The organism is Paracoccus shanxieyensis, assembly GCF_009711265.1.
Taxonomy (GTDB): domain Bacteria; phylum Pseudomonadota; class Alphaproteobacteria; order Rhodobacterales; family Rhodobacteraceae; genus Paracoccus; species Paracoccus shanxieyensis.
This window is the reverse complement of the sequence record NZ_WMII01000013.1, coordinates 1-115,343: the sequence shown is the minus strand read 5'-3', so window position 1 is coordinate 115,343 and position 115,343 is coordinate 1. Positions and strand designations below refer to the sequence as shown.

Annotated in this window: 99 protein-coding genes, 1 tRNA gene, 1 other RNA gene and 1 riboswitch (1 of these 102 running past the window's edge); of the genes, 41 read left to right on the top strand and 60 right to left on the bottom strand. The window is 64.7% G+C overall.

The features are described 5' to 3' along the window. The 4 genes from GL284_RS14330 to GL284_RS14315 form a co-directional block, all read right to left on the bottom strand. On the bottom strand, positions 1–317 hold the 5' portion of the coding sequence (locus tag GL284_RS14330; RefSeq protein ID WP_155045316.1) for a FecCD family ABC transporter permease. The gene continues 736 nt to the left of window position 1, outside the view; only the first 317 of its 1,053 coding nucleotides appear in the window; it begins with the start codon at positions 315–317; its stop codon lies off the left edge, out of view. Then, positions 314–1,318, bottom strand: a complete 1,005-nt coding sequence (locus GL284_RS14325) for an ABC transporter substrate-binding protein (RefSeq protein WP_155045315.1) — start codon at positions 1,316–1,318, stop codon at positions 314–316. The genes GL284_RS14330 and GL284_RS14325 overlap by 4 nt, the downstream gene beginning before the upstream one ends. Positions 1,319–1,470: 152 nt before the next feature. Beyond that, positions 1,471–1,667, bottom strand: a riboswitch (cobalamin riboswitch). Positions 1,668–1,789: 122 nt separating this feature from the next. Then, positions 1,790–3,160, bottom strand: coding sequence for a sensor histidine kinase (locus tag GL284_RS14320; protein WP_155045314.1), 1,371 nt, complete (start codon positions 3,158–3,160; stop codon positions 1,790–1,792). After that, positions 3,157–3,825 carry a response regulator transcription factor gene (locus tag GL284_RS14315; RefSeq protein WP_155045313.1) on the bottom strand — a complete coding sequence of 223 codons (669 nt, stop codon included), beginning with the start codon at positions 3,823–3,825 and terminating at the stop codon, positions 3,157–3,159. The genes GL284_RS14320 and GL284_RS14315 overlap by 4 nt, the downstream gene beginning before the upstream one ends. 138 nt (positions 3,826–3,963) lie before the next feature. Here GL284_RS14315 and GL284_RS14310 point away from each other — a divergent pair, with 138 nt between their 5' ends. The 4 genes from GL284_RS14310 to GL284_RS14295 are packed head-to-tail and all read left to right on the top strand — an operon-like array spanning position 3,964 to position 8,079. After that, complete coding sequence (locus tag GL284_RS14310) at positions 3,964–5,031, top strand: Bug family tripartite tricarboxylate transporter substrate binding protein (protein WP_155045312.1); 1,068 nt, start codon at positions 3,964–3,966, stop codon at positions 5,029–5,031. A gap of 21 nt (positions 5,032–5,052) precedes the next feature. Beyond that, positions 5,053–6,027 carry a Bug family tripartite tricarboxylate transporter substrate binding protein gene (locus GL284_RS14305; RefSeq protein WP_155045311.1) on the top strand — a complete coding sequence of 325 codons (975 nt, stop codon included), beginning with the start codon at positions 5,053–5,055 and terminating at the stop codon, positions 6,025–6,027. A 47-nt stretch (positions 6,028–6,074) separates the two neighbouring features. Then, entirely contained in the window at positions 6,075–6,569 is a 495-nt protein-coding gene (locus GL284_RS14300) for a tripartite tricarboxylate transporter TctB family protein (protein WP_196216779.1), read from the top strand. 7 nt (positions 6,570–6,576) lie between these two features. Further along, the gene (locus GL284_RS14295) at positions 6,577–8,079 is read left to right on the top strand and encodes a tripartite tricarboxylate transporter permease (protein WP_155045309.1); all 1,503 of its coding nucleotides are present in this window, start codon (positions 6,577–6,579) and stop codon (positions 8,077–8,079) included. An 84-nt stretch (positions 8,080–8,163) separates the two neighbouring features. Here GL284_RS14295 and GL284_RS14290 read toward each other — a convergent pair whose 3' ends face one another. From GL284_RS14290 to GL284_RS14265, 6 genes are read right to left on the bottom strand one after another with little or no spacing between them, the layout of a single operon-like run. Then, positions 8,164–9,351 carry a galactarate dehydratase gene (locus tag GL284_RS14290; protein ID WP_155045308.1) on the bottom strand — a complete coding sequence of 396 codons (1,188 nt, stop codon included), beginning with the start codon at positions 9,349–9,351 and terminating at the stop codon, positions 8,164–8,166. Continuing rightward, positions 9,348–10,139 (bottom strand): ABC transporter ATP-binding protein, encoded by a 792-nt coding sequence (locus tag GL284_RS14285; RefSeq protein WP_230383079.1) that lies wholly within the window; start codon positions 10,137–10,139, stop codon positions 9,348–9,350. The genes GL284_RS14290 and GL284_RS14285 overlap by 4 nt, the downstream gene beginning before the upstream one ends. Before the next feature lies 1 nt (position 10,140). Further along, positions 10,141–10,986, bottom strand: coding sequence for an ABC transporter ATP-binding protein (locus GL284_RS14280; RefSeq protein WP_155045307.1), 846 nt, complete (start codon positions 10,984–10,986; stop codon positions 10,141–10,143). Further along, on the bottom strand, positions 10,979–11,893 hold the full coding sequence (locus GL284_RS14275; protein ID WP_155045306.1) for an ABC transporter permease: 915 nt from the start codon (positions 11,891–11,893) through the stop codon (positions 10,979–10,981). The genes GL284_RS14280 and GL284_RS14275 overlap by 8 nt, the downstream gene beginning before the upstream one ends. A gap of 1 nt (position 11,894) precedes the next feature. After that, the gene (locus tag GL284_RS14270) at positions 11,895–12,956 is read right to left on the bottom strand and encodes an ABC transporter permease (RefSeq protein ID WP_341870385.1); all 1,062 of its coding nucleotides are present in this window, start codon (positions 12,954–12,956) and stop codon (positions 11,895–11,897) included. Between the two features lie 21 nt (positions 12,957–12,977). Next, on the bottom strand, positions 12,978–14,573 hold the full coding sequence (locus tag GL284_RS14265) for an ABC transporter substrate-binding protein (RefSeq protein WP_155045305.1): 1,596 nt from the start codon (positions 14,571–14,573) through the stop codon (positions 12,978–12,980). A 112-nt stretch (positions 14,574–14,685) separates the two neighbouring features. Here GL284_RS14265 and GL284_RS14260 point away from each other — a divergent pair, with 112 nt between their 5' ends. Both GL284_RS14260 and GL284_RS14255 read left to right on the top strand, forming a co-directional pair. Continuing rightward, a complete protein-coding gene (locus tag GL284_RS14260) occupies positions 14,686–15,363 on the top strand; it encodes a GntR family transcriptional regulator (RefSeq protein ID WP_155045304.1) in 678 nt (225 codons plus the stop codon). Between the two features lie 3 nt (positions 15,364–15,366). Next, positions 15,367–16,275 carry a dihydrodipicolinate synthase family protein gene (locus GL284_RS14255; protein WP_341870384.1) on the top strand — a complete coding sequence of 303 codons (909 nt, stop codon included), beginning with the start codon at positions 15,367–15,369 and terminating at the stop codon, positions 16,273–16,275. Between the two features lie 117 nt (positions 16,276–16,392). Here the strand turns inward: GL284_RS14255 and GL284_RS14250 are convergent, their stop codons facing one another. The 5 genes from GL284_RS14250 to GL284_RS14230 form a co-directional block, all read right to left on the bottom strand. Then, entirely contained in the window at positions 16,393–17,529 is a 1,137-nt protein-coding gene (locus tag GL284_RS14250; RefSeq protein ID WP_155045303.1) for a YncE family protein, read from the bottom strand. A 52-nt stretch (positions 17,530–17,581) separates the two neighbouring features. After that, complete coding sequence (locus tag GL284_RS14245) at positions 17,582–20,020, bottom strand: TonB-dependent siderophore receptor (RefSeq protein WP_155045302.1); 2,439 nt, start codon at positions 20,018–20,020, stop codon at positions 17,582–17,584. A gap of 124 nt (positions 20,021–20,144) precedes the next feature. Further along, entirely contained in the window at positions 20,145–21,065 is a 921-nt protein-coding gene (locus GL284_RS14240) for a FecR family protein (RefSeq protein ID WP_155045301.1), read from the bottom strand. Further along, a complete protein-coding gene (locus GL284_RS14235; protein WP_155045300.1) occupies positions 21,058–21,537 on the bottom strand; it encodes an RNA polymerase sigma factor in 480 nt (159 codons plus the stop codon). Before GL284_RS14235 ends, GL284_RS14240 begins: the two co-directional genes overlap by 8 nt. 193 nt (positions 21,538–21,730) lie before the next feature. Beyond that, on the bottom strand, positions 21,731–23,050 hold the full coding sequence (locus GL284_RS14230; RefSeq protein WP_155045299.1) for a CapA family protein: 1,320 nt from the start codon (positions 23,048–23,050) through the stop codon (positions 21,731–21,733). 276 nt (positions 23,051–23,326) lie between these two features. On the opposite strand from GL284_RS14230, the gene GL284_RS14225 reads away from it, so the two are divergent. From GL284_RS14225 to GL284_RS14210, 4 genes are read left to right on the top strand one after another with little or no spacing between them, the layout of a single operon-like run. Beyond that, a complete protein-coding gene (locus GL284_RS14225) occupies positions 23,327–24,283 on the top strand; it encodes an NAD(P)-dependent oxidoreductase (RefSeq protein WP_230383078.1) in 957 nt (318 codons plus the stop codon). A 1-nt stretch (position 24,284) separates the two neighbouring features. Next, positions 24,285–24,749 carry a tripartite tricarboxylate transporter TctB family protein gene (locus GL284_RS14220; protein ID WP_196216778.1) on the top strand — a complete coding sequence of 155 codons (465 nt, stop codon included), beginning with the start codon at positions 24,285–24,287 and terminating at the stop codon, positions 24,747–24,749. Beyond that, the gene (locus GL284_RS14215; protein WP_155045296.1) at positions 24,749–26,254 is read left to right on the top strand and encodes a tripartite tricarboxylate transporter permease; all 1,506 of its coding nucleotides are present in this window, start codon (positions 24,749–24,751) and stop codon (positions 26,252–26,254) included. The genes GL284_RS14220 and GL284_RS14215 overlap by 1 nt, the downstream gene beginning before the upstream one ends. Positions 26,255–26,270: 16 nt before the next feature. Then, complete coding sequence (locus tag GL284_RS14210) at positions 26,271–27,245, top strand: Bug family tripartite tricarboxylate transporter substrate binding protein (RefSeq protein WP_155045295.1); 975 nt, start codon at positions 26,271–26,273, stop codon at positions 27,243–27,245. An 81-nt stretch (positions 27,246–27,326) separates the two neighbouring features. Here GL284_RS14210 and GL284_RS14205 read toward each other — a convergent pair whose 3' ends face one another. From GL284_RS14205 to GL284_RS14195, 3 genes are all read right to left on the bottom strand, one after another. Next, positions 27,327–28,694, bottom strand: coding sequence for an FAD-binding oxidoreductase (locus GL284_RS14205; protein ID WP_155045294.1), 1,368 nt, complete (start codon positions 28,692–28,694; stop codon positions 27,327–27,329). Further along, positions 28,691–29,554, bottom strand: coding sequence for a 3-mercaptopyruvate sulfurtransferase (gene sseA, locus GL284_RS14200; RefSeq protein ID WP_155045293.1), 864 nt, complete (start codon positions 29,552–29,554; stop codon positions 28,691–28,693). Before sseA ends, GL284_RS14205 begins: the two co-directional genes overlap by 4 nt. A gap of 525 nt (positions 29,555–30,079) precedes the next feature. Continuing rightward, positions 30,080–30,163: transfer RNA gene (locus GL284_RS14195), tRNA-Tyr, on the bottom strand. 163 nt (positions 30,164–30,326) lie between these two features. On the opposite strand from GL284_RS14195, the gene GL284_RS14190 reads away from it, so the two are divergent. The 4 genes from GL284_RS14190 to GL284_RS14175 all read left to right on the top strand — a co-directional run bounded on the left by GL284_RS14190 (position 30,327) and on the right by GL284_RS14175 (position 32,943). Beyond that, a complete protein-coding gene (locus GL284_RS14190) occupies positions 30,327–31,148 on the top strand; it encodes a TrmH family RNA methyltransferase (protein WP_155045292.1) in 822 nt (273 codons plus the stop codon). An 83-nt stretch (positions 31,149–31,231) separates the two neighbouring features. Beyond that, the gene (locus GL284_RS14185; protein WP_155045291.1) at positions 31,232–31,645 is read left to right on the top strand and encodes a YHS domain-containing (seleno)protein; all 414 of its coding nucleotides are present in this window, start codon (positions 31,232–31,234) and stop codon (positions 31,643–31,645) included. 184 nt (positions 31,646–31,829) lie between these two features. After that, positions 31,830–32,282 carry a CoA-binding protein gene (locus GL284_RS14180; protein ID WP_155045290.1) on the top strand — a complete coding sequence of 151 codons (453 nt, stop codon included), beginning with the start codon at positions 31,830–31,832 and terminating at the stop codon, positions 32,280–32,282. Between the two features lie 19 nt (positions 32,283–32,301). Further along, the gene (locus GL284_RS14175; protein WP_155045289.1) at positions 32,302–32,943 is read left to right on the top strand and encodes a glutathione S-transferase family protein; all 642 of its coding nucleotides are present in this window, start codon (positions 32,302–32,304) and stop codon (positions 32,941–32,943) included. Between the two features lie 60 nt (positions 32,944–33,003). Here GL284_RS14175 and GL284_RS14170 read toward each other — a convergent pair whose 3' ends face one another. Next, complete coding sequence (locus GL284_RS14170) at positions 33,004–34,023, bottom strand: ribose-phosphate pyrophosphokinase (RefSeq protein WP_155045288.1); 1,020 nt, start codon at positions 34,021–34,023, stop codon at positions 33,004–33,006. Between the two features lie 84 nt (positions 34,024–34,107). Between GL284_RS14170 and GL284_RS14165 the strand changes: the two genes are divergently transcribed. Further along, entirely contained in the window at positions 34,108–34,707 is a 600-nt protein-coding gene (locus GL284_RS14165; protein WP_155045287.1) for a 2-hydroxychromene-2-carboxylate isomerase, read from the top strand. Beyond that, on the top strand, positions 34,704–35,474 hold the full coding sequence (locus GL284_RS14160; protein WP_341870383.1) for an alpha/beta fold hydrolase: 771 nt from the start codon (positions 34,704–34,706) through the stop codon (positions 35,472–35,474). The genes GL284_RS14165 and GL284_RS14160 overlap by 4 nt, the downstream gene beginning before the upstream one ends. Here the strand turns inward: GL284_RS14160 and GL284_RS14155 are convergent, their stop codons facing one another. The 7 genes from GL284_RS14155 to GL284_RS14125 all read right to left on the bottom strand — a co-directional run bounded on the left by GL284_RS14155 (position 35,475) and on the right by GL284_RS14125 (position 41,916). Then, positions 35,475–35,822 (bottom strand): H-type lectin domain-containing protein, encoded by a 348-nt coding sequence (locus tag GL284_RS14155; protein ID WP_155045286.1) that lies wholly within the window; start codon positions 35,820–35,822, stop codon positions 35,475–35,477. It abuts the gene before it with no gap. A 99-nt stretch (positions 35,823–35,921) separates the two neighbouring features. Further along, on the bottom strand, positions 35,922–36,374 hold the full coding sequence (locus GL284_RS14150) for a F0F1 ATP synthase subunit epsilon (RefSeq protein ID WP_155045285.1): 453 nt from the start codon (positions 36,372–36,374) through the stop codon (positions 35,922–35,924). Positions 36,375–36,383: 9 nt separating this feature from the next. After that, entirely contained in the window at positions 36,384–37,808 is a 1,425-nt protein-coding gene (gene atpD / locus GL284_RS14145; protein WP_155045284.1) for a F0F1 ATP synthase subunit beta, read from the bottom strand. Between the two features lie 18 nt (positions 37,809–37,826). Next, positions 37,827–38,696 carry a F0F1 ATP synthase subunit gamma gene (locus GL284_RS14140; RefSeq protein WP_155045283.1) on the bottom strand — a complete coding sequence of 290 codons (870 nt, stop codon included), beginning with the start codon at positions 38,694–38,696 and terminating at the stop codon, positions 37,827–37,829. Positions 38,697–38,708: 12 nt separating this feature from the next. Then, positions 38,709–40,244 (bottom strand): F0F1 ATP synthase subunit alpha, encoded by a 1,536-nt coding sequence (atpA, locus tag GL284_RS14135; RefSeq protein ID WP_155045282.1) that lies wholly within the window; start codon positions 40,242–40,244, stop codon positions 38,709–38,711. Continuing rightward, positions 40,244–40,804 (bottom strand): F0F1 ATP synthase subunit delta, encoded by a 561-nt coding sequence (locus GL284_RS14130; RefSeq protein ID WP_341870382.1) that lies wholly within the window; start codon positions 40,802–40,804, stop codon positions 40,244–40,246. The genes atpA and GL284_RS14130 overlap by 1 nt, the downstream gene beginning before the upstream one ends. A gap of 311 nt (positions 40,805–41,115) precedes the next feature. After that, positions 41,116–41,916, bottom strand: a complete 801-nt coding sequence (locus GL284_RS14125; RefSeq protein WP_155045280.1) for a class I SAM-dependent methyltransferase — start codon at positions 41,914–41,916, stop codon at positions 41,116–41,118. Positions 41,917–41,967: 51 nt separating this feature from the next. Between GL284_RS14125 and gloB the strand changes: the two genes are divergently transcribed. After that, positions 41,968–42,714, top strand: coding sequence for a hydroxyacylglutathione hydrolase (gene gloB / locus GL284_RS14120; protein WP_155045279.1), 747 nt, complete (start codon positions 41,968–41,970; stop codon positions 42,712–42,714). A 262-nt stretch (positions 42,715–42,976) separates the two neighbouring features. Then, on the top strand, positions 42,977–45,304 hold the full coding sequence (clpA, locus tag GL284_RS14115; protein WP_341870381.1) for an ATP-dependent Clp protease ATP-binding subunit ClpA: 2,328 nt from the start codon (positions 42,977–42,979) through the stop codon (positions 45,302–45,304). A gap of 163 nt (positions 45,305–45,467) precedes the next feature. On the opposite strand, the gene mfd is transcribed toward clpA, so the two are convergent. Beyond that, entirely contained in the window at positions 45,468–48,926 is a 3,459-nt protein-coding gene (gene mfd / locus GL284_RS14110) for a transcription-repair coupling factor (RefSeq protein ID WP_155045277.1), read from the bottom strand. A 42-nt stretch (positions 48,927–48,968) separates the two neighbouring features. Beyond that, complete coding sequence (locus tag GL284_RS14105) at positions 48,969–49,526, bottom strand: hypothetical protein (protein ID WP_155045276.1); 558 nt, start codon at positions 49,524–49,526, stop codon at positions 48,969–48,971. 153 nt (positions 49,527–49,679) lie between these two features. On the opposite strand from GL284_RS14105, the gene hemB reads away from it, so the two are divergent. Then, complete coding sequence (gene hemB, locus GL284_RS14100) at positions 49,680–50,675, top strand: porphobilinogen synthase (RefSeq protein ID WP_155045275.1); 996 nt, start codon at positions 49,680–49,682, stop codon at positions 50,673–50,675. Positions 50,676–50,744: 69 nt separating this feature from the next. Further along, positions 50,745–51,317 (top strand): lipid-binding SYLF domain-containing protein, encoded by a 573-nt coding sequence (locus GL284_RS14095; RefSeq protein WP_155045274.1) that lies wholly within the window; start codon positions 50,745–50,747, stop codon positions 51,315–51,317. A gap of 50 nt (positions 51,318–51,367) precedes the next feature. On the opposite strand, the gene GL284_RS14090 is transcribed toward GL284_RS14095, so the two are convergent. Further along, a complete protein-coding gene (locus tag GL284_RS14090; protein WP_155045273.1) occupies positions 51,368–52,015 on the bottom strand; it encodes a lytic transglycosylase domain-containing protein in 648 nt (215 codons plus the stop codon). 228 nt (positions 52,016–52,243) lie between these two features. On the opposite strand from GL284_RS14090, the gene ssb reads away from it, so the two are divergent. From ssb to GL284_RS14055, 7 genes are all read left to right on the top strand, one after another. Further along, the gene (ssb, locus tag GL284_RS14085; protein ID WP_155045272.1) at positions 52,244–52,792 is read left to right on the top strand and encodes a single-stranded DNA-binding protein; all 549 of its coding nucleotides are present in this window, start codon (positions 52,244–52,246) and stop codon (positions 52,790–52,792) included. Positions 52,793–52,923: 131 nt separating this feature from the next. Continuing rightward, a complete protein-coding gene (locus tag GL284_RS14080) occupies positions 52,924–57,759 on the top strand; it encodes a glycoside hydrolase family 99-like domain-containing protein (RefSeq protein ID WP_155045271.1) in 4,836 nt (1,611 codons plus the stop codon). Between the two features lie 2 nt (positions 57,760–57,761). Further along, entirely contained in the window at positions 57,762–58,517 is a 756-nt protein-coding gene (locus tag GL284_RS14075; RefSeq protein ID WP_155045270.1) for a sulfotransferase family protein, read from the top strand. Further along, the gene (locus tag GL284_RS14070; RefSeq protein ID WP_155045269.1) at positions 58,511–60,040 is read left to right on the top strand and encodes an alginate O-acetyltransferase AlgX-related protein; all 1,530 of its coding nucleotides are present in this window, start codon (positions 58,511–58,513) and stop codon (positions 60,038–60,040) included. The genes GL284_RS14075 and GL284_RS14070 overlap by 7 nt, the downstream gene beginning before the upstream one ends. Before the next feature lie 117 nt (positions 60,041–60,157). Beyond that, positions 60,158–60,820 (top strand): hypothetical protein, encoded by a 663-nt coding sequence (locus GL284_RS14065; protein ID WP_155045268.1) that lies wholly within the window; start codon positions 60,158–60,160, stop codon positions 60,818–60,820. Beyond that, positions 60,735–62,240: a Y-family DNA polymerase gene (locus GL284_RS14060; protein ID WP_155045267.1), complete on the top strand. Its 1,506-nt coding sequence runs from the start codon at positions 60,735–60,737 to the stop codon at positions 62,238–62,240. The genes GL284_RS14065 and GL284_RS14060 overlap by 86 nt, the downstream gene beginning before the upstream one ends. Continuing rightward, the gene (locus GL284_RS14055) at positions 62,240–65,479 is read left to right on the top strand and encodes an error-prone DNA polymerase (protein WP_155045266.1); all 3,240 of its coding nucleotides are present in this window, start codon (positions 62,240–62,242) and stop codon (positions 65,477–65,479) included. Before GL284_RS14060 ends, GL284_RS14055 begins: the two co-directional genes overlap by 1 nt. A 65-nt stretch (positions 65,480–65,544) precedes the next feature. On the opposite strand, the gene rpmG is transcribed toward GL284_RS14055, so the two are convergent. The 3 genes from rpmG to GL284_RS14040 form a co-directional block, all read right to left on the bottom strand. Then, positions 65,545–65,712, bottom strand: a complete 168-nt coding sequence (gene rpmG, locus GL284_RS14050) for a 50S ribosomal protein L33 (RefSeq protein ID WP_101752137.1) — start codon at positions 65,710–65,712, stop codon at positions 65,545–65,547. A gap of 141 nt (positions 65,713–65,853) precedes the next feature. Further along, positions 65,854–66,225: RNase P RNA component class A (rnpB, locus tag GL284_RS14045), an RNA gene on the bottom strand. 124 nt (positions 66,226–66,349) lie between these two features. Further along, positions 66,350–66,727: a winged helix-turn-helix transcriptional regulator gene (locus GL284_RS14040; protein WP_155045265.1), complete on the bottom strand. Its 378-nt coding sequence runs from the start codon at positions 66,725–66,727 to the stop codon at positions 66,350–66,352. 78 nt (positions 66,728–66,805) lie between these two features. Here GL284_RS14040 and GL284_RS14035 point away from each other — a divergent pair, with 78 nt between their 5' ends. Beyond that, the gene (locus GL284_RS14035) at positions 66,806–67,642 is read left to right on the top strand and encodes an SDR family oxidoreductase (RefSeq protein ID WP_155045264.1); all 837 of its coding nucleotides are present in this window, start codon (positions 66,806–66,808) and stop codon (positions 67,640–67,642) included. Here GL284_RS14035 and GL284_RS14030 read toward each other — a convergent pair. From GL284_RS14030 to GL284_RS14010, 5 genes are all read right to left on the bottom strand, one after another. Then, positions 67,639–70,023, bottom strand: a complete 2,385-nt coding sequence (locus GL284_RS14030; RefSeq protein WP_155045263.1) for an ATP-dependent helicase — start codon at positions 70,021–70,023, stop codon at positions 67,639–67,641. The two genes, GL284_RS14035 and GL284_RS14030, sit on opposite strands and share 4 nt — an antisense overlap. 60 nt (positions 70,024–70,083) lie before the next feature. After that, a complete protein-coding gene (gene folE2, locus GL284_RS14025) occupies positions 70,084–71,049 on the bottom strand; it encodes a GTP cyclohydrolase FolE2 (protein WP_155045262.1) in 966 nt (321 codons plus the stop codon). Between the two features lie 91 nt (positions 71,050–71,140). Continuing rightward, positions 71,141–72,313, bottom strand: a complete 1,173-nt coding sequence (metZ, locus tag GL284_RS14020; protein WP_155045261.1) for an O-succinylhomoserine sulfhydrylase — start codon at positions 72,311–72,313, stop codon at positions 71,141–71,143. A gap of 77 nt (positions 72,314–72,390) precedes the next feature. Beyond that, on the bottom strand, positions 72,391–72,990 hold the full coding sequence (locus GL284_RS14015) for an inner membrane-spanning protein YciB (RefSeq protein ID WP_155045260.1): 600 nt from the start codon (positions 72,988–72,990) through the stop codon (positions 72,391–72,393). A 49-nt stretch (positions 72,991–73,039) separates the two neighbouring features. Further along, a complete protein-coding gene (locus GL284_RS14010) occupies positions 73,040–74,284 on the bottom strand; it encodes a DUF1223 domain-containing protein (protein WP_230383077.1) in 1,245 nt (414 codons plus the stop codon). Positions 74,285–74,539: 255 nt separating this feature from the next. Here GL284_RS14010 and acnA point away from each other — a divergent pair, with 255 nt between their 5' ends. Both acnA and GL284_RS14000 read left to right on the top strand, forming a co-directional pair. Further along, positions 74,540–77,311 carry an aconitate hydratase AcnA gene (acnA, locus tag GL284_RS14005; RefSeq protein ID WP_341870380.1) on the top strand — a complete coding sequence of 924 codons (2,772 nt, stop codon included), beginning with the start codon at positions 74,540–74,542 and terminating at the stop codon, positions 77,309–77,311. A 90-nt stretch (positions 77,312–77,401) separates the two neighbouring features. Continuing rightward, on the top strand, positions 77,402–77,947 hold the full coding sequence (locus GL284_RS14000) for a putative glycolipid-binding domain-containing protein (RefSeq protein WP_155045258.1): 546 nt from the start codon (positions 77,402–77,404) through the stop codon (positions 77,945–77,947). On the opposite strand, the gene GL284_RS21550 is transcribed toward GL284_RS14000, so the two are convergent. After that, positions 77,944–78,780, bottom strand: coding sequence for a hypothetical protein (locus tag GL284_RS21550; RefSeq protein ID WP_230383076.1), 837 nt, complete (start codon positions 78,778–78,780; stop codon positions 77,944–77,946). The genes GL284_RS14000 and GL284_RS21550 overlap by 4 nt on opposite strands. A gap of 161 nt (positions 78,781–78,941) precedes the next feature. Further along, entirely contained in the window at positions 78,942–79,562 is a 621-nt protein-coding gene (gene rpsD, locus GL284_RS13990) for a 30S ribosomal protein S4 (protein ID WP_341870379.1), read from the bottom strand. Between the two features lie 201 nt (positions 79,563–79,763). Here rpsD and GL284_RS13985 point away from each other — a divergent pair, with 201 nt between their 5' ends. The 5 genes from GL284_RS13985 (at position 79,764) to GL284_RS13965 (ending at position 83,616) form a co-directional block, all read left to right on the top strand. Next, positions 79,764–80,126: a HesB/IscA family protein gene (locus GL284_RS13985; RefSeq protein WP_155045257.1), complete on the top strand. Its 363-nt coding sequence runs from the start codon at positions 79,764–79,766 to the stop codon at positions 80,124–80,126. Between the two features lie 132 nt (positions 80,127–80,258). Continuing rightward, the gene (tpiA, locus tag GL284_RS13980; protein ID WP_155045256.1) at positions 80,259–80,987 is read left to right on the top strand and encodes a triose-phosphate isomerase; all 729 of its coding nucleotides are present in this window, start codon (positions 80,259–80,261) and stop codon (positions 80,985–80,987) included. 141 nt (positions 80,988–81,128) lie between these two features. Next, complete coding sequence (locus GL284_RS13975) at positions 81,129–82,160, top strand: methionine ABC transporter ATP-binding protein (RefSeq protein ID WP_155045255.1); 1,032 nt, start codon at positions 81,129–81,131, stop codon at positions 82,158–82,160. Further along, positions 82,150–82,824: a methionine ABC transporter permease gene (locus GL284_RS13970; protein ID WP_155045254.1), complete on the top strand. Its 675-nt coding sequence runs from the start codon at positions 82,150–82,152 to the stop codon at positions 82,822–82,824. Before GL284_RS13975 ends, GL284_RS13970 begins: the two co-directional genes overlap by 11 nt. Positions 82,825–82,839: 15 nt before the next feature. Then, positions 82,840–83,616: a MetQ/NlpA family ABC transporter substrate-binding protein gene (locus tag GL284_RS13965; RefSeq protein WP_155045253.1), complete on the top strand. Its 777-nt coding sequence runs from the start codon at positions 82,840–82,842 to the stop codon at positions 83,614–83,616. A gap of 89 nt (positions 83,617–83,705) precedes the next feature. Here the strand turns inward: GL284_RS13965 and GL284_RS13960 are convergent, their stop codons facing one another. Both GL284_RS13960 and GL284_RS13955 read right to left on the bottom strand, forming a co-directional pair. Continuing rightward, positions 83,706–85,208 carry an acetyl-CoA hydrolase/transferase family protein gene (locus tag GL284_RS13960; protein WP_155045252.1) on the bottom strand — a complete coding sequence of 501 codons (1,503 nt, stop codon included), beginning with the start codon at positions 85,206–85,208 and terminating at the stop codon, positions 83,706–83,708. Between the two features lie 133 nt (positions 85,209–85,341). After that, a complete protein-coding gene (locus GL284_RS13955; RefSeq protein ID WP_155045251.1) occupies positions 85,342–85,737 on the bottom strand; it encodes a DoxX family protein in 396 nt (131 codons plus the stop codon). A gap of 103 nt (positions 85,738–85,840) precedes the next feature. Between GL284_RS13955 and GL284_RS13950 the strand changes: the two genes are divergently transcribed. Next, positions 85,841–86,755: a LysR family transcriptional regulator gene (locus tag GL284_RS13950; RefSeq protein ID WP_155045250.1), complete on the top strand. Its 915-nt coding sequence runs from the start codon at positions 85,841–85,843 to the stop codon at positions 86,753–86,755. Here the strand turns inward: GL284_RS13950 and GL284_RS13945 are convergent. The 10 genes from GL284_RS13945 to coxB all read right to left on the bottom strand — a co-directional run bounded on the left by GL284_RS13945 (position 86,715) and on the right by coxB (position 95,611). Then, positions 86,715–88,118 (bottom strand): FAD-binding oxidoreductase, encoded by a 1,404-nt coding sequence (locus GL284_RS13945; protein WP_155045249.1) that lies wholly within the window; start codon positions 88,116–88,118, stop codon positions 86,715–86,717. The genes GL284_RS13950 and GL284_RS13945 overlap by 41 nt on opposite strands. Next, positions 88,118–88,699 (bottom strand): GNAT family N-acetyltransferase, encoded by a 582-nt coding sequence (locus GL284_RS13940; protein ID WP_155045248.1) that lies wholly within the window; start codon positions 88,697–88,699, stop codon positions 88,118–88,120. The genes GL284_RS13945 and GL284_RS13940 overlap by 1 nt, the downstream gene beginning before the upstream one ends. Continuing rightward, positions 88,699–89,964, bottom strand: coding sequence for a M16 family metallopeptidase (locus tag GL284_RS13935; protein ID WP_155045247.1), 1,266 nt, complete (start codon positions 89,962–89,964; stop codon positions 88,699–88,701). Before GL284_RS13935 ends, GL284_RS13940 begins: the two co-directional genes overlap by 1 nt. Then, a complete protein-coding gene (gene thrC / locus GL284_RS13930; protein ID WP_155045246.1) occupies positions 89,961–91,349 on the bottom strand; it encodes a threonine synthase in 1,389 nt (462 codons plus the stop codon). Before thrC ends, GL284_RS13935 begins: the two co-directional genes overlap by 4 nt. A 10-nt stretch (positions 91,350–91,359) precedes the next feature. Continuing rightward, on the bottom strand, positions 91,360–92,031 hold the full coding sequence (locus tag GL284_RS13925; protein ID WP_155045245.1) for an SURF1 family protein: 672 nt from the start codon (positions 92,029–92,031) through the stop codon (positions 91,360–91,362). Positions 92,032–92,093: 62 nt separating this feature from the next. Further along, entirely contained in the window at positions 92,094–92,918 is an 825-nt protein-coding gene (locus GL284_RS13920) for a cytochrome c oxidase subunit 3 (RefSeq protein WP_155045244.1), read from the bottom strand. Positions 92,919–92,955: 37 nt separating this feature from the next. After that, a complete protein-coding gene (locus GL284_RS13915) occupies positions 92,956–93,534 on the bottom strand; it encodes a cytochrome c oxidase assembly protein (protein WP_155045243.1) in 579 nt (192 codons plus the stop codon). Further along, the gene (locus GL284_RS13910) at positions 93,531–93,791 is read right to left on the bottom strand and encodes a hypothetical protein (protein ID WP_155045342.1); all 261 of its coding nucleotides are present in this window, start codon (positions 93,789–93,791) and stop codon (positions 93,531–93,533) included. The genes GL284_RS13915 and GL284_RS13910 overlap by 4 nt, the downstream gene beginning before the upstream one ends. Further along, on the bottom strand, positions 93,791–94,708 hold the full coding sequence (gene cyoE / locus GL284_RS13905; RefSeq protein ID WP_341870378.1) for a heme o synthase: 918 nt from the start codon (positions 94,706–94,708) through the stop codon (positions 93,791–93,793). The genes GL284_RS13910 and cyoE overlap by 1 nt, the downstream gene beginning before the upstream one ends. Before the next feature lie 9 nt (positions 94,709–94,717). Further along, the gene (gene coxB / locus GL284_RS13900; RefSeq protein ID WP_155045242.1) at positions 94,718–95,611 is read right to left on the bottom strand and encodes a cytochrome c oxidase subunit II; all 894 of its coding nucleotides are present in this window, start codon (positions 95,609–95,611) and stop codon (positions 94,718–94,720) included. A gap of 166 nt (positions 95,612–95,777) precedes the next feature. On the opposite strand from coxB, the gene tldD reads away from it, so the two are divergent. The 3 genes from tldD (at position 95,778) to GL284_RS13885 (ending at position 101,075) form a co-directional block, all read left to right on the top strand. Further along, positions 95,778–97,199 carry a metalloprotease TldD gene (gene tldD / locus GL284_RS13895; protein ID WP_155045241.1) on the top strand — a complete coding sequence of 474 codons (1,422 nt, stop codon included), beginning with the start codon at positions 95,778–95,780 and terminating at the stop codon, positions 97,197–97,199. Positions 97,200–97,293: 94 nt separating this feature from the next. Next, positions 97,294–98,559 carry a DNA-processing protein DprA gene (gene dprA / locus GL284_RS13890; protein ID WP_425274242.1) on the top strand — a complete coding sequence of 422 codons (1,266 nt, stop codon included), beginning with the start codon at positions 97,294–97,296 and terminating at the stop codon, positions 98,557–98,559. A 116-nt stretch (positions 98,560–98,675) separates the two neighbouring features. After that, a complete protein-coding gene (locus GL284_RS13885) occupies positions 98,676–101,075 on the top strand; it encodes an OmpA family protein (protein WP_155045240.1) in 2,400 nt (799 codons plus the stop codon). Between the two features lie 60 nt (positions 101,076–101,135). On the opposite strand, the gene phoB is transcribed toward GL284_RS13885, so the two are convergent. The 7 genes from phoB to aroC all read right to left on the bottom strand — a co-directional run bounded on the left by phoB (position 101,136) and on the right by aroC (position 108,290). Next, entirely contained in the window at positions 101,136–101,825 is a 690-nt protein-coding gene (gene phoB, locus GL284_RS13880) for a phosphate regulon transcriptional regulator PhoB (RefSeq protein ID WP_155045239.1), read from the bottom strand. Between the two features lie 3 nt (positions 101,826–101,828). After that, entirely contained in the window at positions 101,829–102,551 is a 723-nt protein-coding gene (gene phoU / locus GL284_RS13875) for a phosphate signaling complex protein PhoU (RefSeq protein ID WP_341870387.1), read from the bottom strand. A gap of 21 nt (positions 102,552–102,572) precedes the next feature. Then, positions 102,573–103,370, bottom strand: coding sequence for a phosphate ABC transporter ATP-binding protein PstB (pstB, locus tag GL284_RS13870; RefSeq protein ID WP_155045237.1), 798 nt, complete (start codon positions 103,368–103,370; stop codon positions 102,573–102,575). A gap of 20 nt (positions 103,371–103,390) precedes the next feature. Next, a complete protein-coding gene (gene pstA / locus GL284_RS13865; protein WP_155045236.1) occupies positions 103,391–104,743 on the bottom strand; it encodes a phosphate ABC transporter permease PstA in 1,353 nt (450 codons plus the stop codon). Next, positions 104,740–105,927, bottom strand: coding sequence for a phosphate ABC transporter permease subunit PstC (gene pstC, locus GL284_RS13860; protein ID WP_155045235.1), 1,188 nt, complete (start codon positions 105,925–105,927; stop codon positions 104,740–104,742). Before pstC ends, pstA begins: the two co-directional genes overlap by 4 nt. A gap of 66 nt (positions 105,928–105,993) precedes the next feature. After that, the gene (locus GL284_RS13855) at positions 105,994–107,025 is read right to left on the bottom strand and encodes a substrate-binding domain-containing protein (RefSeq protein WP_155045234.1); all 1,032 of its coding nucleotides are present in this window, start codon (positions 107,023–107,025) and stop codon (positions 105,994–105,996) included. Between the two features lie 164 nt (positions 107,026–107,189). Continuing rightward, positions 107,190–108,290 (bottom strand): chorismate synthase, encoded by a 1,101-nt coding sequence (gene aroC / locus GL284_RS13850; RefSeq protein ID WP_155045233.1) that lies wholly within the window; start codon positions 108,288–108,290, stop codon positions 107,190–107,192. 789 nt (positions 108,291–109,079) lie between these two features. On the opposite strand from aroC, the gene GL284_RS13845 reads away from it, so the two are divergent. Both GL284_RS13845 and GL284_RS13840 read left to right on the top strand, forming a co-directional pair. Further along, positions 109,080–110,519 carry an APC family permease gene (locus GL284_RS13845; protein ID WP_196216777.1) on the top strand — a complete coding sequence of 480 codons (1,440 nt, stop codon included), beginning with the start codon at positions 109,080–109,082 and terminating at the stop codon, positions 110,517–110,519. Positions 110,520–110,689: 170 nt separating this feature from the next. Further along, complete coding sequence (locus tag GL284_RS13840; RefSeq protein WP_155045232.1) at positions 110,690–111,100, top strand: acyltransferase family protein; 411 nt, start codon at positions 110,690–110,692, stop codon at positions 111,098–111,100. 70 nt (positions 111,101–111,170) lie between these two features. On the opposite strand, the gene carB is transcribed toward GL284_RS13840, so the two are convergent. After that, on the bottom strand, positions 111,171–114,503 hold the full coding sequence (gene carB / locus GL284_RS13835) for a carbamoyl-phosphate synthase large subunit (protein ID WP_155045231.1): 3,333 nt from the start codon (positions 114,501–114,503) through the stop codon (positions 111,171–111,173). Between the two features lie 114 nt (positions 114,504–114,617). Further along, positions 114,618–115,190 (bottom strand): hypothetical protein, encoded by a 573-nt coding sequence (locus GL284_RS13830; protein ID WP_155045230.1) that lies wholly within the window; start codon positions 115,188–115,190, stop codon positions 114,618–114,620. Positions 115,191–115,343 lie beyond the last annotated feature (153 nt).

Below are 115,343 nucleotides of genomic sequence, written 5' to 3'. Positions count from 1 at the left end.
GCCAGCGCATTGCGCACCAGCGATTGCAGCACCACGCCCGACAGCGCCAGCCCCGCGCCGCAGGCCGCCGCCACCAGCGTGCGCGGCAGGCGGTAATTCCAGATGATGCCCGCGTCGATGGGATCGACGGCATGGCCCGCATTCCACAAATTGTTGGAAAAGACCGCCGCCACCGTATGAAACGGCAGCGGCGTCTCGCCGATGACAACCCCGGCAAGGATCGCCAGCAGCAGCACGACCAGTCCGACGGCGCCTTTCAACACGAAAGACCGCAGCACTGGAGACCCGAAGGCGCCGGAACTGGTCGCAACCGTCATTTCAGATCAAAGCCCGGCAGCGCCTCGGCCAGCGTCTCAAGCGCGGTGACATTGCGGATCGAGGGATCCATGGCATGGGCGTCAAGAATGACGATGCGGTCGTTTTTCACCGCATCCATCTGGCGGGTCACCGGATCGGATTTCAGGAAGGCCAGCTTCTTTTCGTAATCATCGGCCTCGAACCGGCGGCGGTCCATCTTGGCGATGACGATGACCGAAGGGTTGGCGCGGGCGATGGTTTCCCAGCTGACGGTCGGCCATTCCTCATCGCTTTCGATGACATTGGTCAGGCCCAGCGCGTTCATCATATAGCCGGGCGGCCCCTTGCGACCGGCGACATAGGGGTCGATGTCGATCTCGGCCGATGAGAACCAGAACAGCGCCGAGGCGCCCTTCAGATCCAGCGCGCGGGCCTTTTCGATGGCCGCGGCTTCACGCGCCTTCAGATCCTGAACCAGCGTCTGGCCCTTGTCCGCAACGTCGAAGATCTGCGCCAGTTCGCTCACGCCCTGATAGATCCCGTCCATGGTGAACATGGCCGTGCGCGTCCCGTCCGAGCCGACGCTGTTATCCTTGCCCGCGCAATCGGCGGGCAGGATATAGGTCGGGATGCCAAGGTCGGAAAACTGATCGCGGGTGGCGACGATCCCCTGCGGGCCGACATGCCATTCATACTGCACCGCGACCAGACCGGGGCGCTTGGCCACGATGCTTTCAAAGCTGGGATCGTTATCGGCCAGCCGCTCGATCCCGGCATTCACGTCCTTGTATTGCGGCAAAACATCGGTGAACCAGACCGAGGTTCCCGTCACCTTTTCGGCAAGGCCCAGCGAATACAGCACCTCGGTCGCGGCCTGACCGACGGTCACCACGCTGCCGGGCGCGTTCTGAAAGGTCACGTCGACGCCGCAATTCTGCAGCGTCAGCGGATAGGTCGTCTGCGCATGGGCAGTCAGGGCAAGGCCGGTGGCGACGGCCAGGCCAGTCAGGATGCGGATCATGGGAACCCCTGTGATTTCCGGCTGCGGGAAATATCGGGAAAGGTCCGCCCCAGGGCTGGTGCGCGCTGATGCGCTGGCTTGAACCGGCAGGCTTGCGCCACCAGAAAGACATGGTTCATTCGGACACCTCTCCGGACATCCCCGCCCGGGTGCAGTTGCGTTTCGCGTCGGCAGGTCTCCTGACTGGCGGGTCATCAAGGGCTGCGGCCTTCCCATGGCATCTGCCACAGTGGCGTGATCGCAGTCCTTTCGCCGCCTACAGTTGCGGGGGCAGTTCCGGTTCGACAGGTCGCCCTGCCGACGGATTCCCTTTCAATTCCTTTCGGAAACCGACGCCGCATGGCTAGCCCGCAACCCCGGTCGCAGGCAACACCTTTTCGCGGCGGTGCTGTGGAAAAGCGCCGGCCCGTGGGGAATCTGCGTTCGGGCGGGGTGTTCACGGGAATCGTCGCCAGACGGCCCGCTGCGATCCTAAGATGCGCTGGCAAAAACCACGCTGAAGCGCGTCCTGTCCGCCTCGGGGGGCGAGGAAAGCCTGACCGCAGCGCCAAAGCCATCCGCGATCTGGCGCACGATGGCGAGCCCCAGACCCGAGCCGCCCGGACCGGCAGCCGCGCCGCGCTGGAAGCGGCCGAAGATCTTGTCACGTTCGGCCAGCGGAATGCCCGGACCGTCATCCGCGACGGTCAGCACCGCCTGCGCGCCCTGCTGTTCCACGGTCACGTCGATGACCGGCCCGCCGTGACGAATGGCATTGTCCACGAGGTTCAGAACGATTTCGCGGCATAAAAGCTGCGATCCCAGAATGAAGACCGGCTGAGGCGGCAGCGAAAAGCCCAGATCGCAGCCCTGCCGCTCGCTGATCGTCAGCAGTTCCGGCACCATCTGCCGGACCAGCGCCGCCAGATCGAAGCGCACGGCGTCGTGACAATGATGCGCGGCCTCGCTGCGGCTGTGGACCAGCAACTGCTCGGCCAACCGGGCCGAGGCGCGGGTGTCCTCGACCAGCGCGGACACGCCGTCGCGCAGCGGTCCTTCGGGCATGTCGCGCTGCAAAAGCTGGGCGCGCAGATGCAGCGATGTCAGCGGCGAGCGCAACTGATGGCTGGCATCGTCGATGAACTGCCGCTCATGCTCCAGCGCCTGCCGCAGCCGGGCGACCAGCGTGTTCAGCGCCTCGCCGATCGACCGCAGGTCGCTGGGCAGCGTCGCCCGGATCGGCGACAGATCCGCGGCCGAGCGCATGGCGATCTGGTCGCGGAACTGCAACAGCGACCGCAGGCCGCGCCGCACGGCAAAGAAGGCCAGCACCCCCGCCCCGGCCAGCAACAGCCCCAGCCGCAGCGCCGCCGAGAAGACCGAGGCCAGCATCGCCGCATCGCGTTCGTTGCGGGTCATGCCGACATGCACGGTGATCCAGTCGGGCACCAGCGCGTCCGAGCCGAAAAACCGCAGCGACACCGCCCGCAGCCGCTGGCCGCGATAGGTCATGTCGCTGATGCGCGGCACGCCGGGTTCCAGCGCCGTCTCATCGCCCGGCGGATGAAAATCCTCATATCCCGTCAGATAGGACCGGCTGGGGCCGATGATGCGATAATAGATCCGCTCCTCGGTGGTGTTGCGCAGCAGCGAGATGATCTCATCCTCGACCAGATCGCCATAGGTGCGGTCCACCGCTTCGCTGATGCTGATGGCCGAGGCAACCAGCATCTGGTCATACAGCCGGTCGGTGGCGCGGCGGGCGCTGACCCATGCCTCGGCCAGAAAGGCCAGCACCACAAGGCTCAGCGGCCCCAGCAGCCATAACAAGACCGACCATGTGACCGAGGGGCGGCGTCTCATCCGGCGGCGTCCAGCACATAGCCCAGACCCCGCGCCGTGCGCAGCTGGCAGCCGCTGCCTTCCAACCGCTTGCGCAGGCGGTGCACATAGATCTCGACCGCGTTCGGCGTCAGTTCGTCGTCAAAGCCCGACAGCCGCGCGGCGATGCGTTCCTTCGGGACCACGGTTCCGGCGTTTTCGACCAGCAATTGCAGCAGGGCACGTTCCCGCGCGGGCATGTCCAGCGCCGCCCCGTCCAGCCGCGCGTCCCGGCTGACGGTATCGAAACTCAGCCGGCCAAGGCGGATCACCGGGGCATCGACGCCACCGACGCGGCGGGCCAGCGCGCGGATCCGGGCTTCGAATTCGGCCAGTTCAAAGGGCTTTGCCAGATAGTCATCGGCCCCCAGATCAAGGCCCCGCACCCTGTCCTGCACCCCGCCCCGCGCGGTCAGGATCAGCACGCCCACCGCCTTGGCAGCAGCGCGCAGATGGCGCAGGAAATCCAGCCCGTCCTGATTGCCAAGGTTCAGATCCAGCACCACCAGATCGTAATCGGCGACGGCGGCCAGATCGAATGCCTCGGGCAGCGAGGCGGCGCGGTCGACGGCATGACCCAGCCCCTCCAGCGAATGGCGGATGCCTGCGGCAATGCCGGGATTGTCCTCGACGATCAGGCTGCGCATCGCTGTTCCCCCCCGTGTCGCGTCGGCTGCAATTCTTTATCAGCCATGAAAGCTTGATGAAAGAAACCCCGTGCTAACAGGGATTCGGAGGAGGACGGCAGCGCGGCGACAGCACGCTGCCGGGCATGGAGGAATGCCGTGAACCGCAGAGAATTCATCGCCGCCGCGACTGCCGGGGTCGTTGCCCCCGTCTGCGCCCCGGCCAGCGCGCATGCGGCCCAGCCGATCCAATGGGTCGTGCCGTTTCAGGAAGGCGGCGGCACGGATGTCTGGGCCCGCTTCATGGCGGGCTGGCTGTCGGCGACCCTGCCCGACCGGCCCGAGGTGCGGCTGCTGAACGTCTCGGGCGGGAACTCGACCCGCGCCGCGAATTTCTTTGCCGCCGAGGCCCGCGCCGATGGCCGCATGTTGCTGGGCACCACCGGATCGACGCAATTCGCGGCGCTGCTGGGCGACCGGCGCGTGCAATATGATTATGCCGACTGGCGCATCGTCGCGGCGCAGCCCTCGGGCGGGGCGATCTATGTCCCCTCCGCGCTGGGGGTCGGCAGCATGGCCCAGCTTGTCGCGCGGGGGCGGACGGTGCATTTCGGTTCGATCGGGGCGGCGTCGCTGGACATCGTGCCGCTGCTGGCCCTTGAGATGCTGGGGCTGGATGTGGCGGTCCTGCTGGGCCTGAACAGCCGCAATGCCGCCCGCGCCGGCCTGATCGGCGGCGAATTCGACGTGGATTACCAGACATCGCCCGGCTATCTGGCGCAGGTCCAGCCTTTGGCGGATGCGGGCCGCGTGGTGCCGCTGATGAGCCTTGGCGCATTGGACGCGCATGGCCGCTGGGCGCGCGATCCGGCCTTTCCCGCCCTGCCCGCCTTTCCCGAGGTCTTTCGCCAGATCCATGGACGCGACCCGGACGGCGCCGAATGGCAGGCATGGCAGGCCCTGTTCCGCGCCGGTTTCGCCGCGCAGAAAATGGTCTTTCTGCCCGGCAGCGTGCCGGTCGCGCGCAGTCAGTTGTTTCGCGAAGCCTTTTCGCACATGGCCGCCAATCCGCGCTTCCGCGATCAGGCAGCCCCGGTGCTTGGCCCCTATCCGCTTCTGACCGGGGCGCGCGCCGATGCCGCCTTGGCGCAGGCCATGACCATGGCCCCCGACATCCGCAAATGGACGCGCGACTGGCTGGAGCGCCGGTTCCGCGTCACGCCCTGAACCCTGAAGGAGGAGAAACCAATGACCCTGAACCGCCGCACCTTCGGCCTGATGGCCGCCGCCGTGATGACGGCCCTGCCCGTGCTTGCCGCCGCGGAATATCCCGAACGCAATATCACGCTGGTCGTGCCCTTCCCGCCCGGCGGCGGCAATGACGCCATGGCCCGCATCGTCGGCGATGCGCTGACCCGGCAGATCGGCGCCACCGTGGTCGTCGAAAACAAGGCCGGCGCGGGCGGTGTCGTCGGCACGCAATCGGTGCAGAACGCCAAAGCCGATGGCTATACGCTGCTGCTGGGCCATTCGGGCACCATGGGCATCAACCCGCATGTCTATCCCGCCGCCACCTATCACCCCACCAGGGATTTCACGCCGGTCGGGCTGATTTCGGAAATTCCGCTGGCGCTGGTGGTCAACAAGGATCTGCCCGCGCAGGACGTGGCGGGGCTGATCGCGCTGGCCAAGGAAAAGCCGGGTGAACTTTCCTATGCGTCATCGGGCGTCGGCACCGGCTCGCATATGGCGGCCGAGCTTTTCGCCCATGATGCCGGGATCGAGGTCGCGCATATCCCCTATCGCGGCTCGGGTCCGGCGATGACCGACCTTCTGGGCGGGCGCATCGACTTTCTGTTCGGCGTGATCCCGTCGTCGCATGCGCAGGTCGCGGCGGGCAAGGCGCGGGCGCTGGCGGTGACGGGCGCGGAACGCTCGCCCACGATGCCCGAGGTGCCGACGATGCAGGATGCGGGCGTCGAGGGTTATCAGGCGGCGCTGATCTATGGCCTTCTGGCCCCCGCAGGCACGCCCGAGGATGTCGTGGCCAAAATCAACGCGGCGCTGAACACGGTGTTGAACGATCCGGCGGTGCAGGAAAAGCTGGCCGTCGACGGGTCCGTCCCGCGCCCCGGCACGCCTGCCGATCACCGCGCCGCGCTGGATGCCGATCTGGAAAAATGGGGCGCGCTGATCCGCGACGCCCAGATCGAGATCCACTGACCTGACCCGCCCCGCACGTGATGCGGGGCCCCAAACGGGAAATCGCCATGACTGACCAAACCCATCCCGCCGAGGGACAGGGCCGGGTGCTCTTGTCGCAAGACCGGGTCGCCGGGCTGACGTTGATCGCCATTTCGGCCTTCGCGCTCTGGGCCTCGTCCGATCTGGAAACCGGCACGCTGCGCTTCATCGGCCCCGGCCTGATGCCGAAACTGCTGGCCGCGCTTGTCGGCATCTGCGGGGCCATCCTGCTGGTCCTGTCCTTTCTACGCCCGTCCGAGGCGATGCCGAAGATCCCGCTGCGCGGCCCGCTTTGCGTGCTGGCCGGGATCCTTGCCTTTGCCCTGACCGTGCAGACCGTGGGCTTTGCCATCGCAGCCCCGTTGCTGGCGCTGCTGGCCGGGCTTGCCGACCGAGACATGCGCTGGGGCGAATTGATCGGCTTTGCGATCTTCATGACCGTGGGCTGCATTCTGGTCTTCAAGGTCGGGCTGAACCTGCCGATCCCCGTCCTGATCCTTCCCGGCATCATCCAGTATTGAGGCACCCATGGATCTTCTCAGCAATCTTGCCCTGGGCTTTCAGACGGCCATGTCGTTTCAGAATCTGGGGCTGGCCTTCATCGGCTGCCTTGTCGGCACGCTGATCGGCATCCTGCCCGGCGTCGGCCCCATCGCCACCATCACCATGCTGCTGCCCATCACCTTCGGCATCGACCCGGTGGGCGCGCTGATCATGCTGGCGGGCATCTATTACGGCGCGCAATATGGCGGCTCGACCTCGGCCATTCTGGTCAATATCCCCGGCGAGGCCGGCTCGGTCGTCACCGCGCTGGACGGGCATGCCATGGCGAAAAAGGGCCGGGCCGGGGCCGCGCTTGGCATTTCGGCCATCGGCTCATTCGTGGCGGGCTGCATCGCCACGGTCATCATCGCCGCGCTGGCCGTGCCGCTGACCGAACTGGCGCTGCGCTTTGGCCCGACGGATTACTTTGCGCTGATGGTCATGGGGCTGGTCTTTGCCGTGGTGCTGGCGCATGGCTCGGTCCTGAAGGCGGTGGCGATGATCCTGCTGGGCATCCTGATGTCCACCATCGGCTCGGATCTGGAAACCGGACAGGCGCGCATGACCTTCGGATCGCTGCATCTGGCCGATGGCATCGACTTTGCGGTGCTGGCCATGGGCATCTTCGGTTTCGCCGAGGTGCTGCGCAACCTTGAGGGCGGCGAACAGCGCGACGTGATCCGGGGCACCATGGGTCCGCTGCTGCCGACGCGGGCCGAGCTGCGCCGCTCGATCGCGCCGATCCTGCGCGGCACGGGTCTGGGCTCGGCCTTGGGGATGCTGCCGGGCAATGGCGCGGTGCTGGCGCCCTTTGCCTCGTATACGCTGGAAAAGAAGCTGGCCAAACGCCCGCAGGATTTCGGCAAGGGCGCGATCGAGGCGGTCGCCGGCCCCGAATCCGCCAATAATGCGGGCGCGCAGACCAGCTTCATCCCGCTGCTGACGCTGGGCATTCCGCCGAATGCGGTGATGGCGATCATGGTGGGCGCGATGATGATCCAAGGCATCGTCCCCGGCCCGCAGGTGATGACGGAAAGCCCGACGCTGTTCTGGGGCATGATCGCCAGCATGTGGATCGGCAACCTGATGCTTTTGGTCATCAACCTGCCTTTGGTCGGCATGTGGGTGCGGCTTTTGAAAGTGCCTTACCGGCTGCTGTTCCCGGCGATCCTGATCTTTTCCTGCATCGGTATCTATTCCATCGACAACAATCCGATGGATGTGGTCTTTACCGGCGGCTTTGCCATCCTGGGCTATCTGCTGATCAAGATGGGCTTTGAACCGGCCCCCCTGCTGCTGGGCTTTGTCCTTGGCCACCTGATCGAGGAAAACCTGCGCCGCGCCATGCTGCTGTCGCGGGGCGAGCTGTCGACCTTTACCGACAACCCACTGAGCCTGATCCTGCTGCTGATCTCGGCCGGGCTGCTGGTCCTGTCGGCGATCCCGGCCCTGCGGGCCAAGCGAGAAGAGGTCTTCGTCGAGGATTAAGCCACCCGCCCCCCGTTCCGCGCGGCAGGTCATGGCCGCGCGGAACGGGGGGCATCGTGTCCGGGCCGGATGACCGCGGCCAGTTCAGGCATAGGCATATGATCCATCCGGCCGCGTTGGCACGCGACGTTGCCAATGGATATAGCCGTGTTCCTGCATGGCCTTCTCGTCCATCTCGACCCCCCATCCGGGGCGGTCGGGCCGCAGTTCCAGATAGCCGTCCTTGGGCAGATAGGGGTCGACGACATAATGCGCGGCTTCTTCGCGGCGCTGCACGGTCGTCCCGCCATAGCTGTAGACCTGACCGACCGGCAGCCGGTATTCCAGAATCCTGAAATTCTGCTGCGCGACCGAGAAATGCACGTTCACCGCCGTCGCCAGCGGACCCATGGGATTATGCGGAGCAATGCCCACGAAATGCGCCTCGGCCAAGGTGGCGATGCGCCGCATTTCACAGATGCCGCCCACGACGCAGATATCGGGCTGGATCAGATCCGCGCCCTTGACCTGCAACAGCCGCAGGAATTCGTTGCGGTTATACAGCGACTCTCCGGTCGCCAGCGGGCAGTTCAGTCCTTGGTTCAGATCGCCGTAAAGCTCGATGTTTTCCGGGCGCAGCGGTTCTTCAAAGAACAGGGGATCATAGGGGGCCAGCGCATTGCCCAGCGTGCGCGCGGAATGCACGTCGAAAATCTGCGCATGGGCATCGAAGGCGATGTCATAGCTGGTGTCCACCGTCTCGCGCAGGTCGCGGAAATAGTCGGCCGAGGCGCGCACGACCTCGCCCCAGCGGTGGGCATGCAGATTGACGCGCCACGGGCTGAGCTTGAAGGCCGAAAATCCCCATCCCTCGTGCAGGCGGTCAAGTTCCTCTTTGGCGGCGCCGACATCGGGGGCGGTATAGACGCCCGCATAGACCTTGATGCGGTCGCGGACCTCGCCCCCCAGCAGCTTGTAAACCGGCACGCCCGCAGCCTTTGCCGCAAGATCCCACAGGCAGTGATCCAGCCCCGAAATGGCCGCCAGCCCCAGCGCGCCCGGCGGAAAGCGGCATTGCTGGATCATGTGGTTCACCAGATGATCCACCCGCGTCGGATCCTGTCCGGCGATGAAGCCATACAGATAATCCAGCAGCGGCGGCAGCGCGAGGTCCGGCCCGTGGTTGTAGCATTCGCCCCAGCCCGTCAGCCCGTCATCGGTATCCAGCGCCACGATGACGCGCGGGCGGTCCTTGTCGCGGGTCATGAATACCCGCATCCGGTCGATTTTCATCCTGCTTCCTTTTGCAATCCCAAGGTCGCGCGATAGCCAAGGCTGCCGTCGCGCAGCATTTTCGTATAGGGGTGGCGCAGATCGTCATGGATCATCGCCTGCCGCGAGGCGATCTCGACGAATTTGCCCGTCTGCATGACGGCGATGCGGTCGCTGAGATGCGTCACCACCGCCATGTCGTGACTGACCAGCACATAGGTCAGCCCGGATTTTTCGCGCAGATCCTTCAGAAGGTTCAGGATTTCCGCCTGAATCGACACGTCCAGCGCCGAGGTCGGTTCATCCAGCAACAGCACTTTCGGTTCCAGGATCAGCGCGCGGGCAATGGCGACGCGCTGGCGTTGCCCCCCGGACAACTGATGCGGATAGCGAAAGCGGAAGCGGCGCGGCAGGCCGACCTGATCCAGCGCCTTTTCGATGCGCGCCTCGGTATCGCCGATGCCGTGAATGTCCAAGGGTTCGGACAAGGCCCGCCCGATCGTATGGCGCGGGTGCAGCGATCCGAACGGATCCTGAAACACCATCTGCTGCAGGCGCAGCTGCGACAGGCTGCGCCGTTCCGGCCGCAGCGGCTGGCCCGCGGCAGATATGCTGCCCTGCCAGTGTTTCACCCGCCCGGCGATGGCCCCCAGAACCGTGGATTTGCCGCAACCGGATTCGCCCACCAGTCCGAAACATTCGCCCTCGGCCACGGTCATGTCGACACCGCGCACGACATGATTGGCCTTGGCGCCATGCCCGAAGGTGACATGCAGGCCCAAGACCTCGATCATCTTGCTGCCCTGCATGTCACACCCCCGCCCATGCCGGGTCGCGATGCAGCACGGCAAGGCGGTCCTTGGGCTGGGTCAGACTGGGAAGCGCCGCCAGCAGCCCGCGCGTATAGGGATGCTGGGCTTCGTCAAGCTGCGAGGCGCGCAACTCCTCGACGACCCGGCCGGCATACATGATCAGCACCCTGTCGCAAAAGCTGCGCACAAGGTTCAGATCATGCGAGATGAACAAAAGCCCCATGTCGTTTTCGGCCACCAGCTCGTCCAGAATGGTCAGAACCTGCTGGCGCACCGACACGTCAAGCGCCGAAGTCGGCTCATCCGCGATGATCAGCGCGGGCTTGGCGATCAGCATCATCGAGATCATGACCCGCTGCCCCATCCCGCCCGAGACCTCGTGCGGATAAAGCTTCATCACCCGCTCGGGGTCGCGGATATGCACCTTGTCCAGCATCTGCGTGGCGCGCAGCCGCGATGCGTGGCGCGACAGGCCTTCGTGCAGGATCACGGTTTCCGCGATCTGTTCGCCGACCGTCATCACCGGGTTCAGCGAATATTTCGGATCCTGCAGGATCATGGCGATGCGATGCCCGCGGATGGCGCGCATCTGGCGTTCAGGCAGGGTCAGAAGATCCTTGCCCTGAAACGCCATGCGCTCGGCCGTGATGCGCGTCTTTTTGGGATGAAGCCGCATGATCGCGCGGCCGCAGGTGCTTTTGCCGGATCCGCTTTCGCCGATGATGCCGACCTTTTCGCGCCCCAGATCGAAGCTGACACCGCTGACCGCGGGCCGGATCTGGTGCAGCGAGGGGAAGGCGACGGTCAGGTTCCGCACGGACAGCAAGGGGTCAGGATCAGGCATGTTTCGGGTCCAGAATATCGCGCAGCCCGTCTCCGAGCAGGTTGAAGGCAAGGCTGACGACCAGAATGGCGATGCCCGGCACGGCGGTCAGCCACCACGCGTCCAGCAGATACTGCCGCCCCTGCGCCGCCATCGCGCCCCATTCCGGCATCGGCGGCTGCGCACCAAGGCCCAGAAAGCCAAGCCCGGCTGCCGTCAGGATGATCGAGGCCATGTTCAGCGTCAGCCGGATGATGACCGAAGGCGCACAAAGCGGCACGATATAGCGCAGCAGGATGCGCGTGACGCCCGCGCCCTGCAATTCGGCGGCGACGACGAAATCGGAATACCGGAAGGTCAGCGTCTCGGCCCGGACCAGCCGGGCCACGGGGGGCCAGATCGTCAGCGCGATGGCGATGACCGCATTTTCGATCCCCGGCCCCAGCGCCGCCGAAAAGGCCAGCGCCAGAACAAGGCTGGGAAAGGCCAGAAAGATATCCGTGATCCGCATCAGGACCGTATCGACCCAGCCGCCCAGATATCCCGCCGCCGCCCCGATGACAAAGCCGATCGGCCCGACGATGACGGTGACAAGGATGGCGATATACAGCGTGGTGCGCGCGCCCCAGACCAGCCGGGAATAGACATCGCGGCCCAGTTCATCCGTGCCGAACCAATGGGCGGCGGACGGGGGCTGAAGCGCGCGCGCGAAGTCCTGCGCAAAGGGATCATACATCGCGACCCAAGGCGCCAGCGCCGCGATCAGCGTCAGCAGGATGACGACCGCAAGCCCGCCGAAGGCCAGAGGATTGGCGCTGAAATTCAGCCACGCGACGTAGGCCTGATGCGCCTTGGCGTGGCGCGACGAGGTGAAGTCCTCGCTCAGCAGCCATGCGCGCAGACCGGGGGTTCTGAGGGCAACTGTCATGTCAGCGGGTCCTTGGATCGACGAGGCGGTAAACGATGTCGGACAGCAGATTGATCAGGATCGAGATCAGCCCGATCAGCAGGACCGAGCCCAGCACCGCATTCATGTCGGCATAAAACAGCGCCGCCGTGAGATACTGTCCCAGTCCCGGCCAGCCGAACACGGTCTCGATCAGCACGGCACCGTCCAGCAGCCCGCAGAATGCCAGCGTCACGACCGTCAGAAGCTGCACGCGGATATTGCGGAACGCGTGTTTCCAGATGATCGCCGGTTGTGCCAGCCCCTTGGCGCGGGCGGTCAGGATATATTCCTGATTAAGCTGCTCCAGCATGAAGCTGCGGCTCATCCGGCTGAGATAGGCCATCGCGGCATAACCCAGCAGCAGCGCGGGCGCGAGGATGTGGTGGATGGCCGAAACGAACACCTCCCATTCACCGGCAAGGGCCGCGTCAAGGATCAGCATGCCGGTCGGGCCTTCGACAAGCCCGTCATTGTAAAGGTCGATCCGACCGCCCCCCGGGATCCAGCCCAGACCGGCGTAAAAGATCAGGATGACCATGGTGCCCAGCCAGAAGATCGGCGTGGAATGGCCCAGCAGCCCGACCACCCGTCCCAGATGGTCGACCCATGTGCCGCGCCTGACCGCCGACACGATGCCCAAAGGCACGCCAAGCACCGTGCCGATGAAGATCGCAAGGATGGCCAGTTCCAGCGTCGCCGGAAACACCCGCGCCAGATCGCTGGCCACCATGTTCTTGGTGACGTTCGACTGGCCGAAATCCAGATGCAGGACATTCTGCACATAGCTGAAGAACTGCACATAAAGCGGCTGATCCAGCCCAAGCTGCGCATAGACCCGGTCATAGGCGGCCTGATCGTAGGTATCGCCCAGAATGGCCAGCACAGGATCGGCAGGCACCATCCGGCCGATGATGAAGGTCAAGGCCAGCAGCCCGAACAGCGTCGTGGCCACCACGGCGAAGGACGTGGCAATCTTCTGCAGGGCCTCGATCAGCCCTTGCGCCTGCGCCCTGCGATTGCCTGCCAGATGAATGTCGCTCACATCGGTCTCCTGCGGTCAGGTTCAGGCCTTGGTCACGGTATCCCATCGCGTCACCCATGTCGGATGCCCGACATAGCCGCTGACATTCGCCGCGACCGCCTTCACGTCGATCCGCTCGAACGAGGTGACCAGCGCGGGCGAACTGTGCAGATATTCCTCGTTCAGCGCGGTATAGATCTCGGCGCGTTTGGCCGGGTCGGTTTCGCGGGCGGCGGCAAAAACCTTTTCCTGCAGCGCCTGCGGCACGTCCCATGCCGCGCGCCATGCCAGCAACCCGCTGAGCGGCGCGCCGTCGCTGTTGTCGGAATTCGAGGCATAGGATTGCAGGATCGCATGCGGGTCCGGCAGACGCTCGCCGCTGCGGGCAAGATAGATGTCGGTGGTGCGTTCACGGAACTTGCCCAGATAATCGCCCACCAGCAATTCCAGCCTGATGCCCGCCTGCGCCGCATTGGCCTGCAGCGATTGCGCAAATTCGAAATAGGGCGTGCCGGCGGGCAGATAGCATTTCTTGGAAAACCCGTCCGCCAGTCCCGCCTCGGCCAGCAATTCCTTGGCCTTTTCGATGTCCAGCCGATAGGGGTTCTGATCCACGACCCCGGTCAGGCCGGTCGGGATGATCGTCTGACGCATCACTCCGAAATAGCGCATCACCGTGCTGGAGAGCCCGTCATAATCGATCAGATAGCGGAACGCCTCACGCACCTGCGGACGCGACAGGATGTCGTCCTTCTGGTTCAGCGCGATGTAATAGAAGCCGAAGCCGGGCACTTTCTGGATGTCGATTTCTCCGGCCGTCTCGAATCCCGCCAGATCGGTCGAGGACAGCCGCGTGGCCACATCCAGATCGCCCGCCTGCAACTGAAGCCGCTGCACCGAGGATTCCGGCATATGCCGCATGATGACCCGGCGCATCGCAGGCGCGCCGTTCCAGTAATCAGCAAACGCATCGGCCATGAACACATCGTTGGGCCGGAAGTTGCGCAGCGAAAACGGCCCCGATCCCGCATCCGAGGCCTGCATGAAGCTGCGCCCCATATCGCCATTCTGCTCTTTGCTGAGCGCAAGTTCGCGGTCGACGATGGAACAGCCGGAACTGGCCAGCGAGCCAAGGATCAGGCTCTGGTTCCAAAGCTCGGGCGTCTCGATCACCACGGTCCGCGCATCAGTCGCGCGGATCAGCGTTTCGACGTTGTCATCGTTGAAGCCCCATTGGCGCAGGTCGATGGCGGGCGACAGCCCCAGTTTGACAAGGCGGTGCAGCGACCATTCCACATCCTTGGCGGTCAGCGGATTGCCGGAATGGAAACGGACGCCTTCGCGGATGGTAAAGGTGAAGCTGCGCCCGTCTTCCGACACGTTCCATGCCGTCGCGAGTTGCGGCTTGGGCTCGGTCAGGTTGTCGGGCTCGAAAAAGACCAGCCGGTCATAAAGGTTCGCAAGGATCTCGATCGACTCGATCTGGTTGGCCTCATGCGGATCGACACCCCGCATCGTCGTCATATTGGTCGCGATCACGAACTGGTCGCGCGGGGTCGCCGCGCGGGCCAGACCGGCGGGCAGCATCGTGACGATCGGCAATGCGGCAGCACTCGCCAGAAACTGACGTCTCAGCATGGTGTCTCCTCCCTCCAGGCAGACCCCTATGTCGTTTTTGCAATCGACAATAATTGGGATGTGATATATCAAATTTCACAGTGCGGCTGCGCAGTCAACCGGAGAATTTGTGATGACCACCCTTGCCCCTTTGGATGCGCTTGCGACGGCCGGGCTGCGCGAACATGTGCATCGCGCGCTGCGGCAGGCGATCCTTTCGGGAACCTATGCGCCGGGCACGCGGCTGAATGAACGCCAGATCGCCGAACAGCTTGGCGTCAGCACCACCCCCGTCAAAGAGGCCCTGCGCCAGCTGGATGCCGAGGGGCTGGTGCTGATCAAGCCGCGCAGCGGTGTCGTCGTGCGCTTCGATTACGCCTGGGCCGAAGAGATGATCTTGGCGCGGGCGGCCATCGAATCCACCATCGCCCGGCTTGCCGCGCAGCGCATCCTGCCGGATGACATATCCGCCCTGCACGCGATCATCCAGCACATGCGTGATGCCACCGACAAGGGCGGCGCAGAAGAGCTGATCCGCCTGAACGAGGTCTTTCACACGGCGATCCGGTCGGCGGCACGGGCGAATTATCTGCGCATTCTGAACGACCGGCAGGATGTCTATGACACCGGCGCGCGGCGGGTGATCCATATGGACCCTGGGGAACGCCAGCGGGCATTCGACGAACATGCGGCCATCGGCGCCGCGGTCATCGCCAAGGATGCCGATGCCGCAGAAGCGGCGATGAAGGCGCATGTCCTGCGCGCAGGCGAAAGCTATCTCAACCTCGTATTCTCCAAAGATAAGGACTGACCCGTGACTGACAGCATCCAGACGATCCGCCAGGCATTGAAGGGCATCTCGGGCGTTCCGGTCACCCCTTACGGCCCCGATGGGCAGATCGCGCCTGCGCTTCTGATCCCGCTGATCCAGCGGCTGGCGGGGGCCGGGATCCATAACCTGATGGCCGCCGGCAATACCGGCGAATTCTTTTCGCTGTCGATGGACGAAATCCGCCGCGTGCACGCCATCACCGCCGAGGCCGCCGCAGGCCGGACGCTGATCAGCGCGGCCGTCGGGCGTTCGCTGGTCGAGGCCAAGGCCCTTGCCCGTGATGCCATCGCCGTCGGATGCGGCGCGATCATGAGCCATCATCCGATGGACCCCTTTGCCAGCCCCGCCGCGCAGGTCGATTACTTTCTGGCCCTGGCCGATGCGTCGACCGTTCCGGTCATCGCCTATGTCCGGACCGATACATTCGCGGTCGATGATTTCCGCCGCCTTGGGGCGCATGAAAACATTGCCGGGGTCAAATACGCCTCAAGCAACCTGATGCTGCTGGCCGACGTGATCCGCTCGACCGAGGATCTGGACACGATCTGGGTCTGCGGGCTGGCGGAAGCATGGGCCCCGGCCTTTTACGCCATCGGCGCGCAGGGCTTCACCTCGGGCTTCGTGAATGTCTTTCCCGAAGTCTCGCTGGCCGTCCACGCGGCGCTTGTCCAAGGCGACTATCCCGCCGCGCGCCGCCTGATCAACCGCTTTGCCGGGTTCGAGGCATTGCGCACCCATTACCGCAACGGCTCGAACGTCACCGTCGTCAAAGAGGCGCTGGCAATCCTTGGCACCGAAATGGGCGCGGTGCGCCTGCCCGGCGTGCCGAAACTGTCGACGACCGAGCGCGCGCAGCTGGAAACGATCATTGCCGCGCAGACCGCCGCCTGATGCGGGCGGCGTCTGGTCGCTGGGAAAGGTGACGCCCCGCCCTGCCGCATCAGCGGCACGCGGCACGCGGCGGGGCTTTCATCGCAGGCATGCAACGGGATGCCCCAGCGCTGATGCCTAGGGCAAGGCGTCCAGCGCCCCCAGATCCAGCCGCAGCACCGCGCCCATGGCATCCGGGCGATAGTCGGGATGTTCGGGCCGGGACGGTTCGCTGACCGACATGAACAGCGCCCCTGCGGTTTCGTCCAGCGACAGGTTACTAGGAAAGGTCGGTATGTTCAGCCGCCGCTCTTCGACATATTCCGCCGCGTCGATCACCACCAGACCGCCCCAGCCGACCGGGTTCTGCTGGTCGATGCCGTAATAGGTCACATAGGCCTTGTTCAGCGTCGCGTTGAATTCGACGTCCAAAGCGCCCTTGCCGATGGGCAGGCGGGCCAGTTCCGTGCCGCTTGTGGCATCAAGAACGTAAAGCTGGCCACTGTGGCTGTCGACGGCAAACAGGCGGTTGCGCTGAACGTCCAGCGACAGGTTGACGAAGAAATGCGCGGAGTCATTGCCCGCGCCTTCGGGCGTGTCGCCGGTGGAAAACCGCGTCAGCGTCTTGCCTGTCGCGGCATCCAGCACGATGATCTCATGCGCGCCGCCCGCGCCGATATAAAGCTTGCCCGCCCCGTCATAGGCCAGCCCGGCGGCCCAGATGCCCACATGGTCGATGCGGTGCAAAAGCTTGCCTGCAACGCCGTCGACGATCCAGACGATGCCTTCGTCGGTCGGGCCGGTGACGAAAACATGCCCCGTGGCCTCATCGACCTCGATCATGCGGGTATGTTCCATCTTGCCATCCTTGCCGGGCTGGCCAAGCTGGATCCTGCGCAAGACCAGACCGCTTTTCGCGTCGATCACGGTCAGCGAGCCATCCTTGGTGTTTCCGGCATAAAGCCAGCCGCGCCGGTGATCCATGGCCAGCGCAAAGGGGCGGCGCTGCAGCTGGATGCGGCGGATCACCGACAGATCGTCCTGCCGCAGCATATAGACATCGCCCGGCGCGCCATCCTTGAAATCGGGCACCGAGGCGGCAAAGACCACGCCCAGTTCCGGCACGGCGCGCACCTCGTATCCGCCGGGAATGGCGCTGTTGCGGACGGCCGCCGCGGCGTAATCGGCGGGCTCCAGCATTGGCTTGTCCTGCGCGGATGCAGGCAGGGCAAAGAGCATCGCGGCCAGCAGGACGCGGGAGGTTCTTTTGGGCATGAACAGTCCTCGGATTGGAAAAGGCCCCCCGCGACGGGGGGGCCACAAAGCGTCAGAAGCGCGACACCAGCGTCAGCATGGCATTGCGCGGCTCGCCATAGGCGACGGTGGCCGAGGCGTTGGGGACATAGGTCTTGTCGAACAGGTTGTTGACGTTCAGTTGCGCCGACCACGTGTCGCTGATGTCATAGCGCACCATCGCATCGACCACGGTATTGCCGCCCCGATGCAGCTTCATCTGGCCGCTGGCGGGATAGACATAGTTCCAGGTGTCGTTCTGCCAGCGTGCGCCGCCGCCGATGGTCCATTTTTCATATTGCCCCGGCAGGTTCCATGTCGCGAACAGCTTGGCGGTGCGGGTCGGAAGGAAGGTCAGCGTGTCCTGACCATCCGCATCGGTGATCTTCTGCGTCGATGCGCCCAGAAACAGGTTCAGCCCCCTGGCGATCTCGCCCGAGATCTCCAGCTCAAAGCCCTTGGCGCTGACGCCCTTCAACCCTTCATAGGCCTGTTCGCCATCCGGGGTCAGCACGCCTTCCAGATAGTTGGCCACGTTGTCCTGCGAGGTGTCGAACCAGCTTAGCGACGCATTCAGGCGGTCGTCCATCCACGCCCCCTTGATGCCAAGCTCCTTGCTTTTGCCCTGAACCGGATCAAGATAATCGCCGTTACGGTCCTTCACGTCCTGCGGATTGAAGATCGAGGTATAGCTGGCATAGACCGAGATATCCTTGCTCAGGTCATAGACCAGACCGACATAGGGCGTGGGTTCCTGAAAATGCCGGTCATCGGATTTCCAGTCGGTATATCGCAGCCCCAACACCGCCGTCAGCGGCTCGGCCAGCGACACCCGTGCCGAGCCATAGGCGGCATATTGCGTCGCCCCGCGTTCCCAGTCGGTATGGTTCTCCAGCACCCAGTCGGGCCGCGCCATGTCACCCCGCCAGTCAAAGACGCTGCCCGCCGCCGGCTGACCGCCGCGCGGCACATACAGATCGGACCGCGACCATTCCCGGCCGGCATGGACGCCGAAATTCAGCGCATGTTCGCGCCCGAAGGCCTGCACCGGCCCGCTGACCGAGGCATCCAGCGCAATCTGGCGGTTGAACACGTCGTCCTTTTGCGCGAAGGCCGTCATCCCCTCGCCCGTGATGGGATCGGGCTGGCCATAAAAGCGCATGTGCTCGGCGATATATTCGCGGCGAACCGCGCTGAGGGTGGCATTCGCGGTCCAGTTCCCGCCCAGATCGTGATCGACACGCAGCGTCGCCATGTCCTGCTGCCCCGACCATGAGGCCCACCATGGCGCTGCCGAGAAACCGCGCGGGAAATCCGTCAGCGAGCCGTCGCTGTAGACCGATGCAAAGCCCGCCCATTCCGACCCTATCGGATCATGGTTGCGATGCTCCAGACTGAAGGTCAGCATGGTGTCGGGCGTCACATCCCAGGCCAGCGTGCCATAAAAGGTCTGCTTGTCCACGTGATAGCGGTCCTTGAAGCTGTCGCCGCCAAAGATATCCGCAACCAGCCTGCCCCGCAGCGTGCCCGTGCTGTTCAGCGGGCTTTGCACATCCAGCGTCACGCCCGCGCGGTTCCAGTTGCCGATGCGGGTTTCGACCTTGCCGGTCAATTCGCGCGCGTCGGCCCGCTTTCGTTCGATGCGGACGGCGGCGGCAGGATCGCCCGTGCCGGTCAGCAAACCGCTGGCCCCGCGCACGACCTCGACATGGTCATAGGCCGCGGTCGAGGAATGGATCCCCGTGCCCGCGTGAAAGCCCCAGCCGCCATCGACCAGCACGCCGTCGATGATATAGCTTGAGACCCACTGGCCGCGCGCCCATGTGACATCGCGGTCGGTCTCATAGGTGGCCGAGTTCACGCCGGTGGTATAGGCCAGCACCTGCTGCGTGGTGTCCAGACCCTGATCCTGCATGCGCTGATCGGTGATGACGGTCACGGATTGCGGCGTGCCACGCAGCGTCAGGGGCAGCCCGGTCGATCCGGTCGCGATGTCGGTGGTATAGGAATTCGTGCCCTCGGTCGTGCCGGGCGCGGCGCTGGACAGGCTGATCGGGTTCAGCACGATCGCCCCCGCAGCGGCACCGCTGTCATTTCCGGGCTGTGCCGGCGCAGAAATCGCGACCGTATTGGCGCCGGTAAAGGCATAGCCCAGCCCCGAACCCGCCAGAATACGGGCCAGCGCCTGTTCGGTCGTCATCCGCCCGCGCACCGCCGGTGCCATCGCGCCCGAGGCAGATGCCGTGCGATACGCGATCTGCACGCCCGATTGCGCCGCCAGCATCCGCAATGCGCGGTTCAGCGGCTGGGCGGGAATGTCGAAGTCAGTCGCAGTCGCCGACTGCGCCCACAGCGCGCCCGGCATCAGCGCGACCGGCAGCGCGGCCGCGCATATCGCGGTTCCCGACAGGACGCCCGCCAACACCCGGCCACGCAATACGCGGCCGCAATCATCATTCACTGTCCCAGGCATTCGGCCAGGCCCCTTTTGTCTTCGTTGATGCGTGATCGAAGAGCTTGGGTAACGGCCTGCCTGGTCCCTTCATCATATTGACGCGTGACGCGGGCTTTTGCCCAAAGACGGCAAGAAAGATTTTTTACGCGATCAGGATGATGACGCCCGGAACGCGATGCAGGCTCAGGCCCTGCATCTGCGCCAGGGCCGTCAGCGCGGCCAGCGCCTGATCGGTGGAAAACACCCCGCTGACCGGAACGTCCCCGGCAATATGCGGGGCGATGACCACACGCTCGGCCAGATATCGGCCCAGTTCCTGCACGGCCTGCGCAAAGGCCCGGCCCTCGAAGATCACCCGCCCGCCGCGCCATGCCCGAGCCAGTTCGGTATCTGCGATCTGCGGGGCCGAGGGCGCGCGTCCAGCGCCATAGCTGGCCTGTTCGCCCGCGGTCATTGAAACGCTGTGGCCGTCCGTGCCCGCCGTGATGCGCAGCTGACCCTGATATGCCGTGACGATGGCCTGCTTGCGGTCCAGCCGGATGGAAAACCGTGCCGCCTGCGTTTCCGTCAGGCCGTCCGCTGCGACGACGCCGAACATCCCGGCTGCGGACAGGACGGTGAACTCGGCCTCGCCGCGCAGCAATCCGACACGGCGACGCGCACCGGAATAATCCAGTTTGACCGCACTGTCGGTGTTCAGCGTCACCGAACTGCCGTCCGGCAGCCCGAATGAGGCGATCTGCCCGATCTGGGTCTGGAAATCCGCCCGCAGCGCCACAGCCAATTGCGGCACGAAGACCAGCCCCGCAGCGCCGCCCAGGGCGGCGGCTCCTGTCGCCAGAAAACGTCGCCGTTTCATGCCGGGCTTATCGCGGCCAGCGGCCTCCAAGGCCTGAAGCTGCGTCCAGAAGGCGCGTTCGTGATCGAACGCCTGCGCATTCGCCCCCGAGGCATCGCGCCACGCCTTGAAGCGCGCAAGCTCGGCCTCGGTGATCTGGCCCGAATTCAGGCGCACGATCCAGTCGCGCGCCTCGCGGGCGAATTTTTCGCGACCCTCAGTCATGGTCGATCTGATCGCGCATCTGCGCCAGATGCTCAAGCGCGCGGCGGATGTGGTAATGCACCGCCTGATCGGACATGTCGAACATCTCGGCGATGCGCCGATGCGGCACGTTCTGCAGGCGGTTCAGCAGAAAGATCCGCCGGGTCTTTTCCGGCAGTGCGTCAAGCGCCGCCTGAACCTGCCGCAGTTGATCCCGGCCGATAAGACGGCGCTCGGCAGACAGGGCATCCGAGGGTTCCCAAAGCAGGTCCTGCACCTCGGCGTCGATTTCGGCACGTCGGCGCTCTTTGCGGAAATGGTCGCAGATCACATTGTTCGAGATCTGCTGGATGAACCCGGCAGGGTTATGGATCGTCGTGTCGCCCGGCGCGCTTTCCAGCTTCAGCCATGTGTCCTGCACCAGTTCCTCGGCCAATGCCCGGCTTCCCAGCCGCGATTGCGCCCGCGCCAGACGCTGAGGGCGAAGGTTCATGAATGCCGCAAGAAGTTTGCCAAGGTTGGATTGCTGCAAAGCGGTCAGCCCGTTCAGATGCCTGTCACGTCCTTAGTGCCGGTGCGGCACGCCCGCAATCGCCAAGGATGGCACGTCCAGGCGGCAAGGCCGGGGCCAGCAGTCCCCCGCGACCATGCACCGCGCCCGCCCCGTCTTGCCGCCGCAAGGGCCGTTATCCGATGCGGATACTGCCGTCGCTTTCGTCGAACTGGACCTGCGTGCCCCAATATTGCGACAGATCCGCGATATCCGCGGCAATGCTGCGGGCAAGCTGGCGATCGGCAAGGGCCGGCAGGCCGCGTTCCGACCGCCGCTTGCGGTTCAGGTCCAGATCAAGCGCGACCAGTTTCACGGCGACCCGATCCTCGTCGATATCCAGAACCGCGACGACCGAGCGCGAGAAGCGCGGATCCGCGTTGAACCCGATGGGATTGCCCGCCGCATCCGCCGCGCGCGACATGTGCAGATGCGACGGCAGCGCGTCCCGGCCAAAGCCGTAAGCCGCGAACATCTCGGGCGTCATCTTCTGCATCCCGGCTTCGAATTCCATCAGCAAGCTGCCCAGCGAATAGAAGATCGGCCGCCCGCGATAGATTTCAACGCCGCGCAGCATATGCGGCCCGTGCCCGATCACCGCGGTCGCGCCCGCGTCGATGGCCTTGCGGGCAAATTCTTCAAGGAAGGGCGCGGGGCGGGGGGAATACCAGTTCTCATGCGTGCCCTCATGCGCATGCAGACTGACCAGCACCACCTCGGACCGGTTCGCCGCATCGGCGATATTGGCCAGCAGCGCGGCCTGATCGTCCTTGTTCGCGTGATAACGGATATGCGCGGTGTTGCCCTTTTCAAACCACAGCGATCCCTCGAAGAACGACCCGAATTGCAGGCGGTCGGCGCCGGGATCGGGAATGACCTCGACGCTCATGATCTCTTGGCGGCTGGCGGTGATGCCCAGCATGTCCTCGATCTTCTGGATCTGGGCGAACTGTTCTTCGGGCAGAACATAAGCCCTGCCCCAGCGCAGCGGGTTCAGGCCCGCGCGCGCCGGGATCCCCGTGCCTGCATCCGCTGCCGTGAATTCGGCCGAGCGCGTGGTCCCGGTCGAGATCACGCCGATCCGCCCCTTGGCCGTGTCCAGAAAATGCGGCATCCGCGCTTCGGACAGCGACCGGCCGATGCCGCTGGACATGATGCCCCGCGCCTCGCAGGCCTCGATGGTGTCGATGACACCTTGCGGGCCGAAATCGCCGGTATGGTTGTTGGCAAAGGACAGAAGGTTGATGCCGATGGATGTCAGTTCATCCACCGCCTCGATCCCGACGGCGGTCATGAAGCGGCGCGGCGCGGGGGCGGTGGTGCGGGCCGGGCAGATGAATTCCGCATTGGCAAAGGCTGCATCGCTGTCCTGCAGCAGATCGACCAGCCCCGGATCCAGCCGTTCCGCCAGATTTCCCCCGGAAAACAACGCATCCCCACAGGCAACAATCCGCATCTGAACATCCTTTCCGATCAGCGATCCCGCCGAAGCGGTATGCCAGCGACGGCCCGGACACAAGCCGATTGTCATTTTATGTTCGGCTTGCCGATTGGATTGGAATATTATGACATTAACGGGCCCGCCAGCAGAGCAATATTCCATGAGTGCGACCACGCGCAGAAGTCGTTTCCTTTTTTCCGGTTTCGCACAACTTATCGCTGCTGAAGGGTTTTCGCCGTTGTCCGCTGCGGCTACCAGATGCCTGACTAAAGCCGTTGGAGAATGCATCTGATGACCGCGACCCCGCCCGCGCCCGTGATTGCCTGCAATCTGGACCCCGAACAGGCGGCACGGCTGCGGGCGCATCCGGCACGACCGGTCGTTCTGGAATATGCCGAAGGGGACGTGCCATGGAACGTCCCGCCCAAGGCCGAGGTGCTGATGACCTTTGCCCGTGGCTGGCGTGGCGCCCCGGCAAAGCGCCCCGAAGGCTGGCCGGGCAATCTGAAATGGATGCAGATCGCCGCTGCCGGGATCGACGCCTTTCCCGACTGGGCCTTTGATGTGCCGCTGGTCAGCACCGGGCGCGGCATATCGGCCGACGCCATTGCCGAATACGTCCTCGCGGCGATCTTTGCGCATGAGAAAGGCTTCTTCGATCAGTATCCGCTGCGCGATGCGGCGGGATGGGCGCAGCGCCCCTTGGGCAGCGTCGCGGGCAAACGTCTGGGCCTTGCCGGGTTCGGCGCGATCGGCGCGCGCACGGCGGAACTGGCCGCGGCCTTGGGCATGCAGATCGCCGCCGTCACGCGCAGCGCAACCGTCGCGCCGCATATCCGGCAATATCCGACGCTGGCGCAGATGATCGCCGAAACCGATCATCTGGTGCTGGCCGTGCCGCTGACAGCGGCCACGCGGGGCATGTTGAATGCCGATATTCTGGCCCATGCCAAGCCCGGTCTGCACGTCATCAACGTCTGCCGCGGCGAGGTTGTCGACGATGACGCGCTGTGGCAGGCGATCGAAACCGGACAGGTGGCTGCGGCGACGCTGGATGTCACCTCACCCGAACCGCTGCCACCGGGGCATCGCTTCTATACCCATCCGCGCATTCGGGTGACGCCACATATTTCGTGGACATCGGACGACAATGCCGACCGGATGGCGGCCAAGCTGGCCCGAAATCTGGATGCGTGGCTGCAAGGCCAGCCACCCGAGGACGTATTGCCCAAGGGGCGGGAGTATTAGGATGACCGATACCAGCGGCTCGCGCCAGCTTGCGGCGTTCTGCATCATTCTGGGCGCCGGCGCCCTTTGGGTCGCGCGCGATTACGACGCGGGCAGCGTCATTGCGATGGGACCGGGCTTCTTTCCGCGCGCCATCTCGGGGCTGCTGATCCTGATGGGCATCGTGATCTTTCTGCTGCGGGGCCGCGATGCCGAGCAGGTGCAGGAAGAGCCCGCCCATCCCCTTGTCATCGCCCGCATCATTTTGTGCATCTGCGGCGCGGTCGTGCTGTTCGGGATCACGCTGCAACCGCTGGGTCTGGCGCTGGCGGTGTTTCTGATGGTGCTGCTGGCATCGGGCGCACGCCGGGATGCGGGCATCGTCGGGCCGGTTCTGACCGCGACGGCGCTGGCGGCGCTGGCGGTGGTCCTGTTCGTCTATCTGCTTGGGCTGTCGATCCCGGTTCTGCCAAGGGGATTGATCTGATGGGGGTCTGGGACGGAATTCTGCTGGGTCTTGGCGTCGCCTTGCAGCCGCATAACGTGCTGTTCGCGCTGCTGGGCTGCCTTGTCGGCACGCTGGTCGGCGTGCTTCCGGGGCTGGGGCCGACCGCGACCATCGCCATCCTGATGCCGCTGACATTCGGGCTGGACCCGGTGACGGGGCTGATCGCGCTGGCCGGGATCTATTACGGCGCGCAATACGGCGGCTCGACCACCTCGATCCTGCTGCGCCTGCCGGGCGAGGCATCATCCGTGGTGACCGCGCTGGATGGCCACGCCATGACCCGGAACGGGCGCGGCGGTGCGGCGCTGTCGATTGCGGCGCTGGCCTCGTTCTTTGCCGGGACCATGGGGACGCTGTTCATGGCAGCCTTTGCGCCGGTTCTGGTGGTCGTGGTGCTGAAATTCGGCGCGCCGGAATATTTCATGCTGATGTTTCTGGGGCTGATCACATCGGTCGTGCTGGCGCAGGGATCGGTCATCCGCGCGTTGGCCATGATCCTTGTGGGGCTTTTGCTGGGCATGGCCGGAACCGATGTGAATTCGGGGCAATACCGCTATGATTTCGGCTTTTACGAATTGCTGAACGGCGTGCCCTTCGTGCCGCTGGTCGTGGGCCTGTTCGGGATTGCCGATATCCTTGTGACGCTGGAGCGCGCGGCGAAAGACGATGCCCCGCCGCTGCTGCACAAGATCAGCAGCCTGTGGCCGTGGAAATCCGAGATGCGCCGCGCGGCACCTGCCGCCGCGCGCGGCACGGTGGTCGGGCTGTTTCTGGGACTGCTGCCCGGCGGCGGCGCGCTTTTGTCGTCCTTCATGGCCTATTCGGTGGAAAAGCGCATCTCGAAGACGCCCGAGAAGTTCGGCTCGGGCCTGGTCGAAGGGGTCGCAGCGCCCGAGGCGGCCAACAATGCCGGGGCGCAGACCGCGTTTCTGCCGCTGCTGACGCTGGGCATCCCGTCAAACGCCATCATGGCGCTGATGGTAGGCGCGATGATGGTGCATGGCATCATCCCCGGCCCTCGGGTGATGACGGCGCAACCGGATCTGTTCTGGGGGCTGATCGCCAGCATGTGGGTGGGCAACCTGATGCTGCTGGTCATCAACCTGCCGCTGGTCGGGATCTGGGTGCAGCTGCTGCGCATCCGCTATCATGTGATGTTCCCGATCATCCTGACCGTCAGCGCGGTGGGCATCTATGGCGTCGAGTTCACGACCTTCGACATCTATCTGACCGCGATTTTCGGCGTGCTGGGCTATCTGATGCACAAATGGCGCTGCGAGCCGGCGCCGCTGTTGCTGGCCTTCGTGCTGGGCCCGATGATGGAGGAATATTTCCGCCGTGCCATGCTGGTCGGGCGCGGCGATCCGATGATTTTCCTGACCCACCCCATCAGCGCAGGAATGCTGGTCGTCGCCATCATTCTGCTGATCAGCATGATATTTCCCTCGATCCAATCTTTCCGCCGCAAAGCCTTTGCGGAATAAATCAGGAGCGTTTCCCATGAAGATGTCTGTCAGCCGGCGCGGGTTTCTGGCCGGAACGGTCGGTGCCGCCGCCTTGCTGGGCTTGCCCGCTTTCGCACAGGAATTCCCGGCAAAGGCCTTCACCTATATCGTGCCCTATACCCCCGGCGGCATGAGCGACAATATCTCGCGGTTGATCGGCCAGAAGCTGACGGAAAAGACCGGCCAGCAGGTCGTCAACGACTACAAACCCGGCGCGGGCGGTGCGATCGGGGCGAATTTCTATACCAAGACCCCGGATGACGGCTATACGCTGCTGCAGGCGACCAACAGCTTTTTCGGGGTGATCCCCTTTGTCACCAAGGTCGAATATGATCCGCTGACCGATCTGACACCGCTGGTGCTGGTGGGCGATGCGCCGATGGTGATGGCCGTCCATCCCTCGGTTCAGGCCAATACGCTGGAAGAATTCATCGCCTATGCCAAGGCCAATCCCGGCGCGCTGGCCTATGCCACCGCAGGCAAGGGCACGGTCGGCCATCTGTGCGGCGAATGGCTGCAAGAGCGGGCGGGGATCGAGCTTCTGCACATCCCCTATAACGGGGCGGCTCCGGGCTTTCAGGCCGCCGTCGCCGGTGAGGCGCAGGTCGTCTTCGGCCCGGAAGCGGCCGAGTTCATCTCGGCTGGCAGCCTGAAAGGCATTGCGGTTCTGGGCGCGCAGCGCTGGGACCGGCTGCCCGACCTGCCGACCACCGCCGAGGCGGGCATCGACGGCTGGACCCCGCGCAGCTGGCACACCGTCGTTGTCCACAGCAGCACGCCCGACGCGGTGAAGGAACGGCTGAACAACCTGCTGAACGAGGCGCTTGCCGAAGACAGCACCGTGCAGGCGCTGCGCAATTTCGGCCTGATCCCCGGCATCGCCTCATTGGCCGAAATGAAGCAGCGCGCCGTGGACGACAATACCCAGTTCGGCGAACTGATCCGCAATGCCGGGCTGGCCGTGCAGTAAGGCCCGACCCGTCGGACACAGCAAGAAGGGGCGGCTTGCGACTGCCCCTTCGTCTGTCCCCAATACGCCGGGATCACCGCCCTAGGCCAGAATCTTGCCCGGATTCATGATGCCTTTGGGATCGACCGCATGTTTCAGCGCGGCCATCAGCTGCAGCGCGGCGGGGTCGTATTCGTCGGCCAGATAACCGATCTTGCCCGTGCCCACGCCATGTTCGCCGGTGCAGGTGCCGCCAACGGCAATCGCATGGGCCACCAGCCCGGCATTGATCGCCTTGACCGCCGCGATCTCGGCCGGGTCGGTTACGTCCAGCGCGAAGACGACATGGAAATTGCCGTCTCCGACATGGCCAAGGATGGCGGCGGGAATCGGACAATCGGCCAGCAGATCGCGCGCCACCCGCACCGCGCCCGCCAGTTCCGACACCGGAACGCAGACATCCGACGACCAGCCCTTCGCGCCGATGCGGGTGCCGACCACGGCGTACCACGCGTTATGGCGCGCCTTCCACAGCCGGTTGCGGGCATCGGCATCGGTTGCGGCCTCGAAGCCCTTGCCGCCGCAATCCGCCACGATCTCGGCCACCTGTTCGGCCTGTTCGGCCACGCCCGCATCCGAGCCGTGGAATTCAAAGGCCAGCGTATCCGCCTCTGGCAGCGACAACCCCGAGGCCGCGTTGACCATCCGGATCAGCCCGCGATCCATCAACTCCATCCGCGCGACGGGAATGCCGAATTGCGTCACCATGGTGGCCGCCGCGACCGCCGCGTCAATGTCGTCGAAATGGCAGACGGCAGCGGAAATCGCCTGCGGGATGCCGAACAGCCGCAGCGTCACCTCGGTGATGATGCCGAAGGTGCCTTCGGATCCCACGAACAGCCGCGTCAGGTCATAACCCGCCGAGGATTTTCGCGCCCGCGACGCGGTGGTGATGATCTGACCGTCCGGCAGCACCACCTTCAGCGACAGCACCACCTCGCGCATGGTGCCGTAGCGCACGGCATTCGTCCCCGAGGCCCGCGTCGCCGCCATGCCGCCCAGCGTGGCATTCGCGCCGGGGTCGATGGGAAAGAACAGCCCCTGATCGCGCAGATGCGTGTTCAGCGCCTCGCGCGTGACGCCCGCCTGAACGGTGCAATCCAGATCCTGCGCGCTGACACGCAAAACGCGGTCCATCTGCGTCAGATCGACCGAAATCCCGCCCTTCAGCGCGCCCAACTGCCCCTCAAGCGAGGTGCCCGCGCCAAAGGGGATCACCGGCACGCCTGCCGCATGGCATTGGCGCAGGATCGAGGCGACCTCCTCGGTGCTGTGGACATGGATCACGGCGTCGGGCGGAGCCGCCTTGTGCCATGCCTCGCCGCCGCCATGCTGGTCGCGCAGGGCTTGCGAGGTGGAAAAACGCGGTCCGAATTCGGCCGCAAGGGCGGTGAACAATGCGGCGGTCATGCGTCCTCCGCCGGGCCGGTGGCGACGGGCGTCTGGGTCCCCTGCCCCCATTCGGACCACGATCCGTCATAGACCGCCACATCCGTGCGCCCCAGCAGCGCCAGCGCGAAGGCCAGCGCCGAAGCCGTCACCCCCGACCCGCATGAGGTGATGATCGGCCGGTCCAGATCGACGCCCGCCTGCAGGAACACGTCGCGCAGTGCCTCGGGCGGCAGCACCTTGCCTGTCGCGGGATCCGACAGCAGGTTGAAGGGCAGATTGCGGCTGTGCGGGATATGACCCGAACGCAGACCGGCGCGAGGTTCGGGCACGCGGCCCTCGAACCGTTCCGCACTGCGGGCGTCGATGACCTGCGCGGTCTGATCCGTCACATTGGCCAGCACAGCCGCGCGGTCCGTGACCAGATCCCGGCGCGGCGCCGGGGTGAAGCGTTCGGCAGCCAGCGCGGGCAAGTCGGTCGTGACCGGGCGCCCTTCGTCCGTCCATGCCTTCAGCCCGCCATCCAGCACCGCCACATTTTCATGCCCGAACATGCGCAGCATCCACCATGCCCGCCCCGCCGACATCAGGCCCGCGCGGTCATAGACGACCACCGGCGCACCATCCGCTACGCCCAGCCGACCGGCGATCTGCGCGAATTCCTGTGCCGAGGGCACCATATGCGGCAACGGCGATGCCGTGTCGGCGATCGTCTCGATATCAAAGAAACGCGCGCCGGGAATATGGCCTGCGGCATAGATCGCCGCCGCGTCGGGATCGGCGCCCGGCATGGTGAAGGTGGCGTCCAGCACCACGACATCGTTCAGGTGCCGCGCCAGCCATTCGCTGGAAACAAGCGGGCCGGGAAGGGAAAGGGTCATCAGATTACCTCAGGCAGTCAGTCGGTCGCCGCGCAGCATGCGGGCAGAACAGGGCAGGCAGTCCTGCCCCCGGAAAAGCTGGTCCTCCAGCCGATAGGTCGTCACGCCGCCCCGCAGCCGCGTCACCAGATTGCGTCTGGCCTGCAGCCGCTTGGACAGGTCCCGGCGCGGCGGCGCATGTTAGGCTGCCCCCCAGTCGAAGGCCATGGGTGATTTCCCGGCCGATGCCCGGTGCCTGCGCAGTTTTATGAAAGCCGTTGAGATCGGTGAGCGCGGTTCTGATCGCAGCCCTGCCACATGCCCCACGCATTCCAGCTTCACGCCGATGTGCCCGGCGCGGCGCATTCCGTCGCGTTGAAGCCAAGGACGATACCGGCTGTCAGCCTCGCACGAGACCGGCCTTCAGACTGAGCAAGCCGTATGCCGCACATCATCTGACCGATGTGGTGATAAGTCAGTACATGCTTTCGGGAAAACGCGCATCAGCGCAGCGCTACCACCAGCCAACCACTTGAAAAGGTTAAATGGTGGGCGACCCTGGAATCGAACCAGGCATGGGTCTCCCCGGCGGAGTTACAGTCCGCTGCCGCACCTTGCAGCACGTCGCCCGCCGAACGCCTCGGCGTGGGGGGTCATTACCCATAGCGGCGGGGGGCGTCAAGCGGGATCGCGGGAAAATTCGCAACTCGGTCACCGGATCGCGCAAAGATGGTCCATGGTTGCATTCAGCCGCATTTTCTGTGCAACCCATCAGGAAACCGGGGATGGGCCAATGACCGAGAAACCGCAGAAATCCAAGAAGCCCACATGGGTCATCGACAAGGAACGCGCCCGCAGGGCGGCGGCGGCGGAAACCGTGTGGCTGTTCGGCCTGCACGCCGTCCGGGACGCCTTGGCGAACCCCGCGCGCGAAAAGCTGCGCCTTGTCGTGACGCAGAACGCGCTGGACCGTCTGGGGCCGCTGCCCGAGGGCATCGCGCCTGAAATCACCGACGCCCGCACCTTCGACCGCGCCGTGCCCCTGCCGCCGGAAAGCGTGCATCAGGGCGCCGCGCTGGAGGTCAAGGCGCTGACATGGGGCAAGCTGGCCGATCTGGCGCTGTCCGGGCCGGGCAAGCCCTTGCTGGTGGCGCTGGACCGCGTGACCGATCCGCATAATGTCGGCGCCATCCTGCGCTCGGCCGAGGTGTTCGGCGCGCGCGCCGTCATCGCGCCCTCGCGCCACAGCGCACCCGAAACCGGGGCGCTGGCCAAGACGGCCTCGGGCGCGCTGGAACGTCAGCCCTATCTGCGCGTGGGCAATCTGGCGGATGCGCTGATCGAGCTGAAAGAGATGGGCTATATCGTGCTGGGGCTGGACGGCACGGGCGATGCGTCCTTGCCCGACGCGCTGGCCGCCCTGCCCGGCCGCGCCATCTGCCTTGTGCTGGGTGCCGAAGGCCCCGGCCTGCGCGAACGCACGCGCGAGACCTGCGACCAGATCCTGCGCATTCCCTTTGCCGCGGATTTCGGGTCGCTGAACGTGTCGAACGCGGCGGCAGTTGCGCTGTATGCGGCCTCACAGGTCGGTGCGGATGGATCACAAGCCGGATAGCCTGCGCCAGCGCCTGTTGAGAATCTGCGGTCGGTTTGCCAGATCGTAAGCATCCACACGCCAGAACCGCAGAACCCGCAGACATGATTCGCAGCGCCATCCTATGCACGACCCTGATGCTGACCGCCTGTGCCGCCATGGCGCAGGACTGGGCGCTGGATGGCATGGATCCGGTCTCATACACGCAGGACGGCGCGGCGGTGCCGGGGCGCACCGATCTTGTGACCATGTGGCGCGGCGAGGCATGGCATTTTGCCACCGAACAGAACCGCAACCAGTTCGAGGCCAATCCCAAGGCCTATGCCCCCGGTCTGGGCGGTCTGTGTGTCGTGGCGCTGTCCGAAGGCCGGTCCGAGCCGGGCAACCCGCGTTTCTTCGCCGTCATCGGTCAGCGCACCTATCTGCTGCGCTCGGAACAGGCGCGTGAGCGGCTTTTGGCCGATCCGCAGGGGGTCCTGATGCGGGCCAAAGCCGTCTGGGCCAAGCTGCACCCCTGAAATTTTCACGTTTTTGCGAGACGGGTGGAACTTTTAGGCCACTGTGCACATTTATTTCCTGAACATGTGCACGGAACGCCATGTTCAGATCACTGTCCCTCGTTCCGCGACTTGCGCCCGGCCAGACCTCTGGACCGGGCGCTTTTTCCATGCCACTTTAGATTGAGATCTTGGGGAGGATCACATGACATTTGCTGTTTTGCGCGATATCGGCTCATCGCCGGTGGATCAGGACATTGCGCGGATCGTGCAAACGACGCGCTGCGTGGCCATGGTGGGCCTGTCCCCGAATGAGCTGCGCCCGGCATGGGGCGTGGCGCGCTATCTGAAATCGCAGGGAATTCGCGTGATTCCGGTCAATCCGGGCCACGCCGGCGATACGATTCTGGATGAGACGGTCTATGCCGATCTGGCCCTGATCCCCAAGGAGGCCAAGGTGGATATGGTCGACATCTTCCGCCGCGCCGAGGCTGTCCCCGCCATCGTCGATCAGGCGCTGCAGGCATTGCCGCATCTGGCGACGATCTGGATGCAACTGGGCATCAGCCATCCTCAGGCCGCGGCCCTTGCGCAATCGCGCGGCGTCACGGTCATTCAGGACCGCTGCCCCAAGATCGAGTTCCCAAGGTTCCTGTAACCACACAGGCACAGTGGCCATGAATCCGACCATCACCGCCTTTCAACGCTCGCCCGATGGTGGGCGGGGTCTGGCGCGCGATACCCGCATCCGCTGGGCGCTGGAGGAAATCGGCCAGCCATATGATGTGCGGCTAGTGTCGTTCGACCAGATGAAGCAGCCCGCGCATCTGGCCCTGCACCCGTTCGGCCAGATCCCGACCTATCAGGATGGCGATCTGGTGCTGTTCGAGACCGGGGCCATCGTGCTGCATCTTGCCCAGACGCGCCCGGGGCTGCTGCCCCCCGGCACGCATCCGGCGCGGGTCGCCACATGGGTCTTTGCCGCGCTGAACACGGTCGAGCCGCCGATCATCGAGCGGGAGGCGGCCATCCTGATGGAAAGCGACACGGCATGGCACGCACAGCGCCTGCCCATGCTGAACGACCGCATCCGCGCGCGCCTGTCGGCACTGTCGGCGCGGCTGGACGGCCGGCCCTGGCTGGAGGGCGCGTTCAGCGCGGGCGATCTGATGATGATCTCGGTGCTGCAACGGCTGAGATCATCGGGCCTGCTGCAGGAATATCCCGCTCTGGCCGCCTATGTCGCCCGCGGAGAGGCGCGCCCGGCCTATCAGCGCGCCTTTGCGGCGCAATGGGCAATCAACGGCGCGCCGGAATGAACGCCACGAAAAAAGGCCCCTTGCGGCAAGGGGCCTTTGGCAGGATCTGCGCGCGGCAGGTCACGCGGGGCTGTAAAGCCCTTCATAGATCGGACCCAGCGTGCCGGTTTCAAACAGCGAACTGACCGAGGTGCCGTTCCAGATATTCAGGATCGCCTGCGCAAACATCGGCGCCATCGGCACGATGCGGATATTGCCCGCGCCGCGCACCTTGTCCGTGGGTTCGATGGAATCGGTGATGACCAGCGATTTCATCACCGACTTGCTGACGCGTTCGACCGCAGGGCCGGACAGGACGCCATGGGTGATATAGGCATGCACCTCGACCGCGCCATGTTCGATCAGCACCTCGGCCGCCTTGCACAGCGTGCCTGCGGTGTCGCAGATGTCGTCGACGATGATGCAGGTCTTGCCGGTCACGTCGCCGATGACGGTCATTTCGGCGATCTCGCCGGGCTTTTCGCGGCGTTTGTCCACGATGGCCAGCGGCGCGCCGATGCGCTGCGCCAGTTCGCGGGCGCGGGCCACGCCGCCCACGTCGGGCGAGATGACCATCAGGTTCGACATCTGGTCACGGAAGTTGTGCTGGATATCCAGCGCAAAGACCGGGGCGGCATACAGGTTGTCCACAGGGATGTCGAAGAACCCCTGAATCTGCGCGGCGTGCAGGTCCAGCGTCAACACGCGGTCCACGCCCGCCTCGGTCAACAGGTTGGCGACCAGCTTGGCGCTGATCGGCGTGCGGGCCTTGGCGCGGCGGTCCTGACGGGCATAGCCGAAATAGGGGATGACGGCGGTGATGCGGCTTGCCGACGAACGCTTCAGCGCATCCGTCATGATCAGCAATTCCATCAGGTTGTCATTCGCCGGGTTCGAGGTCGACTGAATGATGAACATGTCCTCGCCGCGGACGTTCTCATAGACTTCGACAAAGATTTCCTGATCGTTGAAGCGCTCGACGCGGGCTTCGATCGGGGCGACATTCATGCCGCGATGCATCGACATGCGACGGGCGATCGCGTTGGCCAAAGGCCGGTTGGCATTGCCCGCGATCAGCTTGGGTTCGGTCATGGCCGGCATGGCATGGCTCCGTTCGGGTGGATTCGTGCGATTGCGCCCGCCTTAGCAGCAAGCTAGCTTGCCCGCAAACCCCGGAGGCACCTCATGGCGCATATCGACTATTACTTCGGCACACAAAGCCCCTACAGCTATCTTGCAGGCGACCGGCTTGAGCAGATTGCCAGCAAGCATGGCGCGCAGATCACCTATAAGCCGCTGGACCTTCTGCAACTGTTCGACCGCACCGGCGGGGTGCGTCCGGCAAACCGCCACCCCTCGCGGATGGAATATCGCGGGCAGGAACTGGCACGCTGGTCGCAGCATCTGGGGATGCCCATGAACCTGAAACCGGCCTTCTGGCCGGTGAACATGGCGCCTTCGTCCTATGCCATCATCGCGGCGGCCAAGGCGGGCGGCGGCGATCTGGCCGGGCTGGTGCAAAGCTTTCTGCGCGGCGTCTGGGCCGAGGAAACCGACATCGCAGATGACGGCGTGATCCGCGACAAGCTGTCGGCTGCGGGCTTCGATCCCGAACTGGCCAATTCCGGCCTGTTCATCGGCGCGCAGGTCTATGAGCGCAATCTGGAAGAGGCGGTCGAGGCGGGCGTCTTTGGCGCCCCCTTCTATATCGTGCGCGACAGCGGGCAGCGGTTCTGGGGTCAGGACCGGCTGGAGTTTCTGGACCGGCATCTGGCCAGCCTGTGACCCAGCCGCATCTTCGTGAATGGCCGGGCCATGCCGACCGCCCGGCGCTGGCGCTGCATTGCATGATGGGCAATGGCAGCTATTGGCGCCCCATTGCCGCGCAGCTGGCCGATCTGGTGCAGATTACCGCGCCCGACATGCCGGGCCATGGCCAAAGCCCCGACTGGACCGGCGCGCCGGATTTCCACACCGCCGTCACCCGGCAGACCGCCGCGCTGATCCAGCGCCCGCTGGATCTGATCGGCCACAGCATCGGCGCGACCGTGGCCCTGCGCATCGCCGTCGCCGCCCCCGAGGCCGTCCGCAGCCTGACCCTGATCGAGCCGGTGCTGTTCGCCGCCGCCCGCGATGCCGACGCGGATGCCGAAATGGACCGCGTGCGCGATCTGGCCCGCGCAGGCCAGCCCGAGGATGCGGCGCGGCGCTTTCTGGACACATGGGGCGGTGTCAGCTGGGAGGCGCAAACGCCAAGCAGCCGCGCCCGGCTGACCCGGCAGATCGCGCTGGTGGCCGATACGAACGACACGCTGCTGCACGACCGCGCCAATCTGCTGCGCGAGGGCGGGCTTGAGGCGATAGATGCGCCAGTCCTTCTGGTCATGGGCGCGCAGTCGCCGCCGGTCATCGCCGCGATTGCCGATGCGCTGGCCCAACGGATGCAGGATGTCGGCCGTGCCACGGTGCCGGATGCGGCGCATATGCTGCCCATCACCCACCCCAGACAGGTGGCGGACCTGATCCGGCTTAATCTGGAACGCGCCAGCTGATCAGGCGTCGAAATCATCCACATGCCGCACCGGGCCGATGGCCAGCCAATTGGCCCGGACGCGCGCCACGCGCGTATCGCCCCATGTGCGGAACTCGATCCTGAAGCCTTCGGCGGTGATGTCGGCAGCCTTCAGATCGGCGCGCTGATTGGCGTTCACGCCGATATCCCACATGCCAAGCGACAGATGCACCACCGGCGGCTCGGCAAAGGGTTCGGGGAAACTGACCTTGACGGTTTCCAGCCGGGGGCCGTTGCCCACCCACATCTGCCCGCCTTCTTCAAACGCGGAAAACAGATCGACGGCACCATTGCTGACACCCACCGCAAAATGATCAAAACGCCGCAAAGCCGAACTCCTCCTGAAACATGATTGCCCGGCAGGGCGAAATGATGAAAGCCCCGGAATGTCCGGGGCTTGCTGTGCTTTTCGACAGGGTCGCCCGACTTAGTGCGGGAAATTCGACCGGTTCGGGTCCAGCCCGATATGGGTGCCAAGGGCCTCCATATCCGCCAGCAGCTTGACCGCCGCCGCGACGATTTCCTCGCCCGCGCTGGTCTCGGACTTTTCCTTCGCCACCTCGACGCGACGCTGGGCATGGGCCAGCATCTCGTCATAGACACCCTGCGTCATCTCGGCGCGCGGATGGCCGCGTTCGGCCAGCAGCGTGACGGATTCGTTGTTGATCTCGGCGAAACCGCCGGTCACCGCGAATTGCGTCTCGGTCCCGTCGGCTGCCACCACGGTCACCAGACCGGGGCGCAGGTTGACGATGGCCGGCGCATGGCCGGGCATCGCGCTAAGATCGCCCTCGGCGCCGGGCAGGCGCACCTCGCGCACCGGGACGGACACAAGGTTCCGCTCGGGCGACACAAGGTCGAACTGCATCGTGTCGGCCATGTCGCCCCCTTACGCCGCGTCAGCGGCGAGACGCTGAGCCTTGGCTTTCACTTCCTCGATGCCGCCAACCATGTAGAAGGCCGCTTCCGGCAGGTGGTCGTATTCACCGGCCACAACCGCCTTGAACGAGCTGATGGTGTCTTCCAGCGGAACCTGCACGCCGTCCGAACCGGTGAAGACCTTCGCCACGTCGAAGGGCTGCGACAGGAAGCGCTGGATCTTCCGGGCGCGGGCCACGGTCAGCTTGTCCTCTTCCGACAGTTCGTCCATGCCCAGAATGGCGATGATGTCCTGCAGCGATTTGTATTTCTGCAGGATGCCCTGAACCGAACGCGCGACGTTGTAATGCTCTTCGCCCAGGATCTGCGGATCCATCAGACGCGAGCTGGAGTCCAGCGGGTCCACGGCCGGATAGATGCCCAGTTCCGAAATCGCGCGCGACAGGTTGGTCGTGGCGTCAAGGTGGGCAAAGGTCGTGGCAGGCGCCGGGTCGGTCAGGTCGTCGGCCGGAACATAGACGGCCTGGATCGAGGTGATCGAGCCGTTCTTGGTCGAGGTGATGCGTTCCTGCATCGCGCCCATGTCGGTGGCCAGCGTCGGCTGGTAGCCCACGGCGGAGGGGATCCGGCCCAGCAGAGCCGACACTTCCGAACCGGCCTGCGTGAAGCGGAAGATGTTGTCCACGAAGAACAGAACGTCGGTGCCCGAGGCATCGCGGAACTGTTCGGCCAGCGTCAGGCCGGTCAGTGCCACGCGCATCCGCGCGCCCGGCGGCTCGTTCATCTGGCCATAGACCAGCGCCACTTTCGATTCCGGCAGGTTGTCGGGAACGATAACGCCCGATTCCACCATCTCGTGATACAGGTCGTTGCCTTCGCGGGTGCGCTCACCCACGCCCGCGAACACCGAATAGCCCGAGTGCACCTTGGCGATGTTGTTGATCAGTTCCATGATCAGAACCGTCTTGCCCACGCCTGCGCCGCCGAACAGGCCGATCTTGCCGCCCTTGGCGTAAGGGGCCAGCAGGTCGATGACCTTGATGCCGGTGACCAGGATCTCGGACGAGGTTGCCTGTTGGGCGAAGTCCGGAGCGGGCTGGTGGATCGCGCGGGATTCGGTCGCGGACACGGCAGCACCGTCATCCACCGGCTCGCCGATGACGTTCAGGATGCGGCCCAGCGTCGCGTCGCCGACGGGAACCATGATCGGTTGACCCAGATCGGTGACCGGCAGACCACGGACCAGACCTTCGGTCGCGTCCATGGCGATGGTGCGGACGGTGTTTTCGCCCAGATGCTGTGCAACTTCCAGCACCAGACGCTTGCCGTTATTTTCGGTCTCAAGTGCGTTCAAAATCGCGGGAAGCTGGCCGTCGAACTGCACGTCCACGACGGCGCCGATCACCTGCGTGATTTTACCTTTGGCCTCTGCCATGTGTTTTACCCCTACGTGTCAGAGCGCCTCGGCGCCCGAGATAATTTCGATAAGTTCCTTGGTGATCGCAGCCTGACGCGTCCGGTTGTATTCGGTGGTCAGCTTGTTGATCATGTCGCCGGCATTGCGGGTCGCGTTGTCCATCGCGCTCATCCGGGCGCCCTGCTCGGAAGCAGAGTTTTCCAGAAGGGCGGCAAAGACCTGCGTGGCCACCGAACGCGGCAGCAGGTCGTTCAGGATCGCGGTTTCATCCGGTTCGTAATCGTAAAGCGACGAGGCTTCCGCCCCCTCCTCGACGACTGCGGGGATGATCTGCCGTGCGGTCGGAACCTGACTGATGACGGATTCGAACCGGGCATAGAACAGCGTCGCCACGTCGAAATTCCCGGCGTCGAAACGGTCCAGAATTTCATCCGCAATGGCGCGCGCATTGTCATAGCCGATGCGCTTGACCTCGCTCAGATCGACGTGATGGACGAAGGCATCGCCGAAATCACGCTTCAACTGTTCGCGGCCTTTCTTGCCGACGGTCAGGATGGTGACATCCTTGCCCGCGGCGCGAAGTTCGGCCAGACGCGTGCGGGCCAGCTTGACGATGGACGAGTTGAACCCGCCCGCAAGCCCGCGCTCCGAGGTCATGACCACCAGCAAGTGACGGCGGTCGTCGCCGGTGCCTGCCAGCAGGCGCGGCGCGCCGTCCGAACCGGCCGCCGAAGCGGTCAGCCCGGCCATGACGGCGGCCATGCGATCTGCATAGGGACGCGCAGCCTCTGCCGCTTCCTGCGCACGGCGCAGTTTCGCGGCAGCAACCATCTGCATCGCCTTGGTGATCTTGCGCGTGTTCTTGACGCTGCCGATCCGGTTCTTGAGATCCTTGAGACTGGGCATCTATTCCCCCTCTCAGGCGTAGGTCTTGGCGTAACCGTCCAGCGCAGCCTTGATCGATGCTTCCAGATCGCCCGCGATCTTGCGGTCGTTCCGGGTCATATCGTCCAGCAGCTCGGCTTTCTGGTTGCGCAGGAACGAAATCAGGCCCTGTTCCCATTTGGTCACTTCTTTGACCGGGACGTTGTCCAGATAGCCTTTGGTGCCCGCATAAATCACGATGACGATCTCGGCATTGGTCAGCGGCGAATATTGCGGCTGTTTCATCAGCTCGGTCAGGCGCGCGCCGCGGTTCAAGAGCTTCTGCGTCGCCGCGTCCAGATCGGACCCGAACTGCGCGAAGGCCGCCATTTCGCGATACTGCGCCAGTTCCAGCTTGACCGGACCCGCGACCGATTTCATCGCCTTGGTCTGTGCCGACGAACCCACGCGCGACACCGACAGACCGGTGTTCACGGCCGGGCGGATGCCCTGGAAGAACAGCTCGGTTTCCAGGAAGATCTGGCCGTCGGTGATCGAGATCACGTTGGTCGGGATATAGGCCGACACGTCGCCCGCCTGCGTCTCGATGATCGGCAGCGCGGTCAGCGAGCCATTGCCGTTTTCGTCGTTCAGCTTGGCCGAACGCTCCAGCAGGCGCGAGTGCAGATAGAACACGTCGCCCGGATAGGCTTCACGTCCCGGCGGACGGCGCAGCAACAGCGACATCTGGCGGTAGGCGACAGCTTGCTTGGACAGGTCATCATAGATGATCAGCGCGTCCATGCCGTTGTCGCGGAAATATTCGCCCATGGCGGTCGCCGAATAGGGCGCCAGATACTGCATCGGTGCCGGGTCCGAGGCGGTCGCGGCCACAACGGTCGTGTAGGCCATGGCGCCGGTCTCTTCCAGCTTCTTCACCAGCTGCGCGACGGTCGAGCGTTTCTGACCCACGGCGACATAGATGCAGTGCAGGGTCTTCATGCCATCGGCTTCGCGGCCGTTATAGTTCGCCTGGTTCAGGATGGTGTCCAGAGCGATGGCGGTCTTGCCGGTCTGACGGTCGCCGATGATCAGCTCGCGCTGGCCACGGCCAACGGGGATCATGGCGTCGACCGATTTCAGGCCGGTCGCCATCGGCTCATGCACCGATTTGCGCGGCATGATGCCGGGGGCTTTGACATCGGCGACGCGACGCTCGACATCGACCAGCGGGCCCTTGCCGTCGATCGGGTTGCCCAGACCGTCGACAACGCGGCCCAGCAGGCCCTTGCCCGCGGGGACTTCCACAATGGTGCCGGTGCGCTTGACGGTGTCGCCTTCCTTGATCGAACGGTCGTCGCCGAAGATCACGATACCGACGTTGTCGGTTTCAAGGTTCAGCACCATGCCGCGGATGCCGCCGGGGAACTCGACCATCTCACCGGCCTGAACCTTGTCCAGACCATAGACGCGGGCAATGCCGTCGCCGACCGACAGCACCTGGCCGACCTCGGCCACCTCGGCGTCCTGACCGAAATTCTTGATCTGATCCTTGAGGATCGCCGAAATCTCGGCAGCCTGGATTCCCATTATCCGACCTCTTTCATAACATTCTGGAGGGAGGCGAGCTTCGAGCGGATCGAACTGTCGATCATCGTCGAGCCCAGTTTCACAATCATGCCGCCGATGAGGGTTTCATCGACCTGCGCGTTCAGTTTGACTTTCTTGCCCGATTTTTCCGACAGCGTGTCGGCCAGACGGGTCATCTGTTCGTTGGTCAGTTGCTGCGCGCTGACGACATCCGCCGTCATCTCGCCCTTGGCATCCGCGATCAGGCCGCGCAGCTTGGCCACGAATTGCGGCAGCGTGAACAGCCGGCGGTTGCGCGCCAGCAGGCGCAGCGTGTTCGTCAGCTCGGCAGACAGCCCCATCTTGGCAGCCAGCGCCTGGACAGCCGCCTCTTGCTGGTCACGGTTGTAAAGGGGCGAGACGGTCAGGTCACGCAGATCCGCACTTTCATCGTAAGCCTGTGCCAGGTCGTCGATCTGCGTGGACAGGGTGTCGATCGACCCCGAATCCTTAACCAGATCGAACAGGGCCTGTGCATAACGCCCGGCAATGTCAGCGGAAATCGAAGAGGAACTGGCCACGGTCATCCTTCCGGTTTGCGCATGCTCCGCAGGCGGGCCGGGTTTTACGCCGGTCAGTCGCGGAGCGCGGGTCAAAGGACGGCCAGACTGGACCTGACAGGCCATCCCAAAAATCTGCCGCGTCTCTAGCAGTTGCCTTCGCCTGCCGCAACCGCATTGAACACGCAAACGCGAGGGTTTGAGCCTTAGGTCGGACGCAATTGCGCCATTCCGGGACAGGTGGCGCTAACTTGCTGCACCGCAGCATCGAAATGCGGTCGCGGGGTGTGATATTGCCGCCACGGATTCGTGGGCAGCAGGCCGCGCTGCCGCTAGGACCGGCCGGGCGACGCATCGCGGCGTGCGCCCTGACGGGCGGTCTTGCCCCCCGCAGGCTTCGGGCGCGCGATCCCCTCCAGCACATCCAGCGGGCTGGGAACGCTGACCTTGTGGATGCGGCCCGTCGGGGCCTGCACCTGCTTGCTGAATTCGGTCATCACCACGCCCGCGACCAGCACCTGACTGATCCGCAGCCCGGCGCGTTCCCACATCTGGGCGCTTTTCAGCCAGAACCGCCGGTCCGAGGGCGGGATATACAGCGCCGCCCCGCCGCGTTCTGGCACGAAACCCGCGCTGCGGGCCTGCGCCTCAAGCTGGCCCGCGGTGTAGCTGCGGCCAAAGCCGAAGGGCGTGGCATCCGAGCGCGCCCACAGCCCGGCCCGGTTCGGCGCCATGACCAGCATCCGCCCGCCCGGCCCCAGCACGCGCCACGCCTCGGCCAGCAGCGCGCCGGGGTGATCGGCGGTCTCCAGCGCGTGCAGCATGACCAGCCGGTCAACGCTGCCGGTGTCCAGTGGCCAGGCGGTCTCGTCGCACAGGGCCACGCAATTCGGCAATCCGGCGGGCCATGCCATGACCCCCTGCGGACCCGGCATCAGACTGATGACGCGCCGCGCACGCCCCAGATAGGGCCGCTGCAACGGCGCGGCAAACCCATAGCCCGCGACCGTCATTCCTGCGGTCTTCTCGGGCGGCCAAAGCTGGATCAGCCGGTCGCGCAGCACACGCTGAACCACGCGGCCCAAAGCCCGCGTGTAATAGAATTTTCGCAACTCGATCACGTCGTGATGCATTGCACCCCCTGATGTCCGGGGCCAGACTGCGGCAAAGCAAAGGAATTGCCAATGCCGCTGGAACTGATCCCCGTCCGCTGCCTGACCGACAATTACGCTTGGCTGGTCCATGGCAACGGCCAGACCGCCCTGATCGATGCCCCCGAGGCCGCGCCGATCCTTGCCGAATTGCAGGCGCGCGGCTGGGGCCTTGATCTGATCGCCCTGACCCATCACCATGCCGACCACATTCAGGCCGTCCCCGAGGTCGTCGCCGCGACCGGCGCCAAGGTGCTGGGCAATGCCGATGACGCGCACCGCCTGCCGGTGCTGGACATCGCCACCCGCCCCGGCCAGCAGATCCAGATCTGCAACGAACCTGCCGATGTGATCGACGTGTCGGGCCACGCCATCGGCCATGTCGCCTTCCATCTGCCGGACTCGGATCTTGCCTTCACCGCCGACAGCCTGATGGCTTTGGGCTGCGGCCGCCTGTTCGAGGGGGACGCCGCGATGATGTGGGACAGCCTGTCGCGGCTGAACGCCCTGCCCGGCCAGACGCTGATCTGTTCGGGTCACGACTATTGCCACGGCAATGGTGCTTTCGCGCTTTCGATAGATTCCGCGAATGAGGCTTTGCAGCAACGGTTGGCGGATACGGCCGCTGGCCGCCGCCCCTGTGCGCCTGCCACGCTGGATGACGAACGCGCGACCAACCCGTTCCTGCGCGTCGCCGCGCTGCGCGACGCGCTTGGCATGACAGACGCGCCCGATGTGGATGTTTTCGCAAGGCTTCGACAGATGAAGGACAGTTTCTGACCGCCCTGCACAGACATCCGCCCCGCCCCGGCCAGCCCGCCTGCGGCCTTGCAAAGCTGGCTGCCGCGCTGGCGCGTGCTTGAAATTTTGGCAGCGCGTCATCACATCTGTTTCAACCGCTGGAATTTCAGCAGGGGCGGGACCAAATACCGCTTGTAATGCGCGAAAATCCACCAAAACTTAACTGTATCGTGACAGTCTGGTCAGGTGGACCGCTACATCTTGGCGGCCCAAACCGCCAGCCGACTGACAGGAGCTGAACGTGCCGTCCTTTTCGAACACGCTGGAACAGGCGATCCATTCCGCACTCGCATTGGCGAATGAACATCGCCACGAACTCGCAACACTTGAACATCTTCTGCTTGCGCTGACGGATGAACCCGATGCCGTCAAGGTGATGCGCGCCTGCAATGTCGATCTGGACGAATTGCGCCGGATGCTGGTCGAATTCATCGAAGATGACCTGTCCACCCTGATCACCGATGTCGAAGGCTCGGAAGCCGTGCCGACCGCCGCCTTCCAGCGGGTGATCCAGCGTGCCGCCATCCACGTCCAGTCCTCGGGCCGGACCGAGGTGACGGGGGCCAATGTTCTGGTCGCGATCTTTGCCGAACGCGAATCGAATGCGGCCTTCTTCCTGCAAGAACTGGACATGACCCGCTATGATGCGGTGAATTTCATCGCGCATGGGGTTGCCAAGAATCCCTCCTTCTCGGAAACGCGCTCGGTGCAGGGCTCGGATCAGCCGGGCGAACAGGCCCAGCCCGAACAGCCCGCCGCCGCCTCCAAGGACGAATCCGCCTTGGCGAAATACTGCGTCGATCTGAACAAGAAAGCGTCCAAGGGCGATGTCGACCCGCTGATCGGCCGCGCCGATGAGGTCGAGCGCTGCATTCAGGTTCTGTGCCGCCGCCGCAAGAACAACCCGCTGCTGGTGGGCGATCCCGGCGTGGGCAAGACCGCCATCGCCGAAGGTCTGGCGCTGAAGATCACGCGCGGTGAAACGCCCGACGTTCTGGCGGGCTCGACCATCTTCTCGCTCGATATGGGCGCGCTGCTGGCGGGCACCCGCTATCGCGGCGATTTCGAGGAACGCCTGAAAGCCGTGGTCAAAGAGCTTGAGGACCATCCCGACGCGATCCTGTTCATCGACGAGATCCATACCGTGATCGGTGCGGGGGCCACCTCGGGCGGTGCCATGGATGCCTCGAACCTGCTGAAACCCGCGCTGTCGGGCGGCAAGCTGCGCTGCATGGGCTCGACCACCTACAAGGAATTCCGCCAGCATTTCGAAAAGGACCGCGCGCTGTCGCGTCGCTTCCAGAAGATCGACGTGAATGAGCCGAACGTCCCCGACACGATCAAGATCCTGATGGGCCTGAAACCCAGCTTCGAAAAGCACCATGACCTGCGTTATACCAATGACGCGATCAAGGCGGCGGTCGAACTGTCGGCCCGCTATATCCACGACCGCAAGCTGCCCGACAAGGCGATCGACGTGATCGACGAAGCCGGCGCGGCCCAGCATCTGGTCTCGGAAAGCAAGCGTCGCAAGACCATCGGCCCGAAAGAGATCGAGGCCGTGGTGGCCAAGATCGCCCGCATCCCCCCGAAAAACGTCACCAAGGACGATGCGGCGGTGCTGAAGGATATGGAAGCCACGCTGAAACGTCTGGTCTTTGGTCAGGATGCCGCGATCGAGGCGCTGTCCTCCTCGATCAAACTGGCCCGTGCTGGTCTGCGCGAACCGGAAAAGCCCATCGGCAACTATCTGTTCGCCGGGCCCACTGGCGTTGGCAAGACCGAGGTGGCCAAGCAACTGGCCAGCACGCTGGGTGTGGAACTGCTGCGCTTCGACATGTCCGAATACATGGAGAAACACGCGGTCAGCCGTCTGATCGGCGCGCCTCCGGGCTATGTCGGCTTCGATCAGGGCGGGCTTCTGACCGATGGCATCGACCAGCACCCGCATTGCGTGCTGCTGCTGGATGAAATCGAAAAGGCGCATCCGGATGTCTACAACATCCTGCTGCAGGTGATGGATAACGGCAAACTGACCGACCATAACGGCCGTCAGGTGGATTTCCGCAACGTGATCCTGATCATGACCTCGAACGCCGGTGCGGCGGATCAGGCGAAAGCGGCCTTCGGCTTCGGCCGCGACCGCCGCGAAGGCGAAGACACCGCCGCCATCGAGCGCACCTTCACGCCCGAATTCCGCAACCGTCTGGATGCGGTCATCAGCTTCGCCCCCCTGTCGCGCGACATCATCGTGCAGGTGGTCGAGAAATTCGTGCTGCAGCTGGAAGCCCAGCTCATCGACCGCGGCGTGCATATCGAACTCACGCCCGAGGCGGCGAACTGGCTGGCTGAAAAAGGCTATGACGACAAGATGGGCGCGCGCCCGCTGGGCCGCGTGATTCAGGAAACCATCAAGAAACCGCTGGCCGAGGAACTGCTCTTCGGTCGCCTGACCAAAGGTGGCATCGTCCGCGTCCGGATCGAGAATGACAAACCCGCATTCGAAATCACCGGCCCCGACGCGCCACGGATCAGCAAATCCAAACCGCCGCTGCTGACGGCGGACTGACCGGAATACCCAAGGGCGGCCCCTCAGGCCGCCCTTGTCATATCGGCACCGCGACAAAAAAAGACCGGCCCGCAACACCGCGCCCCAGTCTTCTTCGTTCCAGAAATACTCATTCTTCCTTGGCAACCGACCCGGCGGCAGGGCACACGACCACCCTCCCCGCTCAGCCCTTCTTCGCGCGGCCTTCCTTGATCTTCGCCGCCAGATCCTTGGCGATCCCGAAGGCCCCCTTGATCCGGTCGGCATCCGTCGGCCAGTCGCGCAGCACGACGATCTTGTTGTCACTGACCTTGGCCTGCCCGCGCTGCTCATGGATGAACTCGACCAGCCCGGCCGGATTCGGGAAGCGGTCGCCATGGAACTGCACCGTCGCCCCCTTCGGCCCCGCATCCAGTTTCGAGATATTGGCCCGCTTCGCCATCGCCTTGATGCGGATGACCAGCAGCAGCGTGTTCACCTCGCGCGGCAGCGGACCGAAGCGGTCGATCAGCTCGGCGGCAAAGCCTTCCAGTTCGACCTTGGTGGTCAGCCCGGACAGCCGCCGATACAGCCCCAGCCGCACATCCAGATCGGGGATATAGCTTTCGGGGATCGTCACCGGCACGCCCAAATTCAACTGCGGCGCCCATTCATCCTCGGGCGTGCCTTCGATCTCGCCGGATTTCAGCTTGGCGATCGTCTCTTCCAGCATGGCCTGGTAAAGCTCGAAGCCGACTTCCTTGATATGACCCGACTGCTCTTCGCCCAGAAGGTTCCCCGCCCCGCGCAGATCCAGATCCTGCGAGGCAAGGTTGAACCCCGCCCCCAGACTGTCGATCGCGCCCAGAAACTTCAGCCGCCGCATGGCCTGCGGGGTCAAAGGCACACGCGGCTTGGTCGTCAGATAGCAATAGGCCCGCGCCTTGGACCGGCCCACCCGGCCCCGGATCTGATACAGTTGCGACAGGCCGAACATGTCGGCGCGCCAGACCACCATGGTGTTCGCGGTGGGAATATCCAGCCCCGATTCTACGATGGTCGTCGCCAGCAACACATCCGCGCCCCGGTCGTAAAAAGCGTTCATCCGCTGATCCAGATCACCCGCCGCAAGCTGGCCATGCGCGACGATGTAGCTGATCTCGGGGACATGTTCCTTCAACCAATGCTCGACATCGGGCAGATCTGACAGCCGCGGCACGACGAAGAAACTTTGACCGCCGCGATATTTCTCGCGCAGCAGGGCCTCGCGGATGGTCACGCTGTCGAATTCCGACACATAGGTGCGGATCGCCAGCCGGTCCACCGGCGGCGTGCCGATGATCGACAGATCGCGCACCCCGGTCAGCGACAGCTGCAAGGTGCGCGGGATCGGCGTGGCGGTCAGCGTCAGGACGTGAATGTCGCTGCGCAACTCCTTCAGGCGCTCTTTGTGGCCGACGCCGAAATGCTGTTCTTCATCGACGATCAGCAGGCCAAGGTTCTTGAACCGCACCTGTTTCGCCAGCACGGCATGGGTGCCGACCACGATATCGACACTGCCATCGGCCAGCCCCTTGCGGGTCTCGGTCGCCTCTTTGGCGGAAACAAACCGCGACAGAGGCCGCACATTGATCGCCGTGCCCCGGAAACGGTCGGCAAAGGTGCGGTAATGCTGGCGCGCCAGCAGCGTCGTCGGCGCCACCACTGCGACCTGCCGCCCCTGAGACGCGGCGATGAAGGCCGCGCGCATCGCGACTTCGGTCTTGCCGAACCCCACATCGCCCACGACCAGCCGGTCCATCGGACGCCCCGCCGCCAGATCCTCGGCCACATCGGCAATGGCGGTGGCCTGATCGTCGGTCTCGGTATAGGGGAAACGGGCGGCGAAGCTTTCGATCTCGTGATGCTCGGGCTCCAGCACCGGGGCGGGACGCAGCAGCCGTTCCGCCGCGACGCGCATCAGCTTGTCGGCGATCAGCTTGATACGTTCCTTTAGCCGCGCCTTGCGGGCCTGCCACGCGCCACCGCCCAGCTTGTCCAGCAGGCCCTCTTCATGGCCATAGCGGCTGAGCAGTTCGATATTTTCCACCGGCAGATACAGCCGGTCGCCGCCGGCATATTCGATGGCCACGCAGTCATGCGGCACCTTCAGCGCCATCACGGTTTCCAGCCCGGTATAACGGCCAATGCCATGTTCGACATGAACCACCAGATCGCCCGGAGACAGCGTGGTGGTGTCGCGCAGGAAATTTTCGGCCTTGCGGCGTTTCTTGGCGCTGCGGATCAGCCGGTCGCCCAGCACATCCTGTTCCGAGATCACCGCCAGCGGCCCCGTCGCCTGCCCGTCCGCCGTGAAGCCTTCCTCCAGCGGCCAGACCGCAAACCCCAGTGAGCCGGTCGCTGCGGGCAGATCGCGCATGTCGCGGATCAGGGTGGCCCCGGCGATGCCCTCATCGGCCAGAAGCCCGGCCAGACGTTCGCGCGCGCCTTCGGAAAAGCTGGCGATGACCACGCGGCGCGAGTCTTGAAGTTTTCTAAGATGATCGGCCAAGGCACCGAACAGGTTGATACTTTCTGCCTGACGTTCCGGCGCGAAATTGCGCCCGACGCGCCCGCCAGCATCCAGCACACCCGGACCCGGCGGATGCTGCAGAACCGATAGCCGCAGCACGCGATGCGCCGCCAGCCAGCCTGCCCATTCGCCCTCATCCGGAAACATCAGCGCCGGAGGCACGGGGCGATAGACGCTGTCGGTGCCGCCCTTGCGGACCAGCGCCTCGCGCCGGGCGTCGAACTGTTCGCGGATCGTGTGCCAGCGCGCATCCCGCACCTGATCGATATGGTCGTCCAGCACGACCGAGGCATCCGGCAGATAGGCGAACAGGCTTTCCAGCCGCTCATGGAACCATGGCAGCCAATGCTCCATCCCGGCGATCTTCTGACCGGCGCTGATCCCCTCATACAGCGGGTCATGCGCGCCGCCGCCATATTCGGCGCGGTAGTTCTGGCGAAAGCGGGTGATCGCCGCCTCGTCCAGAATCACCTCGGACATCGGGGCCAGTTCCAGATGGTCCAGTTTGTCGGTCGAGCGCTGGGTTTCGGCATCAAAGCGGCGCGCGCTGTCCAGCACGTCGCCGAACATGTCCAGCCGGATCGGCCCGGCATCGCCCGGAGGATAGATGTCGATGATGCCGCCGCGCACCGCGAAATCGCCCGGCTCGGTCACCGTGGGCGATTGCGAAAAGCCCATCCGCACCAGATAGGCGCGCAAGGCAGCCTCGTCGATGCGGTTGCCGACGGTGGCGTGGAAGCTGGCATCGCGCAGCGACGCGCGGGGCGGGACACGCTGCATCGTTGCCGACAGCGTGGTCAGCAGCACGAACGGCCCCTTGATCGCGCCATGCGCCAGCGCCGTCAGCACCGCCATCCGCGCAGCCATCACCCCGCCTGCGGGCGACACGCGGTCATAGGGCGTCGTGTCCCATGCCGGAAATTCCAGCACCACGGTCTGCGGCGCGAAAAAGGCCAAGGCGGCGCGCATCGCGGCCATGCGGCGATCATCGCGGGCAATGTGGATGACGGGCTGACCACGGCCCAATTCGCGGGCGATCAGGGCTGCGTCTAGGCCCTCGGGGGCGCCGGAAAGGATCAGATGCTCGGACATGCCAGTTCAGGTAAAGCGGGGACCGCCGGAGTCAAGCCACGTTCAGAAGCCAAAGGGATGCGTCACGATCCAGATCGCGCCGCGCCATGCCGTCACCGCGACCGCCAGAATGGATCCGATATTGATCGCAAGCCGCTGGCGCCGCATCAGTTTTGCGGCAGCCGCGGCCGCGTCATTGACCGATACCGCGCCGGTTTCCGCCGCTTCGACCAGACCAGACAGGCGGCGGCACAAGCGCAATTCTGCGGCATAAAGCACGGCAAAAGGCAGCAGCAGCAGGACCAGCGCCTGCGCCATCTCCAGCCCATAGATGAAACCCAGCAGGAAAAGCGCGGTCAGCACGAAAGTGGCGCAGGCCAGCATGACGATGGCCTCGACCTGCCCCAGATGGCGGCGCGGCAGGGTCAGAGACAGCCAGTCCAGCAACAACAGCGCCGCCGGATCGTCAGGGCCCTGCGGCTTGCGGATCGCGGCCAGCACGTCGCTGGGCACGCCCGCGACGCGACGCCCCGCCAGCGTCCAGCACAGGGTCAGCAGCAGCCAGAACCAGATCGAAGCGAAGGACCGGCTGTCAAGAATGGTCAGGATGCCCTGCGTCAAGTTGTCCCTATCTTTGCGAATTGCGGCAGCGCCGACCCTAACCCTGTCGCGTGCAAAGGAAAACCGTGCTGCGATGCGTGCCGCCTGCGGGGGTTGCGCCCTTGCAACGCAGCGTGCAATTTCCAACGCATTCCAGCGAAAGGCCCAAGCCTCATGCCCACCCCGATCATCGCCCCCTTTCCTGCAACGCGCCTGCGCCGGTTGCGCCGCACGCCCGCGCTGCGCGCCTTGGCGACCGAGGTGAACCTGACGCCCTCGAACCTGATCTGGCCGATCTTCGTGACCGAGATCGAGGGCGGCGAGGGCGAAATCCCCTCGATGCCGGGGATCGAGCGTCTGACGCTGGAGGGCGCGAAACGTGCCGCCGACACCGCGATGCGGCTGGGCATCCCGGCGATCTGCATCTTTCCCCATTCCGATCCCGACCAGAAGACCGAGACCTGCGAGCGCGCATGGGATCCCGACAATATCGGCAACCGCGCCATCCGCGCCATCAAGGAAGTCGCACCCGAGCTGGCGGTGATGACCGATATCGCGCTGGACCCCTATAACGCCAATGGCCATGACGGCATCGTCCGCGACGGCGTGATCGTGAATGACGAAACCGTCGAGGCGCTGGCCCGCATGGCGCTGGTGCAGGCCGAGGCCGGGGCGGATATTCTGGGGCCCTCGGACATGATGGACGGGCGTATTGCCGCGCTGCGCGCCATGCTGGAGACGAACGGGCATCAGGATGTGGCGATCCTGTCCTATGCGGCGAAATATGCCAGCGGCTTCTACGGCCCGTTCCGCGATGCGGTGGGGGCCTCGGGGCGGCTGGTGGGTGACAAGAAGACCTATCAGATGAACCCCGCCAACCGCGACGAGGCGATGCGCTGCGTCGCCCGCGATCTGGCCGAGGGCGCGGATATGGTCATGGTGAAACCCGGCATGCCCTATCTGGACATCTGCCGTATGGTCAAAGACCAGTTCGCCGCGCCGACCTATGCCTATCAGGTCAGCGGCGAATACGCGATGATGGAGGGCGCGATCCGCAATGGCTGGTTGTCGCGCGATGTGGTGATGGAAAGCCTGCTGTCCTTCCGCCGCGCCGGATGCGACGGCATCCTGACCTATTACGCGCCGCAGGTGGCCGAAAAGCTGGCGTGACCCGGCATTTCCACCTATGATCCCGGCTTAATGAGCGGGCCAACCGCCACAGCAAGGGACTTGGTGATTATGAACAAGATCAATGGTATAAGCAGGCGGACCCTGCTGCTGGCCGGGGCTGCCGCGGGGCTTGCCGCCTGCACGAATGCGGTGGGGCAGAATGCCTCGGCCCGGCTGGATGCGCGGGTGGACGCAACGCGCAACTATCTGCTGCAGATGTATCCGGGCATCGCGCCCATGGTGCAGAACGCGCGCGGCGTGCTGTATATGCCGCTGATGACCGAAGCCGGCTTCGGCTTTGGCGGCGCCTATGGTCAGGGCGCGCTGCGCATCAACAATGCCACGGTGGATTACTATTCCGCCACACAGGCCAGCGTCGGCTTTCAGATCGGCGCGCAGCAATATGCGCATGTGCTGATCTTCCAGACCGATGCGGCGCTGAACGATTTCCGCCGCGCGCCGGGCTGGGTCGCCGAGGCGGGGGCCTATTACGCCCTGCCCTCGCGCGGGTTGTCGCTGGGCACGGACACGATTTCGCTGAACCAGCCGGTGGTGGCGATGATCTTTGGCCAGTCCGGGCTGATGGCCGGGGCGTCGATCGCGGGCACGAAATACACGCGCGTCATCCCCTCGACCTTCTGAGGGCCGCATATTCGTCAAGAAGAAGGGCCGCGTTCTGCGGCCCGTTTCTTTCAGCTTCCATGGATGATGCGGACGTAGTTCTTGGTCTCGCGGAAGGGCGGCACGCCGCCATATTTCTGCACCGCGCCCGGCCCGGCATTATAGGCCGCCAGCGCCAGCCGCCAGCTTCCGAACGTATTGTACATCATGCGCAGGTAACGCGCGCCGCCGTCCAGATTCTGCACCGGATCGCTGGGATCGACGCCCAGCTTGGCCGCCGTGCCGGGCATCAGCTGCGCCAGACCGCGCGCGCCCTTATGCGACCGGGCCGAGGCGTTCCAGCCCGATTCCTGCTGCACCAGCCGCAGGAACAGATCCTCGGGGACGCCATGCTTGCGCGCGGCCGCACGGGCATGTGGCAGATACTGGCTGCGGCGGTTGCCCTGATAGGCGGGGATATTGCCCGGCAGATCAAGGATCACCACGCTTTTGGAACTGGCGCTGCCCGGCTTCAGGCGGATCGACTTTTCATATTGCCCCGACAGGCGCGAATCCATCAGCCGGGTCTGCCGCTCGAACTGGGCCACGCGCGACTTGCTGCCGCTCTTTTGCAGCCGCAGCCCATCCGCCGCAGCAGGAAGTGCAAGCCCCATGCCCAGCGTGAAAACCAGGGCGGCACGACCAATAAGGCGCAGCCCGGCGCGTTCTGATGAATGCATCTGTCGTCCCTCATGCCGCCATGTTTTTTGCGTGGCACTATAGCCCAAACTTCCCGAAGTGCCGCAAGTCGTTTCAGCCGCGACCGGCACGCCGCAAAAATAGGCGAAATACCGCCTAAACCGCACCGTTCAGCCCCGATACGCCCTGATGCCATGCCCCTTGCCGCCATGGGCCCAGAAGCGCTAGATCACGTGCAAGATGCATGGACAAGACGAAGGACAAGGCACATGGCAGGCAGCGTGAACAAGGTGATCCTGATCGGCAATCTGGGTCAAGACCCCGAAATCCGCAGCTTCCAGAACGGCGGCAAGGTGGCGAACCTGCGCATCGCCACGTCCGAAACCTGGAAGGACCGCAATTCCGGCGAACGCCGCGAGCGCACGGAATGGCACACCATCGCCATCTATTCCGAGCCGCTGGTCCGCGTGGCCGAGCAATATCTGAAAAAAGGCAGCAAGGTCTATGTCGAGGGCCAGCTGGAAACCCGCAAATGGCAGGACCAGCAGGGCAATGACCGCTATTCGACCGAAGTGGCGCTGCGCCCCTTCCGCAGCGAATTGACCATGCTGGACGGTCGCGGCGGTCAGGGCGGCGGCGGTGGCGGCTATGGCGGCGGTCGCGACGATGATGGCGGTTATGGCGGTGGCTATGACGGCGGATCGTCGGGCGGCGGCTATTCCTCGGGCGGCGGTCGCGGCGGCTCGGGCGGTCAATCTTCCGGGGGGCAATCCTCGGGCGGCGGTCGGCCGGACTTCGACGACGAAATCCCGTTCTGATCCCACGGCACGGGCGGGCCGCGACCACGCGTCCGCCATTCCGTCCCAAGGCCGTGGCACCCGATTGACCACGGCCCGTTTGCCGGCACAGCCCGACTTGCCCTGCCGGCGCATCATCCGAAAGATCCGATTTGTCCAGCAAGCGCCCGAAGGCCCCGAAAAAGCAACCTGCCTCCAGCCGTCAATGCCTGCTGGTTCTGGGCATGCACCGCTCTGGCACCAGCGTTCTGGCGCAGCTTCTGGGACTGCTGGGTGCCAAGCTGCCGACGCGGCTGATCGGCGCGACCAAGGACAATGAATACGGCCATTTCGAGCCGGTGACGCTGAACGACCGCAATGAGCGTCTGCTGACCGATCTGGGCAGCAATTGGCATGACTGGTCGCGGCTGGATCTGGACGCGGCGCCGCGCGATCTGATGGCGCAATATGTCTCTGACCTGCGCAGCTTTCTGGCCAATGAACTGGGCAACGCGCCGCTGAGCGTGCTGAAGGAACCGCGCACCTGCCGCGTGCTGCCGCCACTGCTGCGGGCGCTGGCCGCCGAAGACATCGCGCCGCTGGCCGTCATTCCGTTCCGCAACCCGCTGGAGGTCGCAAGCTCGCTGGCGGCGCGCGACGGGATTTCGCTGCGCGAAGGCGTGCTGCTGTGGCTGCGGCATTTTCTGGATGCCGAGCGCGACTCGCGCGGGATCCGGCGCAGCTTCATCGCCTATGACAGCCTGTTCGACGACTGGCGCGGCCAGTTGCGCCGGGTCGGCAAGGATCTGGCGCTGGACTGGCCCACCAGCCTTGACGATGCCGCCCCCCAGATCGACGGCGCCATCGTCCGCGATGCCCGCCATAACCGCTGGACGGCGCAGGATCTTGAGGAAACCACCTATACGCGCGGCTTGGCGCTGCGTGTCCATGCCGCCTGCCAGCTGCTGGTCGCGAACCCCATGGACCCCGATGCGCTGGCCGAACTGGACCGCATTCGCGGCCAATTCGACGAACTGGTCGAACTGACCCTGCCCTCCTATCGCGACGCGCAGAAGGCACTGGCCGGGGCAAGCGCCGATGCCGCCGCGCAAACGCAGGCTGCCGAGACGCTGCGCGCCAAGAATGCTGAGCTTGAGCACAACCTCAAGGGCATCTGGCAACTGCATGATGTCGTCTCGGAACTGAACAAGAAAAACGAACAGTATATCAGCGACATGCGGTCGCAACTGGCCGAGCGGCAGGCCCAGATCGAGGCGGCGCGCAAAGACCTTGCACAATGGCATCAGGACCGCGAGACGCTGGCCCGCACGCAGGCCGAATTGCAGGCCACGCAGGCCGATGCACAGCGCATGGGCCAGCATATCACCGAACTGGACAACCATGCCAAGGCCATCGCGCACGAACTGAGTGCCCGCAGCGCCGAGCTTGACACCAGCCGCAGCGCCCATGAGGCCACGCGCGCCGCCCATGAAGCCACCCGCAGCGCCTATGAGGCCGCGCGCATCGAATCCGGCCATTACGCCCAAGGCGTCAAGGACCGGCTGGCCGAGATCGAGAACCTGACGGCCATGCTGCGCGCCACCTATGACAGCCGCTCGTGGCGGATCACCGCGCCGATGCGCAAGCTGGGCCGGGGCGTCAGCAAGACCCGCCGCGGGCTGAGGCGGCTGGCGGGCGGCGCGGCGCTGGGGATCTGGCGCAATCTGCCGGTGTCGGACAGCAAGCGCATCGCCTTCAAGAACCGGATGTTCGGCTCGGATCTGGGGCGCAGGCTGTTCGGCTCGACCGCGCTTTATCATCAGTGGCAAAGCCTGCAGATCGCGCGCTTTGAAAAGCCGAAAGCGCCTCAGGCGGCGCGCAGCCGCTTCGATGCGGCGGACGACGCCCCGGCCAAGGCGGGCAAGGATACCGACCCGGTTCACGTCGATACCGCCGATCATTTCGTGCCGCGCCGCGTGCAGGCCGATCTGACCGATCCGATGGCGCGGGTCATCGCCTTTTACCTGCCGCAGTTCCACACCTTCCCGGAAAACGACGCGTGGTGGGGCGCGGGCTTTACCGAATGGACCAATGTGCGGCCCGCAAAGCCCATGTTCCCCGGCCATTACCAGCCGCATGAACCGCTGGACATCGGCTATTACGACCTGACCGATCTTCAGGCGCAGGAACGCCAGATCGAACTGGCCAAGCTCTATGGCATCGGCGGCTTCTGCTTTTATTGGTACTGGTTCGACGGCAAGCGGCTGATGGAAAAGCCGATGCAGCAATGGCTGGCCCATCCCGACCGGCTGGACTTCCCCTTCTGCGCCTGCTGGGCCAATGAAAACTGGACGCGCCGCTGGGACGGCAAGGACAGCGAGGTGCTGATCGGGCAGAACCACTCGCCCGAGGACGATCTGGCCTTCATCGCCGATCTGGCGCCCTATCTGCGCGATCCCCGCTATATCCGCATCGACGGCAAGGCGCTGGTGATGGTCTATCGCCCCAGCCTGCTGCCCGATCCGAAGGCCACCGCCGAACGCTGGCGGACATGGTGCCGCGACAATGGCGTGGGCGAGATCTATCTGGCCTATACCCAGTCCTTCGAATCCGAGGATCCGCGCAATTACGGCTTTGACGCGGCGATCGAGTTTCCGCCCAACAATGCCTCGCCCACGGTGCTGACCGACCGGATCAAGGATCTGGACCCGGAATTCACCGGCATCGTCTATGACTGGAATTCCTATGTCGACCGCTCGCGCGATTATCCGCAGCCGGATTACCGGCTGATCCGCTCGGTCTGCCCGGCATGGGACAATACGGCCCGACGCAAGAAGGGCGGTGCGATCTTTCTCAACAGCACGCCTCAGGAATATGGCCGCTGGCTGGGCAATGCGATGACGCGCACCATGCTGGACGCGCCGACGCCCGACGAACGCATCATCTTCTGCAATGCGTGGAACGAATGGGCCGAAGGCGCGCATCTGGAGCCGGATACCCGCTTCGGCTATGCGTGGCTGGAAACCACCCGCAACGCGCTGGACCCGCGCGCGCGTCCGCGCCACATCACGCTGATCGGCCATGACGCGCATTTGCACGGGGCGCAGTTCCTGCTGCTGAATCTTGCCCGCGCCTATAAGCAGGCCGGTCTGGCGGTCAAGATCCTGCTGCTGGAAGGCGGCCCGCTGGTCAAGGATTATGCCGAGGTGGCCGAGCTGATCGAGCTGCCCGACCCCGTGACCCGGCGCGACGACGCGCTGCGCCTGCTGCGCGGTCTGCGCCACGAACATGCCGAAGTGGCGGTCTGCAACACCACGGTGTCCGGCAGCGTCCTGCCCTTGCTGCAGGAAACGGGCTACAGCTCCGTGGCCCTGGTGCATGAGATGCGCTCGGTCTTTGCGCAGATGGACCTGTCGCGCCAGATTGCCGATCTGGCCACGGCCGGGGCGCCGGTGGTGTTTCCCGCCCGCATCGTTCGCGAACAATTTGAACAGGCGCTGGGTGCGCCCGTCAGCACGGCGATCCTGCGCCCGCAAGGCATGTATCTGCGTCCCGCCTTGCGCGATGGCAGCCAGCGCGACGGGTTGCGCCGCGAATATGGCATCGCGGACGACACGCCTTTGCTGCTGGGCTCGGGCTATATCGACCATCGCAAGGGGGCCGATCTGTTCGTGCGCGCCCTGGCCGCGCTGCGCGCCAAGGGCGTTGCGGCACAGGCCATCTGGATCGGGCATGAGGACCGCAATTTCATGGCCGAGGTCCGCGCGCTGGCCGACAATCTGGGCGTTTCGGATGCGATCCGCTTCCCCGGCCGGCAATCCGATCCTGCCCGCTTCTATGCGGCGGCGGATGTGTTCCTGCTGACCTCGCGCGAGGATCCCTATCCTTCGGTCGTGCTGGAGGCGATGGCCGCCGAATTGCCGGTCGTCATGTTCCAGGGCGTCACCGGCTCGGAGGATCTGGCCGAGCGCGGCCTTGCGCTGGCGGTCGAGGCCGAAGACCCCGAAGCCATGGCCGAAGCCACCGCGCGCCTGCTGGACCGTCCGGGCGGCCGCACCGAGATGACCGCCCGCGCGGCCAAGGTCATCGCCGAAGAAACCGGCTTTACCGACTATGCCTTTGATCTGCTGAAGATCGCGGGCCGCCCGGTGCCGCGCATTTCGGTGATCGTGCCCAGCTATAATTACGAGGCCTATATCCGCGACCGGCTGGACAGCGTGATCGCGCAGGATATGCCGGTGCTGGAAATCATCGTGCTGGACGATTGTTCCACCGATCGCAGCCCGGACATCATCGCGGAACTGGCGGCAAACAGCCCCGCCCCCATCCGCTTCGTCCCGAACACCACCAATTCCGGCAATGTCTTCCGGCAATGGCAAAAGGGGCTGGAACTGGCGCGCGGCGATTACATCTGGATCGCCGAGGCCGATGATCTGGCCGCGCCCGATTTCCTGTCCACCGTCATGCGCGGGTTTGAACAGCCCGGCGTGGTGCTGTCTTACTGCGAATCCGCGCAGATCGACGGGCAAGGCAATCCGCTGGCCAACGATTACCGCTATTACACCGACCCGATCTGTCCCGGCAAATGGGCGGCGAATTACGTCAATCCCGGCCGGGCCGAGATCGAGCAGGCGCTGTTCTTGAAAAACACCATCCTGAACGCCTCGGCCGCCGTCATGCGCACCGATGCGCTGCGCGCGGTGTTTCACACCCATCGCGAGGAAATCGAGGGGCTGCGCTTTGCCGGGGACTGGGCGGTCTATCTGAATCTGGCGACGCAGGGCGACATCGCCTATTCCGCGCTGTCCAAGAACTGGCATCGCCGGCATCAATCCAGCGTCACCATCTCGAATTTCAACGAAAAGCAGCTGGATGAGATCCGCGCCATGCAGGCCAAGGCGCGCGGGCTGATCGGGCCGGACAGCGCGCGCGATGCCCGCGCCGACGCCTATATCAGCGAACTGAGAACACAATTCGGGCTGGCGGAACCGGCCCCGCAGGAGGCTTGAGCATGACCACCACGAACCGGCCCGACATCTTCATCGTCGGCACGATGAAGGGCGGCACCACCATCCTGCACGAATTTCTGGCCCACCATCCCCTGATCCATTCCGGGCGCGAAAAGGAAATCCATTACTTCTCGCTGTATGAATCCAAGGGCTTGGACTGGTATCACGGCCAGTTTGAAGGTCTGCCCGCGGGCCAGCATTACATGGATGCCAGCCCGACCTATTTCGACATGACCAATGCGCCGGTGATCCCGAACAAGATCAATGCCTATAATCCCGACGCGCGCGTCATCATGCTGTCGCGCCATCCGATCCAGCGCGCCGTGTCGCATTTCAACCACCTGAAAAAGGTGAACCAGATCAACGCGCTTGATAATGTTACAGCGGATGAGTTCCTGTCGCGCAGCACCGATCTGGCCATGGCGGGCACCAGTGCCGCGGATATCTTCTTGCAGCATGTGCTGGATTTCAGCTGCTATTACCGCAAGGCGCTGCATTACAAACGCATCTTCGGCGACCGCTTCATGGTGATCGACAATGCCAGCCTGTCGCGCGATCCGCAGCAGACCATGCAGCGCGCCTTTCGCCATGTCGGCGTCGATCCGATCAGCAGCCCGGCCTTTGGCGAACGCAAATACAGCCACATGTCCAAGGATGAGGCGCAGATCTCGGCGCAGACACATGCGCGGCTGACGGCGCTGTTCCAGCCGAATTACCGGGCGTTCTGCAAGTTGGTCGGCGTAGACTTCGAATGGTAAGCCCGGCGCAGGTCTTCATCATCTCGCATCCCGGTGCGGATGCGCATCTGTTGCAGGAACTGCTGAACGCCACGCCCGGCACCTGCATCCGGGGGGCGAATGCCGGGGCGCTGTATTCGCTGTCGCGGATTGCGGCGAACCTGCGGGCCGCCCAACGCTTCACCCATATCGGCGAGCCGCCCGGCTCGCCTTGGTATGGGGCGCAGATGATCGACGATCAGGCCTTTCTGCAGCAGGCCCTGCAGGGGTTTCACGACCATGTTCTGGCCCCGCCCACAGGTGCCCGCCTGATCGGCTTTGCCGAGACCCGGCACCTGATGGCCGAGGCGCAGCTTTTCGAATATCTGGACTTTCTGCGCGAAAGCTATCCCTCGGCGCTTCTGGTGCTGAACAGCCGCGATCCCGGCGATGCCCCCGAGGCGGCGGCGATCACCCGGGCCACGGCCAGCTTTGCCAGCTATGCCGCGCAGCATCCCGGCAGCAGCCTGATCTTGCGCCATGCCGATTTCATCGGCGACGAACAGGGGCTGCGCCCGTTGTTCGACCGGCTGGGCCTGCCCTTTGACGCGCCCGCCATCCGCAAGGTGCTGGCGCGCGAAAACCCCGGCATCGACGCGCCACCGCAGCCCGCCGCCCCCGGCACGGTGCAGAACGGCGTGCTGATCGGGCGCGAGGGCTGGCTGTTTCTGTGGGGCGGCTCGAACGATGTGCAGCGGTATTTCACCGATCCCGGCTATTTCACGGATCGCCAGGTGTCCGATTGGGTCGGGCTGCTGGAACGCCGCCGCCAGCGGCTGGCCGCGATCGGCGCGACCTATCGCCACCTGACCGTGCCCGACAAGATCGCGGTGCTGCCGGACCATCTGGGCCTTGCTCTGCCCCATCCCGACCACCACCCCGTGCGCCAGCTTGCCGCGCGGCTGGATGCCGGGCTGAACATCGACATTCTGGACGACCTGCGGGCCGAGGCGCAGCGGCAGCCGGTCTTTTACCGCACCGACACGCATTGGACATCGGCGGGCTGTCAGATCGCCTATCGCCGCATCTGCGAGTCGCTGGGCGTCACGCCGCGCAGCTTTCCCGATCCCGGCCACAAGGGCCGCGTGATGGCAATGGATCTGGGCAACAAGCTGACCCCTGAGGTGCAAGAGGACGCCCGCTTCCTGCCCGTGCTGCGCCATGCGCGCCGCGTCGCCGACAATGCGATGGTGCGCTATAACGAATCCGAGGGCTTCCGGCTGGGCAAGCCGCGCTTTGTCGGCTGTCACATCCGGTTGCAGAACGATGCCGATCACGCCGTCCCGCAAAGCGTGGTGATCTTTGGCGATTCCTTCAGCGAGTTTCGCCCGCATCTGCTGACCGCCATGCTGGCCGAAACCTTCCGCGAGGTGCATTTCGTCTGGTCGACCAGTCTGGACCATGACTTCATCGCCCGCATCCGGCCCGATATCGTCATCACCGAAATCGCCGAGCGCTTCGTGAACAAGCTGCCCGGCGACGATTTCCGCGTGCCGCTGGACTGACGACGCCCGCCTGTTCCTGCCTTTCTGTTCCGGGCTGTAAGCACCGCCCGCCAGACCCGCCCGCAAGAATTGACGAATCGTTCTTGCATGCATAAGAACAAATCAGGAACAATCGACATGCACGCAAACCCTTTCCCCTTGGGGGTGGCGCCTTCTGGGCGGACGCCTGCCCCATCCCTGATCCTGCCCACCCTGTCCGAGGCTTTCGGCCAGCGCCCTCTGGATGGCGCGGCGATCGGCTTTGTGCGCGCGGCACTGCCGCCGGGTCCGGTGCTGTGGGTGCAGGACCGGCTCAGCCGGGCGGAATATGGCGCGCCCTGTCTTGCGGGCATGGGCCGGGCGCTGATCCGGCTGGATCTGACGCGCCCCGCCGATGTGCTGACCGCGCTGGAGGACGGGCTGCAAAGCCATGCCCTTGCCGCGGTCGTGGGCGAAATCCATGGCATGCCGCAGGCGCTGAGCTTTACTGCCAGCCGCCGTCTGGCGCTGCGTGCCGAACGGGGCGGCCTGCCCTGCTGGCTGATCCGTCATGCCGCGCCTGCGGCCGATGCCAGCGCGGCGCGGATGCGCTGGCGGTTGGGGGTGCTGCCATCAGACCGCGATCCGGACGATCCGCAGGCACCGGGCGATCCGCAATGGCGGGCGGAACTGTTCCGTGTCCGGGGTGCGGCCCCATCGCTGTGGCAGGCGCGTCATGACCGGGCGGCGGATCGTCTCGATCTGGTTGCCGTCCCTGGCGATCGAGCATTGGCGCAAACGCCACGGCGCGGGGTGGCCTGAGGATCGGCCCATCGCCCTGGCCGCACCCGGTCCGCATGGCGCGGTCATCCACGGGCTGAACCACGCGGCGGCGCATGCGGGGGCAAGGCTGGGCGCGCGCGTCGCCGATATGCGCGCCGTCTGCCCCGGCCTGCAGATCCGCGACGCCGATCTGGCCGCCGACGCGGCGTTCCTGTCGCGCCTTGGCTTCTGGTCGCGGCGCTGGGGGCCTTACAGCACGACCGATGGCGATGACGGGCTGTTGATCGACACGACCGGCGCCGATCACCTGTTCGGCGGCGAACCCGCGATGCTGGCCGACATGCAGGCCCGGCTGCAAACGGCGGGGCTGACCGCGCAGGCCGCCATCGCCCCCACGCGCGGCGCGGCATGGGCCTTGGCGCGCTTTGCCCCCGGCACGCGCTGCACCGACCCCATGGCCGATCTGGCGCCGCTGCCCGTCGCCGGGCTGCGTCTGGACGCGACCACGCTGCTGCTGCTGCGCCGCCTTGGGCTGAAGACCATCGCCCAGCTTGCCGCCATTCCCCGCCTGTCGCTGATGCGCCGCTTTGCCCGCGCCGATCTGGCGCAGAACCCGCTGTTGCGGCTGGATCAGGTCATGGGCCATCTGCCCGAGCCTGTGGACGCCCCCGACCCCGCCCCCCGCTTCATCGCACAGGCCCGTCTGGCCGAGCCGGTGATGGACCCGACCGACTGGCTGCCCGGCCTTGTGCACGATCTGTGCGCCCAGCTTGCCGCCAAGGCACAGGGCTGCCGCCGCCTGCGCCTGTCGATCTTTCGCGTGGACGGGGCGCGTCTGGACACGCCTCTGCGCATCGCCACGCCGACACATGACGCGGCGCATCTGCTGTCGCTGTTTCACGGCAGGCTGGACCATCTGGACCCCGGTTTCGGCTTCGACCTGCTGCAACTGGAAGCCGAGGCGGTCGAGCCCCTGCCCCCGGCGCAGCCGGGATTTGACAGCGATGCGCAGGGGCTGGAACTGGCCCGGCTGATCGACCGCCTGACCGCGCGCTTTGGCGCGGATCGCCTGCACAGGCCTCAGCCGGTGCAAAGCCACATCCCCGAACGCGCTGAAACGCCGGGCGCCCCGCTGGCAGATGCGCCCGATCCGTCCGCGCGTGCCGACCGCCCCTTGCGGCTGCTGACCCCGCCCGAGGAAATCCGCGTGCTCTATGCCGTTCCCGAAGGCCCGCCCGCGCAATTCGTCTGGCGCAGGCAGGTCATGCGCGTGGCCCGGCATGCCGGGCCGGAACGCATCGCCCCGGAATGGTGGCGCGACCGCCCCGGCACGCGCCTGCGCGACTATTTCCGCATCGAGGATGCCAGCGGGCTGCGGCTATGGATCTATCGCGAGGGGTTGGGCGGCGACGGTCGCGGCGGCCCGCCGCGCTGGTTCTTGCACGGGATCTTTGCCTGATGCCCGACAGCCATCCCAAGGTCGCGCTGAAACTGCCCGATGTGACCGCGCCGAACCCGCGCGCGGCCTATGTGGAGCTGGCCGTGACCAGCGCCTTCAGCTTTCTGCGCGGCGCCTCGCAGCCCGATGAACTGGCGCTGACGGCGCATCTGCTGGGCTATGACGCGCTGGGGATTGCCGATCTGAACAGCCTTGCGGGCGTCGTGCGGCTGCACAAGGCGGCGCGGGCTCTGAAGCTGCGACCGATCATCGGGGCGCGGATCGTTCTGGCCGATGGCACGGCGTTTCTGGCCTATCCCACCGACCGCGCCGCCTATGGCCGGTTGTCGGCGCTGATCACCAAGGGCCGAAGGCAGGATCTGAACGGTGTCTGGCAGAAGAAAGGCCGCTGCGATCTGAGCCTTGACGATCTGGCCGCCCATGCCGAAGGTCTGCGCCTGATCTGGCTGCCGGGCGATCCCGACCGGCTGCCCGCCTTGGCCGCGCGCCTGCCGCAACTTGGCCATGTCGCGGCAAGCTGGCTATACCGCAGCGACGACCGGGCGCGGATCAACCGCCTTGACCGGGCCGCCCGCGCGCTTGGCCTGTCGATCGTGGCGATGAATGACGTGCATTACCACGCCCCCGACCGCCGCCCCCTGCAGGACGTGATGACCTGCATCCGCCACGGCACCACCATCGCGCAGGCAGGCCATCTACTGGCCCAGAACGCCGAGCGTCACCTGAAAACCCCGGCCCAGATGGTCGCGCTGTTCGCCGACTGGCCGCATGCCATCCGCGCGACACGCGATATTGCCGAAAGCTGCCGCTTCTCATTGCAGGATCTGAAATATGAATACCCCTCGGAAACCGTGCCAAGGGGCATGACGGCGCAGCGCCACCTGACGCGGCTGACATGGCGCTATGCCCGCCTGCAGCATCCCGAAGGCATCCCGACCAAGACCCGCGCGCTTCTGGACAAGGAATTGCGCATCATCGGCCGAAAGCGCTTCGCCCCGTATTTCCTGACCATTCACGACATCGTTGCCCATGCCCGCGCGCAGGGCATCCTGTGTCAGGGCCGCGGCTCGGCGGCGAATTCGGCGGTATGCTACATGCTGGGCATCACGCCGGTCGATCCCGAACGGCACGAGCTGCTGTTTGAACGCTTCATCAGCGATACCCGCACCGAGCCGCCCGATATCGACGTGGATTTTGAACATGAACGCCGCGAAGAGGTGATCCAGCACATCTATGACAAATATGGCCGCCATCGCGCGGGCCTGTGCGCCACGGTCATCCACTACCGCCCCCGCAGCGCCATCCGCGAGGTGGGCAAGGTCATGGGCCTGTCCGAAGACGTGACCTCGGCCTTGGCAAATACCGTCTGGGGCAGCTGGGGCGACAGCATGAAAGCGGCGCATCCCGATCAGGCCGGCATCGACATCAGGGATCCCGTCATGGCGCTGGCCATCAGGCTTGCCGGGGACATGATCGGCATGCCGCGTCACCTGTCCCAGCATGTCGGCGGCTTCATCCTGACCGAGGGACCGCTTTTTGAAACCGTCCCCATCGGCAATGCCGCCATGCCCGACCGCAGCTTCATCGAATGGGACAAGGACGATATCGACACGCTGGAAATCCTGAAGGTCGATGTGCTGGCGCTGGGAATGCTGACCTGCATCCGCAAATGCTTCGACCTGATCAAGGCGCATCACGGCACGGCGCTGACACTGGCGGATTTCAACGACGAAGACCCGGACACCTATGCCATGCTGTGCAAGGGCGACAGCATCGGCACGTTTCAGGTGGAAAGCCGGGCGCAGATGAACATGCTGCCCCGCCTGCGACCCAAGGAGCGTTACGATCTGGTGATTCAGGTCGCCATCGTCCGCCCCGGCCCGATTCAGGGCAATATGGTGCATCCCTATCTGCAACGGCGCGCAGATCGGAATGTCGACTATCCCGGCCCCTCCGCCGAACATGGCGACCCGAACGAATTGCGCAGCGTGCTGGAACGCACGCTGGGGGTGCCGATCTTTCAGGAACAGGCGATGAAGATCGCCATGGTCGCCGCGCAGTTCGATGCCGACGAACTGGATCAGTTGCGCAAGGCCATGGCCACATTCCGCTCACGCGGGACGATCGACCAGCTTCAGGACAAGATGGTCGGCCGCATGATCGCCCGTGGCTATGATCCGACCTTTGCCGAGCGCTGCTTCAACCAGATCAAGGGCTTCGGCGATTACGGCTTTCCCGAAAGCCACGCGACCGCATTTGCGCATCTGGCCTATATCTCGGCCTATCTGAAATGCCATTATCCGGCGGCCTTCGCGGCGGCGCTGTTGAACAGCCAGCCGATGGGGTTCTATGCCCCCGCCCAGATCGTCCGCGACGCGTCGGAACATGGTGTGACGGTGCTGCCGGTGGATGTGAATTTCAGCGCATGGGACAATACCCTGCAGCCCGTGGGCAAGGGTTTTGCCCTGCGGCTGGGCCTGCGCCAGATCGAGGGCCTGGCCAACACGCCGGGCCTGCGGGTGCAGGCGGCCGGGGCCGAGGCGCCCTTTGCTGATATGGCCGATCTGAAGACCCGCGCCCGGCTTGACGCCCGCACCATCCGGCTGATCGCGGCGGCGGATGCGCTGCGCTCGGTCGATCTGGACCGCCGCGCGGGGCTGTGGCAGGCGCGCGCCCTGCGCGATGCCCCGGACCTGCCGCTGTTTGACGACCAGCCCGAAGGCGATGAGGCCCCCGTCACCCTGCCCGACATGCCGCTTTGTGAACATGTGACGGCGGATTACCAGACCCTGCGCCTGTCGCTGAAACGTCACCCCATGGCGTTCCTGCGGGCCAGCATGGCAGAACAGGGCTATGTCTCGGCCAAGGGGCTGGACGCGCTGCCGGGCAAAACGCGGCTGCGCATGGCCGGGCTGGTGCTGATCCGCCAGCGTCCGGGCAGCGCCAAGGGGGTGTGCTTCGTCACGCTGGAAGATGAAACCGGCGTGGCCAATCTGGTGCTGTGGAAACGCACCTTCGATGCCTTCCGCCGCGTCGCGATGACCGCCCGCCTGATGGAGGTCTATGGCGAAGTCCAGCGCGCCGAGGGCGTCACCCATGTCGTGGCGCATTGGATCGGGGACCGCTCGGATGCGCTGCTGCGCCTGTCGGGCGATGCGCCGCAGGGCAAACTGACCGCGCCGCGCGCGGGTCATCCGCGCGATGCCCGGATTGTGCCGCGCTCGCGCGATTTCCATTAGGCACATATGCGAAAACCGCGCCCGGCAAGGGGCGCGGTTTCGTAGGGATTGCCTGAAAGCAGATCTTACTTGATCTTGCCTTCCTTGTACTCGACATGCTTGCGCACAACCGGGTCATACTTGTTGACCGTCATTTTCTCGGTCATCGTGCGGGCGTTCTTCTTGGTAACGTAGAAGTGCCCGGTCCCGGCGCTCGAGTTCAGGCGGATCTTGATCGTGGTCGGCTTCGCCATTGTCTTGCTCCTGCTGCGGGGAAAGACGCCTTCTCTGCGAACCCCGTGAAATCTCTTGGAAGCCGCCTTTTAACCATCACAAGCCCAGAGTCAACCGCGAATCTGGCGGTTTTCATCCTTGCATCACCGTGCGGCCATAAAATACGCGGATGGCCTGTAAGCCGGATTTTGTTCCGGGGTCGCCCCCTTCGATGACCATTCCTCTGGCCCCGCCATTGCTGACGGGATCTAGCTGCCAACCCGGACCTGCTGGGGCAAAGGCAGCCCTGTCTTGCGACGCGCGGTCCCTATTCGGCGTTGCTCCCGGTGGGGCTTGCCATGCCGGTCCTGTTGCCAGTCCCGCGGTGGGCTCTTACCCCACCGTTTCACCCTTACCTGCGCAGATGCGCGGGCGGTCTGTTCTCTGTTGCGCTTTCCCTGGGGTTGCCCCCGCCGGGCGTTACCCGGCACCGTGCCTTCATGGAGTCCGGACTTTCCTCGACGGTTGCCCGCCGCGGTCATCCGGCCATCCGCGTCAGGCGCAGATATGGCGGGCCGCCCGGCAGGTCAAGCACCGTCTGGCGTCACCGCCGCATGAGTATTTGCAGAACAGAGAAACCCGATGCGCCGCGCCAGGGCTTCTTCGTTCTTCAAATACTCATCTTTCTGTCACACCAGCCATATCGGGCGGCCAGTTCCGGGCAATCTCGGGCAGGCGATCCTCGATCCAGCCCAGCAGGCCATCGACGCGGGCCGCAGCCTCAAGCCCCAAGGGTGTCAGCGCATATTCGACATGCGGCGGCACGGTCTGGAAATCATGCCGCAGCACCATGCCATCGCTTTCAAGCCCCTGCAGGGTCTGCGCCAGCATCCGTTCGCTGATGCCGTCGATCCGCCGGCGCAAGGCGCTGAAGCGCTGCGGGCCTTCGATCAGCACGACCAGCACCAGCATTCCCCAGCGCCCGGTCAGACGGCGCAGCACATCGCGCGACGGGCAGGCCGCCGCCATCAGATTGCCCCGTCCGGAATCTTTCATACTAACATTCCCGTTCGTACTTACTTTGGGTAAGTTAGGCGCGTATCTCTATCGGCACAAGAGTGACGGAGAGAGACCATGACCATTGCAATCACCGGCGCGACCGGACAATTGGGCCAGCTTGTGCTGACCGCGTTGAATACCCGCCTGCCTGTCGATCAGATCGTCGCGCTGGCGCGCGATCCAAGCCGCGTGCAGGGCGTCACCGCCCGCGCCTTCGATTATGACGCGCCCGAGACGCTGGTTCCTGCGCTTCGGGGCGTGGACAAGCTGCTGCTGATCTCGGGCAGCGAGGTCGGCAAGCGCGAGGCGCAGCACGCAGCCGTCATCGAGGCCGCAAAGACCGCAGGCGTCAAGGACATCGTCTATACCAGCCTGCTGCATGCCGACCGCTCGCCGCTGTCGCTGGCCGCCGAACATGTCGCGACCGAGGCGCTTCTGGCCGCGTCCGGCATCCCGCACACCATCCTGCGCAATGGCTGGTATATCGAGAATTATCTGGGCGCGCTTCCCGCCGCGCTGGAACATGGTGCCTTTATCGGCTCGGTCGGGGCGGGTCGCGTGTCGGGTGCGCCGCGCAAGGATTACGCCGAGGCGGCGGCGGTCGTTCTGACCAGCGAGGGCCATTCCGGCAAGGTCTATGAACTGGCGGGCGACGATGCCTTTACCCTGCCGCAACTGGCCGCCGAGGTCGCGGCGCAATCCGGCAAGCCCGTCGCCTATCAGGATCTGCCCGAGGCCGACTATGCCAAGGCGCTGACCGGCTTCGGTCTGCCCGAGGGTCTGGCCGCCGCCATTGCAAGCTGGGATGTCGGCGCGGCGCAGGGCGCGCTTTATGACGACAGCCGCACGCTGTCGGGGCTGATCGGACGGCCCACCACCTCGCTGGCCGATACCGTCAAGGCCGCGCTTTAGAACGGCACATCGTCCAGCCCGCCCGCCTCGGATGCGGGCTGGACATATCCTGCCTTGATCGTCTTGAAGCCGGTCGGAAACTCTACCGTCAGCGTGTCCTCCGCAATGCCCTGGACCGTGCCATTGCCGAATTTCTGGTGAAACACCCGGTCACCGACCGCGTAGCGCGCGGCGGGCTCGGCGTCGATGGTGATGGGCACGCGATGCACAGGCGCGGCACGCGCCGCGCTGCGGTCCTGCATCCGTTTCCAGCCCGGAGAGTTATACACATCCGCCCGCGCCGCGCGTTCATGCATCTGGGTCGAGGCGAAAGGCTGGGCCGCCGCACCATAGCCGCCGCCATAAAGGCCCGGCGGCGTCAGCACCTCGACATGTTCTTCGGGCAGTTCGTCGATGAAACGCGACGGCAGGCTGGACTGCCATTGCCCATACATGCGGCGGTTGCCGGCGAATGTGATGGTCACCAGTTCCTCGCCCCGCGTGATGCCGACATAGCCAAGGCGGCGCTCTTCCTCGAGCCCCTTGGTGCCGGATTCGTCCATGCTGCGCTGGCTGGGGAACAACCCGTCCTCCCATCCTGGCAGAAAGACGATGGGATATTCCAGACCCTTGGCGGCATGCAGCGTCATGATGCTGACCTCCTCGGCCTGCTCGCCCTTGTCGGTATCCATGACCAAGGCGACGTGCTCAAGGAAACCCTGAAGGTTATCAAATTCTTCCAAGGCCTTTATCAACTCTTTCAAGTTGTCCAGACGGCCCGGAGCGTCCGGGTTCTTGTCGTTCTGCCACATGGCGGTATAGCCGGATTCGTCCAGAATCCGCTCGGCCAGTTCGACATGGTTCACGCGGCTGTCGATGGCGTCGGCGTGCCAGCGGCCCATGCCGTCGGTGAATTGCCGCAGCGCCGCCCCGCCCTTGCCGCCGATGCCCGCCATGGCCAAGACCGAGGCCGCGCCTTCCAGAAGCGACAGGCCGCGGTCGCGGGCCTCGCGCTGGATGGTCTGCACCGCCTTGTCGCCAAGGCCGCGTTTCGGGACATTGACGATGCGTTCAAAGGCCAGATCGTCGGTGGGCGACACGGCCAGCCGGAAATAGGCCATGGCATCGCGGATTTCCTGCCGTTCATAGAAACGCGGCCCGCCGATCACCCGGTAAGGCAGGCCGATGGTCATGAAGCGGTCCTCGAACGCGCGCATCTGGTGGGATGCCCGCACCAGAATGGCAATGTCGTTCAGGCTGCGCTTGCCGATGGCGCGGCGATGCCCGCCCTGAAAGCTTTCGATTTCCTCGCCGATCCAGCGCGCCTCGGCCTCGCTGTCCCAATGGCCGATCAGGCGCACCGGCTCGCCCCCGGTGGCGTCGGTCCACAGCGTCTTGCCCAGCCGCCCCTTGTTCGCGGCGATCAGCCCCGAGGCCGCCGCCAGAATATGCGGGGTCGAGCGGTAGTTCTGTTCCAGCCGGATCACCCGCGCGCCGGGAAAATCCGTTTCAAAACGCAGGATGTTGCCGACCTCGGCGCCGCGCCAGCCATAGATCGACTGGTCGTCATCGCCGACGCAGCAGATGTTCTTATGCGCCTGCGCCAGCAGCCGCAGCCACATGTATTGCGCGACGTTCGTGTCCTGATATTCGTCGACAAGGATATAGCGGAAGCGGTCCTGCCACTGGCGCAGCACATCGGGATGCGCCTGAAAGATGGTGACGCAATGCATCAGCAGGTCGCCGAAATCCACCGCGTTCAGCTCCAGCAGGCGGCGCTGATAGGCCGCATACAGCTTGCCGCCCCAGCCGTCGAAGGCGCGTTCCTCGCCCTTGGGCAGGCGGGCGGGCGTGATGCAGCGGTTCTTCCAGCCGTCGATCAGCCCCGCCAATTGCCGCGCGGGCCAGCGCTTTTCGTCGATATTCTCGGCCGCGATCAGCTGCTTCAGCAGCCGGATCTGATCGTCGGTGTCCAGAATGGTGAAGCTGGGTTTCAGATGCAGCGCGCCCTCGCCCACCAGTTCGGCATGGCGGCGAAGGATCTTGACGCTGACGCTGTGGAAGGTGCCCAACCACGGCATGCCCTCGACCATCTCGCCCAGAAGACGGCCGATGCGGTCCTTCATCTCGCGCGCGGCCTTGTTGGTGAAGGTCACCGCAAGGATCTGGCCGGGCCGGGCCTTGCCCAGCGTCAGCAGATGCGCGATGCGGGTGGTCAGCGCCCGCGTCTTGCCGGTGCCCGCGCCTGCCAGCAGCAGGACGGGACCGTCCAGAACCTCGACCGCCTCTCGCTGTGCGGCGTTCAGCCCCTCCAGATAGGGCATCGGGCGCGCGGACATCGCCCGCTGCGACAAGGGCACAACTGCCGCCTGAAAGGCGTCCTGATCGTCGAAATCGCTCATCGCTGCAGCATAGCTGCCAAGCGCGACTTGGGAAAGCCCATGTTCACGCCTTGTTCCGGATCACGCGCGCAAACTTGCAAACATCGCCGGATCAAGGCTGGACTGGGCAAAGGTCTCGCCCTGCGTCAGCACCGACACGGCGTCATGCGAGTGCAGCGATTCCTGATGACTGGCGATGACGCGGAAATCGCCGATGCGGGGTTCGGCCATCAATTGCTCGGCAAAGGCGCGCACGGCATCCTCGACAAAGATCGGGTTGGCGGCGTTCAGCTCGGCAAAGGCCTGCTCATCCTCGCGCTTGACCATGACCTGCGTTTCGGTGGCGACGGCGCGGCGGCACAGTTGCACCATGTCTTCAAACCACAGCGTGTCGCCCTGCATCACCACGGAAATACGCGCGATCGAGCGCTGCGAATGCGGCGTCGCCAATTGCCCGCGCATCTGCCGGGCATGTTCCGAGAGTTCCAGCGAACACGGGCAGGTCGAGGAATAGACATAATCGAAATGCATGATCCGCAGCCGCTGGCCCGCGCGTTCGACCAGTTCCAGCGCGATGTCGTAATACTGCCAGCCCATCAGCCCCGAGCGCAGCGACGCGACCTGCATCGGATATGACAGGCGCATCTGGATGCGGGCGTCGAAACTGTCCAGATCGGCCTTGTAATCCTCAAGCGCGGCTTCCAGCACGCCCATGGAAAACTGCTTGTCGGCATGGGCGTAAAACGACCGCATGATGCGGCTCATGTTGATGCCCTTGCGGTCGGCCTCAAGGCTGACGGTGCCGGTGACGCTGGTTTCCAGCAGCGTCTCGCCGCCATCGGGCTTGCGATAGCGCAGCGGCAGCCGGAAATTTGAGATGCCGACATGCTGGATCGGGGTATTCGCGCCCACGATCAGACTGGCCGGGCCGTTCTGCAGATCGGGCAGACTGGCCTTGTAACTGTCATCGACGCGGAAATCCGCGGGATATTCGCGCGACAGTGCCGGATAGGCGCGGTCGGTGGCGACAGGGCGGGCTTCGGTCATTGTCGTCTCCCAAGCAGGTCGGACTGCAATCTGGGGATTGCCGGGCTGAAACGAAAGAGGCGCCGGGGTGGTTCCTGACGCCTCTGCCCGCTTATTGCAGCGCCTGACGGATATCTGCGATCAGATCGTCGGCATGCTCCAACCCGATCGACAGCCGCAGCAGGCCGGGCGTGATGCCCAGCTCCGCCTGCACCTCGGGCGTCAGCCGCGAATGCGTGGTCGTGGCGGGATGGGTGACGATGGATTTCGCATCGCCCAGATTGTTCGAGATCAGGAAGATCCCCATCCGATCCATCGCGGCAAAGGCCGCATCCTTGCTGCCAAGGTCGATGGCGACCATCGTGCCGCCCGCGCCCATCTGGCGCAGGGCCAGATCGTGCTGGGCGTGGCTGGCAAGGCCGGGATAGATCACGCGGTCGATGCCGGGCTGGTCCTGCAAGGCCGTGGCCAGCGCCAGCGCGGTCTGGGTCTGGGCCCGCACGCGCAGATCCAGCGTGGTCAGGCCGTTCAGCATGATCCACGCGTTGAACGGGCTGATCGCCGCGCCGGTATGTTTCAGATAGGGCTCGGCCACCTCGCGCACGAATTGCCGCGTGCCGCAGATCACGCCGCCAAGGCAGCGCCCTGCCCCGTCGATATGTTTTGTCGAGGAATAGACCACCACATCCGCGCCCTGCGCCACCGCCTGCGAAAAGACCGGAGTGGCAAAGACGTTATCGACGATGACCAGCGCGCCGACCGCATGGGCCAGTTCCGCCACGCCCGCGATGTCCACGATCTCCAGCGTCGGGTTCGAGACGGATTCGAAGAACACCGCCTTGGTGTCGGGTCGGATCGCCGCGCGCCATTGTTCCAGATCGGTGCCGTCGACATAGCTGATCTCGACCCCGAAGCGGGCCAGCACGTCCAGCACATACAGGCATGATCCGAACAGCGCCTTGGCCGACACGATATGATCGCCGGGCTTGGCAAAGCACATCAGCGCACCGTTCACGGCCGCCATGCCGCTTGCGGTGGCGAATGCGTCCTCGGTGCCTTCCAGATTGGCGATCCGATCCTCGAACATGCGCGAGGTCGGGTTGCCGTAACGGGCATAGATGAATTCATCCGGACCGGTCTTGATGAAGCGCGCCTCGGCTTGGACCGAGTTGTCATAGGCAAAGCCCTGCGTCATGAACAGCGCCTCGGCCATCTCGCCATATTGGCTGCGGCGGATGCCGTGATGGACGGCGCGGGTGCGCGGATGCAGGGCTTTGTCGGACATGGCAGACCTCATTGCGATGGGTCTGGCCGGGTTACTCCTGCCCGGCCAGCCATGCAAGGGCAGCGATCACCGGGCCGTCACTCTTTCGGAAGGGCGTGACGCTCGAACAGTTTGGCGTTCAGCACGAAGAACACCACCATCAGCGCGGGGAGGCCGAAGGTCTTGAAATTGACCCATGCGGTTTCCGACATGGTGCGCCAGACGATTTCATTGGCCACGGCAAGGCCCAGAAACAGCACGACCAGCCGCCCGGTCAGAATGCGCCAGCCTTCCGAGGTCATCGGCAGCGCCTCGGACATCACCAGTTGCAGCCAGTTGCGCCGCAGCGCCAGACTGACCCCAAGGGCCGCGGCAAACAGCAGATAGATCAGCGTGGGCTTCATCTTGAAAAAGCGCGGATCGTTCAGCCAGACCGACAACCCGCCAAAGACGATTACCAACACCAGCGTGGCGATCTGCATGGGCGCAAGCTTGCCCGTCAGCCGCCACAGCGCCAGCGTGCTGGCCACCAGCACCGGGATGAACACCAGCGTGGCCACGATAAAGCCCGAATATTCGGTGCCGCCGATGGCTACGGTCTGATCCCGCAGACGCATGAAGACGACGAAGAACAGGATCAGCGGGCCGAATTCCAAGGCGGCTTTCAGCAGCGGGTTGATCTTTCTGGTCTGGGTCATCCGGGTCTCCCGTGCAAAGATTTGCGCCTGTCTGGCGCAGGCCGCGCGCCTAGTCCAGTCGGATCGCGGCCAGAATGGGGCCGGTCGGGCGGGCCTTGTCGCCGCCGCGCCCCAGCACCTGCGCCAGAATGGCGTGGCGGGTATCCTCGGGGAAATCGCGCGCCGCGGGCTGGGCCGGATCGCCATGCGCCGCAAGCGTCGGGTTCTGATCGGCGCGCACGGTCATGCGCAGCGGTGTGCGACCATCCCAATCGGCGATGCGGTCCACGGCCAGAACGACATTGCGATAGGTCACGGCGACGCCACGGTTTTCGCCCGCCTTGATCGTCACCTGCCGTTCGGGCGCATAGCGCACCAGCAGGATCGCCACGCGACCGGGGATGCGCGCGCGCGGCGTCACCTCGATCTGATAGCCCTGACCCTGCGGGCTGGAGGTGACCAGCACAGGCGCGGGGCGCGCCATCTGGGCATCCAGCAGCGACATCAGCTCCGCCGGGCGCAGGGCGATCAGCGTATCGGTGCCGCCCACGACCATCTGCGGCGTATAGATGCCACGTTCGCCCCAGGCATGGGCATAGGCCTGCTGGCGCTTGGTGAAATCAGGGCTGGCGAATTCATCCGCCCAGCCCAGATAATCCCAGTAATCCACATGCCAGGACAGGGCCAGAATGTCGCTGCGATCCGCCAGATCGCCCAGCATGGCATCGGCGGGCGGACAGGACGAACAGCCCTGCGAGGTGAAAAGCTCGACCACCACGGGCGGATGCCCGACCGGGCCCGCCATGCGCGCCCGGCTTTCGGCGGTGCGGCGTTCGGCAAAGCTGGCCATGCCGGTCATGTCGGCAAAGGGATCGTCGTCCAGACCGGGGATCGCTGCGGCACTGACCGAAGGCGGCTCATCCGGGGCCTCGATCAGGCCGACATCGCTGGCACCCTGCGCTGTCTGCCCCGGCGCTGTCTGCCCCGAAGTCGTGTCCGCCAGTTCCGCCCCCGGTTGCGGCAGGACCGAAACGCCGACCGGATCATCGCCCGGCATCGGCTGCACATCCGCCTGCGGCAGCGGCGTCACCGGCACATCCATCATGCCCGGCACGAACCCCTCGGTCGAGATGCTGAAGCCGTCCGACAATGGCAGCGCATCCTGCCCGCCCGCGTCCTGCGCACGGACCGGCTGGCCCAGCAGGCCGCACAGCACCAGCACCGAAACCGCAAGCCCGCCCCGCAGCAATGTGATGTGCCGACGGCCCGCGCGTTGGTGCCGCGATGCCAATACGGTTGCTGTTTCTGAAGCCATGTCTGCGCTATTTCCCGAGTATTCCGACCCACTTCACCTAACGCCCGCATCAGGCAAGCGCCAAATCAATGCTTTGTTAGCACGACGTTCCAACCATGTGATCGTTGCCGGAAACACACAGATTCCTTTTCCGCCCGCACCGTATGCAATTGCATACAATTGCACCCCGACCCTTGAACCGCATGTTGAAAAGGCGCACATCTTTCCCCGAGACAGTCAGTCAGCCACCTTTTGCAAGGATCAGGGAGCCGAACCGTGACCATCATCACCGGAACCGATACAGCCAAGACGCGCCGCCAGCTTAGTGTGGGCGGCGCCTCGGTCGCCTATTACTCGATCGAGGCCGCAAGCGACGCGGGGCTTGGCGATTTCTCAAGGCTGCCCGCCTCGCTGAAGGTCGTGCTGGAAAACCTGCTGCGCTTTGAAGACGATGGCCGGACGGTCAGCGTGGACGATATCAAGGCCTTCGCCGAATGGGCCGACAAGGGCGGTCAGAATCCGCGCGAGATCGCCTATCGCCCGGCCCGCGTGCTGATGCAGGACTTTACCGGCGTGCCTGCCGTGGTCGATCTGGCCGCCATGCGCGACGGCATCAAATCGCTGGGCGGAGACGCGCAGAAGATCAACCCGCTGAACCCGGTCGATCTGGTCATCGACCATTCGGTGATGATCGACGAATTCGGCAATCCCCGCGCCTTCCAGCGCAATGTGGAACTGGAATACGAACGCAACCTTGAGCGTTACACCTTTCTGAAATGGGGGCAGAACGCCTTCAACAACTTCCGCGTGGTGCCGCCGGGCACGGGCATCTGCCATCAGGTCAACCTTGAATATCTGGCGCAGACCGTCTGGACCGACACCGATCAGGACGGACACGAGGTCGCCTATCCCGACACGCTGGTCGGCACAGACAGCCACACCACCATGGTCAACGGCCTTGCCGTCCTTGGCTGGGGCGTCGGCGGGATCGAGGCCGAGGCCGCGATGCTGGGCCAGCCGATTTCCATGCTGATCCCCGAGGTGGTGGGCTTCAAGATCACCGGCGCGCTGCGCGAAGGCGTCACGGCCACCGATCTGGTGCTGAAGGTCGTGCAGATGCTGCGCAAGCATGGCGTCGTCGGCAAATTCGTCGAATTCTACGGCGAAGGTCTGGACCATATGCCTTTGGCCGACCGCGCCACCATCGCCAATATGGCGCCGGAATATGGCGCGACCTGCGGCTTTTTCCCCATCGATGACGAAACCCTGCGTTACCTGCGCCAGACCGGCCGGGACGAGGATCGCATCGCGCTGGTCGAAGCCTATGCCAAGGAAAACGGCTTCTGGCGCACGCGGGATTATGCGCCGATCTATTCCTCGACGCTGGAACTTGACCAGTCGACCGTGGTGCCGGCGATTTCCGGGCCGAAACGCCCGCAGGATCACGTCGCGCTGACCGATGCGGCCTTTGAATTCAGCAAATACATCAGCGGCACGCGCAATCTGCCCGAACCGACGCTGACTTCGGAAAAACGCTGGAATGCCGATGGCGGCGCGCCCGAGCCCGAGGAACTGCCCGGCCATCTGGACGGCTATAAATCCGGCAACGTCGAAGGGCAGGATTACCAGCTTCACGACGGATCGGTGGTGATTGCGGCGATCACCTCCTGCACCAACACCTCGAACCCCTATGTGCTGATGGCCGCCGGGCTGGTCGCGCGCAAGGCGCGGGCGCTGGGGCTGACGCGCAAGCCCTGGGTCAAGACCTCGCTGGCGCCGGGATCGCAGGTGGTGGCGGAATATCTTGAGGCGGCGAACCTGCAAGAAGATCTGGACGCGCTTGGCTTCAACCTTGTGGGCTTTGGCTGCACCACCTGCATCGGCAATTCCGGCCCGCTGCAACCCGAGATTTCCAAGTCGATCAATGACAATGATCTGGTTGCCGTGTCGGTGCTGTCGGGCAACCGCAACTTTGAAGGCCGCATCAGCCCGGATGTGCGCGCGAACTATCTGGCCTCGCCGCCGCTTGTGGTGGCCTATGCCATCGCGGGCGACATGAATATCGACATCTCGCGCGAGCCGCTGGCCTTCACCGATGCCGGCGATCCGGTGTTTCTGGCCGATATCTGGCCCAGCTCGAAAGAGGTGGCGGAACTGGTCGACACCATCGTCACGCGCGAGATGTTCCAGACCAAATATGCCGATGTGTTCAAGGGCGACGAGCGTTGGCGCGCGGTCGAGGTGACCGACAGCGAAACCTATGACTGGCCACCAAGTTCGACCTATATCCAGAACCCGCCGTATTTTCAGGACATGTCCGCCGAAAAGGGCACGCTGCACGATATCCACGATGCGCGCGTTCTGGCCATCCTTGGCGACATGATCACCACCGACCACATCAGCCCCGCCGGGTCCTTCAAGCCGACCACCCCCGCCGGGACATACCTGACCGAGCGGCAGGTCGCGCCCAAGGATTTCAACAGCTACGGATCGCGCCGCGGCAACCACGAAGTCATGATGCGCGGCACCTTCGCCAATATCCGCATCAAGAACGAGATGCTGGACGGGGTCGAGGGCGGCTATACCAAGGGCCCGGATGGCGGGCAGACCTCGATCTATGATGCGGCGATGGCCTATAAGGATGCGGGCGTGCCGCTGGTCATCTTTGGCGGCATGGAATACGGCGCGGGCTCGTCGCGCGACTGGGCGGCCAAGGGCACCAATCTGCTGGGCGTCAAGGCGGTGATCGCGGAATCCTTTGAACGGATCCACCGCTCGAATCTGGTCGGCATGGGCGTCGTGCCGTTCGAGTTCACGGGCGGCGACACCCGCACCTCGCTGGGCCTGAAGGGCGACGAGGTCGTCACCATCGAAGGGCTTGAGGGTGATTTCAAGCCGCTGTCGGTGGTTCCCTGCACCATTACCTATGGCGACGGCACGCAGAAGACGATCCAGCTGAAAGCCCGCGTCGATACCGAGGTCGAGATCGAATATCTGGAAAACGGCGGCGTGCTGCATTACGTGCTGCGCAATCTGGCCAAATCCTGATCTTGCCCTGCCAAATCGACATCTTGCCCTGAACGTGATGAAGGCCCCGGAACTCTCCGGGGTCTTTTTCATTGGGCTGGCGGGGGTGTCATGACAATCGCACGCTGGCAGGACGCGAATGGTAGAGGGATCGAGCATTGCCAGCTTGATCGCGACGCCGCAGGGCTGCGCCTGTCGGGCAGCGTCGCCGGGATCCGCGACAGCGAGGATGGCGGCTTCTATATCGTCATCGCCGATGCACAGTCCCGCACCCGCGAAGTGCTGGCCTGCCTGACCAGCGGGCCGCGGCTGCATCTGCGGGCGGACGGCTTTGGCCGTTGGCACGATCTGTCGAATGGCGGTGCGCTGCCGCTGCTGGCGGGCTGCCTCGACGTGGATCTGGGCATGTCGCCGTCAACGAATACCCTGCCGATCCTGCGCCTTGGGCTGGCGGTCGGGCAATCCGCCGAGGTTCAGGCCGCCTATATCCCCCTGCCCGGCGAATTCCGCCGCTTTCGCGCCCGGCCCATGCGGCAGCACTATACCCGGCTTGAGGATGATCTTTACCGCTATGAAAGCGATGGGTTCAGCGCCGATCTGCGCGTCGATGCCGATGCGCTGGTCAGGGATTATCCGCAGCTGTACCGCAGGCTTTAGCCTTCCGAGCAATACCACATCGTGCCGCCCACCGCGGCCGAGCCGATGACCATCGAGCCCACGGCCACGGGCGATGCGGCAACCCCCACCGCAGCCGCGCCCGCCGCTTCCAGCGTGCCGACCACCGAGCCCGAGGTCGCGGCCAGCACCGCAGCGCCGGGCCGCTGGGTGATCGCATCAAAGCCTGACACCGCCATCGCATTGGCATTGCGGAAGGTGGCGGCGCGCGTGCTGTTCACCCGTTCGCAGAAGGTCTTGCGGCAAACGGCGTTGCCTTTGCGCGGCCCCTGCTGCGCGCCGATATAGGTGTCGTTCTGGCTGTCCCACAACAGGCAATAGCTGCCGTCATCGGTCATGGCATTGCGGCGCAGGATCTCGCGCAGGGTGACGTAGCCGGGGCAGGAAATCTTGCCCCAGCCCGAGAAGTTCTTTTCCACCCGACCGACATTGGCGCGGAATTCGTCATCGCGCACATAGCCGATCTCGGTGCGGGTGCCCGCGATCGAGCTTTCGCAGGTCCAGACCTTTTCGGCGCGCGACGGGGTGGCTTGCGCGTCCTGCTGCGGCTGGGTTGCGGGCGCGGGCTCATCGGGCATGGCAAGGTCCAGCAGGGGAGCGCTTTCGGCTGGGGTCGCGGCATCGGCGGTTTCAGCACCGGCGGTTGCGGCATCGGCGGGCGCGACCTGCGCCACATCCGGCGCGGCAGGCGCAGCGGCGCCTGCGGCCTCGGGCACGGCCTCGGACACGGGCTGGGTCGCGATGTCCTGCGCCATGGCAGGGCCGCTTAGCCCCGTGATGACAGCCACCAGAAACAGCCCCGACAATGCCCGCATGATCGCCCCCGATTTGACCAACCAGCGCAGTTAAAGCCGAAATGCCGCCATGGTTTCAATCCGGCGCGGCACAACCTCCGGCGTTTGTGATGCAGGCGGGGCACAACAACGAAAAAGGCCGCCCCCGAAGGGACGGCCCGAAATCCGGCGAACTGAAGGGATCAGTTCTTGGCGTAGAATTCGACGACCAGGTTCGGTTCCATCTGCACGGCATAAGGCACATCGCCCAAAGCCGGAGTGCGCACGAAGGTCGCGGTCATCTTGTTGTGGTCGACTTCCAGATAGTCGGGAACGTCACGCTCGGTCAGAGCCACGGCTTCCAGAACGATCGCCAGTTGACGCGAACGGTCGCGGATGGCGACGACATCGCCCTCTTTGACGCGGTAGGACGCGATGTTGACGCGCTGGCCGTTCACTTCCACATGGCCGTGGTTCACGAACTGACGTGCGGCAAAGATGGTGGCGACGAATTTCGCGCGATAGACGACGGCATCCAGACGGCGCTCCAGCAGGCCGACCAGGTTTTCACCGGTGTCACCCTTGACGCGCTCGGCTTCCGCATAGATGCGGCGGAATTGCTTTTCGGTCAGATCGCCGTAATAGCCTTTCAGCTTCTGCTTGGCGCGCAGCTGGGTGCCGAAGTCGGACAGCTTGCCCTTGCGGCGCTGACCGTGCTGGCCAGGGCCGTATTCGCGCTTGTTCAGCGGCGACTTGGCGCGGCCCCAGATGTTTTCGCCCATGCGGCGGTCGATCTTGTACTTGGCAGACGTGCGTTTGGTCACGGCTGATCTCCTTCATGTATATTGTCGAAGGGCGTTGTCCTTTGACACCGGATCTTGCAACCCGGCCGACAGGTTTCCCCTTGCGGGGTCCACCAACACCAATGAAGCGGCGCTTATAGCCGCGTTCGCGCCAGTGTCAAGCACCCCTTGAGCAGATGCGGCGATGCTCTTACATATGGGGCAACGTATAAGGAAGACGCGATGTTTTCGATCCCCGGCAAGGCCCCCGTGTCCATCACCCCTGCGGCTGAAAAGCATATCGCGCGGCTGATGGCGTCGAAATCCTCCAGCGGCCTGCGCATCGGGCTGAAGAAGGGCGGCTGCGCGGGCATGGAATACACCATGGAAATGGCCGATGCCGCCAGCCCCGGCGATGAGGTCGTGGAACAGGGCGACGCCCGCGTGCTGATCGCGCCGACGGCGCAGATGTATATCTTCGGCACCGAAATCGACTATGAAACCGGCCTGCTGGAATCGGGCTTCAAGTTCCGCAACCCGAATGTGACCGAGGCCTGCGGCTGCGGCGAATCCGTCAGCTTCGCCATTCCCGGCGCCAAGGCCTGAGCTTCTTTCCCCAGCGGACGTCTTTGCCGGCGGACTTCTTTTCCGGGCGTTAGCGCACACATCCCAAACCCCGCTTGATCCGCCGGGCTGCCGCCCCTATCCCCTTGTCAGACCGACATAAGGGAGAGGCTGATGGCCCCGCGCAAACTTGCCGCTGGCAACTGGAAAATGAATGGCACGCTGGCATCGCTGGCCGAGATCGACCAGATCCGCGCCACCCCCGCCGAATGTGACGTGCTGATCTGCCCGCCCGCCACGCTGATTCAGGCCGTCGCGGCCACAGGCATCGCGACCGGCGGTCAGGACTGCCATGCCAATGCCTCGGGCGCGCATACCGGCGACATCGCGGCGGCGCAGCTGCGCGACGTGGGCGCAAGCCACGTCATCCTTGGCCATTCCGAACGCCGCACCGATCATGCCGAAACCGATCCGCAGGTGGCCGCCAAGGCCATCGCCGCGCATCAGGCCGGGCTGGTCGCCGCGATCTGCGTCGGCGAAACCGAAACCCAGCGCGACAGCGGCGCCACGCTTGACGTGATCTCGGCCCAGCTTGCCGCTTCGGTCCCCGATTGCACCACCGCCGCCAATACCGTCATCGCCTATGAACCCGTCTGGGCCATCGGCACCGGCCGCACCCCCACCGATGCCCAGATCGCCGAGGTCCACGCCCTGATGCGCGACCGCCTGTCCGCGCGCTTCGCCGATGGTGCGGACATCACCCTGCTCTATGGCGGCTCGGTCAAGCCGGGCAATGCCGCCGAGATCTTTGCCATCCCGCATGTGAATGGCGCGCTGGTCGGCGGGGCCAGCCTGAAAGCCGCCGATTTCGGCCCGATCATCACCGCACTTTCTGCCGCCTGAGCGCAGAAATTTTCGCGAAAAAGGACACCATTCCATCCCAGACGCGCGGGATGGAATGGCGTTGCTGTTTTCGCAGGCATCTGCCCCTTGCAAAAGCCGGGCTTGCGCGCATAGGTCAGCCCTTGATCTCAGGAAGGACCGATGCAGGACGCGGCAATCTCATTTCACGGCGTGACGCGCCGCTATCCGCAAAAGGGCGGCAGCGATGTCGTGGCCTTGCAGGACATCAACCTGTCGGTGCCGCAAGGTGCGGTCACCGGCATCATCGGGCGGTCGGGCGCGGGCAAATCGACGCTGCTGCGCATGGTGAACGGGCTGGAACGCCCCAGCGCCGGCACGGTCACGGTGAACGGGCGCGATGTCGGCACGGCCTCGGGCGCGGATCTGCGCGGCATCCGGCGCGAGGTCGGGATGATCTTCCAGCATTTCAACCTGCTCGCCTCGCGCACGGTGGCCGAAAACATCGCCCTGCCGCTTGAAATCGCGGGCCAGACGAACACCGCCGCCCGCGTGGCCGAACTGATCGAGCGGGTCGGGCTGACCGCGCAGGCCAACCGCTATCCGGCGGAACTGTCGGGCGGGCAGAAACAGCGCGTCGGCATCGCCCGCGCGCTGGCGACCGGCCCCAAGGTGCTGCTTTCGGATGAGGCGACATCGGCGCTGGATCCTGACACCACGCGGCAGGTGCTGGACCTGCTGGCCCGGATCAACCGCGATCTGGGCCTGACGATCCTGCTCATCACCCATGAAATGGCCGTGGTGCGCGACATCTGCAGCCATGTCGCGGTGATCGAAAACGGCCAGATCGTCGAATCGGGCGAAACCTATGCCGTCTTCTCGCGCCCCAGCCATCCGACGACGCGATCCTTCCTGCAAGGCGTGACCGGCGTCACCGTGCCGCAATTCGTGACCGCCCGGCTGCGCCCGGATGCCGGGGCACAGGCGGTGGTGCAGATCACCTTCACCGGCAGCCACGCGACCGATCCGATGCTGGCACGCCTGACCGCCGAGCGCGGCATCAGCGTCAATATCCTCGCCGGTGCCATCGAGGAGATCGGCGACCAGCCCTTCGGCAGCCTGATCGTCGGGCTGCCCGCCGACCGGCTGAGGGAATCGCAGCGTTTCCTTGAAGAACACGGATTGCTGACCGAGGTGCTTGGCTATGTGGACTAACCTCGCGCCGATCCTGTGGGAATCGACCCTGCAAACGCTTTACATGGTGGCGATGTCGGCGCTGATCGGCACGCTGATCGGCGGTCCGCTGGGCGTGTTTCTGGCCACCTCGCGCCGCGGCGAATTGCTGTCCGCGCCGGTGCTGAACACGGTGCTGGGGCTTGTGGTCAATGCTGCGCGCTCGACGCCCTTCATCATCCTTGTCGTCGCCATCATCCCGCTGACGCGCCTGCTGGCCGGCACCTCGATCGGCACGACCGCCGCGATCGTGCCCCTGACGATCGCCGCCGCGCCTTTCATCGCCCGGCTGATCGAAACCGCCATCCGCGAAGTCGATGCCGGGTTGATCGAGGCCGCCCGCGCCATGGGCGCCACCCCCGGCCAGATCGTCAGGAAAGTGCTGATCCCCGAGGCGATGCCCGGCATCATCCTTGGCCTGACGCTCGCCGTGGTCAGCCTGATCGGCTATTCCGCCATGGTCGGCGCGGTCGGCGGCGAAGGTCTGGGCGACCTTGGCATCCGCTACGGCTATCAGCGCTTCATGCCCGAGGTGATGCTGGCCGTCGTGGTCATCCTGATCGTGCTGGTGCAACTGGTCCAGTCGCTGGGCGAATGGATCGCATCGCGCTTTGACAAACGCGCCCCCCGCAACCGGGGCCGGTAACTGAAAGGAAATTTCATGCGTAAAATCGCCCTTCTCGCATCGGCCATGGCGCTGGTCGCCGGTATGGCCTCGGCCGAGGAAATCAAGGTCGGCGTCTCGGTCGGCGAACATGCCGAAATCATGGAACAGGTCGCCAAGGTCGCCGAAACCAAGGGCCTGACCATCGACATCGTGGAATTCACCGATTACGTCGTGCCCAATCAGGCGCTGAACGATGGCGACCTGAATGCCAACAGCTTCCAGCACCAGCCCTATCTGGACAACCAGATCAAGGATCGCGGCTTCGATCTGGTCAGCATCGGCAAGACCATCACCACGCCGATGGGCGTCTATGCGCAAAAGCTGAAATCGCTGGACGACCTGCCCGAGGGCGGTCGCGTGGCGATCCCGAACGACCCGACCAATGGCGGTCGCGCGCTGCTTTTGCTGCAAGCCAAGGGCCTCATCACCGTGAACCCCGATGCGGGCCTGTCGCCCACGCCGCTGGACGTGACGGAAAACGCCAAGAACCTGCGCTTCCTTGAACTCGATGCCGCCCAGCTGCCCCGCGCGCTGGCCGATACCGATGTCGCGGTCATCAACACCAATTACGCGCTGGAAGCTGGCCTGAACCCGGAAAAAGACGCCATCGCCATCGAAAATGCCGATGGCCCCTATGCCAATATCATCGTGGTGCGCACCGCCGACAAGGACGCGCCCTGGGCCAAGACCCTCGTGGAATCCTACAACTCCCCCGAGGTCAAGAAATACATCCAGGACAAATATACCGGCGCTGTCATCCCGGCCTGGTAAGCTTCTTCGTTCTGCAAATACTCAATCGCGACCGCGCGATACGCAAACGCCCCGCAGATCTCGCGGGGCGTTTCGTCATTCACCCAGCCTCACTCGGCCCGCATGGATCCGGTGCGCCGCAGCCGGTCATGCCAGCTCAGCGCCTCCTCCAGCAGATGCGGCGTGTGGCCGCCGCGCAGCACGGCGCGGTCGTGATAATCCGCAATCGCATCGCGCCATTCCGGGGCCACGCAATTGGCGATGATGACGCGCGCCCGTTCGCGCGGCGCCAGCCCGCGCAGATCGGCCAGCCCCTGCTCGGTCACCAGAATATCCACGTCATGCTCGGTATGATCGACATGGCTGACCATCGGCACGACCGACGACACCCGCCCGCCCTTGGCCAGCGATTTGGTGACAAAGACCGACAGATAGGCGTTGCGCGCGAAATCCCCCGAGCCGCCGATGCCGTTCATCATCTGCGTGCCCATGACATGCGTGGAATTCACATTGCCATAGATGTCGAATTCCAGCGCCGTGTTGATGGCGATCAGCCCCAGCCGGCGCACCACCTCGGGATGGTTCGAGATCTCTTGCGGGCGCAGCACCAGCTTTGACTTGAAGTCCTGAAACCGCCCCATCACATCGGCATATTTCGGCGCCGAGAGCGTGATCGACGACCCCGAGGCAAAGACCATCTTGCCCGCATCCATCAGATCAAAGGTCGAATCCTGCAAGACCTCGGAATACATCGTCAGGTCGTGAAACGGGCTGTCGATGAAGCCATGCATCACCGCATTGGCGATGGATCCGATCCCGGCTTGCAAGGGATGCAGCGTCGCGGGCAGACGCCCGCGCGACACTTCGTTTTTCAGAAACTCCGTCAGATGGCCCGCGATCATCCGCGTCTCGGCATCCGGCAGCGTCACGGTCGAGGAACTGTCCAGCTTTTCCGAAATCACGATGGCCGCGATCTTTTCCGGCGGGATCGGGATAAAGGGAAACCCGACCCGGCTTTCCGGCGTCACCACCGGGATCGGAATGCGTGTCGGCCAATAGGTCGGGATATAGATGTCATGCAGCCCCTGCAGATGCTCGGACTGGTTCAGGTTGATCTCGACGATGACCTTCTCGGCCAGAATGGCAAAGCTCGCGCTGTTGCCGACCGAGGTGGTGGGCACGATGCCACCGGTTTCGGTGATCGCAACCGCCTCGATAATGGCCAGATCGACGGCGGGCAGTTGCCGGGTGCGCAATTGCTCGACCGTCTCGGACAGGTGCTGGTCGATATACATGACCTTGCCCGCATTGATCGCGGCGCGCAGACCGGGATCGGACATGAAGGGGATGCGGCGCGACAGCACGCCCGCTTCGGCCAGCGTCTTGTCCAGATCATTGCCCAATGATGCCCCGGTCATCAGCGTGACCTTCAGCGGATCGTGCTTTGCCCGCTGGGCCAGCGCCATGGGCACGGCCTTGGCCTCACCGGCGCGGGTAAAGCCCGACATGCCAAGCACCATGCCGTCGCGGATCAGACCGGCTGCCTGATCGGCGCTGACGACACGTTCGCGCAGCGCCGCATGCCGGATGCGGTGCAGATAATCCCTGTCCATCGGTGTCCTCCCTGATGCGGTTCCCCGAGGATTATGGAGAATTCACGCGACAGACAAATCAAGGCGGCCATGCGATTTTCGCAAGGCCGCCCAAGGGGATCCGTGTGGGATCCGTGTGCTATCAGGGTCGGGCTCAGCGTTTGCGGCCCAGCGACCACGCCCCGTCACCCAAAAGCGACAGCGCGCCCATGACCACGGCCCACAGCACAGGATATTCCCAGCCGCCGCCCGGATTGCTGAAGGTAAAGCCATTGCCCGCATGGGCGAACAGCGCCGCACCCAGCAGCACCGGCACCATGACCAGCGACACCCAGCGCGTGGCGATGCCCGCGATCAGGGCCAGACCGCCCAGGATCTCGATCAGCATGGTCAGATAGCCAAGCGCCCCCGGCAGACCCAGCGATTGAAAATAGCCCGCCGTGCCCGAAGGCGTGAACACGAACAGCTTGGTCAGGCCATGCACCAGAAACACCGCCCCGGTCGAGACGCGCAGGACAAAGGCCGCAATATCGGCATTCTTGTCAGTCATTTTTCATCTTCCTTGATGAATTTCGATAGGGTGAAACTAGGCCTTTGCCACTGTCGCGGAAATGGGTATTGTCGCGGAAACATTGTCGCCAAAACGGGGATAGATGGACAGGCTGGATGGAATACGCGCCTTTGTCGCGGTGGTGGACAGCGGCTCGTTCACGCGGGCCGGACAGCGGCTTGGGATCTCGAACAAGCTGGTCAGCAAATATGTCGCGGCGCTGGAAGGCCAGCAGGGCATCACGCTGCTGAACCGCACCACCCGGGCGCTGTCGCTGACCACGGCGGGCGAGCGTTATCTGATCGCCGCGCGCCGGGTTCTGAATGCGGTCGATGAACTGGACGCACAGGCCAGGGCCGATGACGGCATGCTGTCGGGGCGGCTGCGCATCACGGCTCCGGTCAGTTTCGGCGAAATGTTCGTGCAGGTGCTGACCGCGGATTTTCTGCGCGACCATCCCGGCGCGCAGGTCGATCTGCGGCTGACCGACCGCTATGTCGATCTGGCCGCCGAAGGCTTCGATCTGGCGCTGCGCATCGGGGTCCTGGGCGATTCCAGCCTGATCGCCCGCCGCATCGGCCGGACCGAGACATGGGCCGTGGCAAGCCCCGACTATCTGGCCGCCCACCCGGCCCCGCGCCATCCAGACGATCTGCGCGAACACCGCAACATCCGCGACAGCAACGCGCCGGTCGCCCATCGCGCCACCTTCGTGATCGAGGGCCGCGCCATCAGCGTGCCCCTGCCCGGCCAGATCACGGTGAACAGCGCGCAATCCACCCGCCGTCTTGCCCTGCACGGCGAAGGCATCGCCATCATCCCCCGCTTCATCATCGCCGAGGATGTCGCGCAAGGCCGCCTGATCCGCCTGCTGGAGGGCTTTCCCGGCCCGCAACTGGATATTCAGGCGCTGTCATTGCCGCAGCCCTTCGTGCCGCCGCGCCTGACCGCCTATCTGGACCACCTGCGCCGCAATCTTACGCCGGCGCTTGGGAAAGAACCGCCCCGGGATTCATGATGCCCAAGGGGTCCAGCACCGCCTTGATCGCCCGCATGGCCGCCAGCCGCACGGGATCGCCCCATTCCTCAAGCTCGGCCACCTTCAGGCGGCCCACGCCATGTTCGGCCGAAAAGCTGCCGCCCCGGTCCATGACCATCTGATGCACCATGCGCGACAGCGCCTTGCGCTGGCCGTCATAGTCGCCGCGTGCGCGCCCGGCCACGGGGAACAGGTTGTAATGCAGATTGCCGTCGCCCAGATGGCCAAAGCAGTTGATGCGCACATCATGCGGCGCCAGCGCGGCCCCGGCCGCGTCGATGAAACCGGCGATCTCGGACAAAGGCAGGCTGATATCATGGCTGGCAATCGCGCCGATCAGGCGGTTCGCCTGCGGCAGATGCTCGCGCAGGTTCCAGAATTCCGCCGCCTGCTGGCCGGATTGCGCGATGACGCCATCCTGAACCAGTCCACGTTCCATGGCATCGACCAGCAGCGCCTCAAGCGCGGTCTGGGGCGGCAGGCCTTCGGGCAGGCCCACCTCCAGCAAGACCGACCACGGCGCGCCGGGCAAGGGCTGGCGGATCTGCGGCAAGGTCTGCGACAGAAAGGCCAGCCCCTGCCCCGAGATCAGCTCGAAACTGGTGACGCCCCCCGCCATCCGCCCCTCGGCCAAGGACAGCAGCGTCAGCGCGGCCTGCGGCGAGGGCACCTGCAACATCGCCACGCCCGTTGCAGCGGGCGGCACGACCAGACGCAGGCTGGCGGCGGTGATGATGCCCAGCGTGCCCTCGGCCCCGATCAGCAGATCGCGCAGGTCATAGCCGGTATTGTCCTTGCGCAGCCGCTTCAGGTCACGCAGCACGCGCCCGTCGGGCAGGACCGCCTCGATGCCCAGACACAGCGCGCGGGCGGTGCCGTGGCGCAAGGCCGTCACCCCCCCGGCATTCGTCGCAAGGCAGCCGCCGATCGCCGCCGTGCCCTGACTGGCCAGCGACAGCGGAAACAGCCGCCCCGCCCCATCCGCGGCATCGCGCACGGCTTGCAGGGTCATGCCGGCCTCGGCCACCAGCACGTTTTCCTCGGGCCACAGGCCGCGCAGCGCGGTCATCCGCTCCAGCGACAGGATCAGGGGCGCGGGGCCCTCGGGCATCACCTGCCCGGACACCAGCCCGGTGCCGCCGCCGCGCGCCACGATCCCCACCCGCGCCTGTGCACAGGCCCGCACGATGGCCGCCGCCTCCTCGGTGCTGCGCGGCGCGGCGACCAGCCCGGCCTGCCCGCGATAGCGGCCGCGCGGCTCTTCCAGATAAACGGGGGTGATCGGGCGCAGCACGCCGTCAGGCAGCAAGGCGGCCAGCGCATCATCGGCGGGGTTCAGCATCAGCGCACCTCGGTCTTGCCGCGCCGGTCGCCGCGCAGATTGGCGTAAAGCACATGATTGCGCCAGCGGCCGTTGATCTGCAGATAGCTTTGCGCGACGCCTTCATATTTGAAGCCCGCGCGTTCCAGCACCCCGCGCGAGGCGGCGTTTTCCGGCAGGCAGGCCGCTTCGATCCGCGACAGGTCCAGCGCGGTAAAGGCGTATTTCACCAGCCCGTCAATGGCCTCGCGCATATAGCCCTGCCGCGCGAAGGGCTGGCCGATCCAATAGCCGATGCTGGCCATCTGCGCCGGGCCGCGCCGGATATTGTCCAGCGTGATCGCGCCGACCAGCGTGCCGTCGCGCAGCAGCAGGAACAGGGGCAGCGCCGTGCCGTTGCGATGCGCCCGCTGCGCCCAGTAGACGCGGTTGGTAAAGCTTTTCTTCGACAGATGATCGGCCGCCCAGACCGGCTCCCACGGGGTCAGGAAATCGCGGCTTACCGCGCGCAGGCCCGCCCATGGCTCATGATCGCCATGCGCGGGCAAACGCAGTACCATCCGCTCGGTTTCCAATCGAGGCGGACGGCGGCGGCTGAACATCAGGCAGCAAGCCTTTCCGCCAGCCGGTCGCGCGTGGGGGCCGATTTGACCGGACCATACAGCGCCAGCGCGGGCCGGGCATTCTGGATCAGCCGTGCCGCGTGGTCGCGGACATCGCGGATGGTCACGGCGTCGATGCGCGCGGCCACCTCGGCAGGATCGGCCACGCGGCCCCAGATCGCCAGCGACCGGGCCATGCGTTCGGCCTGCCCCGTGGGGCTTTCCAACCCCATCAGCAGCCCGGCCTTCAACTGGGCGCGGGCGCGGGCAATCTCGGCCTCGGTCATGTCCTCGGCCGAGCGGCGGATCTCATCCACCGTCAGATTGGCCAGATCGGCCACCTGATCGCCCGAGGTTCCTGCATAGATCGTCACCATGCCGGTATCGTCATGGAAACCGGACTGGGCAAAGATCGAATAGCACAAGCCCTTTTCCTCGCGCAGTTTCTGGAACAGCCGCGAGGACATGCCGCCCCCCAAAGCCGAGGTCCAGATCTGCGCCGCATAGAAATCCGGGTCCAGATAGCCCGGCCCTTCAAAGGCCAGTGCGAAATGCGCCTGTTCCAGCTTTTTCACGCGCCGGGTTTCCGCGCCCTGCCAGCGGGCCGGTTCACGCGCCGTGCGGGGCCGCGCCACCAGATGCGAAAACGTCGCCTGCACCTGCGCCAGAATGGCATCGTGATCGACCGCGCCGGCGGCGGCCACGATCATGCGCTCGGGGCCGTAATGTTCGGCGGTGAAGCCCGCCAGATCCTCGCGCGAAAAGCTGCTGACGCGTTCCGCCGGGCCAAGGATGGTGCGGCCCATCGGCTGATCGGGATAGGCGGCCTCTTGCAGCCAGTCAAAGATCACGTCGTCGGGCGTGTCCAGCGACTGGCCGATTTCCTGCAAGATCACGCCGCGTTCAACCTCGATCTCGCGCGCGTCGAAGATCGGGTTCAGCACGATGTCCGAAATCACGTCCAGCGCCATGCCGACATCGCCCGACAGCACGCGGACGTAATAGCTGGTCACATCGCGCGAGGTATAGGCGTTGATATAGCCGCCGACATTTTCGATGGCTTCTGCGATCTGCAAGGGTGTGCGCGTGGGCGTGCCCTTGAAGGCCATATGTTCCAGAAAATGCGCAATGCCGTTCTGATCGGCGCGTTCGTCGCGGCAACCGGCATTGACCCAGATGCCGATGGCGGCCGAATGCAGGCCGGGCATGTCGCGGGTGACGACACGCAGACCATTGGACAGGGTGCTGATGCGGATATTGTTCAAGCTGTTCTCCGTTCAAGGATCAGCGATTTAATCTTTTCCGGGTCGTTTTCAACTCGGGTGATGCGCTCGGGCTTGTCAAACAGATCCGCCATATGCGCGGGCAGCGCCGGGCGGATGCCGATGGCGGCCTCGACCGCATCGGGGAATTTGGCCGGATGCGCGGTCGACAGGCTGATCATCGGCACGCCGGGGCGCTGATGTTCGCGGGCGATCTTGACCGCGACCGCGGTATGCGGGCAGATCACCTCGGCGGTTTCGGCATGGATGGTGGCGATGGTCTGGGCCGTCTCGGCCTCGGATACGCGGCCCGAGACGAAGGTTTCCCGCAGGGCTTCCAGCGCGCCCTGACTGATGCTGAAGCCGCCGGATTTCAGCTCATCCATCAGCTGCGTGACCGCCGCGCCGTCCTGACCGTAAGCCAGCCACAGCGCGCGTTCAAAGTTCGAGCTGACCTGAATGTCCATCGATGGGCTGATCGAGGGTTCGACCGTGCCCACGCGGTATTCGCCGGTCGACAGCGCGCGGTGCAGGATGTCGTTCTGGTTGGTGGCCACGACCAGCTTGCCCACCGGCAGCCCCATCGCCTTGGCGATCGAGCCTGCGAAGATGTCGCCGAAATTCCCCGTGGGCACGGTGAAATCCACCTGACGCAGCGGCCCACCCACCGACACGGCGGCGGTGAAATAGTAGACGATCTGCGCCAGCACCCGCGCCCAGTTGATCGAGTTGACCCCGGCCAGCCCCACGCCGTCGCGGAAGTCGTGATCGTTGAACAGGTCTTTCAGACGCGCCTGACAATCGTCGAAGGTGCCATCGACGGCCAGCGCATGCACATTGGCATCGGCGGGCGTCGACATCTGGCGGCGCTGCACTTCGCTGACGCGGCCATGCGGATACATGATGAACACATCGACATTGGACAGGCCCCGGAAGGCCTCGATCGCCGCCGATCCGGTATCGCCCGAGGTCGCGCCAAGGATCGCCACCCGCTGGCCGGACTTGGCCAGCGCCAGCTGGAACAGCTGACCGATCAGCTGCATCGCGAAATCCTTGAAGGCCAGCGTCGGGCCGTGGAACAGTTCCAGCAGGAAATGCCCCGGCGCAAGCTGGACCATCGGCGCGCGGGCCACATGGTCGAACCCGGCATAGGCGCGCGAGATGGCGCCCTTCAATTCGTCCTGCGTGAAGCTGTCGCCGACGAACGGCGTCACCACCCGCAGCGCGACCTCTTCATAGGACAGGCCCTCGAAGGCGGCGATGTCATCGGCCGAAAAGGTCGGGATGGTCTCGGGCAGATACAGGCCACCGTCGCGGGCAAGGCCCGTCATCATGGCTGCGGCGAAATCCAGAACCTCTGCCCGGCCTCGGGTCGAAACGTAGCGCATCCGCGATCCTCTAGAATTGACGCTGCCTGATACGCCAGATCAGCGCCACTGTCATCCCTGCCCAGACAGCCGCGATCATGAACCATTGCACGGCATAGCTGAGGTGATTGTTCGGGATGCCCTGAATGGCCACCGGGACCGGCGTGACACCCTGCGCGTCGCCCACCGCAGCCGCCACCACGACCAGCACCGGATCGGTGTCCAGCGCCGCAGCCATCGCGGGCACGTCGCGGGCGAACCAGATGTTCTGGTCAAGGTTCGGCGCAGGCGTCGCGCCGCTGGTTTCATCCGGCCAGTGCAGATTGCCCGTCACCTGCAACCGCGTGGCGGGGCGCGGGTCGCGCTTGTGGTCCTGATCGACGAAGCCGCGATCCAGCAGAATACGCCGCCCGTCATCGGTCACGAAGCTGGAGATCACCTGATAGCCGCCGCCCAGATCCTTCATGCCCGACAGCACGTCGATTTCCTGCCCGGTGGTCATCCCCGAGACCGTCACCGGCATGTATTTCATCGACGGGTCGGGGGTTTCAGGCAAGGGCACGGCGGGGCCTTCGATCCGGGACTGGATCTGCGCCAGCATCGCCTGTTTCCACTCCATGCGCTGCAATTGCCACAGGCCAAGCGCGATCAGGGCGGCGCAGCCCAGCACTCCCAGGATCAGCGGAAAAAGATAGCGGCGCATCTGCCCCTCATGCGGAACGGCGCGAGGGTCACGCCCCGCGCCGCCCGAAAATCCTCAGCCGGTCAGCGGCCCCAGATATAGATGACGACGAACAGGAACAGCCACACCACGTCGACGAAGTGCCAATACCATGCGGCGGCCTCGAACCCGACATGCTGCTTCTGGGTCATCTGGCCGCGCAGGAAGCGGATCAGGCAGACGAACAGAAATATCGTGCCGATGATGACATGCAGACCGTGAAAGCCCGTCGCCATGTAGAACGTCCCGGCATAGACCGTATCGGCCAGACCAAAGGCCGCATGGCTGTATTCATAGGCCTGCAGGATCGAGAAGCAGACCCCCAGCACGATGGCCACGATCAGCCCGCGGATGGTGGTCTTGCGGTCGCCCTCATGGACAAAGGCGTGGTGCGCCCATGTCACGGCCACGCCGGACAGAAGCAGGATCAGCGTGTTGATCAGCGGCAGGTGGAAGGGATCGAAGGTCACGATGCCTTCGGGCGGCCAGACGCCATCCTTGATCGGGCTGTCCGGCCCCATCGGATACATGGCGTTCTTGATGAAGGCCCAGAACCACGCCACGAAGAACATCACCTCGGACATGATGAACAGGATGAAGCCGTATTGCAGCCCGATGCGGACGACCGGGGTATGTTCGCCGGATTCGCCCTCGCGCACCACATCGGCCCACCAGCCGAACATGACATACAGCACCGCGACAAAGCCGATCAGGAACATCCACGGCCCCTCGATCGGTGCGCCGAAGAAGGTCATGCCCTTCATCCAGGCGACGGCGCCGGCCAGCATGACGAAGGCACTGACCGCGCCAAGGAATGGCCAGATCGAGGGCGGAAGAATCTGGTAGTCGTGGTTCTTTACCTGGGCCATGCCTGCGCTCCTCCGCTGTTGGCTCGCGTCGTCTTGTTCAGTTGACGTTCTTATCCGTTGCTGCGCTCAGCGCCGCCTGCTGGGGCGCCGAGGGTTCGGTCCGGTGGAACGTATAGGACAGGGTGATATCGCGGATGCGCCCGGCATCATTGTCGTTCACGATATCCGCATCGACGAAGAAGCTGACCGGCATTTCGATGCGTTCGCCGGGTTGCAGCGTCTGTTCGGTAAAGCAGAAGCACTGCATCTTGCTGAAGTAATAGCCCGCCAGATCCGGCGCGACGTTATAGCTGGCCGTGCCGGTGATGGGTTCGTCGCTGGTGTTGATCGCCTCATAGAAGGCCAGTGCGTTTTCTCCGATGCGCAATTCCATCTCGCGCTGCATCGGGCGGAAGGTCCAGCCCATGTCGGGATCCACATTGGCGTCAAAGCGGATGCGGACCTTTTCCTCCAGCACATGATCAGAGGCCTGCGTCGCGACATTCGTCGTGCCACCATAGCCGGTGACCTTGCAGAACCAGTTATAGAACGGAACCGCTGCCCAGGACAGCGCGCCCATCACCACGACGACGCCGACAAGATAACCGACGGTGCGGGTGTTGGAGCGCTGGGTCATGGGCTTTCCTGTGATACGGCCGCCCCCGGCGTGCCCGGCGCGGCGACGGGACCGGCGGGCTTTGCGGGCGGGTTGGGATCATGCGGCAGCACCGAGGCGCGGGGCTGGTGGTCGAACCCCTCCATCATGTCGCCATTGGTGATCTTGGCAATCGACAGGCCGAAGACAAGCGCGGCAAAGGCCAGCAGCACGACCAGCAGGCCGATATTGCGGCTGCGGCGGCGCTTGTGAAGCTCATGCTCGACCCGTGGCAGCATCACGATCCCCCCATCCAGTGCTGCACCAGCAGCGCCAGGAAATGCAGGAAGGTGTAATACAGCGACTGGCGGAAATAGCGTTTCTCGACCTTGTAGCCGTCGGCCTGTGCCTGTTCCTCGGACCGGCGCAGGATCTGCCAGCCGCCGGCGATGAACATGACGTTCAGGATGACCGAGACCGCCAGATACAGCGGCCCGCCGACCGAGGTGAATCCCAGCCAGATCGCAAAGGGCGCCAGCACCAGCGTATAGCCGAAGATGTGGCGGCGCGTGACGCGGCGGCCATGCGTGACCGGCAGCATCGGCACCCCGGCCTTTGAATAATCGCTGTTCATGAACAGCGCCAGCGCCCAGAAATGCGGCGGCGTCCAGAAAAAGATCAGCGCGAACATCAGCAGGGATTCGATGCCGATGCCCCCCGTCGCGCAGGCCCAGCCGATCATGGGCGGGAACGCGCCCGCCGCGCCACCGATGACGATGTTCTGCGGCGTCGCGCGTTTCAGCCAGATCGTATAGACCACGGCATAGAAAAAGATCGTGAAGGCCAGAAAGCCTGCCGCGAACCAGTTCGCCGCCAGCCCAAGCATCATCACCGACAGGCCCGACAGCGCCAGACCGACCGCCAGCGCGTCTTCGCGCGACACGCGCCCCGAGGGCACGGGACGGTTTGCCGTCCGCTTCATCACCGCGTCGATATCGCTGTCATACCACATGTTCAGCGCGCCCGAGGCCCCGCCCCCCAGCGCGATGAACAGCACCGAGCAGAAGGCCACGAACGGGTTCATCTGCACCGGCGCGATCCACAGCCCGACAAAGGCCGTGAACACGACCAGCGACATCACGCGCGGTTTCAGCAGCGCGATGAAGTCTCCGAAACCCGCCTCGGCGGGGCCCTCATATGCGTTGGTATCGGCCACAGCGTTCCCTTACTGCGCCTGCGCCAGCTGCACGGGCCGGACAGGCAGATAATCGGACGCGTCAGCGGCGAATTCTTCCTTCGCACCCGCCAGCCACGCGTCGTATTTTTCCTGACTTACGGCCTTTACCACGATGGGCATGTAGGCATGGTTGATGCCGCACAGCTCGGAGCATTGGCCGAAGTAAACCCCTTCAGTATCCGCCGCGAACCAAAGCTGCGCAATGCGACCAGGCACCGCATCCTGCTTCACGGCAAATGCGGGGATGGTCCAGCTGTGAATCACATCCGTGGCGGTCACCTGCATCAACACGGTTTTGCCCACAGGCACAACGACCGGATTGTCGGCGGCAAGCAGGTATTCGTCCTCTGAATACCCGGCATCGGCCAGCGCGTCCTTTTCCAGCATCAGCGCGTCGAAGGCGATGCCGTCATTGGGATATTCATAGGACCAGTACCATTGATGCCCGATGGCCTTGATGACCAGATCGGGATTGTTGGGCATTTCCTGACTGCGAAACAGCGCCGGCAGCGAAAACACCCCGATGGCCACAAGGATCAGCACCGGGACAAGGGTCCATGCGATCTCGATGGGGGTGTTGTGGGTAAAGCGGGCGGGCACCGGATTGGCGCGGCTGTTATAGCGAAAGATGCAGATCAGCAGCAGGATGCAGACGAAGATCGTCACGGCCGTGATGATATACAGCACAAAGTGATCCAGCCATTGCTGGTCATGTGCCAGCGGGCTGGACGGCGGCTGGAACCCCATCCCGCGCGCATGCGGCTTGCCGATCGTCGGCAGATCGCCCAGCACTTCCTGCGCATTCGCGCAAACGCCTGACAATGCCGCAAAACCAAGGCCGGAAACTGCCGCGAATTTGCGGCGCATCGTCGCAATTGCCATTATCCCATCCCACTGCCTACTGTCGCATCGGCGTGACAAAGCTCCTCCAGCCAAGCCGACATCGGTCTTGTTTGACAACCATATTCTCCCTTCACGGGCAAGTCATACCTATCGACTTACGACCAAAAAACCCCTAGTCGAGACATCTTGGCCAAAGGATTTCATGATGACGGATGCCGCATTTTCGCCCTTTGAGACCCATCTGGACCATGACGGCGCGCTGCGCATCCTGCGCGATGCGCTGGTCGGCGCCGATGACGGAGAGCTGTTTCTTGAGCGTTCGCGCGCGGAAACGCTGGCTTTTGACGATGGCCAGCTGCGCACCGCCAGCTATGACGCCAATCAGGGCTTCGGCCTGCGCGCCGTGCGCGGCGAAGTGACGGGCTATGCCCATTCCACCGAAATCGACGAAACTGCCTTGCGCAAGGCTGCACAAACCGTGCGGCTGGCCGTAGGCGACGCGGGCGGCACGCTGGCCCTGCCCCCCGCCGGACGGATCACGCCGCTTTATGCGCCCATCGACCCGGCCGCAGGCATCAGCTTTGCCGCCCGCGTGGCACTTTTGCGCGACATCGACGCTTTTGCCCGCGACCTTGATCCGCGTGTGGTGCAGGTCTCGGCCAGCATCGCGACTTCGGTTCAGGAGGTCGCCATCCTGCGCCCGGAAGGCGGGCTGGCCACCGATATCCGCCCGATGGCGCGCATCAATGTCTCGGTCATCGTGGAATCGAACAGCCGCCGCGAAAGCGGCAATGCGGGCGGCGGCGGACGCATCGCGCTGGACGGGCTGATCGCACCCGATCACTGGCAGGCGCAGGTCCGCGAGGCGCTGCGCATCGCGCTGGTCAACCTGCGCTCGGTGCCCGCGCCTGCGGGGGTGATGGATGTGGTGCTGGGTCCGGGCTGGCCGGGCATCCTGCTGCACGAGGCGGTGGGCCACGGGCTTGAGGGCGATTTCAACCGCAAGGGCCATTCCGCCTTTGCCGGTCTGCTGGGCCAGCGCGTGGCCGCACCCGGCGTCACCGTGCTGGACGACGGCACGATCCCGGACCGGCGCGGCTCGATCTCGGTCGATGACGAAGGCAATGCGCCGGGGCGCAATGTGCTGATCGAGGACGGCATCCTGACAGGCTACATGCAGGACCGGCAGAATGCCCGGCTGATGGGCGTCGAACCGACCGGCAACGGGCGGCGCGAAAGCTATGCCCATGCGCCGATGCCACGCATGACCAACACCTTCATGTTGGCCGGTCCGGACGATCCTGCGGCGATTCTGGCCGATCTGCGGGATGGGGTCTATGCCGTGGGCTTTGGCGGCGGTCAGGTGGACATCACCAGCGGCAAGTTCGTGTTTTCCTGCACCGAAGCCTATCGCGTCAAGGATGGCGTCTTGGGCGACCCGGTGCGCGGCGCCACGCTGATCGGCGATGGCGCGACGGCGCTGCAACAGATCCGCGCCATCGGCAACGATCTGCAACTGGATCCCGGCATCGGCAATTGCGGCAAGGCCGGGCAATGGGTGCCGGTGGGCGTGGGAATGCCGTCGCTGCTGATCGGCGGGCTGACCATCGGCGGATCCGCCGCCTAGGGATTTGGCCCCCGCATGATTCTTTTGCGGCGGCTAACCCATTCTTAACCAATCCCGTGCCATCACGGCCCTGCGGATAAGGCAGGGCACGATGATGATGGCAAGACCGTTTTCCCTTCAGACCCACCACACCCCCAGCATCGCCGGGGATGACGGGATTGCAGTGCTGCGCCTTATCCGTTCCCGCAAGGTCGGCCCGGCGACGTTTCACCGGATGCTGGCCGAACATGGCAGCGCCGATGCGGCCCTGGCCGCGCTGCCCGACATGGCCCGTGCGGCGGGGCTTTCCGATTACACCCCCTGCCCCATCGGCGTGGCCGAGGCCGAGATGGCCGCCGGGCGGCGCGCGGGTGCCAGGCTGATCGTCTGGGGCGACCCGGCCTATCCCGCGCAACTGCGCGACATCGCCGATGCCCCTGCCGTGCTGTGGGTCAAGGGTCAGCTCTCGGTTCTGGAGCGGCTGCCGGTCGCGGTGATCGGGGCGCGCAATGCCTCATCGCTGGGGTTGCGCATGGCGCGCGGGCTGGCCTTGGGACTGTCGCAATCGGGGGCTGCTATCATCGCAGGTCTGGCGCGCGGCATCGACACCGTGGCGCATGAGGCAACGCTGGCCACCGGCACGGTCGCGGTGATGGCGGGCGGCATCGACATGATCTATCCGTCGGAAAACGCGGCGCTGGCCGAGGCGATCTGCGACACCGGCCTGCTGGTGACCGAACAGCCTCCGGGCACCGAACCCGTGGCGCGGCATTTTCCGGCGCGCAACCGCATCGTCTCGGGGCTGTCGCAGGCGGTGGTGGTGGTCGAAGCCGCGCATCGGTCGGGCAGCCTGATCACCGCGAAAGCCGCGCTGGATCAGGGGCGCGAGGTGATGGCGGTGCCGGGCCATCCGATGGATGCCCGCGCCGCCGGCTGCAACGTGCTGATCCGTGACGGCGCGCTGCTGGTGCGCAATTCCACCGATGTGCTGACCGCCCTGCTGGGCCCCGAGGAAGCGGCGGCGCGGGCTGCCCGCGATGTGGCGGCCCCCGCCCCGCAGCCGTCCCCGCAACCCGCACCTGTCCCGCTGACTGCCCCTGCGACGCCCGCGAAACGGCTGCAACCCGCCGCCGTCGCCCAGCGGCTGGCGGGGATCGGCCATGCCCTGCGCCGGTCTGCGCCCCCGCAACAGGGTGGCCCCGTCGCGCTGGAGGCGCGCATTCTGGCCCGGCTTGGCCCCAGCCCGACCGAAGAAAACCTGCTGATCCGGGATCTTGGCCTGCCCGCCGCCACATTGGCCCCGGCGCTTCTGGCGCTTGAGCTGTCTGGCCGGATCGAGCGTCTGGCAGGTGGCCGGATCGCGCTGCACCCGCAAGGTTAGCGCCGCAACAGGCTGTTTTCAGCCGGTTCACGCCGCTTCACGGGGTTGTTCAGGAACCTGCGGCACCGCCTCATGTTACCTCTGCATGAATATTTTCGCATGGCAGAGGAGCCAACATGCGTCGCATTCTTCGGGCAACCACGGCAATCGTCACCAGCATCTCGCTGGTCTTGCCGCAGATCGCTGTCGCGCAGGAACTTCCGCGCCGCGGTGAACAGCAACAGCAGCAGCAAAAGCCCAAACCGCAGCAGCAAAAGCCAAAGGCCCAGCAGCAAAAGCCCAATGCACAGAAAGCGCAGGGCGATGCGCCGCGCAAGCAGCAGGCCGAACAGCCGCAGCGCCGTCAGGCCGACCAACAACCGCGCCGTCAGGCCGAGCCGCAGCCGCGCAAGGCGCAGGCTGAACAGCCGCAGCGCCAGCCCCAGCGGCAGGCCCAGCAGCCCCGCCCCGAACCGCAGCAGCGCGCCCAACAGCCGCAGCAACCCAAGGCACAGCAGCCAAAACCGCAACCGCAAAAACCGCAACAGGCCGAACAGCAGCGTCAGCCGCAAAAGCCGCAGCCGCAACAAAAGCCGCAGCAAAATCCGCGCGCGCAGGCAGATGCCCCGCGTCCGAACGGGAATGCGCGCGGCAATCCCGAGGCTCCGGCCCGTGCGCAGCAGCAACAACCGCCCCGCGCCGCGAATGGCAACGCTCAGCCGCCGAACCGTCAGCAAGGCGAGGCCCCGCGCAACGCCGAGGATCTGCGCCGCGCCATGCAGCAGCGCGAAGGCGGCAACGCCCCCGGTCAGCGCCCCAATGGCGCGGGCCAGCAACCGCCCCGCGCCGCGAATGGCAACGCTCAGCAACCCAACCGCCAGCAAGGCGAGGCCCCGCGCAATGCCGAGGATCTGCGCCGCGCCATGCAGCAGCGCGAAGGCGGCAACGCCCCCGGTCAGCGCCCCAATGGCGCGGGCCAGCAACCGCCCCGCGCCGCGAATGGCAACGCTCAGCAACCCAACCGCCAGCAAGGCGAGGCCCCGCGCAATGCCGAGGATCTGCGCCGCGCCATGCAGCAGCGCGAAGGCAACGACGCCCCCGGTCAGCGCCCCAATGGCGCGGGCCAACAACCGCCTCGCGCTGGTGATCCGGAGCAGCAGGCCGCGGGGCGTAACAACCAGCTGAATGTCCAGCGTCTGACCCCGCAGCAGCTGCAGGAACGCGTGCGCGAAGGCAATGGCGAGGTGCGCCTGCCGCCGCCCGAATTGGCCGGTCGCGAGCGCAATCAGCAAAACGACATTGCCCGCCGCGCGGCCGAAGGCTCGAAACTGGGGCCTGCGGCGGCATTGGCCGGTCGGGATGGCGACGATCAGGGCCGGGTCAGCGAACACAAGATCTCGCGCGATGACGTGCGACGCTCGGATCAGGATTTCCGCACCAATCTGCGCGACGGCCAGCGCCGCCTGACGGATGAGGAAATGCGCCGCGATCTGGAACGCCGCCGTCAGAACCTGACGCAGGAAGAACGCGAGGCCGACCGGCGCGAGGATCGTCTGGACCGCCGCGACGCATGGCTGGACCGGCGCGAGGATAACTGGAACGACCGCGACCGCTGGAACGATGGCCGTGACGGCTGGCGCGACAATGACGACGACAATGATCGCGGCAGCGACATTGCAAAGCTGCTGCTGGCCGGCGCGGCGGGCTTTGCCGTGGGCAAGATGATGTCAGGCAACCGGCAGGTCGCGCTGAATACCGGCGACCGCGCGGTGCTGACCCTGCCCGATGGCAGCCAGCAGATCGTGCGCGACGACAATGCGCTGCTGTATCAGCCGGGCTCGGACGTGCGGACCGAAACCTATCAGGACGGCTCGACCCGCACGGTGGTGACGCGCGCCGATGGCAGTCAGGTGGTGACGATCCGCGATGAGGATATGAACGTGCTGCGCCGCACGCTGATCCGTCCGGATGGCAGCGAAACCCGGCTGATCGACGACACGGCCGTGCGGCCCGTCGATGTCGCAACCCTGCCCGCGCCGCAACCCGTCGCTTATTCGACCCGGCCATGGCAGGAGGATGAATTGCGCCGTGCGCTGCTGACGGAAACGCCGACCGACCGCCGCTTCACGCTGGGTCAGATCCGCGACATCCCCGAGGTCCGCTCGCTGGTGGCGCCGGTGAACGTCCCCGAGATCACCTTCGACACGAACTCGGCGGCGCTGACCTCGGCGCAGGCGGAACAGCTTGCCACTGTGGGCAAGGTCATCCGCGATGCCATCGATCAGAACCCGAAAGAGGTGTTCATGATCGAAGGCTATACCGATGCCGTAGGCTCGGACGCGGCCAACCTTGCTCTGTCGGACCGGCGGGCGGAATCGGTGGCGCTGGCCTTGACCGAGTATTTCCAGGTGCCGCCTGAGAACATGGTCGTGCAGGGCTATGGCGAACAGTATCTGCTGGTCGATTCCGATGCCGATGTGCGCGAAAACCGGCGCGTTGGCATCCGGCGCATCACCGACCTGCTGGAGCAGGGCTGACACAGGAAGGCCGCGGGATCGCACCCCCGCGGCCTTCGACATTCGACGGATCTTGGGCGATCACCCCAGCGCATAGCCCGTGCCGCGCACGGTCCGCACCGGATTGTCGCCGCCATTGGCCATCAGCGCCTTGCGCAAGCGGCCTACATGCACGTCGATGGTCCGGGTATCGACATAGATGTCGCGGCCCCAGACGCGATCCAGCAATTGCTCGCGCGTCCAGACCCGGCCGGGCTTTTCCATCAGCGTGGACAACAGACGGAACTCGGTCGGACCCAGATGCAGCGCCTGCCCGCCGCGAAACACGCGATGTTCGCCCGCATCAAGGATGATGTCGGCATAGCTGAGCCGTTCACCCATCGACGCCGGGCGGGTGCGGCGCAGCTGCGTGCGCAGCCGCGCCATCAGCTCGACCACCGAATAGGGCTTCACGACATAATCGTCGGCGCCGGTTTCCAGACCGCGCACCCGATCCACCTCTTCCGAGCGGGCGGACAGCATGATGATCGGGATCTGCCGGGTCTGCGGATCGGCCTTCACGCGGCGGCATATCTCGATGCCGCTGACATTGGGCAGCATCCAGTCCAGCACGATCAGGTCCGGCTGTTCTTCGGCGACAAGCAACATGGCCTCGTCGCCGTTCTCGGCCAGCACAACCGAGAAGCCTTCGGCTTCAAGGTTGTACTTCAGCACCTCGCGTTGCGCGCCCTCGTCCTCGACCACCAGCACGCAGGGTTGCGCTTGTGCCATGGCTCAGTCCTCGCCTTCGTTCAGCGTCGCACGGGTGATCGCATCGCTTTTGGGACGGGATTCATCGGGCAACTGGCCGGTCGCCAGATAGATCACCTGCTCGGCGATCCCGGTGGCGTGGTCGCCGACGCGTTCGATGTTCTTGGCGATGAAATGCAGGTGCATACAGGCGGTGATGTTGCGCGGATCTTCCATCATATGGGTCAGGAATTCGCGGAACAGCGCGTTATACATCTGGTCGACTTCCAGATCGCGGTTGCGCACGTCGGTGGCCAGCGCCGGGTCGCGCTGGATATAGGCGTCCAGCGCATCCTTCATCATGCCCTCGACGGTCGTCGTCATGCGGCGCAGCGCGATGCCCGAGCCGTTGATGGCGGGCATATGCACCAGCACATGGCTGCGCTTGGCGATGTTCTTGGCGTAATCGCCCACCCGCTCGAGGATGCCCGAGATCTTGATGACGGTCAGCACGGTGCGCAGGTCGGTGGCGATGGGCGCGCGCAGGGCGATCAGGCGCGCGGCCTCTTCGTTGATCTGGGCTTCCAGCTCGTCCACGGCCTTGTCGCGGCGGCGGACCTGATCGGCCAGTTCCTCGTCGCGGGTTTCCAGCGCGATGGCGGCGTCGTGAATGGCGCTTTCGACCATTCCGCCCATTTTCACGACCATCGCCTGAACCGTTTCCAGATCCCGGTCAAAGGCCGACATGATATGACGTTCGTTCATGATGATACTCTTTCTGGCCGGGGATCAGCCGATGCGGCCCGAGATATAGCTTTCCGTGCGCGGATCCTGCGGACGGGTGAAGATGGCATCCGTGTCGTTGTATTCGACCAGATTGCCCAGATGGAAGAACGCGGTCTTCTGGCTGACACGGGCCGCCTGCTGCATCGAGTGCGTCACGATCACGACCGAGAACTGCGACCGAAGCTGGTCGATCAGTTCTTCGACCTGACTGGTCGCGATCGGGTCAAGCGCCGAGCAGGGCTCGTCCATCAGCAGGACTTCCGGCTGGGTCGCCACGGCGCGGGCGATGCACAGACGCTGCTGCTGGCCGCCCGACAGGCCGGTCCCCGGCTCATTCAGGCGGTCCTTGACCTCATTCCACAGCGCGGCGCCGCGCAGCGACTGCTCGACGATCTCGTCCAGCTCGGCGCGGTTGCGGGCCAGACCGTGGATGCGGGGGCCATAGGACACGTTGTCATAGATCGATTTGGGGAACGGGTTCGGCTTCTGGAACACCATGCCGACCTTGGCGCGCAACTGCACCGGATCGACGCGCTTGTCATAGATATCCTCGCCGTCCAGCGTGATCTTGCCTTCGACGCGGCAGCTTTCGATGGTGTCGTTCATGCGGTTCAGGCAGCGCAGGAAGGTCGACTTGCCGCAGCCCGACGGTCCGATGAAGGCGGTGACGGTCTTGTCCAGAATGTCGACATCGACATCCTTGATGGCGTGTTTGTCGCCATAATACACCTGCGCCTGACGGGCCGAGATCTTGATGTCCGTTTGGCTCACGGTGCGCTCCACTTTGCTCATGTCGTTCATAATCATCATCCGTCCCGGGTTTACCACCGGCGCTCGAACTTGCGGCGCAGGAAGATGGCAAGGAGGTTCATACACAGAAGGAAGACCAGCAGGACGATGATCGCCCCAGAGGCCCGTTCCACGAAGGCGGGGTCGGCACGCTGCGTCCAGTTATAGACCTGCACCGGCAGCGCCGAGGCGGGGTCGAACAGGCCCTCTGGCGGCGCGCCGGGGAAGTTGCGCACGAAGGCCACCATGCCGATCAGCAAAAGCGGCGCGGTTTCGCCAAGCGCCTGCGCCAGACCGATGATCGTGCCGGTCAGGATGCCCGGCATGGCCAGCGGCAGCACATGGTGAAACACCGACTGCATCTTTGACGCACCCACCCCCAGCGCGGCATCGCGGATCGACGGCGGCACCGCCTTCAGCGCCGCGCGGGTGGCGATGATGATGGTGGGCAGCGTCATCAGCGTCAGCACCAGACCGCCGACGATGGGCGCCGATTGCGGCAGGCCCGCGAAGTTGATGAAGGCGGCCAGACCCAGGATACCGAACACGATGGACGGCACGGCAGCGAGGTTCGAGATATTGACCTCGATGATGTCGGTCAGGCGGTTCTTGGGCGCGAATTCCTCAAGATAGATCGAGGCGGCGACACCGATCGGCACGGCCAGAACCAGCACCACCAGCATCATGTACAGCGACCCAAGGATGGCCACGCCGACACCGGCGGCTTCCGGGCGCTGGTCCGAGGCGTCGGGCTTGGTCAGGAATGACCAGTTCCATTCCGTCGCCAGCAGGTTCTTGTCCTTCAGCGCATCGGCCAGTTGCAGCTGCGCGACCGAGGTATTGCTGTCGCGCGCCGCCGTCTCCATGGTGACGCGGCCCTTGTAATAGCCGTCCACGCGGCCATTGCTCAGCAGACGCGCGTCGATGGTCTGGCCGACCAGTTCGGGATTGGCCAGAACCTGATTGCGCAGCTCGGCAGGTGCCTCTTTCGAGATCATGTTGCTGACATCGGCGGCGGTCAGCCCGTCGATGGTGATGCCGTTATCGGTGATCGCCTTTTGCAGCGCGGTCTCGATCAGCTTGCCATAGGTCAGGGTCAGAACCTTGCGGATCTCCTCGGGGTCGCGATTGCCGGACTTGTCCAGCTGCGCGGCATCAAGGGTCACCGGGATTTCGACATAGGTCTGACGGAACGAGCCGATACCGCCGGTCAGGATGGTGAACATCAAGATGACCAGCAGCGCGATCGAGATCAGGATCGCCCCCAGACCATAGGCGCGGAAACGGCGTTCGGCGGCATTGCGCTTGCGGGTGCGTTCATCGGCAACCAGCAGCGAGCTTTTGTCCGGGGACGCGCCGGCAGCGGGAAAGGTTGCGTCGGTCATTCGTACTGCTCCCGATATTTACGCACGACATAAAGGGCGACGATGTTCAGCCCCAGCGTGATGACGAAAAGGGTCAGGCCCAGAGCGAAGGCGACAAGCGTTTCGGGCGCGGCGAAATCGGTATCGCCGGTCAGCTGGCTGACGATCTTGACGGTGATCGTCGTCATCGCCTCGAACGGGTTCAGGCCCATCTGTGCGGCGGCCCCTGCCCCCAGCACGACGATCATGGTTTCACCGATGGCGCGCGACGCGGCCAGCAGGATCGCCCCCACGATGCCCGGCAGCGCGGCGGGCAGCACCACCTTGCGCACGGTTTCGGACTGGGTGGATCCCAGACCCAGCGCGCCGTCGCGCAGCGATTGCGGCACGGCGTTGATGATGTCATCCGAAAGCGAGCTGACAAAGGGGATCAGCATGATGCCCATGACCAGACCCGCGGTCATCACCGACGACCCGGAATTGCCCAGACCCAGCGGCTGCGCAAAGTAATCCCGCAGCATCGGGCCCACGGTGATCAGCGCGAAGAGGCCGTAGACGATGGTCGGGATACCGGCCAGAATCTCGATGGCGGGCTTGGCCCAGCTGCGCAGGCGCGGCGAGGCGTATTCCGACAGATAGATCGCGGCGAACAGGCCGATCGGGATCGACACGGCCAGCGCGATGAATGAGATGTACAGCGTGCCCCAGACCAGCGGCAGGATGCCCAGTTGCGAACCGCCGCCGAAGCGGGGCGACCAAGTGGTGCCGAAGAAGAAGTCCTGCCAGGGGTATTGCTTGAAGAAGTTGCCCGTCTCGAACAGCATCGACAGCACGATCCCGGCGGTGGTCGCGATGGCGATCATCGAGCACAGGATCAGCAGATAGCGCACAAAGGTTTCCACCACGTTGCGGGCGCGGAAATCCGGGTTGGTGCGCGACAGCGCGAATGCCATGCCAGCGGCAGCCACAATCAGCGCCAGAACGGCCAGCACGGTCGGGCCGGCGGGGCGCAGGACACTCCAGATCGCAATCAGAAACAGGGTGGGAACGGCGGTGAACATCGCGATGTTCCAGCCGTAATAGCTGGGGCGCGAATGCAGGCGACGGCTATCGCCGCCCGCCGCGGACAGAACACGGGAGCGACCGATATAGTAACCGGCAACTGCCAAGGCCAGGACGAGCAGCAAGGTCCAGGTGACAGGCATAAGGGCCTCGGGAGAATGGGAGGGGAGGAGGCGCGGGACCGTCATGGCCCCGCGCCAGAAGCCAGATCAGTTGGCAGCCATGACGGTTTCGTCGGCAACGGCTTTCTGAACGTCAGCCAGTTGCGGATCGGAAACCAGACCATAGGCGGCCAGCGGGCCATCGGGGCCTGCGATCTCGTCCGAGACGAAGAATTCGACGAATTCCTTCAGGCCCTGGATTTCACCGATATGGGCTTTCTTCACATAGAAGAACAGCGGGCGCGACACGGGGTATTCGCCCGAGGCGATCGATTCGGTCGAGGGGGTGACGCCAGCGAAGGTGCCGACTTTCAGCTTGTCGGTGTTGTTTTCGTAAAACGACAGGCCAAAGACGCCGATGCCGTGCTTGGCCGACTGGATGCGGGCCAGCGTTTCGGTATAGTCGCCGTCGATATCGACCGATTTGCCATCGGTGCGCAGCGCCATGCAGGCACCATCGGCGTCGTCTTCGCTCATCGCGGCCTTGAACGCCTCTTCAGCGCCCGAGTCCTTGCAGCCGGCGTGGATGACCTTTTCCTCGAACACTTCGCGGGTGCCGTGCTTGGTGCCCGGAACGAAGGCCAGAATGTCCTGATCGGGCAGGTCGGCGCGGATCTGGTTCCACTTGGTATAGGGGTTGGCGACGACTTTGCCGTCGACCACGACCTGAGCGGCCAGCGCGTTGAACCAGTCGGAAGCGGTGAACTGGAAGTCGTTGCCCGAGATGTCGCTGGCAAAGACGATGCCGTCATAGCCGATGCGGACTTCCATGATGTCGGTCACGCCAGCGGCCTTGCAGGCCTCGATTTCCGATTCCTTGATCGGGCGCGATGCGTTGGCGATGTCGATGGTGTTTTCGCCGACGCCTTCGCAGAATTTCTTCAGACCAGCGGACGAGCCGCCCGATTCCACGACCGGCGTCGGGAAGTCGGTGTTTTCGCCAAAGGCTTCGGCGACGATCGTCGAATAGGGCAGCACGGTCGACGAGCCAGACACCTGGATCTGGTCACGGGCCGAGGCGACGGTGGCCGAGGCGGCGATGATGGCAAGGACCGAAACGGCAAGTTTCGCGGATTTCATAGGATCACTCCTGACATTTCCATGGGGCCGACAGCGGCCTGCCCGACCCCTTAGAGGGCGGATGCGACGCTTATGCGTCAGGAGTGTAACGGAATTGCGACAATCGGGGATTGCACGAAAATGGCTGTGGATACAGGGGCCAGCGCCCCTGCACGATCATCCTGTCAACCGATTCGACCGCGCGCCCCGCCGGTTTGTGCGCGGTCCATCATGAACTGGTCCAGAATCACGCAGGCCGCCATGGCCTCGGCAATCGGGACGGCGCGGATGCCCACGCAAGGGTCGTGACGGCCCTTGGTGATCAGCTCGATGTCCTCGCCCTTCTGGTTGATCGTGCGGCGCGGCGTCAGGATCGAACTGGTCGGCTTGACGGCAAAGCGCACCAGAATGTCCTGCCCGGTCGAGATGCCGCCCAGGATGCCCCCCGCATGGTTCGACAGGAAGCGCGGCCCGTCATTGCCCATGCGGATCTCATCGGCATTTTCCGTGCCGGTCAGGGCGGCGGCGGCCATGCCCTCGCCGATCTCGACGCCCTTTACGGCGTTGATCGACATCATCGCGGCGGCAAGGTCGGTATCCAGCTTGGCATAGACCGGCGCGCCCAGCCCTGCCGGACAGCCCCGGATCAAGACCTCGATCGCGGCACCGACGCTGTTCTGATCCTTGCGAATGGCGTTCAGGTAATCCTCCCATGCCGGGACCGCATCGGCATCGGGCAGGAAGAACGGGTTGTTGCCGATCTCTTTCGGGTCGAACTTGGCGCGGTCCAGATGCAGATCGCCCATCTGCACCATATAGCCGGTGATGCGCAGCGCGGGCGCAAGCTCGCGCAGCACCGCCTGCGCCACCGCCCCTGCCGCGACCCGAGCCGCGGTTTCCCGCGCGCTGGACCGGCCGCCGCCGCGATAGTCGCGGATGCCGTATTTCAGATGATAGGCAATATCGGCATGGCCGGGGCGGAAGGCCTGCGCGATGTCGCCGTAATCCTTGCTGCGCTGATCGGTATTCTCGATCATCAGCTGGATCGGCGTCCCCGTCGTGCGCCCCTCGAACACGCCCGAAAGGATCCTGACCTGATCCGGCTCTTGCCGCTGGGTGGTGAATTTCGAGGTGCCGGGGCGGCGGCGGTCCAGAAACGTCTGGATGAAGGCTTCGTCCAGCGCGATGCCGGGCGGACAGCCATCGACCGTCGCCCCCAGGGCCGGCCCGTGGCTTTCGCCCCAGGTGGTGAAGGTGAAGACGCGACCGAAGGTGTTGAAGCTCATGCTCTATGCCCCTTTTTCGCCTGCGATAGCCGGGCTGAACCGCTCAGGCAACGGGAAATGCTGCGCCGGAAAGGTCGGAACGGCTGGCCCACGAATCATCCAAAGCGGTTTTTTTACCGTTCAATCAAATTATTAGTTGAATTCACACCCGTTTCACGGACCAATGTCATGGTAATGTAACGTGATGGTTGCGAAGGTGGGCGGTTTGCATCCGGCAGCCGCTTGGCCCGGCGCCATTTCGGCAAAGTTGAATCAATGGTGACAATTCGGTCGGTTGCATCTGCCCCCATCTTGGCCCATGAACCGCAAAACCGATTTGTCCAGAACAGACGAGGATTATTTTGTTACCGCTGCGCCGGTAGCACATCCAAAACGCGAGCAAATTTGGCAGCGATCTTGACGCAAGTTTCTGCAATCGCTTTTCAAGGCTCAACCAGTAGTGGTATGGCGTAATCAGATTGGATAACGATATCTTGCCCGCCTGTTGCCGTTCCACACCGGCGCCCGGCAGGGGTCCTGAAGGCCCGGTCGAAATACTGGCTCCGGGGGCGGGCAAAGGTGATATCGTTTCGTGACAGTTGCTCTTCTGTGCTTGTGGTGGGGTGTGGCTGAGCAACTCGGGAGGGCGCGGGCCGGAGACACCCGCGCCCTTTCCCAATCCTGCGGCACTGCCCCGTATCGGGCGGATACTGCCCCCGATGACCCAAGGTCAGCCGCGTAACCCTCCGGCAGGGAACGAATACTGCCTGCGGAACGTATTACTCCTGACAGTCCATCAGGGGGCATAGCATGACGGACATAACGAAGGCCGATCCCGCAGCATCGGGCCAGCCCGAACTTCATCGCGTGATGGGGCCGAAACTGCTGCTGCTGTTCATCGTCGGCGACATTCTGGGCACCGGCGTCTATGCGCTGACCGGCACGGTGGCGGGTGAGGTCGGGGGCGCGGCATGGGCGCCGTTCCTGCTGGCCTTCGTCATCGCCACCATCACCGCGATGTCCTATCTTGAGCTTGTGACGCGCTTCCCGCAGGCGGCGGGCGCGGCGCTTTATACGCACAAGGCTTTTGGCATCCACTTTCTGACATTTCTGGTGGCCTTTACCGTCATGTGTTCGGGGATCACCTCGGCATCGACGGCCTCGAATGCCTTTGCGGGCTTTCTGAATGACGGCTTCGGGCTGGGCCTGTCCAAGACCGGCGGCGGCATCCTGATCATCGCGCTTGGCTTCATGGCCCTGGTCGCGCTGATCAACTTCCGCGGTGTCGGCGAAAGCGTCAAAGCCAATGTCGTGCTGACCTGCATCGAGCTTTCGGGACTGCTGATGATCATCTTCATCGGCTTTTACGCCATGAGTCAGGGCCGCGCGGATTTCTCGGAAGTGATGATCTTCCAGTCGTCCGAGGAAAAGGGCGCCTTCCTGTCCTTGACAGCCGCGACCGCCTTGGCCTTCTTCGCCATGGTCGGGTTCGAGGATTCGGTCAACATGGCCGAAGAGGTCAAGGATCCCGTCCGCGTCTTTCCCCGCGTCATGCTGGCCGGGCTGGGCATCACCGGCGTGATCTATGTGCTGGTCGCGATCTGCGCCGTGGCACTGGTTCCGGTGGGGCAACTGTCCAACCCCGACAATGGCTCGGCCCTGACGCAGGTGGTGCGCGCGGGCGCGCCGGGCCTGCCCTTCGACAAGATCTTTCCGTTCATCGGCATGTTTGCCGTGGCGAACTCGGCGCTGATCAACATGCTGATGGCCAGCCGCCTGCTTTACGGTCTGGCCCGGCAGCGCGTGCTGCCCCATGCGCTGGGGCTGGTGCATCACACGCGGCGCACGCCTTGGGTCTCGATCATCTTCACGACGCTGCTGTCCTTTGGGCTGATCTATTTCGTGGTCACGCAAGGCTCGGCTTCGGCGGTCAGCCTGCTGGGCGGCACGACATCGCTGCTGCTGCTCTGCGTGTTCACCATCGTCAACATCTCTCTGCTGGTGCTGCGCCGCCAGCCCAGCAAGACCGAGCATTTCCGCGCCCCCGCCATCCTGCCATGGATCGGCGCGATCACCTGCGCGTTTCTGGTCGGCCCATGGGCGCGCAGCGAGGCGCAGATGGGGCAATACCGCATCGCCGCCTGGCTGCTGGGCATCGGTCTGGTGCTGTGGGTTGCAACCTATCTGTGGAACCGCGCCCATCCCCGCCCCGGCGAGATCCGGAATGTCGAGGATATCGAGCCCGACTGAGCCATGCGCCACGCCAGCCAAAGGCGCATCCTTTGGGCTGGCATGGCCGGTTCGGGTTTACAGCTTGCGCTGAGAGGCAAACCCGTATCTGTCGCAAGGCCTTGCATCCCCGCGCCGTTACCGAGTTTTGATGTCAGGACCGGCTGCCACGCGGCACTGCGGAGATTGCCATGTTGCTGCTTGGCATCGCACTGCTGCTTTTGGCGAGCCTGCTTTACCAGGACGCCGAAACCCATCGCGCGCTGGCTTGGGGCCTGCCGGCCGTGCTGATCTTCATTGGCGGGCTGGGGATTGCCGCGTTTCAGAAAACCAGCGCCCCGCTGCTGGCCATCGGCGATGCGTCATATTCGATCTATCTGGCGCATCTGTTTCCGATCACCGTGCTGGACATCATCTTCAACCGCATCCCTATGCTGGAAGGCTCGGCCATGGCGGCGGTGGTGTTCCTGCTGATTTCCGTCATTGCCGCGCTGCTGATCGGCCATCAGGCCTATCGCCGGATCGAGCTTCCGACCGAGCGTTGGGCGCGGGGTCTGCTGGCGCGGCGGCGTGGCGACCATTTCGGGCAGCCGGTGCGCTAGATCCTTGGCGGCAGGCAGGACAGCAAAAAGGCCCCTTTCGGGGCCTTCTTCGTGTTCCGGACAAGGCAGGTCAGGCCTGCAGGGCGCGCACGCCAACCTCACCTTCGCCGCGCGACTTGATCGCGGCCACGGCGGCAATGCTGCCCGCTGCGGTGGTGAAATAGGGGATCTTGTCGTTCAGCGCGACGGCCCGGATCTCGCGGGAATCGGCGATGGCCTGTGCGCCTTCGGTCGTGTTCAGCACCATGACGATCTCGCCGTTCTTCAGGCGGTCTACGATGTTCGGGCGCCCCTCATAGACCTTGTTCACGCGCGCCGCGTCGACCCCTGCCCCGGCAAGGTAATCCGCGGTCCCGCCCGTGGCGATCAGCGAAAAGCCCATCGCAACCAGATCGCGCGCGGCATCGGCCAGTGCCGCGGTCTTGTCGGCGTCCTTGACCGAAATGAAGACCAGCCCGGTCGTGGGCAATTGCGTCCCCGCGCCCATCTGCGCCTTCAGGAAGGCCCGCGCGAAGTTGCGGTCCCAACCCATCACCTCGCCGGTCGAGCGCATCTCTGGTCCCAGCAGCGTATCGACACCGGGGAAGCGGGCAAAGGGCAACACCGCCTCTTTGACCGAGAACCACGGCGTATTCGGATCGGCCAGCGTCAGCGGATCGGCGAAGGGCAGATCGGTCTCCGGGCCCACATCCGCCGGATAGGGCGCGCGGGCCGGGAAGTTCGACATCGGCTCACCCGCCATCAGGCGCGCGGCGATCGAGGCAATGGCGCTGTCGGTGGCCTTGGCGACGAAGGGCACTGTGCGCGAGGCGCGCGGGTTCACCTCAAGCACATAGATCGTGCCATCCTTGATCGCGAATTGCACGTTCATCAGACCGACGACGTTCAGCGCCTTGGCCATTTCGCGGGACTGACGTTTCAGTTCCTCAATCGTCGCGGCATCCAGCGTATGCGGCGGCAGGCAGCAGGCGCTGTCGCCGGAATGCACGCCCGCTTCCTCGATATGCTCCATGATGCCTGCGACATGGACGGTCGTGCCGTCCGAAAGGCAGTCCACATCCACCTCGATCGCGCCCGCCAGATAGCTGTCCAGCAGCACCGGGCTGTCACCCGAGACCTGCACGGCCTCGCGGATATAGCGTTTCAGGTGGTCCATATCGCGGACGATTTCCATGCCGCGACCGCCCAGCACATAGGACGGGCGGATGACCAGCGGGAAGCCGACCTTTTCGGCGATCTCGATGGCTTCCACATCGGTGCTGGCAATGCCGTTCACCGGCTGCTTCAGGTTCAGATCGTTCAGCAGCTTCTGGAACCGCTCACGGTCCTCGGCCAGGTCGATGGCGTCGGGGGTGGTGCCAAGGATCGGGATGCCCTCGGCCTCAAGCGCGTTGGCCAGTTTCAGGGGCGTCTGGCCGCCGAACTGCACGATGACACCGTGCAGCGTGCCGTTTTCCTGCTCGATGCGCAGGATCTCCAGCACATGTTCAAAGGTCAGCGGTTCAAAATACAGCCGGTCCGAGGTGTCGTAATCGGTCGACACCGTTTCCGGGTTGCAGTTGACCATGATGGTTTCATACCCGGCATCGGTCAGCGCAAAGCAGGCATGGCAGCAGCAATAGTCGAATTCGATCCCCTGCCCGATCCGGTTCGGACCGCCGCCCAGAATGACCACTTTCTTGCGGTCGCTGGGGCGGGCCTCGTTTTCGACATCGCCCATCGCCGGGGCTTCATAGGTCGAATACATATAGGGCGTCTGCGCCTCGAATTCGGCGGCGCAGGTGTCGATGCGCTTGAAGACCGGGTGCAGGTCATGGGCGCGGCGCGCCTTGCGCACGGCGGTTTCGGATTGCTGCGACAGCTTGGCCAGACGGGCATCGGTAAAGCCCATCATCTTCAAGCGGCGCAGTCCATCCAGATCGGCGGGCAGGCCGTTTGCGATCACGCCCGCCTCGGCATCGACGATCTCGCGCAGGCGGGACAGGAACCACGGGTCGAAGGCGGTGGCATGGCCGATTTCGTCATCGCTGAGGCCGTGACGCATGGCCTGAGCGATCAGCCGCAGCCGGTCGGGGGTCTGGGCACTGATCGCCTTGATCACGGCGGATTTCTCGGGCGCGCCGGGGATCTCGATGTCGTCAAGGCCGGTCAGCCCGTTCTCCATCGAGCTAAGCGCCTTTTGCAGCGATTCATGGAAGCTGCGGCCGATGGCCATCACCTCGCCCACGGATTTCATCGCCGTGGTCAATTCCGGCTTGCTGCCCGGGAATTTCTCAAAGGCAAAGCGCGGGATCTTGGTGACCACATAGTCGATCGAGGGCTCGAAGGATGCGGGCGTCACCTTGGTGATGTCATTGTCCAGCTCATCCAGCGTATAGCCGACGGCCAGTTTCGCGGCGATCTTGGCGATGGGGAAGCCGGTGGCTTTCGAGGCCAGCGCCGAGGACCGCGACACGCGCGGGTTCATCTCGATCACCACCATGCGGCCGTCCTTGGGGTTGACCGCCCATTGCACGTTGGACCCGCCGGTCTCGACGCCGATCTCGCGCAGCACCGCGATCGAGCCGTTCCGCATCCGCTGATATTCGCGGTCGGTCAGGGTCAGCGCCGGGGCGACGGTGATCGAATCGCCGGTATGGACGCCCATCGGATCGACGTTCTCGATGGAACAGACGATGATGGCGTTGTCGGCGCGGTCGCGCACCACCTCGAATTCATATTCCTTCCAGCCCAGCAGCGACTCGTCCACCAGCACCTGCGCCACCGGCGAGGCCTCCAGCCCCGAGCGCACGATGCGTTCGTAATCGTCGCGGTTATAGGCGACGCCGCCGCCGGTGCCGCCCAGCGTGAAGGCGGGCCGGATGATTGCCGGCAGACCGATTTCTTCAAGATCCGCCAGCGCCTGCGAGATCCCGGCCTGAATGTCATATTTGCCATTCGCCAGCTTGGGCGCGGCGACGATGGTGGCGCGCGGGTTTTCCAGCCCGATGCGGTCCATCGCCTCGCGGAACAGCTTGCGGTCCTCGGCCATCTCGATGGCGGCGCGCTGCGCCCCGATCAGCTCGACGCCGTAGCGGTTCAGGACGCCCATATCGGCCAGCGCCAGCGCGGTGTTCAACCCGGTCTGCCCGCCCATGGTCGGCAGCAGCGCGTCGGGGCGTTCCTTGGCGATGATCTTTTCGACCATCTCGGGGGTGATCGGCTCGATATAGGTGGCGTCGGCCATTTCCGGATCGGTCATGATCGTCGCCGGGTTCGAGTTCACCAGAATGACCCGGTAGCCCTCTTCGCGCAGCGCCTTGCAGGCCTGAGCGCCGGAATAGTCGAACTCGCACGCCTGCCCGATCACGATGGGCCCTGCGCCGATGATCAGGATGGATTTGATATCGGTTCTTTTGGGCATGGGGCGTCCTCGGGCTGGCGGCAGGTAAATCGACCGGGGTTATAGCCATGGCAAGCAGCGGCGCAAGGGTGTGCAGCGCCAACATTGTGGAAAAGATGTGGTCTGGAGGATGGTCTACAAGTAGGACTGGATGACCGCCTCGATTGCATCAGCGTGCTTGTAGATGTCACTCGGTGTGTCGATGCGCACCTTTATCTCTGTCTTGTCAGCACTGAAAAGCCCGAGATTTTTAGTTGTAGCTGAGTTGAAATACAGACGGCAGATGGGTCTGCGATTGTTGTCGTCACACAGCACGGCGCAATAGCTTTTAGCGTCGCGCATTGTGATGCGTTCAACGGCCATGCTACGCGCCGCAATCGCACGAACAATCATATAACCTTCGCGCTCTTCATCCGTAGTTACAACGTCGTCGTCGCCAACTGCTTCGACAGGATGAGGCGACGTGCTCACGGCCTCTGGCCGTAACGCAATACTCAGCCTGTCTTCGATTCTTTCTCTGATGAGAGCATCAAGAGCCGTCTGAATTGCCGGACGCAACTGCTCGGTAACCGCTTTGGTAATAGATCCGTCATGTATCTGCCGTCCTACCAACTTCACGAAGTCGTCGTCCGGTTGGCTAAGCTGCTGACGAAGATATCCAGCAGCGGCGCTGGCATATTTCAGGTTGGATGCCGCCTCGATGATCAAATCTATGGCAAATTCGCCCTTTCTGAAGGATAGTGCCCCGCGGCGTGGTGTAGGAGCGCCGACCCTCGGAGAGGTCAGGGCTTGTTCAGGTGGCCACGGCGGGCAGCCTGACGGTTGGATTGTCGGTCACACGGGCGAGCGTTTCAAGGCTCA

What these genes read in the sequence shown, in the direction of transcription:
- GL284_RS14325 (WP_155045315.1), bottom strand. Translation starts at nt 1,318, where the DNA reads ATGATCCGCATCCTGACTGGCCTGGCCGTCGCCACCGGCCTTGCCCTG.
- GL284_RS14320 (WP_155045314.1), bottom strand. Translation starts at nt 3,160, where the DNA reads ATGAGACGCCGCCCCTCGGTCACATGGTCGGTCTTGTTATGGCTGCTG.
- GL284_RS14315 (WP_155045313.1), bottom strand. Translation starts at nt 3,825, where the DNA reads ATGCGCAGCCTGATCGTCGAGGACAATCCCGGCATTGCCGCAGGCATC.
- GL284_RS14305 (WP_155045311.1), top strand. Translation starts at nt 5,053, where the DNA reads ATGACCCTGAACCGCCGCACCTTCGGCCTGATGGCCGCCGCCGTGATG.
- GL284_RS14300 (WP_196216779.1), top strand. Translation starts at nt 6,075, where the DNA reads ATGACTGACCAAACCCATCCCGCCGAGGGACAGGGCCGGGTGCTCTTG.
- GL284_RS14295 (WP_155045309.1), top strand. Translation starts at nt 6,577, where the DNA reads ATGGATCTTCTCAGCAATCTTGCCCTGGGCTTTCAGACGGCCATGTCG.
- GL284_RS14290 (WP_155045308.1), bottom strand. Translation starts at nt 9,351, where the DNA reads ATGAAAATCGACCGGATGCGGGTATTCATGACCCGCGACAAGGACCGC.
- GL284_RS14285 (WP_230383079.1), bottom strand. Translation starts at nt 10,139, where the DNA reads ATGCAGGGCAGCAAGATGATCGAGGTCTTGGGCCTGCATGTCACCTTC.
- GL284_RS14280 (WP_155045307.1), bottom strand. Translation starts at nt 10,986, where the DNA reads ATGCCTGATCCTGACCCCTTGCTGTCCGTGCGGAACCTGACCGTCGCC.
- GL284_RS14275 (WP_155045306.1), bottom strand. Translation starts at nt 11,893, where the DNA reads ATGACAGTTGCCCTCAGAACCCCCGGTCTGCGCGCATGGCTGCTGAGC.
- GL284_RS14265 (WP_155045305.1), bottom strand. Translation starts at nt 14,573, where the DNA reads ATGCTGAGACGTCAGTTTCTGGCGAGTGCTGCCGCATTGCCGATCGTC.
- GL284_RS14260 (WP_155045304.1), top strand. Translation starts at nt 14,686, where the DNA reads ATGACCACCCTTGCCCCTTTGGATGCGCTTGCGACGGCCGGGCTGCGC.
- GL284_RS14250 (WP_155045303.1), bottom strand. Translation starts at nt 17,529, where the DNA reads ATGCCCAAAAGAACCTCCCGCGTCCTGCTGGCCGCGATGCTCTTTGCC.
- GL284_RS14245 (WP_155045302.1), bottom strand. Translation starts at nt 20,020, where the DNA reads ATGCCTGGGACAGTGAATGATGATTGCGGCCGCGTATTGCGTGGCCGG.
- GL284_RS14240 (WP_155045301.1), bottom strand. Translation starts at nt 21,065, where the DNA reads ATGACTGAGGGTCGCGAAAAATTCGCCCGCGAGGCGCGCGACTGGATC.
- GL284_RS14235 (WP_155045300.1), bottom strand. Translation starts at nt 21,537, where the DNA reads ATGAACCTTCGCCCTCAGCGTCTGGCGCGGGCGCAATCGCGGCTGGGA.
- GL284_RS14230 (WP_155045299.1), bottom strand. Translation starts at nt 23,050, where the DNA reads ATGCGGATTGTTGCCTGTGGGGATGCGTTGTTTTCCGGGGGAAATCTG.
- GL284_RS14225 (WP_230383078.1), top strand. Translation starts at nt 23,327, where the DNA reads ATGACCGCGACCCCGCCCGCGCCCGTGATTGCCTGCAATCTGGACCCC.
- GL284_RS14220 (WP_196216778.1), top strand. Translation starts at nt 24,285, where the DNA reads ATGACCGATACCAGCGGCTCGCGCCAGCTTGCGGCGTTCTGCATCATT.
- GL284_RS14215 (WP_155045296.1), top strand. Translation starts at nt 24,749, where the DNA reads ATGGGGGTCTGGGACGGAATTCTGCTGGGTCTTGGCGTCGCCTTGCAG.
- GL284_RS14210 (WP_155045295.1), top strand. Translation starts at nt 26,271, where the DNA reads ATGAAGATGTCTGTCAGCCGGCGCGGGTTTCTGGCCGGAACGGTCGGT.
- GL284_RS14205 (WP_155045294.1), bottom strand. Translation starts at nt 28,694, where the DNA reads ATGACCGCCGCATTGTTCACCGCCCTTGCGGCCGAATTCGGACCGCGT.
- sseA (WP_155045293.1), bottom strand. Translation starts at nt 29,554, where the DNA reads ATGACCCTTTCCCTTCCCGGCCCGCTTGTTTCCAGCGAATGGCTGGCG.
- GL284_RS14190 (WP_155045292.1), top strand. Translation starts at nt 30,327, where the DNA reads ATGACCGAGAAACCGCAGAAATCCAAGAAGCCCACATGGGTCATCGAC.
- GL284_RS14185 (WP_155045291.1), top strand. Translation starts at nt 31,232, where the DNA reads ATGATTCGCAGCGCCATCCTATGCACGACCCTGATGCTGACCGCCTGT.
- GL284_RS14180 (WP_155045290.1), top strand. Translation starts at nt 31,830, where the DNA reads ATGACATTTGCTGTTTTGCGCGATATCGGCTCATCGCCGGTGGATCAG.
- GL284_RS14175 (WP_155045289.1), top strand. Translation starts at nt 32,302, where the DNA reads ATGAATCCGACCATCACCGCCTTTCAACGCTCGCCCGATGGTGGGCGG.
- GL284_RS14170 (WP_155045288.1), bottom strand. Translation starts at nt 34,023, where the DNA reads ATGCCGGCCATGACCGAACCCAAGCTGATCGCGGGCAATGCCAACCGG.
- GL284_RS14165 (WP_155045287.1), top strand. Translation starts at nt 34,108, where the DNA reads ATGGCGCATATCGACTATTACTTCGGCACACAAAGCCCCTACAGCTAT.
- GL284_RS14150 (WP_155045285.1), bottom strand. Translation starts at nt 36,374, where the DNA reads ATGGCCGACACGATGCAGTTCGACCTTGTGTCGCCCGAGCGGAACCTT.
- atpD (WP_155045284.1), bottom strand. Translation starts at nt 37,808, where the DNA reads ATGGCAGAGGCCAAAGGTAAAATCACGCAGGTGATCGGCGCCGTCGTG.
- GL284_RS14140 (WP_155045283.1), bottom strand. Translation starts at nt 38,696, where the DNA reads ATGCCCAGTCTCAAGGATCTCAAGAACCGGATCGGCAGCGTCAAGAAC.
- atpA (WP_155045282.1), bottom strand. Translation starts at nt 40,244, where the DNA reads ATGGGAATCCAGGCTGCCGAGATTTCGGCGATCCTCAAGGATCAGATC.
- GL284_RS14125 (WP_155045280.1), bottom strand. Translation starts at nt 41,916, where the DNA reads ATGCATCACGACGTGATCGAGTTGCGAAAATTCTATTACACGCGGGCT.
- gloB (WP_155045279.1), top strand. Translation starts at nt 41,968, where the DNA reads ATGCCGCTGGAACTGATCCCCGTCCGCTGCCTGACCGACAATTACGCT.
- mfd (WP_155045277.1), bottom strand. Translation starts at nt 48,926, where the DNA reads ATGTCCGAGCATCTGATCCTTTCCGGCGCCCCCGAGGGCCTAGACGCA.
- hemB (WP_155045275.1), top strand. Translation starts at nt 49,680, where the DNA reads ATGCCCACCCCGATCATCGCCCCCTTTCCTGCAACGCGCCTGCGCCGG.
- GL284_RS14095 (WP_155045274.1), top strand. Translation starts at nt 50,745, where the DNA reads ATGAACAAGATCAATGGTATAAGCAGGCGGACCCTGCTGCTGGCCGGG.
- GL284_RS14090 (WP_155045273.1), bottom strand. Translation starts at nt 52,015, where the DNA reads ATGCATTCATCAGAACGCGCCGGGCTGCGCCTTATTGGTCGTGCCGCC.
- ssb (WP_155045272.1), top strand. Translation starts at nt 52,244, where the DNA reads ATGGCAGGCAGCGTGAACAAGGTGATCCTGATCGGCAATCTGGGTCAA.
- GL284_RS14075 (WP_155045270.1), top strand. Translation starts at nt 57,762, where the DNA reads ATGACCACCACGAACCGGCCCGACATCTTCATCGTCGGCACGATGAAG.
- GL284_RS14070 (WP_155045269.1), top strand. Translation starts at nt 58,511, where the DNA reads ATGGTAAGCCCGGCGCAGGTCTTCATCATCTCGCATCCCGGTGCGGAT.
- GL284_RS14065 (WP_155045268.1), top strand. Translation starts at nt 60,158, where the DNA reads ATGCACGCAAACCCTTTCCCCTTGGGGGTGGCGCCTTCTGGGCGGACG.
- GL284_RS14060 (WP_155045267.1), top strand. Translation starts at nt 60,735, where the DNA reads ATGACCGGGCGGCGGATCGTCTCGATCTGGTTGCCGTCCCTGGCGATC.
- GL284_RS14055 (WP_155045266.1), top strand. Translation starts at nt 62,240, where the DNA reads ATGCCCGACAGCCATCCCAAGGTCGCGCTGAAACTGCCCGATGTGACC.
- rpmG (WP_101752137.1), bottom strand. Translation starts at nt 65,712, where the DNA reads ATGGCGAAGCCGACCACGATCAAGATCCGCCTGAACTCGAGCGCCGGG.
- GL284_RS14040 (WP_155045265.1), bottom strand. Translation starts at nt 66,727, where the DNA reads ATGAAAGATTCCGGACGGGGCAATCTGATGGCGGCGGCCTGCCCGTCG.
- GL284_RS14035 (WP_155045264.1), top strand. Translation starts at nt 66,806, where the DNA reads ATGACCATTGCAATCACCGGCGCGACCGGACAATTGGGCCAGCTTGTG.
- GL284_RS14030 (WP_155045263.1), bottom strand. Translation starts at nt 70,023, where the DNA reads ATGAGCGATTTCGACGATCAGGACGCCTTTCAGGCGGCAGTTGTGCCC.
- folE2 (WP_155045262.1), bottom strand. Translation starts at nt 71,049, where the DNA reads ATGACCGAAGCCCGCCCTGTCGCCACCGACCGCGCCTATCCGGCACTG.
- metZ (WP_155045261.1), bottom strand. Translation starts at nt 72,313, where the DNA reads ATGTCCGACAAAGCCCTGCATCCGCGCACCCGCGCCGTCCATCACGGC.
- GL284_RS14015 (WP_155045260.1), bottom strand. Translation starts at nt 72,990, where the DNA reads ATGACCCAGACCAGAAAGATCAACCCGCTGCTGAAAGCCGCCTTGGAA.
- GL284_RS14010 (WP_230383077.1), bottom strand. Translation starts at nt 74,284, where the DNA reads ATGGCTTCAGAAACAGCAACCGTATTGGCATCGCGGCACCAACGCGCG.
- GL284_RS14000 (WP_155045258.1), top strand. Translation starts at nt 77,402, where the DNA reads ATGACAATCGCACGCTGGCAGGACGCGAATGGTAGAGGGATCGAGCAT.
- GL284_RS21550 (WP_230383076.1), bottom strand. Translation starts at nt 78,780, where the DNA reads ATGCGGGCATTGTCGGGGCTGTTTCTGGTGGCTGTCATCACGGGGCTA.
- GL284_RS13985 (WP_155045257.1), top strand. Translation starts at nt 79,764, where the DNA reads ATGTTTTCGATCCCCGGCAAGGCCCCCGTGTCCATCACCCCTGCGGCT.
- tpiA (WP_155045256.1), top strand. Translation starts at nt 80,259, where the DNA reads ATGGCCCCGCGCAAACTTGCCGCTGGCAACTGGAAAATGAATGGCACG.
- GL284_RS13975 (WP_155045255.1), top strand. Translation starts at nt 81,129, where the DNA reads ATGCAGGACGCGGCAATCTCATTTCACGGCGTGACGCGCCGCTATCCG.
- GL284_RS13970 (WP_155045254.1), top strand. Translation starts at nt 82,150, where the DNA reads ATGTGGACTAACCTCGCGCCGATCCTGTGGGAATCGACCCTGCAAACG.
- GL284_RS13965 (WP_155045253.1), top strand. Translation starts at nt 82,840, where the DNA reads ATGCGTAAAATCGCCCTTCTCGCATCGGCCATGGCGCTGGTCGCCGGT.
- GL284_RS13960 (WP_155045252.1), bottom strand. Translation starts at nt 85,208, where the DNA reads ATGGACAGGGATTATCTGCACCGCATCCGGCATGCGGCGCTGCGCGAA.
- GL284_RS13955 (WP_155045251.1), bottom strand. Translation starts at nt 85,737, where the DNA reads ATGACTGACAAGAATGCCGATATTGCGGCCTTTGTCCTGCGCGTCTCG.
- GL284_RS13950 (WP_155045250.1), top strand. Translation starts at nt 85,841, where the DNA reads ATGGACAGGCTGGATGGAATACGCGCCTTTGTCGCGGTGGTGGACAGC.
- GL284_RS13945 (WP_155045249.1), bottom strand. Translation starts at nt 88,118, where the DNA reads ATGCTGAACCCCGCCGATGATGCGCTGGCCGCCTTGCTGCCTGACGGC.
- GL284_RS13940 (WP_155045248.1), bottom strand. Translation starts at nt 88,699, where the DNA reads ATGTTCAGCCGCCGCCGTCCGCCTCGATTGGAAACCGAGCGGATGGTA.
- thrC (WP_155045246.1), bottom strand. Translation starts at nt 91,349, where the DNA reads ATGCGCTACGTTTCGACCCGAGGCCGGGCAGAGGTTCTGGATTTCGCC.
- GL284_RS13925 (WP_155045245.1), bottom strand. Translation starts at nt 92,031, where the DNA reads ATGCGCCGCTATCTTTTTCCGCTGATCCTGGGAGTGCTGGGCTGCGCC.
- GL284_RS13920 (WP_155045244.1), bottom strand. Translation starts at nt 92,918, where the DNA reads ATGGCCCAGGTAAAGAACCACGACTACCAGATTCTTCCGCCCTCGATC.
- GL284_RS13915 (WP_155045243.1), bottom strand. Translation starts at nt 93,534, where the DNA reads ATGACCCAGCGCTCCAACACCCGCACCGTCGGTTATCTTGTCGGCGTC.
- GL284_RS13910 (WP_155045342.1), bottom strand. Translation starts at nt 93,791, where the DNA reads ATGCTGCCACGGGTCGAGCATGAGCTTCACAAGCGCCGCCGCAGCCGC.
- coxB (WP_155045242.1), bottom strand. Translation starts at nt 95,611, where the DNA reads ATGGCAATTGCGACGATGCGCCGCAAATTCGCGGCAGTTTCCGGCCTT.
- tldD (WP_155045241.1), top strand. Translation starts at nt 95,778, where the DNA reads ATGACGGATGCCGCATTTTCGCCCTTTGAGACCCATCTGGACCATGAC.
- dprA (WP_425274242.1), top strand. Translation starts at nt 97,294, where the DNA reads ATGATGGCAAGACCGTTTTCCCTTCAGACCCACCACACCCCCAGCATC.
- GL284_RS13885 (WP_155045240.1), top strand. Translation starts at nt 98,676, where the DNA reads ATGCGTCGCATTCTTCGGGCAACCACGGCAATCGTCACCAGCATCTCG.
- phoB (WP_155045239.1), bottom strand. Translation starts at nt 101,825, where the DNA reads ATGGCACAAGCGCAACCCTGCGTGCTGGTGGTCGAGGACGAGGGCGCG.
- pstB (WP_155045237.1), bottom strand. Translation starts at nt 103,370, where the DNA reads ATGAACGACATGAGCAAAGTGGAGCGCACCGTGAGCCAAACGGACATC.
- pstA (WP_155045236.1), bottom strand. Translation starts at nt 104,743, where the DNA reads ATGACCGACGCAACCTTTCCCGCTGCCGGCGCGTCCCCGGACAAAAGC.
- pstC (WP_155045235.1), bottom strand. Translation starts at nt 105,927, where the DNA reads ATGCCTGTCACCTGGACCTTGCTGCTCGTCCTGGCCTTGGCAGTTGCC.
- GL284_RS13855 (WP_155045234.1), bottom strand. Translation starts at nt 107,025, where the DNA reads ATGAAATCCGCGAAACTTGCCGTTTCGGTCCTTGCCATCATCGCCGCC.
- aroC (WP_155045233.1), bottom strand. Translation starts at nt 108,290, where the DNA reads ATGAGCTTCAACACCTTCGGTCGCGTCTTCACCTTCACCACCTGGGGC.
- GL284_RS13845 (WP_196216777.1), top strand. Translation starts at nt 109,080, where the DNA reads ATGACGGACATAACGAAGGCCGATCCCGCAGCATCGGGCCAGCCCGAA.
- GL284_RS13840 (WP_155045232.1), top strand. Translation starts at nt 110,690, where the DNA reads ATGTTGCTGCTTGGCATCGCACTGCTGCTTTTGGCGAGCCTGCTTTAC.
- carB (WP_155045231.1), bottom strand. Translation starts at nt 114,503, where the DNA reads ATGCCCAAAAGAACCGATATCAAATCCATCCTGATCATCGGCGCAGGG.